Annotated in this window: 106 protein-coding genes, 7 tRNA genes and 1 pseudogene (2 of these 114 cut by a window edge); 38 read left to right on the plus strand and 76 right to left on the minus strand. The window is 66.1% G+C overall.

What is annotated here, in order from left to right:
• Positions 1–418, plus strand: the end of a protein-coding gene (gene rnd / locus ACZK29_RS14965; RefSeq protein ID WP_049429329.1) for a ribonuclease D. 662 nt of this gene lie to the left of the window's left edge; 418 of the gene's 1,080 nt are visible here — the last part of the coding sequence; its start codon lies beyond the left edge, outside the window; the stop codon is at positions 416–418.
• Positions 419–568: 150 nt separating this feature from the next.
• Complete coding sequence (locus ACZK29_RS14970; protein WP_239503972.1) at positions 569–2,608, plus strand: DUF4034 domain-containing protein; 2,040 nt, start codon at positions 569–571, stop codon at positions 2,606–2,608.
• A gap of 88 nt (positions 2,609–2,696) precedes the next feature.
• Here ACZK29_RS14970 and ACZK29_RS14975 read toward each other — a convergent pair whose 3' ends face one another.
• The gene (locus ACZK29_RS14975; RefSeq protein ID WP_164146821.1) at positions 2,697–5,027 is read right to left on the minus strand and encodes a TonB-dependent receptor; all 2,331 of its coding nucleotides are present in this window, start codon (positions 5,025–5,027) and stop codon (positions 2,697–2,699) included.
• Between the two features lie 208 nt (positions 5,028–5,235).
• Positions 5,236–5,817, minus strand: coding sequence for a TetR/AcrR family transcriptional regulator (locus ACZK29_RS14980; protein ID WP_478446208.1), 582 nt, complete (start codon positions 5,815–5,817; stop codon positions 5,236–5,238).
• A gap of 101 nt (positions 5,818–5,918) precedes the next feature.
• On the opposite strand from ACZK29_RS14980, the gene ACZK29_RS14985 reads away from it, so the two are divergent.
• The 4 genes from ACZK29_RS14985 to ACZK29_RS15000 all read left to right on the plus strand — a co-directional run bounded on the left by ACZK29_RS14985 (position 5,919) and on the right by ACZK29_RS15000 (position 8,975).
• The gene (locus ACZK29_RS14985; RefSeq protein WP_049429325.1) at positions 5,919–6,974 is read left to right on the plus strand and encodes a sugar phosphate isomerase/epimerase family protein; all 1,056 of its coding nucleotides are present in this window, start codon (positions 5,919–5,921) and stop codon (positions 6,972–6,974) included.
• Between the two features lie 21 nt (positions 6,975–6,995).
• The gene (locus tag ACZK29_RS14990; RefSeq protein WP_062606494.1) at positions 6,996–7,889 is read left to right on the plus strand and encodes an alpha/beta fold hydrolase; all 894 of its coding nucleotides are present in this window, start codon (positions 6,996–6,998) and stop codon (positions 7,887–7,889) included.
• On the plus strand, positions 7,879–8,805 hold the full coding sequence (locus ACZK29_RS14995) for an alpha/beta hydrolase (protein WP_062606492.1): 927 nt from the start codon (positions 7,879–7,881) through the stop codon (positions 8,803–8,805). Before ACZK29_RS14990 ends, ACZK29_RS14995 begins: the two co-directional genes overlap by 11 nt.
• Positions 8,806–8,899: 94 nt before the next feature.
• A tRNA-Ala gene (locus ACZK29_RS15000) sits at positions 8,900–8,975 on the plus strand.
• Positions 8,976–9,745: 770 nt separating this feature from the next.
• Here ACZK29_RS15000 and ACZK29_RS15005 read toward each other — a convergent pair.
• Together ACZK29_RS15005 and ACZK29_RS15010 are read right to left on the minus strand one after the other, a co-directional pair.
• Positions 9,746–10,300 (minus strand): hypothetical protein, encoded by a 555-nt coding sequence (locus ACZK29_RS15005; protein ID WP_478446209.1) that lies wholly within the window; start codon positions 10,298–10,300, stop codon positions 9,746–9,748.
• A 224-nt stretch (positions 10,301–10,524) separates the two neighbouring features.
• Positions 10,525–11,286, minus strand: coding sequence for an SDR family oxidoreductase (locus tag ACZK29_RS15010; RefSeq protein WP_111202587.1), 762 nt, complete (start codon positions 11,284–11,286; stop codon positions 10,525–10,527).
• A gap of 132 nt (positions 11,287–11,418) precedes the next feature.
• Between ACZK29_RS15010 and ACZK29_RS15015 the strand changes: the two genes are divergently transcribed.
• On the plus strand, positions 11,419–12,261 hold the full coding sequence (locus ACZK29_RS15015) for a bifunctional transcriptional activator/DNA repair enzyme AdaA (RefSeq protein WP_049429319.1): 843 nt from the start codon (positions 11,419–11,421) through the stop codon (positions 12,259–12,261).
• 61 nt (positions 12,262–12,322) lie between these two features.
• On the opposite strand, the gene ACZK29_RS15020 is transcribed toward ACZK29_RS15015, so the two are convergent.
• Complete coding sequence (locus ACZK29_RS15020) at positions 12,323–13,348, minus strand: NADP-dependent oxidoreductase (protein WP_164146823.1); 1,026 nt, start codon at positions 13,346–13,348, stop codon at positions 12,323–12,325.
• A gap of 367 nt (positions 13,349–13,715) precedes the next feature.
• Here ACZK29_RS15020 and ACZK29_RS15025 point away from each other — a divergent pair.
• From ACZK29_RS15025 to dxs, 7 genes are all read left to right on the plus strand, one after another.
• Positions 13,716–13,791: transfer RNA gene (locus ACZK29_RS15025), tRNA-Phe, on the plus strand.
• 72 nt (positions 13,792–13,863) lie between these two features.
• Positions 13,864–13,939: transfer RNA gene (locus tag ACZK29_RS15030), tRNA-Phe, on the plus strand.
• Positions 13,940–14,133: 194 nt separating this feature from the next.
• Complete coding sequence (locus ACZK29_RS15035) at positions 14,134–14,685, plus strand: lipocalin family protein (RefSeq protein WP_106548804.1); 552 nt, start codon at positions 14,134–14,136, stop codon at positions 14,683–14,685.
• A 169-nt stretch (positions 14,686–14,854) separates the two neighbouring features.
• On the plus strand, positions 14,855–15,331 hold the full coding sequence (locus ACZK29_RS15040) for an LEA/WHy family protein (protein WP_049430351.1): 477 nt from the start codon (positions 14,855–14,857) through the stop codon (positions 15,329–15,331).
• A gap of 65 nt (positions 15,332–15,396) precedes the next feature.
• A complete protein-coding gene (locus tag ACZK29_RS15045) occupies positions 15,397–17,187 on the plus strand; it encodes an acyl-CoA dehydrogenase C-terminal domain-containing protein (protein ID WP_478446210.1) in 1,791 nt (596 codons plus the stop codon).
• A 430-nt stretch (positions 17,188–17,617) separates the two neighbouring features.
• Entirely contained in the window at positions 17,618–18,283 is a 666-nt protein-coding gene (locus ACZK29_RS15050; protein WP_019336875.1) for an HNH endonuclease, read from the plus strand.
• Between the two features lie 105 nt (positions 18,284–18,388).
• Positions 18,389–20,296 carry a 1-deoxy-D-xylulose-5-phosphate synthase gene (gene dxs, locus ACZK29_RS15055; protein WP_111204085.1) on the plus strand — a complete coding sequence of 636 codons (1,908 nt, stop codon included), beginning with the start codon at positions 18,389–18,391 and terminating at the stop codon, positions 20,294–20,296.
• 169 nt (positions 20,297–20,465) lie between these two features.
• Here the strand turns inward: dxs and ACZK29_RS15060 are convergent, their stop codons facing one another.
• The 3 genes from ACZK29_RS15060 to ACZK29_RS15070 form a co-directional block, all read right to left on the minus strand.
• Positions 20,466–20,669 (minus strand): hypothetical protein, encoded by a 204-nt coding sequence (locus ACZK29_RS15060; protein WP_005417823.1) that lies wholly within the window; start codon positions 20,667–20,669, stop codon positions 20,466–20,468.
• A 167-nt stretch (positions 20,670–20,836) separates the two neighbouring features.
• Positions 20,837–21,400, minus strand: coding sequence for a DUF3011 domain-containing protein (locus ACZK29_RS15065; protein ID WP_010486507.1), 564 nt, complete (start codon positions 21,398–21,400; stop codon positions 20,837–20,839).
• Between the two features lie 132 nt (positions 21,401–21,532).
• On the minus strand, positions 21,533–21,739 hold the full coding sequence (locus ACZK29_RS15070; RefSeq protein WP_010486505.1) for a hypothetical protein: 207 nt from the start codon (positions 21,737–21,739) through the stop codon (positions 21,533–21,535).
• Between the two features lie 402 nt (positions 21,740–22,141).
• On the opposite strand from ACZK29_RS15070, the gene ACZK29_RS15075 reads away from it, so the two are divergent.
• From ACZK29_RS15075 to ACZK29_RS15090, 4 genes are all read left to right on the plus strand, one after another.
• The gene (locus ACZK29_RS15075) at positions 22,142–22,426 is read left to right on the plus strand and encodes a hypothetical protein (RefSeq protein ID WP_111204073.1); all 285 of its coding nucleotides are present in this window, start codon (positions 22,142–22,144) and stop codon (positions 22,424–22,426) included.
• A gap of 12 nt (positions 22,427–22,438) precedes the next feature.
• Positions 22,439–22,672 (plus strand): DUF1653 domain-containing protein, encoded by a 234-nt coding sequence (locus ACZK29_RS15080; protein WP_005410421.1) that lies wholly within the window; start codon positions 22,439–22,441, stop codon positions 22,670–22,672.
• Between the two features lie 88 nt (positions 22,673–22,760).
• Complete coding sequence (locus tag ACZK29_RS15085; protein ID WP_111204074.1) at positions 22,761–23,333, plus strand: TetR/AcrR family transcriptional regulator; 573 nt, start codon at positions 22,761–22,763, stop codon at positions 23,331–23,333.
• A gap of 13 nt (positions 23,334–23,346) precedes the next feature.
• Positions 23,347–23,679 (plus strand): SMR family transporter, encoded by a 333-nt coding sequence (locus ACZK29_RS15090; RefSeq protein ID WP_478446211.1) that lies wholly within the window; start codon positions 23,347–23,349, stop codon positions 23,677–23,679.
• Positions 23,680–23,703: 24 nt separating this feature from the next.
• On the opposite strand, the gene ACZK29_RS15095 is transcribed toward ACZK29_RS15090, so the two are convergent.
• The 3 genes from ACZK29_RS15095 to ACZK29_RS15105 form a co-directional block, all read right to left on the minus strand.
• Positions 23,704–23,877: a DUF1328 domain-containing protein gene (locus ACZK29_RS15095; protein WP_049430366.1), complete on the minus strand. Its 174-nt coding sequence runs from the start codon at positions 23,875–23,877 to the stop codon at positions 23,704–23,706.
• Positions 23,878–23,971: 94 nt separating this feature from the next.
• Positions 23,972–24,613, minus strand: a complete 642-nt coding sequence (locus ACZK29_RS15100; protein WP_164146825.1) for a LysE family translocator — start codon at positions 24,611–24,613, stop codon at positions 23,972–23,974.
• Between the two features lie 97 nt (positions 24,614–24,710).
• Entirely contained in the window at positions 24,711–25,343 is a 633-nt protein-coding gene (locus ACZK29_RS15105) for a cation transporter (protein ID WP_164146826.1), read from the minus strand.
• Positions 25,344–25,493: 150 nt separating this feature from the next.
• On the opposite strand from ACZK29_RS15105, the gene ACZK29_RS15110 reads away from it, so the two are divergent.
• Positions 25,494–26,186, plus strand: coding sequence for an aspartate/glutamate racemase family protein (locus ACZK29_RS15110; protein ID WP_478447094.1), 693 nt, complete (start codon positions 25,494–25,496; stop codon positions 26,184–26,186).
• A 24-nt stretch (positions 26,187–26,210) separates the two neighbouring features.
• Here ACZK29_RS15110 and ACZK29_RS15115 read toward each other — a convergent pair whose 3' ends face one another.
• The gene (locus tag ACZK29_RS15115; RefSeq protein WP_049430370.1) at positions 26,211–26,606 is read right to left on the minus strand and encodes a hypothetical protein; all 396 of its coding nucleotides are present in this window, start codon (positions 26,604–26,606) and stop codon (positions 26,211–26,213) included.
• Positions 26,607–26,846: 240 nt separating this feature from the next.
• On the opposite strand from ACZK29_RS15115, the gene ACZK29_RS15120 reads away from it, so the two are divergent.
• Positions 26,847–27,356, plus strand: coding sequence for a DUF3011 domain-containing protein (locus tag ACZK29_RS15120; protein WP_099551918.1), 510 nt, complete (start codon positions 26,847–26,849; stop codon positions 27,354–27,356).
• Positions 27,357–27,394: 38 nt separating this feature from the next.
• Positions 27,395–27,550: pseudogene (locus ACZK29_RS15125) on the plus strand (GNAT family N-acetyltransferase); the annotation flags it as partial.
• Here ACZK29_RS15125 and ACZK29_RS15130 read toward each other — a convergent pair.
• From ACZK29_RS15130 to thrS, 11 genes are all read right to left on the minus strand, one after another.
• On the minus strand, positions 27,538–27,879 hold the full coding sequence (locus ACZK29_RS15130) for a low molecular weight protein tyrosine phosphatase family protein (protein ID WP_049430374.1): 342 nt from the start codon (positions 27,877–27,879) through the stop codon (positions 27,538–27,540). The pseudogene ACZK29_RS15125 and the gene ACZK29_RS15130 sit on opposite strands and share 13 nt — an antisense overlap.
• Positions 27,876–28,076, minus strand: a complete 201-nt coding sequence (locus ACZK29_RS15135) for a hypothetical protein (RefSeq protein WP_014037933.1) — start codon at positions 28,074–28,076, stop codon at positions 27,876–27,878. Before ACZK29_RS15135 ends, ACZK29_RS15130 begins: the two co-directional genes overlap by 4 nt.
• A gap of 117 nt (positions 28,077–28,193) precedes the next feature.
• Positions 28,194–28,270: transfer RNA gene (locus ACZK29_RS15140), tRNA-Pro, on the minus strand.
• 68 nt (positions 28,271–28,338) lie between these two features.
• Positions 28,339–28,695: a MerR family transcriptional regulator gene (locus tag ACZK29_RS15145; protein WP_005410431.1), complete on the minus strand. Its 357-nt coding sequence runs from the start codon at positions 28,693–28,695 to the stop codon at positions 28,339–28,341.
• A complete protein-coding gene (locus ACZK29_RS15150) occupies positions 28,676–28,975 on the minus strand; it encodes an integration host factor subunit alpha (RefSeq protein WP_005410432.1) in 300 nt (99 codons plus the stop codon). Before ACZK29_RS15150 ends, ACZK29_RS15145 begins: the two co-directional genes overlap by 20 nt.
• Positions 28,976–29,002: 27 nt before the next feature.
• Positions 29,003–31,399, minus strand: coding sequence for a phenylalanine--tRNA ligase subunit beta (gene pheT / locus ACZK29_RS15155; RefSeq protein WP_459047153.1), 2,397 nt, complete (start codon positions 31,397–31,399; stop codon positions 29,003–29,005).
• A gap of 83 nt (positions 31,400–31,482) precedes the next feature.
• Positions 31,483–32,478, minus strand: coding sequence for a phenylalanine--tRNA ligase subunit alpha (locus ACZK29_RS15160; protein ID WP_005417865.1), 996 nt, complete (start codon positions 32,476–32,478; stop codon positions 31,483–31,485).
• A 193-nt stretch (positions 32,479–32,671) separates the two neighbouring features.
• Positions 32,672–33,031 (minus strand): 50S ribosomal protein L20, encoded by a 360-nt coding sequence (gene rplT, locus ACZK29_RS15165; protein ID WP_005410435.1) that lies wholly within the window; start codon positions 33,029–33,031, stop codon positions 32,672–32,674.
• Between the two features lie 11 nt (positions 33,032–33,042).
• A complete protein-coding gene (gene rpmI / locus ACZK29_RS15170) occupies positions 33,043–33,240 on the minus strand; it encodes a 50S ribosomal protein L35 (RefSeq protein WP_005410436.1) in 198 nt (65 codons plus the stop codon).
• A gap of 265 nt (positions 33,241–33,505) precedes the next feature.
• Complete coding sequence (gene infC / locus ACZK29_RS15175; RefSeq protein WP_005410437.1) at positions 33,506–34,048, minus strand: translation initiation factor IF-3; 543 nt, start codon at positions 34,046–34,048, stop codon at positions 33,506–33,508.
• 48 nt (positions 34,049–34,096) lie between these two features.
• The gene (gene thrS / locus ACZK29_RS15180) at positions 34,097–35,998 is read right to left on the minus strand and encodes a threonine--tRNA ligase (RefSeq protein WP_111204077.1); all 1,902 of its coding nucleotides are present in this window, start codon (positions 35,996–35,998) and stop codon (positions 34,097–34,099) included.
• A gap of 429 nt (positions 35,999–36,427) precedes the next feature.
• On the opposite strand from thrS, the gene ACZK29_RS15185 reads away from it, so the two are divergent.
• The 3 genes from ACZK29_RS15185 to ACZK29_RS15195 are packed head-to-tail and all read left to right on the plus strand — an operon-like array spanning position 36,428 to position 38,557.
• Positions 36,428–36,724 carry a hypothetical protein gene (locus tag ACZK29_RS15185; protein WP_049434122.1) on the plus strand — a complete coding sequence of 99 codons (297 nt, stop codon included), beginning with the start codon at positions 36,428–36,430 and terminating at the stop codon, positions 36,722–36,724.
• Positions 36,724–36,987 carry a hypothetical protein gene (locus ACZK29_RS15190; RefSeq protein ID WP_106548816.1) on the plus strand — a complete coding sequence of 88 codons (264 nt, stop codon included), beginning with the start codon at positions 36,724–36,726 and terminating at the stop codon, positions 36,985–36,987. The genes ACZK29_RS15185 and ACZK29_RS15190 overlap by 1 nt, the downstream gene beginning before the upstream one ends.
• Positions 36,988–36,997: 10 nt before the next feature.
• On the plus strand, positions 36,998–38,557 hold the full coding sequence (locus ACZK29_RS15195) for a PepSY-associated TM helix domain-containing protein (protein ID WP_111204078.1): 1,560 nt from the start codon (positions 36,998–37,000) through the stop codon (positions 38,555–38,557).
• Positions 38,558–38,581: 24 nt separating this feature from the next.
• Here the strand turns inward: ACZK29_RS15195 and ACZK29_RS15200 are convergent, their stop codons facing one another.
• Complete coding sequence (locus tag ACZK29_RS15200; protein ID WP_111204079.1) at positions 38,582–38,986, minus strand: VOC family protein; 405 nt, start codon at positions 38,984–38,986, stop codon at positions 38,582–38,584.
• A 97-nt stretch (positions 38,987–39,083) separates the two neighbouring features.
• Complete coding sequence (locus tag ACZK29_RS15205; RefSeq protein WP_164146828.1) at positions 39,084–40,274, minus strand: glycoside hydrolase family 18 protein; 1,191 nt, start codon at positions 40,272–40,274, stop codon at positions 39,084–39,086.
• Positions 40,275–40,496: 222 nt separating this feature from the next.
• On the opposite strand from ACZK29_RS15205, the gene ACZK29_RS15210 reads away from it, so the two are divergent.
• Positions 40,497–41,492 carry a tetratricopeptide repeat protein gene (locus ACZK29_RS15210; RefSeq protein ID WP_478446212.1) on the plus strand — a complete coding sequence of 332 codons (996 nt, stop codon included), beginning with the start codon at positions 40,497–40,499 and terminating at the stop codon, positions 41,490–41,492.
• A gap of 126 nt (positions 41,493–41,618) precedes the next feature.
• Here ACZK29_RS15210 and pnp read toward each other — a convergent pair whose 3' ends face one another.
• From pnp to ACZK29_RS15345, 27 genes are all read right to left on the minus strand, one after another.
• A complete protein-coding gene (gene pnp / locus ACZK29_RS15215) occupies positions 41,619–43,727 on the minus strand; it encodes a polyribonucleotide nucleotidyltransferase (RefSeq protein ID WP_014037942.1) in 2,109 nt (702 codons plus the stop codon).
• 151 nt (positions 43,728–43,878) lie between these two features.
• Positions 43,879–44,139 carry a 30S ribosomal protein S15 gene (gene rpsO, locus ACZK29_RS15220; protein WP_005410445.1) on the minus strand — a complete coding sequence of 87 codons (261 nt, stop codon included), beginning with the start codon at positions 44,137–44,139 and terminating at the stop codon, positions 43,879–43,881.
• A gap of 173 nt (positions 44,140–44,312) precedes the next feature.
• A complete protein-coding gene (gene truB / locus ACZK29_RS15225; protein WP_111204082.1) occupies positions 44,313–45,221 on the minus strand; it encodes a tRNA pseudouridine(55) synthase TruB in 909 nt (302 codons plus the stop codon).
• Positions 45,222–45,329: 108 nt separating this feature from the next.
• Positions 45,330–45,713 (minus strand): 30S ribosome-binding factor RbfA, encoded by a 384-nt coding sequence (rbfA, locus tag ACZK29_RS15230; RefSeq protein WP_005410447.1) that lies wholly within the window; start codon positions 45,711–45,713, stop codon positions 45,330–45,332.
• A gap of 125 nt (positions 45,714–45,838) precedes the next feature.
• Positions 45,839–48,484, minus strand: a complete 2,646-nt coding sequence (gene infB, locus ACZK29_RS15235; RefSeq protein WP_111204083.1) for a translation initiation factor IF-2 — start codon at positions 48,482–48,484, stop codon at positions 45,839–45,841.
• Between the two features lie 92 nt (positions 48,485–48,576).
• A complete protein-coding gene (nusA, locus tag ACZK29_RS15240) occupies positions 48,577–50,088 on the minus strand; it encodes a transcription termination factor NusA (RefSeq protein WP_006458580.1) in 1,512 nt (503 codons plus the stop codon).
• Positions 50,089–50,092: 4 nt separating this feature from the next.
• The gene (gene rimP, locus ACZK29_RS15245) at positions 50,093–50,683 is read right to left on the minus strand and encodes a ribosome maturation factor RimP (RefSeq protein ID WP_005410450.1); all 591 of its coding nucleotides are present in this window, start codon (positions 50,681–50,683) and stop codon (positions 50,093–50,095) included.
• A gap of 356 nt (positions 50,684–51,039) precedes the next feature.
• Positions 51,040–51,116, minus strand: a tRNA-Met gene (locus ACZK29_RS15250).
• An 84-nt stretch (positions 51,117–51,200) separates the two neighbouring features.
• A tRNA-Met gene (locus ACZK29_RS15255) sits at positions 51,201–51,277 on the minus strand.
• 127 nt (positions 51,278–51,404) lie between these two features.
• Positions 51,405–52,865 (minus strand): NADH-quinone oxidoreductase subunit NuoN, encoded by a 1,461-nt coding sequence (gene nuoN / locus ACZK29_RS15260; protein ID WP_005410451.1) that lies wholly within the window; start codon positions 52,863–52,865, stop codon positions 51,405–51,407.
• Positions 52,866–52,880: 15 nt separating this feature from the next.
• On the minus strand, positions 52,881–54,389 hold the full coding sequence (locus ACZK29_RS15265; protein ID WP_005410452.1) for an NADH-quinone oxidoreductase subunit M: 1,509 nt from the start codon (positions 54,387–54,389) through the stop codon (positions 52,881–52,883).
• A 23-nt stretch (positions 54,390–54,412) separates the two neighbouring features.
• Positions 54,413–56,572, minus strand: a complete 2,160-nt coding sequence (nuoL, locus tag ACZK29_RS15270) for an NADH-quinone oxidoreductase subunit L (RefSeq protein WP_049429538.1) — start codon at positions 56,570–56,572, stop codon at positions 54,413–54,415.
• A 7-nt stretch (positions 56,573–56,579) separates the two neighbouring features.
• Positions 56,580–56,885, minus strand: coding sequence for an NADH-quinone oxidoreductase subunit NuoK (nuoK, locus tag ACZK29_RS15275; protein ID WP_005417921.1), 306 nt, complete (start codon positions 56,883–56,885; stop codon positions 56,580–56,582).
• The gene (locus ACZK29_RS15280) at positions 56,882–57,538 is read right to left on the minus strand and encodes an NADH-quinone oxidoreductase subunit J (protein ID WP_049429537.1); all 657 of its coding nucleotides are present in this window, start codon (positions 57,536–57,538) and stop codon (positions 56,882–56,884) included. Before ACZK29_RS15280 ends, nuoK begins: the two co-directional genes overlap by 4 nt.
• 9 nt (positions 57,539–57,547) lie before the next feature.
• Complete coding sequence (nuoI, locus tag ACZK29_RS15285) at positions 57,548–58,036, minus strand: NADH-quinone oxidoreductase subunit NuoI (protein WP_005410456.1); 489 nt, start codon at positions 58,034–58,036, stop codon at positions 57,548–57,550.
• Between the two features lie 3 nt (positions 58,037–58,039).
• Positions 58,040–59,134 carry an NADH-quinone oxidoreductase subunit NuoH gene (gene nuoH / locus ACZK29_RS15290; protein ID WP_005410457.1) on the minus strand — a complete coding sequence of 365 codons (1,095 nt, stop codon included), beginning with the start codon at positions 59,132–59,134 and terminating at the stop codon, positions 58,040–58,042.
• Positions 59,131–61,365, minus strand: a complete 2,235-nt coding sequence (nuoG, locus tag ACZK29_RS15295; RefSeq protein ID WP_164146829.1) for an NADH-quinone oxidoreductase subunit NuoG — start codon at positions 61,363–61,365, stop codon at positions 59,131–59,133. The genes nuoH and nuoG overlap by 4 nt, the downstream gene beginning before the upstream one ends.
• Positions 61,362–62,702, minus strand: coding sequence for an NADH-quinone oxidoreductase subunit NuoF (nuoF, locus tag ACZK29_RS15300; protein ID WP_010486436.1), 1,341 nt, complete (start codon positions 62,700–62,702; stop codon positions 61,362–61,364). The genes nuoG and nuoF overlap by 4 nt, the downstream gene beginning before the upstream one ends.
• Positions 62,703–62,706: 4 nt before the next feature.
• Positions 62,707–63,234, minus strand: a complete 528-nt coding sequence (nuoE, locus tag ACZK29_RS15305; RefSeq protein WP_005410460.1) for an NADH-quinone oxidoreductase subunit NuoE — start codon at positions 63,232–63,234, stop codon at positions 62,707–62,709.
• Positions 63,235–63,331: 97 nt separating this feature from the next.
• Complete coding sequence (locus ACZK29_RS15310; RefSeq protein WP_478446213.1) at positions 63,332–64,639, minus strand: NADH-quinone oxidoreductase subunit D; 1,308 nt, start codon at positions 64,637–64,639, stop codon at positions 63,332–63,334.
• Positions 64,636–65,385 (minus strand): NADH-quinone oxidoreductase subunit C, encoded by a 750-nt coding sequence (locus tag ACZK29_RS15315; protein WP_005410462.1) that lies wholly within the window; start codon positions 65,383–65,385, stop codon positions 64,636–64,638. Before ACZK29_RS15315 ends, ACZK29_RS15310 begins: the two co-directional genes overlap by 4 nt.
• A gap of 33 nt (positions 65,386–65,418) precedes the next feature.
• A complete protein-coding gene (locus tag ACZK29_RS15320; RefSeq protein WP_005410463.1) occupies positions 65,419–65,973 on the minus strand; it encodes a NuoB/complex I 20 kDa subunit family protein in 555 nt (184 codons plus the stop codon).
• Entirely contained in the window at positions 65,964–66,320 is a 357-nt protein-coding gene (locus tag ACZK29_RS15325; RefSeq protein WP_005414075.1) for an NADH-quinone oxidoreductase subunit A, read from the minus strand. The genes ACZK29_RS15320 and ACZK29_RS15325 overlap by 10 nt, the downstream gene beginning before the upstream one ends.
• A gap of 111 nt (positions 66,321–66,431) precedes the next feature.
• Positions 66,432–66,516 (minus strand) — tRNA-Leu (locus ACZK29_RS15330).
• A gap of 51 nt (positions 66,517–66,567) precedes the next feature.
• Positions 66,568–67,005, minus strand: coding sequence for a preprotein translocase subunit SecG (secG, locus tag ACZK29_RS15335; RefSeq protein ID WP_478446214.1), 438 nt, complete (start codon positions 67,003–67,005; stop codon positions 66,568–66,570).
• Between the two features lie 31 nt (positions 67,006–67,036).
• Positions 67,037–67,792: a triose-phosphate isomerase gene (tpiA, locus tag ACZK29_RS15340; protein ID WP_060380673.1), complete on the minus strand. Its 756-nt coding sequence runs from the start codon at positions 67,790–67,792 to the stop codon at positions 67,037–67,039.
• Positions 67,793–68,644: 852 nt separating this feature from the next.
• On the minus strand, positions 68,645–69,625 hold the full coding sequence (locus ACZK29_RS15345) for an isopenicillin N synthase family dioxygenase (RefSeq protein WP_111204171.1): 981 nt from the start codon (positions 69,623–69,625) through the stop codon (positions 68,645–68,647).
• Between the two features lie 148 nt (positions 69,626–69,773).
• Between ACZK29_RS15345 and ACZK29_RS15350 the strand changes: the two genes are divergently transcribed.
• The 4 genes from ACZK29_RS15350 (at position 69,774) to galE (ending at position 74,777) form a co-directional block, all read left to right on the plus strand.
• Positions 69,774–71,654, plus strand: a complete 1,881-nt coding sequence (locus tag ACZK29_RS15350; protein ID WP_111204170.1) for a DUF3413 domain-containing protein — start codon at positions 69,774–69,776, stop codon at positions 71,652–71,654.
• A gap of 18 nt (positions 71,655–71,672) precedes the next feature.
• Entirely contained in the window at positions 71,673–72,818 is a 1,146-nt protein-coding gene (locus ACZK29_RS15355; RefSeq protein WP_111204169.1) for a glycosyltransferase family 4 protein, read from the plus strand.
• Positions 72,811–73,668: a polysaccharide deacetylase family protein gene (locus tag ACZK29_RS15360; protein WP_111204168.1), complete on the plus strand. Its 858-nt coding sequence runs from the start codon at positions 72,811–72,813 to the stop codon at positions 73,666–73,668. The genes ACZK29_RS15355 and ACZK29_RS15360 overlap by 8 nt, the downstream gene beginning before the upstream one ends.
• 68 nt (positions 73,669–73,736) lie before the next feature.
• On the plus strand, positions 73,737–74,777 hold the full coding sequence (gene galE, locus ACZK29_RS15365; RefSeq protein WP_111204167.1) for a UDP-glucose 4-epimerase GalE: 1,041 nt from the start codon (positions 73,737–73,739) through the stop codon (positions 74,775–74,777).
• A 19-nt stretch (positions 74,778–74,796) separates the two neighbouring features.
• On the opposite strand, the gene ACZK29_RS15370 is transcribed toward galE, so the two are convergent.
• The 6 genes from ACZK29_RS15370 to trpB form a co-directional block, all read right to left on the minus strand.
• Complete coding sequence (locus ACZK29_RS15370) at positions 74,797–75,279, minus strand: RcnB family protein (RefSeq protein ID WP_111204166.1); 483 nt, start codon at positions 75,277–75,279, stop codon at positions 74,797–74,799.
• 258 nt (positions 75,280–75,537) lie between these two features.
• Positions 75,538–76,899 carry a phosphoglucosamine mutase gene (gene glmM, locus ACZK29_RS15375; RefSeq protein WP_111204165.1) on the minus strand — a complete coding sequence of 454 codons (1,362 nt, stop codon included), beginning with the start codon at positions 76,897–76,899 and terminating at the stop codon, positions 75,538–75,540.
• Entirely contained in the window at positions 76,899–77,774 is an 876-nt protein-coding gene (gene accD, locus ACZK29_RS15380) for an acetyl-CoA carboxylase, carboxyltransferase subunit beta (protein WP_005410473.1), read from the minus strand. The genes glmM and accD overlap by 1 nt, the downstream gene beginning before the upstream one ends.
• A gap of 208 nt (positions 77,775–77,982) precedes the next feature.
• Complete coding sequence (gene trpA, locus ACZK29_RS15385) at positions 77,983–78,792, minus strand: tryptophan synthase subunit alpha (protein ID WP_111204164.1); 810 nt, start codon at positions 78,790–78,792, stop codon at positions 77,983–77,985.
• A 1-nt stretch (position 78,793) separates the two neighbouring features.
• Complete coding sequence (locus tag ACZK29_RS15390) at positions 78,794–79,474, minus strand: hypothetical protein (protein WP_111204163.1); 681 nt, start codon at positions 79,472–79,474, stop codon at positions 78,794–78,796.
• Positions 79,471–80,688, minus strand: coding sequence for a tryptophan synthase subunit beta (trpB, locus tag ACZK29_RS15395; protein WP_088435905.1), 1,218 nt, complete (start codon positions 80,686–80,688; stop codon positions 79,471–79,473). Before trpB ends, ACZK29_RS15390 begins: the two co-directional genes overlap by 4 nt.
• A gap of 96 nt (positions 80,689–80,784) precedes the next feature.
• Between trpB and ACZK29_RS15400 the strand changes: the two genes are divergently transcribed.
• Positions 80,785–81,672, plus strand: coding sequence for a LysR family transcriptional regulator (locus tag ACZK29_RS15400; protein ID WP_111204162.1), 888 nt, complete (start codon positions 80,785–80,787; stop codon positions 81,670–81,672).
• A 72-nt stretch (positions 81,673–81,744) separates the two neighbouring features.
• Here ACZK29_RS15400 and ACZK29_RS15405 read toward each other — a convergent pair whose 3' ends face one another.
• The 13 genes from ACZK29_RS15405 to prmB form a co-directional block, all read right to left on the minus strand.
• Positions 81,745–82,854, minus strand: coding sequence for a toxic anion resistance protein (locus ACZK29_RS15405; RefSeq protein ID WP_111112480.1), 1,110 nt, complete (start codon positions 82,852–82,854; stop codon positions 81,745–81,747).
• Between the two features lie 40 nt (positions 82,855–82,894).
• Positions 82,895–83,572 (minus strand): hypothetical protein, encoded by a 678-nt coding sequence (locus ACZK29_RS15410; protein WP_239503970.1) that lies wholly within the window; start codon positions 83,570–83,572, stop codon positions 82,895–82,897.
• 26 nt (positions 83,573–83,598) lie between these two features.
• Positions 83,599–88,995: a DNA repair ATPase gene (locus ACZK29_RS15415; RefSeq protein ID WP_478446215.1), complete on the minus strand. Its 5,397-nt coding sequence runs from the start codon at positions 88,993–88,995 to the stop codon at positions 83,599–83,601.
• Positions 88,996–89,079: 84 nt separating this feature from the next.
• On the minus strand, positions 89,080–91,098 hold the full coding sequence (locus ACZK29_RS15420; protein ID WP_478446216.1) for a flotillin family protein: 2,019 nt from the start codon (positions 91,096–91,098) through the stop codon (positions 89,080–89,082).
• Complete coding sequence (locus tag ACZK29_RS15425) at positions 91,098–91,769, minus strand: OB-fold-containig protein (RefSeq protein WP_111204159.1); 672 nt, start codon at positions 91,767–91,769, stop codon at positions 91,098–91,100. The genes ACZK29_RS15420 and ACZK29_RS15425 overlap by 1 nt, the downstream gene beginning before the upstream one ends.
• A gap of 168 nt (positions 91,770–91,937) precedes the next feature.
• Positions 91,938–92,594 carry a phosphoribosylanthranilate isomerase gene (locus tag ACZK29_RS15430; protein WP_049429515.1) on the minus strand — a complete coding sequence of 219 codons (657 nt, stop codon included), beginning with the start codon at positions 92,592–92,594 and terminating at the stop codon, positions 91,938–91,940.
• Positions 92,591–93,361 carry a tRNA pseudouridine(38-40) synthase TruA gene (gene truA, locus ACZK29_RS15435; protein WP_049429514.1) on the minus strand — a complete coding sequence of 257 codons (771 nt, stop codon included), beginning with the start codon at positions 93,359–93,361 and terminating at the stop codon, positions 92,591–92,593. Before truA ends, ACZK29_RS15430 begins: the two co-directional genes overlap by 4 nt.
• Positions 93,362–93,393: 32 nt before the next feature.
• Entirely contained in the window at positions 93,394–93,756 is a 363-nt protein-coding gene (locus tag ACZK29_RS15440; RefSeq protein WP_049429540.1) for a VOC family protein, read from the minus strand.
• A gap of 26 nt (positions 93,757–93,782) precedes the next feature.
• Positions 93,783–95,825, minus strand: coding sequence for a motility hub landmark protein FimV (locus ACZK29_RS15445; RefSeq protein WP_478446217.1), 2,043 nt, complete (start codon positions 95,823–95,825; stop codon positions 93,783–93,785).
• A gap of 130 nt (positions 95,826–95,955) precedes the next feature.
• The gene (locus ACZK29_RS15450) at positions 95,956–96,984 is read right to left on the minus strand and encodes an aspartate-semialdehyde dehydrogenase (protein ID WP_053500248.1); all 1,029 of its coding nucleotides are present in this window, start codon (positions 96,982–96,984) and stop codon (positions 95,956–95,958) included.
• Positions 96,985–97,077: 93 nt separating this feature from the next.
• A complete protein-coding gene (locus ACZK29_RS15455; RefSeq protein ID WP_459047168.1) occupies positions 97,078–98,115 on the minus strand; it encodes a 2-hydroxyacid dehydrogenase in 1,038 nt (345 codons plus the stop codon).
• Positions 98,108–99,211: a chorismate synthase gene (gene aroC, locus ACZK29_RS15460; RefSeq protein WP_111204156.1), complete on the minus strand. Its 1,104-nt coding sequence runs from the start codon at positions 99,209–99,211 to the stop codon at positions 98,108–98,110. The genes ACZK29_RS15455 and aroC overlap by 8 nt, the downstream gene beginning before the upstream one ends.
• Positions 99,208–100,137 (minus strand): 50S ribosomal protein L3 N(5)-glutamine methyltransferase, encoded by a 930-nt coding sequence (prmB, locus tag ACZK29_RS15465; RefSeq protein WP_005410487.1) that lies wholly within the window; start codon positions 100,135–100,137, stop codon positions 99,208–99,210. Before prmB ends, aroC begins: the two co-directional genes overlap by 4 nt.
• A gap of 122 nt (positions 100,138–100,259) precedes the next feature.
• Between prmB and ACZK29_RS15470 the strand changes: the two genes are divergently transcribed.
• On the plus strand, positions 100,260–100,910 hold the full coding sequence (locus ACZK29_RS15470; RefSeq protein WP_106548842.1) for an SCO family protein: 651 nt from the start codon (positions 100,260–100,262) through the stop codon (positions 100,908–100,910).
• Entirely contained in the window at positions 100,907–101,749 is an 843-nt protein-coding gene (asd, locus tag ACZK29_RS15475; RefSeq protein WP_478446218.1) for an archaetidylserine decarboxylase, read from the plus strand. The genes ACZK29_RS15470 and asd overlap by 4 nt, the downstream gene beginning before the upstream one ends.
• A 141-nt stretch (positions 101,750–101,890) precedes the next feature.
• Here the strand turns inward: asd and ACZK29_RS15480 are convergent, their stop codons facing one another.
• A complete protein-coding gene (locus tag ACZK29_RS15480; RefSeq protein WP_111112472.1) occupies positions 101,891–102,238 on the minus strand; it encodes a ribonuclease E inhibitor RraB in 348 nt (115 codons plus the stop codon).
• Positions 102,239–102,262: 24 nt separating this feature from the next.
• The gene (locus ACZK29_RS15485) at positions 102,263–103,867 is read right to left on the minus strand and encodes a transglycosylase SLT domain-containing protein (protein WP_459047169.1); all 1,605 of its coding nucleotides are present in this window, start codon (positions 103,865–103,867) and stop codon (positions 102,263–102,265) included.
• 122 nt (positions 103,868–103,989) lie between these two features.
• On the opposite strand from ACZK29_RS15485, the gene ACZK29_RS15490 reads away from it, so the two are divergent.
• Both ACZK29_RS15490 and greB read left to right on the plus strand, forming a co-directional pair.
• Positions 103,990–105,495 (plus strand): helicase HerA-like domain-containing protein, encoded by a 1,506-nt coding sequence (locus ACZK29_RS15490; RefSeq protein WP_111204154.1) that lies wholly within the window; start codon positions 103,990–103,992, stop codon positions 105,493–105,495.
• An 80-nt stretch (positions 105,496–105,575) separates the two neighbouring features.
• The gene (gene greB, locus ACZK29_RS15495) at positions 105,576–106,082 is read left to right on the plus strand and encodes a transcription elongation factor GreB (protein ID WP_111204153.1); all 507 of its coding nucleotides are present in this window, start codon (positions 105,576–105,578) and stop codon (positions 106,080–106,082) included.
• Positions 106,083–106,226: 144 nt separating this feature from the next.
• Here the strand turns inward: greB and ACZK29_RS15500 are convergent, their stop codons facing one another.
• A complete protein-coding gene (locus ACZK29_RS15500; protein ID WP_459047172.1) occupies positions 106,227–107,072 on the minus strand; it encodes a DUF3025 domain-containing protein in 846 nt (281 codons plus the stop codon).
• Positions 107,069–108,430, minus strand: coding sequence for a 30S ribosomal protein S12 methylthiotransferase RimO (rimO, locus tag ACZK29_RS15505; protein WP_459047173.1), 1,362 nt, complete (start codon positions 108,428–108,430; stop codon positions 107,069–107,071). Before rimO ends, ACZK29_RS15500 begins: the two co-directional genes overlap by 4 nt.
• Before the next feature lie 199 nt (positions 108,431–108,629).
• Here rimO and ACZK29_RS15510 point away from each other — a divergent pair, with 199 nt between their 5' ends.
• Genes ACZK29_RS15510 through ACZK29_RS15520 form a run of 3 tightly spaced genes read left to right on the plus strand, consistent with a single transcriptional unit; the run spans position 108,630 to position 109,903 of the window.
• Entirely contained in the window at positions 108,630–109,301 is a 672-nt protein-coding gene (locus tag ACZK29_RS15510; RefSeq protein ID WP_033834542.1) for a dienelactone hydrolase family protein, read from the plus strand.
• A complete protein-coding gene (locus tag ACZK29_RS15515) occupies positions 109,298–109,720 on the plus strand; it encodes an HIT domain-containing protein (RefSeq protein WP_111204150.1) in 423 nt (140 codons plus the stop codon). The genes ACZK29_RS15510 and ACZK29_RS15515 overlap by 4 nt, the downstream gene beginning before the upstream one ends.
• 15 nt (positions 109,721–109,735) lie before the next feature.
• Complete coding sequence (locus ACZK29_RS15520) at positions 109,736–109,903, plus strand: LiaI-LiaF-like domain-containing protein (RefSeq protein ID WP_005410498.1); 168 nt, start codon at positions 109,736–109,738, stop codon at positions 109,901–109,903.
• Positions 109,904–109,989: 86 nt separating this feature from the next.
• On the opposite strand, the gene dcd is transcribed toward ACZK29_RS15520, so the two are convergent.
• Positions 109,990–110,562, minus strand: a complete 573-nt coding sequence (gene dcd / locus ACZK29_RS15525) for a dCTP deaminase (protein ID WP_005410499.1) — start codon at positions 110,560–110,562, stop codon at positions 109,990–109,992.
• A 419-nt stretch (positions 110,563–110,981) separates the two neighbouring features.
• On the opposite strand from dcd, the gene ACZK29_RS15530 reads away from it, so the two are divergent.
• Positions 110,982–113,026 carry the 5' portion of a TonB-dependent receptor gene (locus ACZK29_RS15530; RefSeq protein WP_111204149.1) on the plus strand. The gene runs 1,015 nt beyond the window's last position, so only the first 2,045 of its 3,060 coding nucleotides appear in the window; it begins with the start codon at positions 110,982–110,984; its stop codon lies off the right edge, out of view.

Here is a 113,026-nt window from a genome sequence, read left to right on the forward strand (position 1 = left end):
CGTGCAGGCACGCAACAGCGACCGCCCGCGAAGCTGGATCCTGGACAACGAACTGGCCGCCACCCTCGCGCGCACGCCACCGGCCGACGAGGCTGCGCTGGGCAAGCTGTTCGAGCAGTTCCCGAAGGCACCGCGCAAGTTGGCCGGCGCTGTCTGGCAGGCGCTGTCCACGCCGCTGGCCGATGAAGCCGACGCGCCGCTGGCGCTGCCGGCCAACGACAGCAACAAGCAGGCCCTGAAGAAGCTGCAGGATGCGGTGGCCGAGCGCAGCCGTGAGCTGGGGCTGCCGGATGGCATTCTCGCCTCGCGCAAGCATCTGGAAAGCTATCTGGAACGTCGCCAGTGGCCGGCCGCACTGGCCGGCTGGCGCCAGCAGGAACTGGAGTCGCGGCTGCAGGCACTGTTGCCCGCGCACTGAGATCAACCGGCGCCGGGCAAACCGGCGCCGGCACCGCAGACATGAGCATCTGCCACGCTTGCCGGCGCGCGCGTGGACCTGTCCAATAGCGTCCCCGCTATTGTTGGATTGCATCAGATGACAAATGGACTTGCGAAAGGCGGTCTTTCCATGGACGACCTGGCCTGGCGCGCGCAGGCGCGCAGCGCACTGCAGGAACAGGACTACGCAGCGCTGGATGCACTGCTGGCACCACACGAACAGGCCTGGCTGAACGGCGCTCGGCCACTGCCCGGCATCCGCTGGCGCCTGCGCAACCTGCAGGACACAGCGCTGCCCCTGGATGAGCGCCTGCAGCAGGCGCAACGGTGGGTTGCCGCCGATCCGCACAGCTATTACGCACGCCTGCGCCTGGGTGCCTGCTGGGAATCGGCCGCTGGCGCCCTGCGCAGCGCCGACGTGGCCGCACTGGTGGAAGACAGCCAGTGGCTGGCCGCACAGCAGGCGCGCGACCACGCCGTGCATGCCTACCTGCAGGCGATCGCGCTGTCGCAGCGACCGGCGCTGGCGCTGGATGGCATCAAGCGCATCACCAGCTACCTGCGCGAACCAAACTGGTTGCGCGCGCTCCAGGCAGGGCAATCGCCGGAGTCCGATGAAGCCGCCCTGGCCGAGCACTATCCGCAGGCGTGGCCGCAGGCATTGCAGTTGCTGTCGCGCTTCGGTGCGCCCCTGCAGCACCTGCCGGAATGCCTGCCGCCGCTGTTGCGCGATCGCAGCGAGGACGATTTCGATGCCCCTCTCGCGTACTGGATGCGCCTGGTGCTGGAACAGCGTCCGGACGACCTGGGGACGCTGGAAGACACCCTCTACTACCTGTACCCGCGCTGGGGCGGCAGCCACGAGGCGATGGAGGATTTCATCGAAGGCAGCTGGTGCCGCGGCCTGGAGCTGGCACAGCGCAACGCATTGCGCTGGTGCAAGGAACAGGACTGGATGGGCGAGCTGCCGCGCCGCGGCGATGCCGAAGCGGTGGCCGTGCACGAGCGTGCGTATGCGCAGATCCTGGACTGGCACCTGGAGGGCTACGTGCGCGCTGAAGTCCTGATCCAGCGCGCCGCACTCCGCTTTCATCTCGGGCGCATCGAGGAGATCGAAGACCAGGTGCAATGGGATGCCGGATGCATGCAGGCCGCGCTTGAGGACCTGCAGCATGCGTGGGCACTGGATCGTGACATGGTCCTGCACGGTGGTTTCAGCAGCCTGGAGGCCTGCACCTGGTTCGCCCATGTTGACGGCGCCGAAGCGCTGTTCGCGCAGGTCGTGGACTACGCTGCGCGCGAAGGCGATTCGGCGCTCGGCCTGCTCTGGGCGGCTACCGCCATCGAGCATGGGATGCTCGGCCAGACCGCCGATCCGGCACGTGCGCAGCCCCTGCTGCAGCGCGCCCTGAAACTGGCGGCGCAGCAGAAGACGTCCACGGTCACCTTTGCGTCCAACCTGTTCTGCGATGTCTCGCAGGACGCGGGCCTGTCGTTGTTGCAGCGCATGGCTGACGACGGCGACGCCGGTGCGATGGCCGCGCTGTGCGACCTGTACAAGGGCCGGCTGGGCGGCCGCGACCAGCCGGACTTCGTTGATGCCCAGAAGGCCCTGTACTGGCAGGAGCGTGCCGTCGAAGGCGGCGACCTGATCGCCACGTACAACCTTGGCGTGCGCCTGGTTGCCGCTGGTGGCGCTGACAACGAAGCGCGTGCGCGCGAACTGTACCTGCGCTGCCTGCGCGAAGCCGACGCCGGTGAACGCGTGTGGGGCCCGACCTGCCGCAACCTGGCCTGCCTGGCCTTCGATGGCCAGAACGACGCGCACAAGCGCGAAGCGGTCGAACGCGCCCTGATTCCGCTGTGGTGGCGCGGTGAGGACAACGACAAGCTGTGGGCCGCCGGCTACCTGGCCGACATCTACCACTTCGGCAACGGCGTGCCGGCCAACGCCTTCCTGGCCCTGACCTGGCTGCAGCGCGCCAGCGAGATCGATACGGAGTACGTGGATGTGGTGCGCATGGCGCCGCTGATCAACGGCGAAGGCCGCTGGTTCGGCGCCAGCCGCGCGCGCAAGCAGCAGGCGCAGGACCGCCAGCAGGTGGACAGCGCCACCTGGGCCCTGACCTTCGGCCAGCGCAGCCAGGACAGCGACCTTACCGCAGTCTGAAACAACGAAAAGGGCGGTCCGGAACTCCGGGCCGCCCTTTGCATTCCAGCGGTGCGATGACGGGAAAACCCGCCACCGCGCCAGAGCCTTACCAGTTCATGTTCAGCGAGACACCCACGGTGCGCGGTTCGTTGTAGACCGCGGCCATGTAATTCTCGATCACGCCCTTGAGGTTCTTCTCGTTGGTGATGTTGCGCGCGAACAGCGCCACTTCGTAGGCACCGTAGTTGCCCGAGTAGCCGATCTTCAGGCCGCCCTCGAAGTCACCCTTGGAGTTGAACTCCTTGCTGTCGTACAGCACGAAGCTGGTGTAACCCTGCTTGTTCCAGTCGGTGGAGACGAACATGGTGCCGGCGTCGCTGACCGGGAAGTCGTAACGGGCGGCCAGGTTGACGTTGTACTTCGGTGCGTTCGGCAGCGGGTTGCCGTCGATCTGCGCGAAGGTGTTGGCGCCGACCTTGATGGTCGGGTCATTCACCGTGCAGACCACCTGGCCGTTGAGGCCGCAGACCTGCGCGTACACGCGCTTGTCCTTGATCTCGCTGTGCAGCAGGCTCAGGCCAGCGCTCAGGGTCAGGTTCGGGATCGGGCGCAGTTCCATGTCCGCTTCGAAGCCGTAGGCCTTGGCCTTGTCGGCGTTGAACAGCACGCCGTTGCCGTCCGAATCGTTGCCGTTGAGCTGGATGTCGTTGACGGTGTAGGTGAACGCGGTGGCGTTCAGGCGCAGGCGGTTGTCCCACAGGCTGCTCTTCACGCCCGCTTCCCAGGACAGGATCGTCTCGGAATCGGCGGTGGTGAAATCGGCATTGAATACCGCCGAACGGCCCTGGATGGTCGGGCCGCGGAAGCCGCGCGCGACCTTGGCGTAGACGCTCACGTTCGGGGTGAACTGATACATCGCGCTCAGATCCCAGCTCGGCGTGGTATCGGACATCTTGACGTCGGTGCGGCCCTTGTAGGTGACCACGCCGGCAGCGGTATCAGCGGTCTTCAGCAGGCGCGTGTGCTTCTCGTCCTTGGTCTGGCGCAGGCCAGCGGTGACGGTGAACTTGTCGGTGAAGGCGTAGCTCAGCTGGCCGAAACCGGCCCACGAGGTGTTCTTGTTGCGCAGGCGCACCCAGTTGTTCGGGTTACGTGCCGCGCCCTGCAGGAACCACGCGCGCTGGTAGAAGTCGGTGGTGTCGCTGCCGTTGAAGTAGAACGCACCGGCCTGCCACTGCAGCGCGCTGTCGTCATGGCTGGCCAGGCGGAATTCCTGGGTCCACTGGTCCAGGTCGCGGATGCGGCCCATCGACTGGCCGTAGCCGTTCGGCACGCCGTTCACCGGGAAGTTCGCCGCTGCGCCACCGTCGGTGTCGCCACGGCTGTAGCCGGAGGTGGTCTCGTAGGCGGTGATCGAGGTGAAGTCGATCGCACCGAAGTCGTAGCGTGCCTTCACCGAGCCGCCGTAGGTCTTGTACGCCTGCGGGTTGTTGTCCGCCTCGTCGTAGGCAACCTTGTCGCGCGGCACGTCGGTCTTGTTCGAGCCCTTGGTCAGCGCACCGCGCAGGAACAGGGTCGAGGTGCCTTCGTAATCGCGGGCGTGGGCCGAGGCCAGGATCGAGAACTGGTCGCTCGGCGTCAGCAACACCTGCGCGCGCACGTTGCGGTCATCGAAGCCGCCCATGGCGTTCTTCTTCGGGCTGACCGTGCCATCGGCGCTCGGGCCCTTGTAGGTGTTGTCGACGTAGTCGTCGCGGTGCTGGTACAGGGCCGACACGCGGAACGAGGCGACGTCGTTGATCGGGCCGCCGAAGCCGCCGTCGATCGACACGCTGTTGTAGGTGGCGTAGCTGGCACTGACGCGGCCGGTGTAGTCCTGGGTCGGCTTCAGGGTGTCGAACTTGACAATGCCGGCGGTGGTGTTGCGGCCGAACAGCGAACCCTGCGGGCCGCGCAGCACTTCCACCTGGTCCACGTCATAGACCGGGTTGGACTTCAGCACCACGTGCTCCAGCACCACGTCGTCCTGGATGATCGACACCGGCTGCGAGGCACCCAGGTAGAAGTCGATGTTGCCCAGGCCGCGGATGTAGAAGCGCGGGAAGATGCGGCCGGTGGTGGTTTCCGCATACAGGCTCGGCACGCGGCCGGACAGCGCCAGCAGGGTGTCGTCGCCGCCGGCGGTGAAGTCGCGCATGCGCTCGCCCTGCACCACACCGACCGAGACCGGCACTTCCTGCAGGTTCTGCTCGCGGTGTTCGGCGGTCACGGTGATCGTGTCCAGCCCGGTCGGGGTCGGCGCGCTGTCCTGCGCGGCGGCACCGAAGCTGCCGACCAGGGCCAGACCGGCACAGGCCAGTGCCAGCGGGTGGCGGCGGAAGGAAACAAGGGAAGACGACAGACCCGACAGGCGGCGGGAATCGGTATGGGAGGGCATGCAATGCTCTGAGGAGGCGTCCGTGCGGCCTGCGCGAGCCGGGCGGCAAAAAGGGGGAAAACTGCGCAAGCGGCCATTATCCCCCAAATTGTTACGATTTCGTTGCGCGGCACCCAAACCCGGCGAAACAAGCGGTTTCGGCACAGTCAGCCAGCACCGCCTGGGGTCAGATCCGTTTCCCAAGGGAGAACGGATCTGACCCCGGATCTCAGGGCAACGGGCTCAACGCGACATCGACCATCGCCAGCAGGCGCTCGCGGCTGATGCCGTCACGCGCCTGCACCGAGATGCCATGCAGCACCGTGGCGAAGTGGTCACCCAGCGCCTGCACCGCCGCGTCGTCGGCCAGCTCACCCTCGGCCTGCGCCTGCTGCAGCCGCGCGATGATCGCCGCCGTGCGCTGGCGACGATGGCTGGCCAACCAGTCCCGCACGCCCTCGCCGTCAGGCGAAACGCTGCTGGCCGAGGACACCACCAGGCAGCCATGCGGACGCCCACGACGGGTGTAGGTCAGCACCGCCTCGCGCAGCATGGACCCGATCGCCTCGCGCAGCGTGGCCTGCTCCAGCGCGCGCGGCGCGAAACCACCCTCACCCTCTTCGTACAGCGCAACGGCTTCGCGGAACAGCTGCTCCTTGCTGCCGAACGCGGCGTAGATGCGTGCAGAGGCAATGCCCAGCGTTTCGACCAGTGCCGACATCGACGTGCCTTCGTAGCCGTGCTGCCAGAACAGCAGCATCGCCTTGCGCAACGCCTGGTCCCTGTCGAATTCGCGCGGTCGCCCTGCCATCTGCCTGCCTGCTCCAGTGAGGCGCGCAGTGTAACGCGGGTGTTGACCATCGCGAGGGTCGCGCCTATTCTTTGTCGATCGACAAACAATTGGAGCAACACATGCAGACCCTCAAGGGCCCCAGCCTGCACCTGGCGCAGTTCGCCGGCGACCAGGCCCCGTTCAACTCACTTGCCAGCATTGCCGAGTGGGCCGCTGGCCACGGTTTCAAGGCACTGCAGATCCCGGCCTGGGATGCACGCTTGTTCGACCTGGCCACTGCCGCCGACAGCCAGGACTACTGCGACGACATCCGCGGCACCCTGGCCGAGCACGGCCTGCAGGTCAGCGAGCTCACCACCCACATCCTCGGCCAGCTGGTGGCGGTGCATCCGGCCTACGATGAACTCTGCGATGGCTTCGCGCCGGAAGCACTGCGCGGCAACCCGAAGGCGCGCAGCGAATGGGCGCAGCAGCAACTGCACCTGGCCGCCCGTGCCTCCCGCCGGCTGGGCCTGCAGGACATGGGTACCTTCTCCGGCTCGTTCGCCTGGCCCTACCTCTTCCCGTTCCCGCAGCGCCCGCCGGGCCTGATCGATGCCGCCTTCGACGAACTGGCGCGCCGCTGGCGGCCGATCCTCGATACCTGCGAGGACAACGGCATCAACCTCTGTTACGAGATCCATCCCAGCGAAGACCTGCATGACGGCACCAGCTTCGAGCGCTTCTTCGAACGCGTCGGCCAGCACCAGCGCTGCCGCATCCTGTTCGATCCCAGCCACTTCGTGCTGCAGCAGCTGGACTACCTGGAGTACCTGGACATCTATCACCCGCTGATCCGCATGTTCCATGTCAAGGATGCGGAGTTCCGTCCCAGCGGCCGCCAGGGCATCTATGGCGGCTACGCCGACTGGACCGAACGGGCCGGTCGCTTCCGCTCGCTGGGCGATGGCCAGGTCGACTTCAAGTCGATCTTCTCCAAGCTGGCCCAGTACGACTACCAGGGGTGGGCGACGCTGGAGTGGGAGTGCTGCCTGAAGGACCAGGAAGCCGGTGCACGCGAAGGCGCTGCATTCATCCGCGACCACATCATTCCGGTCACCGACAAGATCTTCGACGACTTCGCCGGTGCACCGATCAGCACCGCGCAGATGCAGCACATGCTCGGCATCGCCTGAGCCCCCACGGAGCACTCCCCCATGACGACTTCCCTTCCCGCTGGCGCTGCCGGCGACGACGCCCTGCGCCACCACTACCTGCGCATCGATGGCCAGCGCGTGCATTGCGTCTCCGCCGGCCGCGGTGAGCCGGTGCTGCTGATTCCCGGCTGGCCGCAGACCTGGTATGCCTGGCGCCACGTACTCCACGCCCTGGCCGAGGCCGGTTTCGAAGCCATCGCGGTCGATCCGCCGGGCATCGGCGAATCCGATCGCCCCAGCCACGGCTACGACACCGGCAGTGCCGCCGCCGTGCTGCACCAGACCATGCGGGCGCTGGGCCACGAGCGCTACCAGGTGGTTGGCCATGACATCGGCATGTGGATCGCCTATGCACTGGCCAGCGACCAGCCACAGGCCGTGCGCCAGTTGGCCGTGACCGAAGCGGTGATTCCAGGTCTGGCGCCGGAACCGGGCATCTTCGCCGCACCGGCCGACAACATCTTCCTCTGGCATTTCATGTTCAACCAGGTGGCCGACCTGCCCGAGGCACTCATCAGCGGTCGCGAGCGCGCCTACCTGGAATTCATGTTCGACCGCTGGTCGTATCGCCGCGATGCAGTGGCCGCCGACACCTACATCGCCGCCTACAGCCGCCCCGGCGCGCTGCGGGCCGGCTTTGCCTGGTACCGCGCGATTCCGGAAACCATCCGCCAGAACAAGCAGCGTGCGCAACGCCGGCTGGCGATGCCGGTGCTGGCCATCGGCGCCGAGCACGCCACCGCCGATGCGCCGATGCTGACCCTGCAACCGCATGCCGACAACGTGCGCGGCAGCATCGTGCCGGGCTGCGGCCACTTCATCATGGAAGAAGCGCCGCAGGCGTTCCTGGCGCAGCTGCTGCCGTTCCTGCAGGAGGCGCGCCATGCAGCTTGAACCCGCGCTGCAGCAGTTCGTCGATGCCGTTGCGGCCCATCCGCTGCCGGAGGACCTGCGCGAGCTGCGTGCGATCAGCGAGAGCGCGCTGCCTCAGCTGCAGGGCGCGCCGCAGCCGGTTGCGCATGTGATCGAGCATGCGGTGATCGCACGCGACGGCCACGCGTTGGAAGTGCGCCTTTACACACCGGAAGGGCTGCCCGATGGACCGGCACCGGCGTTGTTGTTCGCGCATGGCGGCGGATGGTTCCAGTGTTCGCTGGCGGTCTATGACGGCCCCTGCCGCGCGCTGGCCAATGCCAGCGGCTGCGTGATTGTCGCCGTGGGCTACCGGCTGGCGCCGGAACACCCGTTCCCGCTGCCGCTGCACGACGTTGCCGACGCCTGGTCGTGGCTGCAGGCCAACGCCGAACGCTTTGGCTTGGACCCGCAAAGGTTGGCGATCGGCGGCGACAGCGCGGGTGGCAATCTGGCCGCCGCGTGCTGCCTGCTGCTGCGCGATCTCGGCCTGCCGCAACCGTGCCACCAGTTGCTGCTGTACCCGGCACTCGACGCCAGGATGGGCAGCGATTCCTACCGCGACTACGCCACTGGCTACTACCTCAGCGCCGAACTGATGCAGCGTTGCTGGCAGGCCTATCTCGGTCATCCGGCCACACCGCCGGCATTGGCCTCGCCTGCCCATGCAACGGATCTGCATGGGCTGGCGCCGGCCTCCGTGCTCAGCTGCGAGCACGACCCGCTGCGTGATGAGGCCGAACAATACGCACGGCTGCTGCAGGCGGCAGGTGTCGACTGCACGCTCGAGCGGTTGCCCGGGATGATCCACGCCTGCATCCACCTGCACGCGGTCAGTGCCAGCACCGACGTGGCAGCACGTCGTGCCGGCGCGCTGCTGCGCCGGGCCCTGTCCTGAACCGGTCAGGGGCGGTAGCCGACGCGGCGCGACCACCGTCCCGGCCCGGCGCTTGGCAAGCCCGGCAGGCAGCGCTACACTGAAACCCTGCCGTGGGGCCATAGCTCAGCTGGGAGAGCGCGTCGTTCGCAATGACGAGGTCAGGAGTTCGATCCTCCTTGGCTCCACCACTATTCAGTGCGCTAATGCACTAAGAAGGCCGGAACTCCTGAAATAGCAGGGCTTCCGGCCTTTTTTATTGCACGATGCAAACCGGTCCAAAGCGTTGCAGCTGGTGAGACCGTGGGGCATACATGTTGGGGCATCCGCCAATGCCGCTACTCTCCGACCTCGCGATTCGGCCCGTAAAGCCGACTGGGAAGACCCGGAAGCGGCTCGACGGCGGCTGGCTTCACCTGACAGCCAGCCATTGGTGGCGAATGAAGTGCCGCTTCGACGGAAAAGAGAAGCGACTGGTCTTGGGGTCTATCCCGAGGTATGCCCGCAGTTGACCGGGAACCCTCGCAAAGACGCGAGACGGCTGTCGCCCAATACGTGGATCCGAAATGGCGGAAGAAGGGGCGGCCGCAGCCAAGGTCGGCACGGAGGCTCGGAACTCCGGCGCGATCGCACGTGAGTTCATGGTTGATCGCATTGGGTCCGATGACCACCAGGTGAAGGTCGCAGCCTGGATTAAGAACTATATCCTGCCCTGAATCGACAGCCGACAGGCCCCTGAGCCGGAGGCACCCAACCTCCCTGCACGCTCCCCGACTTCGAAATCATCATCCATCGCCTTGTGAAATCCCGCAGCGGCAGCATGGCGCCAGTCATGCGAACCAGCTTCTGGTAGGTGGTCGGAACAATACATGTGGGCACTCTGCCGGCGTCCCATTTCAGGTGGCCTGAAAGCAATGACGCCCCGGCAGGGGCGTCTTCAAAAGATTCCAGGACCTTCCTATCAGAGCCAGATATAGCCTTGGATTCCCTCGAATACAGCTTGGTACTTCCCTTCGCAGTTTGGATCAAGAGTATCGAAATGATCGCTGTAAGCGTAAACCTTCGGGATATTTCGCACGCAACGATACAACGGCACAGTCCCCGGAAGCTGGGTGCCAGCCATGTAGCCAGTGATTGGCATACCGTTGGTCGTCTTCATATGGCCTTCGCAGTTGGGATCCCTGGACGAGAATGAATCCATCCAATCGTTATGCAGGCATGCGTAGAGGGTAATGCTTCCCTCGAATGGGTAGTAAGAAATGAAGCCGAGAATACCTTCTCGACGACCAGGGTGCCTTGATCCTTCCCAGGTGGTGGGTCGAGCAGTGAAAGTGTCGTCTCTCCATCTCCATCGTTCCAGCTCAACCAACTGGACACCAGCCGGCAAATTCGCTGCGTGAGCACTCGCTTCTGCGAGGATCTTGGGAGACGCTCCCAGGTAGTCAATTTCCTGCGCGGAGACGTTCAAAACCAGCGAGCTCGCAAGCGCTGCCGCCACAGCAATCATCTTCTTCACATCAACTCCTTAAAGAATGGACATACACATTTCCAGCAGGCTTCGTGCCCGCGTCTCGATTCTAGGCCAGGAAAATCAGCACAACCGAGACAGAGATCGGATTTGGTGTATGGCCCAGCCAAAAGCGAATTATCGGTAGCCAATTTCGAATTATTGGCGGCCAACTGCGTCATCCGCGGACATCGTGCTCCGATCCTGCGTACTCACCACACTCAAGACCCCACTCAGGTCCGCGTGATCGACACCCCACCCTCCACGCGCATCGCGGTACCGGTAACGAAACTGCTTTCATCGCTGGCCAGGAACAACGCCGCGTTGGCGATCTCCTCCGGCTCGGCCATGCGCTTCAGTGCGTGCAGCGAGCGCACGAAGTCGCGGGCGTCGCCGGTGGGAGCGGCCTGCCGCCCCATCTCGGTATCGGTGCCACCAGGCAACAACACGTTGCTGCGTACGCCGCGCGCGCCATACTCGGCAGCGATCACCTGGCTCAGGCCGATCAACCCTGCCTTGCTCGACGCATAGGCCGCCATACCCGGGAAGCCCACGGTATGGCCGACGAACGTGCCAACGAACACCAGCGAGCCGCCGCCGCGCGCCAGCAGTGCCGGCAACTGCGCGCGTGCCGCATGGAAGGCGGCATCCAGATTGGTCGCCATCACCTCGCGCCAGGCGTCCACCGGGAACTCCGCCGCCGGCACGCCCGGGCCGAGCATGCCGGCATTGTTGAGAGCGATGTCCAGGCCACCGAATGACTGCTGGGCCAGGTCGACCAGCGCCTGCGCCGTGCCCGGGTCGGCGACGTCGGCGGCATGCACCACGGCGTCGCCACCGGCGGCGTGAATCTGTTCGGCCAGCGTCTGCAGCGGCTCCGGCCGCCTTGCGTTGAGCACCAGCTTTGCCCCTTCGGCAGCGAAGCGCAGCGCGCTGGCGCGGCCGATGCCGGCGCTGGCTCCGGTGATGAGAGCGATCTTGTTGTTCAGGCGCATGGTCGTGGTGCCGGTTGTGAAGTGGCCGCCACGATGCCGCGCCTCTCGCCTGCCAACACTCCGTTTCCGGGCCTCGCTGGCAAGTGCAGGAAACGGAGTTTTCGTGGCTGCGGCACGTGCCAGAATCCGCCCATGGACAGCACCGCCTCCCCCACCACCGACGCCCGCGTCGAACGGGTCTGCCGCCACCTGCAGGCCAGCCTCGACGAACCCTCGCTGCAGGAACTGGCCGACATCGCAGGCTGCAGCCCGACCCGCCTGCATCGCCTGTTCAAGGAGGCAACCGGGCTGACCCCGAAGCAGTACGCTGCGGCACTGCGCGCCGACCGCCTGCGCACTGGGCTGCAACAGCAGGAACGCATCACCGATGCCTTCCACGATGCCGGCTTCGGTTCCAGTGGGCGCTTCTACGAGAACGCACCGAAATTGCTGGGCATGACTCCCAAGCAATGGCGCGCAGGGGGGCGCGGCGAAGTCATCCACTTCGCGCTTGCCGAAAGCTCACTGGGCAGCGTGCTGGTGGCCAGCAGTGCCACCGGCGTGGTCGCGATCCTGCTCGGCGACGATCCGGAAGCGCTGCTGCAATCACTGCAGCACCGCTTCCGCCAGGCCAAGCTGGTCGGTGCCGACAGCGGTTATGAACAACTGGTGGCACAGGTTGTAGGTCTGGTCGAGGACCCGACGCGGGGCGCCACATTGCCGCTGGATATCCGCGGCACCGCCTTCCAGCAGCGCGTGTGGCAGGCGTTGCAGCAGATCCCACGTGGCCAGACCGCCTCGTATGCCGACATCGCCACGCGCATCGGCGCCCCGCGATCAAGCCGTGCGGTGGCTCGCGCCTGCGCCAGCAATCCACTGGCGGTGGCCGTCCCTTGCCACCGCGTCGTACGCCGCGACGGCGACCTGTCCGGCTACGCCTGGGGCGTGGCGCGCAAGCGCGAACTGCTGCGCCGGGAAAAGGCCTCGACTGCCTGACGTGGGTGCCGACCTTGGTCGGCACGCCCGGCGGTAGCGCCGGGCCATGCCCGGCGGACACTCAATCCAGCTTCACCACCAGCTTGCCGAAGTTCTGCCCCTTCAGCAGCCCGAAGAACGCCTCCGGCGCATTCTCCAGCCCTTCCACCACATCCTCGCGGTACTGGATGCGGCCATCGCGCAGCCACTGCGGCATCTCGCGCTCGAAGTCCGGCCACAGATGGTTGAAGTCGTGCACGATGAAACCGCGCACGGTCAGGCGCTGGCGCAGGATCTGGCTGAACAGCGCTGGCAGCCGGTCCGGCCCGGGCTGTTCAACGCCGCGTTCGTTGTAGGTGGCGATGGTGCCGCACACCGGAATGCGGGCGAAGTCGTTGAGCAGCGGCAGCACCGCATCCAGCACGTGCCCGCCCACGTTCTCGAAATACACGTCGATGCCCGCGGGCACCGCCGCGCGCAGCTGTTCGGCAAAGTCGGCCGCACGATGATCCAGCGCCACGTCCACGCCCAGCGTCTGCAGGTAGGCACGCTTGGCTTCACCACCGGCGATGGCGACCACGCGCGCGCCCTGCAGCTTCGCCAGCTGCGCAACAGTTGCGCCCACCGGACCGGTCGCGGCCGCGACCACCAGCGTCTCGCCCGGCTTCAGGCGGGCGATCTCATGCAGGCTGGAATACGCGGTGAATCCGGGCATGCCATACACGCCCAGCGCCGTGCTCAGTGGCAGCCCGGCCGGATCGAGGCGACGCCCCAGTGCCTTGCCCGGCAGTACCGCATGGGTCTGCCATCCGCCTGGCGCCAGTACCAGGTCACCCACCGACACGCCGTCTGCCTTCGACTGCAGCACCTCGGCCACGGTCTGGCCTTCCATCACCGCATCGATGGCCACCGGCGCGGCATACGAGGGGCCCTCGTCCATGCGTCCACGCATGTACGGGTCCAGCGACAGGTAGCGGTTGCGCAGCAGCACCTCGCCCTTCGCCAAGGCCGGCAGTGTCGCCTGTTCAAGGCGGAAGTCGGCTGACGTGGGCGCGCCCTGCGGACGCGAGGCCAGCACGATACGGGAGGTAACGAGGGAATCGGACATGGTGACCGGCTCTGCTGTTGCCAGCATCAGGAAAGGAATGCCGACACTACGCCGCAACGATCGCCGGAAACGGCCACGAAAACAGCGTTCCATCGCCCGCCCAGACGCGGCACCGACAAAGGCCTTGCCGTTGCGGCATTGCCGATCACCGCGGCCTGCTGATTTCCGCCACAGGGGATGATCAGGATCGCGCCGGGGCGCCCGGATCGATTCCAGGCCCTTCCCGCCCTGCACCGCGACGGCGGATCAAGTACTTGCAGGCGCGCAGACGGCAATGTGAAGAATTCTTGGCAAAACGCTTGCCGAAGACTGCCGACCTCCGTAATATACGCCTCCTTGGCAGCGACCTCGCTGCTACGAAACATGTGGCCGAGTAGCTCAGTTGGTAGAGCAGGGGATTGAAAATCCCCGTGTCGGCGGTTCGATTCCGTCTTCGGCCACCACTTTCGAAGGCCTGCAGAAATGCGGGTCTTTTTTTTCCGGAAACCGCATTCACCGCGGTCGCCACACAATTTGGCCGAGTAGCTCAGTTGGTAGAGCAGGGGATTGAAAATCCCCGTGTCGGCGGTTCGATTCCGTCTTCGGCCACCATCTTCAGAGACCTGCAGAAATGCAGGTCTTTTTTTTTGCCTGCGACCTGCCATCCACGCATGGCGTGGATCTACCTGGCGCTGGCCCCTTCCATGGCGTCGATCCATGCCAGGCCACCGCCGTTTGGTTGACGAAACATTTACACCGGTACCCGGCGCGGCACCTACGCTGCAGATTCCTGCCGGAGCCTGCCGATGCAACTGCGCCCCACCCTGCTCGCCTGCCTGCTGTTGGCCGCCGCCCCGGTGATCGCCGCCGAGCCATTGCGGGCGGTCGACAGTCTGGACATCGATCGCTACGCAGGCCAATGGCACGAGATCGCGCACCTGCCGGTGTCGTTCCAGAAGCAATGCGTCGGCGAGATCACCGCCAACTACGGGCTGCGCCGCGATGGCCGCATCAGTGTCACCAATGCCTGCCGCAACGGCGACGGCGAACGCGTGGTCGCTGAAGGCGTGGCACGCCCGGTGGCCGGCCATCCCGGCCAGCTGCAGGTGCGCTTCGTTCCGGACTGGCTGAGCTGGGTGCCGCTGGTCTGGGCCGACTACTGGGTGCTGGCGCTGGACCCGGACTACCAGTGGGCGCTGGTTGGTGAACCGGGCCGGAAATACCTGTGGATTCTCTCGCGCCTGCCGGAAATGGAGCGCGCCCGGTTCGAACAGTTGAAAGAAAAAGCCGAAGCCATGGGCTACGACCTGGGCCCGTTGCGCCTGATGGCCCCGCTTCGCGATACGCCTGCCGATTGAACTGCAATTCAATCCGCACGCGCACAGTTCGCCCGAAGATCCAGCGCTGCGCACGCCCAGCCGCCATCTTCACGCGCTACCCTCTGCGACGGGTCGCCACAGGCGATCCAAACGACCATACGCCGTAGTATGCTTATTCCAACGCACCGCCTCCAGAGGACCTGCGCCCATGCTCCACCGTTTCCGTATCGCCTTGATCGTCCTGAGTACCCTCGCCCTTGCCGCCTGTGGCAACGGCATCGTCAAGCGTGTTTCGGAACCGGCGGCCAGCCTGCAGCAGCTGACCGTGCGCGCCGACGGCAACTGGACCGTGGCCCTGCGCCTGCAGAACTTCAGCTCGATGCCGATGACCTTCGACGATGTCTCGCTGGCGCTGACCGTCGGCGACAGCGACGCCGGCACCCTGCAGGCCAAGCCGGGCATTTCCATCGGCGGCACCTCGGCCGACGTCATCAACGTCGACCTGGTACCCAGTTCGGCCGCACGCCTGGTGGTGGCCGATGCACTGGCCGGCAACCGCACCCTGGCCTATGGCCTGAAGGGAACAGTCGCGGCCACGCCGCAGGAAAAGAAGCAGCGCAGCTTCGATATCAGCAGCCGCAGCACCCTCAACCAGGCCCCGGGCCTGCCGGGCGTGCTGCGCTGATTCCCACCCTCCGTCGCGGCGCTTGGCGCCGCTCTCCCCTGCCCTGATCAAATCGAGACGTACCGATGAGCAGCTACACCGCCCCGCTTTCCGACCTCCGTTTCGCCCTGCACGACGTGCTCAAGGTCGAACCCCTGTTCGCCCGCCTGGGCTTCACCGACGCCACCGCCGACGTGGTCGATGCCGTGCTGGAAGAAGCCGGCCGTTTCAGCGCCACCGTGCTGGCCCCGCTCAACAGCGTTGGCGATGAGATCGGCTGCGTGCTCGACCAGGCCACCGGTGAAGTGACCACCCCGCCCGGCTTCAAGCAGGCCTACGACCAGTTCGTCGATGGCGGCTGGACCGGCCTGACCGCCTCGCCGGAACTGGGTGGCCAGGGCCTGCCGCACACCCTGGGCGTGCCGCTCAACGAAATGATCAACGCCGCCAACCTGGCGTGGGGCAACTTCCCGCTGCTCTCGCACGGCGCCATCGAAGCACTGAAGCAGCACGGCGAGGCCTGGCAGCACGAGGCCTTCCTCAAGCCGCTGATCGAGGGCCGCTGGACCGGCACCATGTGCCTGACCGAGCCGCACTGCGGCACCGACCTGGGCCTGCTCAAGACCAAGGCCGAGCCGAACGCCGACGGCAGCTATTCGATCACCGGCACCAAGATCTTCATCACCGCCGGCGAGCACGACCTGACCGGCAACATCGTGCACCTGGTGCTGGCCAAGCTGCCCGACGCCCCTCCGGGCGCCAAGGGCATCTCGCTGTTCGTCACTCCCAAGTTCAAGGTCGACCGCGACGGCAACGTCGGCGAGCGCAACGCGCTGCGCTGCGGTTCGATCGAGCACAAGATGGGCATCAAGGGCTCGGTCACCTGCGTGATGAACTTCGATGGCGCACAAGGCTACCTGGTCGGCCAGCCGCACAAGGGCCTGCAGGCGATGTTCACCATGATGAACACCGCACGCCTGGGTGTCGGCCTGCAGGGCATCGGCCTCTCCGAGCGCGCCTACCAGAACGCGCTGAAGTACAGCCGTGAACGCCTGCAGTCGCGCGCCCTCAGCGGCGCCAAGTTCCCGGACAAGCCGGCCGACCCGATCCTGGTCCACCCGGATGTGCGCCGCATGCTGCTGACGGTGAAGTCGCTGGTCGAGGGCAGCCGCCTGCTGGCCCTGCACGCCGCCACCCTGATCGATGTCGCCCACCACGCCGAGGACGCCGCCGAGCGCGAGCGCGCCGACACCCTGGTGAGCTTCCTCACCCCGATCTCCAAGGCCTGCCAGACCGAGTGGGGTATCGAGAACACCTACAACGCCCTGCAGTGCTTCGGTGGCCACGGCTACATCCGCGAGCACGGCATGGAGCAGCTGGCGCGCGACGCCCGCATCACCACGCTGTATGAAGGCACCACCGGCATCCAGGCACTGGACCTGATCGGCCGCAAGACCGCGTCCAGCCAGGGCGCCGGCCTGAAGCTGATGCTGGCCGAGATCGAAGCCTTCGCCAAGGAACACGAGGGCAACGAAGCGCTGGCCGAGTTCATCGGCCCGCTGCGCGCCAAGGCTGCCGAATGGGGCAAGCTGACGATGGACGTGCTGCAGCGCGCGGCCGGCAATCCAGACGAACTGGGTGCGGCCAGCTACGACTACCTGTTCTATTCGGGCTACGTGGTACTGGCCTACTGGTGGGCCCGCAGCGTGGCCGCCGCCGATGCCAGCGCGCACGGCGCCGCCTTCGCCCAGGGCAAGCGCGAGACCGCACGGTTCTACTTCGCCCGCGTGCTGCCGCGCACGCTCAGCCACGCCGCCGCGATCCAGGCCGGTGCCGCCTCGCTGATGGCGATGGACGACGAGCGCTTCGGCGCCTGAGCCGGGCTGCGCCCGGCACCCGCAGAAGCCAAGGCTGGAGCCAAAGCAACAGCAACAGCTGGCTTCCTGCGGGATGGCAGGGTGGGTCCGATTGCGGGGGACGGCGCAAGTACGTCCCTGTAGCCTCGATCGCCGCATCCATGCGGCTCACGCCCCCGCAACCGGACCCACCCCGCCTTCGACAGATCTCCGGTGGCCAGTGGATCCATGCCATGCGTGGATGAAAACCACCGAAATCCATCTGGGGAAAAGCCCCCCTTTGTTAAGGGGGGCGCGCCGACGGCGCAGGGGATAGGAGGAATGCGTGGGCATCCCAACCCGCCATCGGCGGGCTGGGATGCGGAATGCGCGGACCTGAATCGTTGCGATTTGCGTATCGCCCACAGGCGATACACAAATCGTCAACATTCAGGTATAAGCTGTTCTCCCGATGGAGACAGACACTACACGCTTGGGTCTGATCGAAGCCGGAGCTCCCTTTTCTGCTCCGGGCGCCGAAGCATCGCCCAACGCCACGACGCTGCATCGACCCGGTTCCGTCCGGCTGCTCTCGCTTGACGCCCACGGACGCGTACTGGACTGGATCACCTGGCAGGACGCGGCGTGCCTCTACGCCCGCGAAGCCGTCGCCTGGACACTCGGCGATCCCTGCCTGCACATCCATGGCGGCACCAACCGCTTCAGCGGCCTGCAGAGCGGGATGGACCTGCACCCGATCATCGCCGCGCGCGGCCACGCCCGCTCCCGCGCGATCGACCCGACGCCGAACCTGACCAACCCGGCCCTGTTCGCCCGCGACGCCCACCTGTGCATGTACTGCGGCCAGCAGTTCAACCGCCCCACGCTCACCCGCGACCACGTCATGCCCTTGTCCAAGGGCGGCCTGGACTGCTGGGAAAACGTGGTCACCGCCTGCTTCCACTGCAACTCGCGCAAGAGCGACCGCACCCCGCAGCAGGCCGGAATGCCACTGCTGGCGGTGCCCTACCGGCCCAGCTGGATCGAGCACCTGATCCTGTCCAACCGCAACATCCTGGCCGACCAGATGGCCTTCCTGAAGGCGCAATTGCCGAAGCGGTCAAAACTGAGCACCTGAATCGCCGAAAATGCAACCCTCACCGTCCTGTCACGGGCGGCGGCGTTTGCTTGCCCCACCCCCGTTTGAGGGCGAAAATGGGCGTTCAGAACAAGTGCGAACATGATGATCGACTCTGCCCGCTATCCCCGCCTCGCGCGCATCCAGACACCGGATGACCTGCGCACGTTCGACGAATCCGAAATGAGGGCGGTCGCCGACGAACTGCGCGCCTACCTCATCGAATCGGTGGGCAAGAGCGGTGGCCACTTCGCCGCCGGCCTGGGCGTGATCGAACTCACCGTGGCACTGCACTACCTGTACCAGACCCCGCACGACCAGCTGGTCTGGGACGTGGGTCACCAGACCTACCCGCACAAGATCCTCACCGGCCGTCGCGACGAGATCCATACCGTCAAGCAGAAGGACGGCGTCGCGCCGTTCCCGAAGCGCGAGGAAAGCGAGTACGACACCTTTGGCGTCGGCCACTCCTCCACCTCGATCTCGGCCGCACTCGGCATGGCCATCGCGCGCCAGTCCGAAGGCGACGATCGCAAGATCGTGGCGGTGATCGGTGACGGCGCGATGACCGCCGGCATGGCCTTCGAAGCGCTGATGCACGCCGGCGGCATGGACCCGGAACCGAACCTGCTGGTGATCCTCAACGACAACAACATGTCGATCTCCGAGGCGGTCGGCGGCCTGACCAAGATGCTCGGCCGTGCCACCGGCAGCCGCACGCTCAACGCGCTGCGCGAAGGCGGCAAGAAGATCCTCGGCGACAAGAAGAACAACCCGGCACGCTTCGTGAAGCGCTGGGAAGAGCACTGGAAGGGCATGTTCGTGCCGTCCACGATGTTCGAGGAAATGGGCTTCCATTACACCGGCCCGATCGACGGCCACGACATGCCGGCCCTGCTGTCCACGCTGAAGACGCTGCGTGCCTCCAAGGGCCCGAAGCTGCTGCACGTGATGACCACCAAGGGCAAGGGCTACGAGCCGGCCGAGGGCGACCAGATCGGTTACCACGCCGTCGGCCCGTTCGATCCGGACAAGGGCCTGGTGGCCAAGGCCGGCGCCAAGAAGCCCACCTACACCGACGTGTTCAGCGACTGGCTGTGCGATGCCGCCGCAGCCGAGCCGCGCCTGTACGGCATCACCCCGGCGATGCGCGAAGGCTCCGGCCTGGTGCGATTCAGCAAGGAATACCCGCAGCGCTACTTCGACGTGGCGATTGCCGAACAGCACGCGGTCACGCTCGCCGCCGGCATGGCAACCCAGGGTGGCAAGCCAGTGGTGGCGATCTATTCGACCTTCCTGCAGCGCGCGTACGACCAGCTGGTGCATGACGTGGCCATTCAGGACCTGGACGTGCTGTTCGCGATCGACCGCGCCGGCGTGGTCGGCCCGGACGGTGCGACCCACGCCGGCAACCTCGACCTGAGCTTCCTGCGCTGCGTGCCGAACATGGTGGTCATGGCGCCATCCAATGAAGCCGAATGCCGGCAGATGCTCAGCACCGGCCTGCAGCACCCGGGCCCGGCTGCCGTGCGCTATCCGCGCGGCACCGGCACCGGCGTCGCCGCTGGCACCGACCTGTCCACCCTGCCGATCGGCAAGGGCGAGCTGCGCCTGCAGGGCAGTCGTATCGCCCTGCTCGCCTTCGGCAGCACCGTGGCCGCCGCCGAACAGGTTGGCCGCGAGCTGGGCCTGAGCGTGGTCAACATGCGTTTCATCAAGCCGCTGGACCGCGAGCTGGTGCTGGCTGTCGCCGCCCAGCACGAGGGACTGGTGACGATTGAAGACAACGTGGTGGCCGGTGGCGCCGGCTCCGGCGTCGGTGAGCTGCTCAATGCCGAGGGCGTGCTGCGCCCGATCCTGCATCTGGGCCTCCCCGACAGCTACCAGCACCACGCCAGCCGCGAGGACCTGCTGGCCGAAGCCGGCATCGACGCAGCGGGCATCCGTGCGGCCGTGCTCAAGCGTTGGCCGCAGCTGGCCGCGGGCACCCCGCCGCTGAGCGCGGCGGGCTGAAGCAGCCTAGCAGACGGTGGATCCACGCAAGGCGTGGATCTACCGGAGACACGCATCCATACCCGGGCGGGTACAACCACGCCATGCGTAGATGCCACACCCGGTAGATCCACGCCATGCGTGGATGACGGGCTCCGCGAGGCGGACCTTGCGAAGAAGCTCCCCGCACTCAGCCGTAGCTGACCGCTTCCACGAATGCGCCGCTGGCCTCCACCCTCACCGCCGCGCGCTGCCCGGTGTCGACGAAGTGGAGGCGAGCAAGGGTTTCAGCGAAATCGTAGGCCCGGGCACCATCGCGGAATTCAATCGGTTCCGGCCGGTCCGGGTGCAGCACGCGCCATTGGCGTTGCTCGCATTGCAGGCGGATCAACATGCAGCTCACTCCTTGAGGCAGCGTATCGACGGTGGCGGGATGGGCGTGCCGGTTACGGCAGACTTCATCGCGGCGGATCAGGGGCACGCAGAGGTGCCCTGATCGCAGAAGATACGACGTTCAAAATGTGAGCTGTATCAGATTATTCTGATTTTCGAGGCGCGCGCTCAATTCACCTGGAATTGCGCCCGGCAGCCGTCGCTGACCCAGATGCCACGGCGGTCCCAGCCCCAGGTCTGGCCCTCGATGCAGGCGCTGCGTGAATCCTGGCGGACCAGGCGCACACCACGGCGGATGCGGGCGTCGCAGTACTCCTGGCGGTGGCCGTTGGAATGGCAGGTGATCACCTCCCCCCCACCCCAGCCATTGCCACCATTACCCCAGCCGTTGCCATGGCCACCACCCCAGCCACCGCCGCGGCGGTACTCGCCAACGAACTCGGCACGACAGCCCTGGGTGACCCAGACACCATAGCGCGATTGCCCCCAGGTCTCGCCTTCCACGCACGGCGAGCCCGACAACTGACGGATCATCCGGGCACGGCCTTCCAGGCGGCATTCATTGCTGCGGTTCTTGATCGATTCGCAGCGTACGATGCCGCCGCCATCACGACCGCCATAGCGATCGTCGTCATACCCGTAGCCATAGCTCTGCGCCTGCGCGCCGCCTGCGGCCGCCAGCATTGGCAGCAGGGTGCAGGCCAGGGTGCGCCAGGTGAGTGCCTTGCCCATCGGAGTCTCCGGATGAATACGATGACGCAAGCATCCGGGATTCGTGGCGCGGCGCACAGGGGGGCGCCCCACGGCGGTTTTTTCCCCATTCAAACAACTCAACCGTGGCTGACTGCGCCTCGGCCCGTGGTGTCAACTTCCGACGTGGAGTGCGTCCACCGAATTGCCGAGCGCCTCGACCCGTACCGTGCTGCGCTGGCCGGTACGGCGGTGGTGCTCCAAGGCCCGCGCCGCAGCGACATCGAAAGCCTCGGCACCCCGTGCATAACGGGTTGCGTCATGTGCCTGCGGATCCAGCACGGACCAGTGCCGGGCGTTGCATTGAACGGTAATGACCATTGGAAGACTCCTGCGGAATGAAGGCACGCCGGCAGCGGAAGGCCCTGAGTGCCGGTACACCATCAGGCTAGCGAGCACCTCCGGGATGGCCCATCAGATTTGTACGAAAATGCCGCGCCACACTGTCAGACCGCCCCGCCCTCACATCCCTGAGGCCGTTTAGTGAATCCCTTTCGTGACCCTTGTCACGGAGTTGGCAGAGCTTCACACTACCGTCATCAACAGGGGCCCCTTCCACATGCGCACCTTCTTCTCGCAGCAGCGTTGGACGTTGCTGAAGTTCTATTTCGTGGCCAGCTATCTGGTGCTGATCGAGGAACTGATCCGCGCCGCCCTGCACTGAGCACTTGCTGCCGTTTTCCCTGCGGCCGACACTGTTGCTTTAGGCACGGAGCTTCGCCGATGAAATCCCTTCTTCTGATTCCCGCGCTACTGGTCCTGGCCGCCTGCGCCAGCCCGGACAAGGCACCCACGCACGCCGAAGCGACAGCCACGTCGCCGGCCACGCCGGTGGTCGGCGGTGATCGCGATGCGCATGGCTGCATCGGTTCGGCCGGCTATCAGTGGTGCGAGCACAGCCAGCGTTGCGAACGCCCGTGGGAACTGGCGCAGGCACAGGGCCTGGCCAATACCGCCGAAGCAATCGACGCCTATTGCGCAAAGCCGGCCAGCCCGGCGCGCAAGTGAGTCGTGCCCACCATGGCTGAGCTGAGTCCGCTGCCCACCCTGGCCCCGGGCCGCTACCGCCACTTCAAAGGCGGCGAGTACGAAGTGCTGGACATCGTCCGCAGCAGCGAGACCCTGCAGCCGATGGTGCTGTACCGCGCGTTGTATGGCGAAGGCGGCCTGTGGGTACGGCCGTACGCCATGTTCGTCGAGCAGGTGCCCGGCGAGCACGGACCGCAACCGCGTTTCGCCCGGGTCGACGCATGACGCTTCCGCTGCCGGTCCAGGCCGGCAGCGCGCGGCAACACAGCGGGCCTGCGCTACAATCGTACCGTCCAGTCGGTTTCCTCCCGCCATGTCCGCATCCCCCTCCCGCTCGCGCCGCAAGGCGCCCGACAGCGTGCGCCAGTCACTGCTGCAGGCCACCATTGAAGTGATCGGCCGTAACGGCCTGGCCGCGCTGACCGTGCAGGACGTCGCGCAGGCCGCCGGTGTCAGCAAGGGTGCGTTGTTCCATCATTTCAGTAGCAAGCAGGTGCTGGTGGATGAAGCCATCGGAGCGCTGATTGGAGAATTCGAAGCGCGCGTGCGCGCCCTGCTGCAGGAAAACCCCGAAGGCCATGGCCGTTTCAGCCGCGCCTATGTGCAGGCCAACTTCGAGCATCTGCTGCAGCAGGAGCAGGACAACGACATCGGCCTGACCTTGGGCAACCTGATGGAACCGGGCCTGCTTGCGCACTGGCGCAACTGGAAGCGCGCGATGCTGGCCGAGTTCCCTGGCGAAGCCGGCGACCCACGGCTGTATGCCGCGCGCTGCGCCGCCGATGGCTACTGGGCGACCGCCTATGGGCGCCCGCTGGACGAAGACGAGCGCATCAACGCAGTGGCGATGGCCGAGCAGGCGCTGAAGCTGTGCGACCCGCAGTGAACCGGAGCCGATGATGAACCCCTATGCCTATCTCGCTGCCGCCATCGTGCTGGAGGTGATCGCCACCTCACTGCTGAAGGCGTCCGATGGCATGAGCCGGCTGGCGCCGACGCTGGGTGCACTGCTCGGCTACGGGCTGTGCTTCTACCTGCTGTCGATGACCATGAAGTCGGTGCCGACCGGCATCGCCTATGCGATCTGGTCTGGTGTCGGCATCGTGCTGATCTCGCTGATCGGGCTGGTGGTGTTCAAGCAGCGCCTGGATGCACCGGCCCTGATCGGCATCGGGTTGATCTGCGCCGGCGTGTTGGTGATCAACCTGTTCTCGCGCAGCAGCGCGCACTGAGCACACTGCTGCGCGACCACGGCGCTAGCTGACCTTCTTGGCCACGCTCATGCCGAGCAGGAACAACACCACGGCAATGATGATGCCGGCCCAGAACAGGAACTTGGCGATGCCGACCGCGGCACCGGCAATGCCACCGAAGCCGAGCACGCCCGCTATGATGCCGATGACGGCGAAAATGATGGCCCACTTGATCATGTCGATCCTTTCCCCGCAGGGATTCCAAACTGAAGGATCAACTTAGGCTGCGGCCGATGCCGCAGTCGTGAACAGGCCGCGTGCGCGGCGTGAATCAGCGCGGACGGAAGCGCAGCAGCGCGACGGCAAACGCCAGGAACACGCTGCCCACCAGCCGCTCGAACCAGCGTCGTGCAAACGGCTTGGCCAGCCAGCGGCGCAGGCCATGGCCACCTGCTGCATACATCACGTACCAGAACAGTTCGCAGGCGGCGAAGGTCGCCACCAGTACGCTGTACTGCACCGCCTGGCTGCGCGACGGATCGACAAACTGCGGAAGGAACGCAGCAGCGAACAGCAGCAGCTTGGGATTGCTCAGGCCCACCAGAAGCCCACCACGGAACACGGTCCAGGCACCAAGCGTCGGCGTCATCGGCAGTGCGGCATCCACCGTCACCGGTGGCGCGGGACGGCAGCTGTCACGCCATGCCTTCAGGCCCAGCCAGGCCAGATAGGCCACGCCCAGATAGCGCAGCACCTCGAACAGCATCGGCGAGGAATGCAGCAGCGCACTCAGGCCCGCTGCGGACGCGGCCAGCACCAGCAGCATCGCCAGCAGGCAGCCAGCCATCGCCGGCACACTGCCGCGGAAGCCGAGTCCGACGCTGCGGCCGAGGATATGCAGCATGTTCGGCCCTGGCGTGCCACACAGGACAAACACCGTGGCCAGGAACCACCACCAGGTATGCAGGGCCATTTCAACATCCACGCAGGAAAACCCAGCAAGCTTAGAGCGTGGCCATGGCATGCGTCACATACAGCCTGGCGCGGACGCGACGGTTACAGACGCGAACTCACGACGTGAGCAGGCGCGCGCTGCGCAGTTCCATCCAGGCCGAGCGCAGGACCCGCAACGCCGAGCGCAGGAACAGCACCAGCAGTGCCACCGCTACCAGCAGATCCGGCCAGCCCGCACCGAACAGCGCTACCAGGCCCGCGGCCAGAAGCACCGACACGCCCTCATACAGGTCATTGCGCGAGCATTCCCAGGCGGACGCCAGGTTGATGTCGTCGTTGCGATAAGGGGTCAGCAACCACAGGCACGCCGCGTTGGCGGCCAGGTTGAGCAGCGCCGCCAGGCCCATGCTGGCAAACAGGGGCACCTCCGGGTGCAGCAACCGCCATCCGATCTGCGCAGCCACCACGAGGGCCGCCGCCAGGATCAGCAATCCCTTGAACAGGGCAACCCGCGCCTTGGCCACAAGCCCTGCGCCGACCACCGCCAGGCTCAACGCATAGGTCGCCGCGTCACCCAGGTTATCCAGGGCGCCGGACAGCAACGAGGACGAATGGCTGTACCCGGCGGCAGCGACCATCAACGCAAAGGTCGCCAGATTGACCAGCAGCACGATCCACAGCACGCGCCGGTGCCGCGCCTGCATCGCCGCCACGTCCAGGGTCTTGCCACAGCCGCAACACTCGCCCATCGCCCTGCCCTCCCATTGCCAGCGACATTATCGCGCCGCAGCAGCACCGGGGTCGATCAGACCCCACCCGCGGTCCTGCCCAACGCCCATGCGTTGTGCAATGCCCTTCCTCATTGTGCTGCAATGGCCGCCTCTTCCCTGGAGCAGCGCATGAAGACCCTCGGCCTGATCGGCGGCATGAGTTGGGAAAGTTCGGCCCAGTACTACCGCCTCATCAATGAGGAGGTCCGGCGGCGGCTCGGAGGCGCGCACTCCGCACAGCTGCTGCTGTGGTCGGTGGATTTCGCCGGCATCAAGCAGCTGCAGCACGACGGCGACTGGGACGCCCTGGGTGATCACATGGTCGATGGCGCGCGGCGCCTGCAGGCGGGCGGCGCCCACCTGCTGCTGGTGTGCACCAACACCATGCACAAGCTGGCCGATCGCATCGAGGCGGCCTGCACGCTGCCGCTGCTGCACATCGCCGATCCGACCGCGACCGCGATCCTGCAGGCAGGCGCACGCAAGGTGGGCCTGCTCGGCACCGCCTTCACCATGGAGCAGGACTTCTACCGCGGCCGGCTGCAGGAACGCTTCGATCTGGAAGTGCTGGTGCCCGATGCCGATGACCGGCGCAGCGTGCACGACATCATCTACCAGGAGCTGATTGCCGGCGTGGTCAGCGAGCACTCACGGCAGGTCTATGCCGGCGTGATCGCGCGCCTGGTCGAACGCGGCGCTGAAGCGATCATCCTGGGCTGTACCGAGATCATGCTGCTGGTACGGCCGGAAGACAACGCAGTACCGCTGTTCGACACCACCACCCTGCATGCGCTGGCTGCGGTGGATGCAGCACTCGGCTGAAACGCTGCAATGCGCGACGCGGAATCAGCCCGCGTCGCGGACTTCCAGCGCGGTGATCAACCAGTCGACCACGGCCTGCGAATCGCAGAGGAAAAATACGCCATCTCCCGAGCGCGCCTCGGTGAGCAGGCGATAGACGGTGATCGCCACCGCCGACTGGTTGGCAATGAACACTTCCGGGCTGCGCGGCCCCTCGCTGTGCCCTGCCACGGACTGCAGCGCCTTGCGCGCAGCCACAGTGGCAGCCGGGTCCGCGCTGCGGGTCAGTTCCGGCCCGCGCAGCCCCCAGGCAACGAACACATGCTTGCCCTTGAACGTGGTGTCCAGGACCTGCACCTCGGCGGCGCCTGCGCCTGCCGAGCGATGAATGACGATACTGCTGATCAACGCAACCCCCTGTGGTCGTCGTGGTCCGCGCATCGTCCTCCACAGGCCGGCCGCGCGCCAGTGACGGCCGCCACAGGCCGCGCCCACAGGCGTGGAAGACATGTAAGAAGGTGTAACCCGATGCGATCGGATGTGCAGCGATGATACGGGATGTAAGCCTCTGCATGGACCCGCGCGCACTACTAAATCCCCACTGAGCCACGTCGGGAACGAAGCGTTCCAATGGACCCGGGCTGGGTCATTCTTGCCGCCCGCTCCCTCAACGAGGCCCCCATGACCCATCGCCTGCTGCTGCCCATTGGCGGCATCTCCCTGGCCATGCTGCTTGCAGCCACCACCGTGGCTGCCCAGGATTACGACGCAGCGCACATTCCCGCACTTCGCTGCGAATCCCAGTTCAACAAGACCGAGCAATGCCCGATCGAGGGCCCGATGCGCCTGGCCAGGCAACTATCGGTCACCCGCTGCGTGGAAAACCAGAACTGGGGCCAGAGCCGTCGCATGCTCTGGGTGACCGATGGCTGCCGTGCCGAGTTTGTCGCCGACGAACATGGCCGCTGGCCGGGACGCGGCAGGGGCCGTGATCGCGACGATGAGGGTGAACGCCTGGTCTGTGAGTCCTACGAAAAGAAGGACAAGGAATGCCGCATCCGCGTGCGTCATGAGGTGCGCATGGTCAAGCAGAAATCGGTGACAACCTGCATCGAAGACCACAACTGGGGCTGGGACCGTCGCGGCATCTGGGTCAGCGATGGCTGCAGGGCCGAGTTCCGGGTGTATTGACTGCCGGCCGCGCGCTGGCTGCAGCGATTGGTCATGCGCACGCCATCCTGCTGCAGGGCCACGGCAAGCGCTTCACTTCGCCCCATGCATCCAGCACCAGCATGCAACGCTTGCTCGCCACACCCGGTTTCATCGACCACGGCATCGTGCATGGACTGGACAAAGGCGATCCGGAGCTGATCTACCGCTTTGCCGGCAGCTGGTCGAGATACACGGCCACCTTGGCGTCCAGCAGGTCCATCAACACCGGATCCATGCAGCGATAGTCGTCGGGGATGTCCAGGCAATGCAGGCGCTTGTGCTCCAGCAGGCGTGCGTACGTGGCCTGCAGGCGATGCTGGTGCTTGGCCTCCATCACGAAGATGACATCGGCCCAGCGGATATCCGCCGGGCCGATGGGGCGTCGTGCATGTGGGCTGGTGCCGGCCGACAGCGCCGCGAAGCCGGGCCGCCGTCGCCACATGGCTTCGGCGGTCGGGCTGCGCAGCTGGTTGCGGCTGCAGACGAACAGCAGGTTGATCATTCCTGTTCCTGCAGTTGGCGGGCGCTGAGGACCGGATAGGTGAAGCCCAGCTGGCGTGCACGCGCGAGCTTGGCATCGCGCGTATACAGCAGCTTCCAGTTCTTCTCGGGCTTGTAGCTGTAGGCGGTCGTAGCGCGGTCGCCACCGCGGTTGCGAGCCTGGCTGCGACGCCAGGCACGGTTTCTTGCAGATTCCATGATGTGTTCTCGTGAGTACCGGGTTCAGCAGCCGCGGTAGTACGAGTGGCGCGCAGCATACACCGCGCTCACAAAAAAGCCCACGCATCGCTGCGCAGGCTTCTTGATTCATCACAGTGGTCGGGACGGCCGGATTCGAACCGACGACCCTCTGCCCCCCAGGCAGATGCGCTACCAGGCTGCGCTACGCCCCGACTGATGCTGCGATGTGCCCGCCAGTGCGGCGGGCCGTGAAGTATAGCGGATTACGATGGAAATGGGATCAGCGGCGCAACAACTGCAGCACTTCTTCCAGTTCCATGCGCACCTGCTTGATGATCTGGTTGCTCAGCGCCGATTCCTCGCGGGCATCGGGACCGTCCAGGCGCAGGCGTGCACCACCGATGGTGTAGCCCTGTTCGTACAGCAGGCTGCGGATCTGCCGAACCATCAGCACGTCGTGGCGCTGGTAGTAGCGGCGGTTGCCTCGGCGCTTGGCCGGCTCAAGGCTGGGAAACTCGGTTTCCCAGTAGCGCAGGACGTGCGGCTTGACGTCGCACAGCTCGCTGACTTCACCGATGGTGAAGTAGCGCTTGGCCGGAATCGGCGGTAGTTCGCGGTTACTGCCCGGATCCAGCATAAGCTTCCACCCTCTCCTTGAGCTTCTGGCCCGGACGGAAGGTGACCACCGTACGGGCGGAAATCGGAATTTCCTCGCCGGTCTTGGGGTTGCGACCCGGGCGCTGGTTCTTGCGCCGCAGATCGAAATTACCGAAGCCCGACAGCTTCACCTGACGTCCCTGTTCCAATGCTTCACGCAGCACATCGAAAAACGCGTCGACGAATTCCTTGGCTTCCCGCTTGTTCAGACCGACTTCGTCGAACAGCTTTTCCGCCATCTCCGCCTTGGTCAATGCCATTGCCTGCTACCCCCGAGTGCTGCCCGCTCAGCCGCGGATCCGGGCGTGGTGTTCACGCTCGATGGCAGTGACCGCCTCGGCCACCACCGCATCCACGTCGCGGTCCGTCAGAGTGCGCGACTTGTCCTGCAAAATCAAGCCCATAGCGAGACTCTTGAATCCCGGCTCGACGCCCTGGCCAACATAGCGGTCGAACAGGTTCAGGTCGCGCAGCAGCGGACCGGCGGCCTGGCGGACGGTCGCCGCCAGGTCGGCCCAGGCGACCTGTTCAGGCACGAGGAACGCCAGGTCGCGGCGCACTGCCGGGAAGCGCGACAGCTCGCCTGCACGCGGCAGGCGACGGGCGGTCAGCGGCTCCAGGTCCAGTTCGAAGGCGTACACGTCGGCTTCGATGTCCATCGCCTTGGCCAGGCGCGGGTGGATCTGGCCGATCCAGCCAATCGCCACGCCATCGCGGAACACCTCGGCCGAACGCGCCGGGTGGCCATAGGGACGGGCCGAGGGACGGAACTCCAGCTGCGCGCCACTGGCAGCAGCCAGCGATTCCAGGTCGCCCTTCAGGTCGTGGAAGTCGACCTTGCGGGTCGGCAGGCCCCACTGCACCGCCTGCGCATCACCACAGACGGCCGCGGCCACGCGCGGGGTTTCCAGCGGTGCGGGCCGGCTTTCGCCGAGCGACGCGTCCCCGGCCTGCTGGGCAAACACGCGCCCGATCTCGAACAGGCGCACGCGGCCGAGCTGGCGCGCGGCATTGCGGCCGAGGGTGGCGACCAGGCCCGGCAGCAGCGACGGGCGCATCACCGCCAGTTCGGCCGACAGCGGGTTGGCCAGCGGCACCAGGCCGTCGCGCAGCTGCCACTGGGTCAGCAGCGCGTCGTCGACGAAGGCAAAGTTGACGGTTTCCTGCTGGTCGCGGGCGATCAGCTGGCGACGAACGCTCAGCGCGTCCAGCTGGGTCTCGCTAGGCATCGCCACGCGCGAGGCACCGCCCGGCAGCGTGGTCGGGATCTGCTCGTAACCGTGGATGCGGGCCAGTTCCTCGATCAGGTCTTCTTCAATGGCGATGTCGAAGCGACGGCTCGGCGCGGCGACCTGCCAGCCCTCGGCCGTCGCAGCCACGTCCATGCCCAGCGCGCGCAGGATGCGCTCGACTTCGGCGTCGTCGATGGTGATGCCCAGCACGCGGCTGATGCGTGCGCGGCGCAGTACGATCGTCGCCGGCTGCGGCAGGTCATCGGCGCGCACGGCCTCGGTGACCGGCGCCGGCGTACCGCCGGCCAGGTCAAGCACCAGGCGGGTGGCGTATTCGATGGCGGTGCGCGGCAGTGCCGGATCGACGCCACGCTCGAAGCGGTGACCGGCATCGGTGTGCAGGCCCAGCTTGCGGCCACGGCCCATGATCGCGGCCGGCGCGAAGTGCGCGGCCTCCAGGAACACCGCAGTGGTGTCATCGGTGACGCGGGTGTCGAAGCCCCCCATCAGGCCGGCCAGGCCGACCGCACGGTCGGCATCGGTGACCACCAGGAAACTGTCGTCCAGCGCGGCATCGCGGCCGTCCAGCAGCTTCAGGCTCTCGCCCGCACGCGAACGGCGCACGGCGATGCTGCCCTGCAGGGTGCCGAGGTCGTAGGCATGCATCGGCTGGCCCAGCTCCAGCATCACGTACTGGGTGATGTCGACCAGCAGCGAGACCGGACGCACGCCGCTGCGGCGCAGGCGCTCGGCCATCCACAGCGGGGTCTTGGCGGCGGCGTTGACGCCTTCGATGACGCGGCCCAGGTAACGCGGCGCTTCGGCGCCAGCGTCGAGCTGGATCGACAGTTCACGGCTGCCGACCGGCGCAATGGCATCGGCGGCGAAATCCAGCACTTCGCTGCGGGTGGCCGCGGCGACGTCGTAGGCGATGCCGCGCAGGCTGAAGCAGTCGGCGCGGTTCGGGGTCAGCTTGATCTCGATGCTGGCGTCCGGCAGCCCCAGATACTCGACCAGGGACTGGCCGACGGGCGCATCGTCCGGCAGCTCCAGCAGGCCGGATGCATCATTGTCCAGGCCCAGCTCCTTGGCCGAGCACAGCATGCCGTTGGACTCGACGCCGCGCAGCTTGGCCGGCTTGATCTTCAGCTCGCCGATCTGCGCACCGACCATCGCCAGCGGCGCGACCAGGCCCGGGCGCGCGTTCGGTGCGCCGCACACGATCTGCAGCAGCTCGCCCTGCCCGGCATCGACCTTGCACACCTGCAGGCGATCGGCTTCGGGATGGCGCACGGCATCGACGATGCGTGCCACGACCACGTGGTCGAGGCCTTCGCCAAGTGCGGTCACCTCTTCCACTTCCAGGCCGATGGCGGTCAGCACCGCGCTCAGTTCATCGCGCGGGGCGGAGGTCGGGACGTGGCTGCGCAGCCAGTTTTCGGAGAATTTCATGGTGTCACCCTGGTGGGCCCGGCGCATGCGCCTGGGCCTGCGTTGTTGAGTCCGCCGGGCATGGCCCGGCGCTACCTAGTGCATTACGCGAACTGCTTCAGGAACCGCACATCGTTCTCGAAGAACGCGCGCAGGTCATTGACGCCGTAGCGCAGCATCGCGAAACGCTCCACGCCCATGCCGAAGGCAAAGCCGGTGTAGCGCTCCGGATCGATGCCGACGTTGCGCAGCACGTTCGGATGCACCATGCCGCAGCCGAGCACTTCCAGCCAGCGGGTGCTGCCATCGGGCTGCTGCCAGGCGATGTCCACTTCCGCGCCCGGTTCAACGAACGGGAAGTAGCTGGGACGGAAACGCATCTCGAAGTCGCGCTCGAAGAATGCGCGCACGAACTCGGCCAGCGTGCCCTTCAGGTCGGCGAAGGTCGAATGCTCGTCGACCAGCAGGCCTTCGACCTGGTGGAACATCGGCGAGTGGGTCTGGTCGCTGTCGCTGCGGTACACCTTGCCGGCGGCGATCATGCGCAGCGGCGGCGCGTGGTCGCCCATGTAGCGTACCTGCACACCGGAGGTATGCGTACGCAGCAGGCGGCCGTCGCCGAAGTAGAAGGTGTCGTGCATGGCGCGCGCCGGGTGGTGCGGCGGGAAGTTCAGCGCCTCGAAGTTGTGCCAGTCGTCCTCGATCTCCGGCCCTTCCGACAGCTCGTAGCCCAGCCGACCGAAGATGCCGGTGATGCGTTCCAGGGTGCGGGTGATCGGGTGCAGGCCGGCACGGTCGCCATTGCGGCCCGGCAGGGTGATGTCGATGGCTTCGGCGGCCAGGCGCGCATCCAGTGCCGCGTCTTCCAGCAGCGCCTTGCGCTCGCCCAGCGCGCGGGTCAGCGCATCGCGGGCCTGGTTGATCGCTTCACCGGCGGCCTTGCGCTCGTCGGCCGGCAGGGCGCCGAGCTGCTTGAGCTGCGAGGTGATGCTGCCACTCTTGCCAAGCAGGGCCACGCGCAGCTGTTCCAGCACGTCGGGGCTCTGTGCGGCGGCCACATCGGCCAGCGCCTGGGTGGTGAGGGATTGGATGTCGCTCATGGGGGGCCGGAACTCCAGTCGATCTGCCATCGCGATGCGCGAAGGGCCGACCCCTGTCGCCACCGCCGTCCCCGCGCTGCTGCCATGGCCTCGCCGGGACCCAAAAAAGAATGGGGAAGGACTTGCGCCCTTCCCCATGCATTGCCTTGACCTGACACCGTTCCGAGTGAACGGTTACGGCATCGGGAAGGACTTATGCCGCCAGCGCGCCCTTGGCCTTTTCGGCCAGCGCAGCAAAACCGGCTGCGTCGTGCACGGCGATGTCAGCCAGGACCTTGCGATCCAGGGTGATGCCGGCCTTCAGCAGACCGTTCATGAAGCGGCTGTAGCTCAGGCCGTTGATGCGGGCAGCCGCATTGATACGGGTGATCCACAGCGAACGGAAGTTGCGCTTCTTCTGCTTACGGCCGATGTAGGCGTACTGCTGTGCCTTGATGACCGCCTGCTTGGCGACGCGGAAGACCTTGCGACGGGCGTTGTAATAGCCCTTGGCGAGATCCAGAATCTTCTTGTGGCGGCGACGCGCCTGTACGCCACGCTTAACTCGTGCCATTTTTCAGTTCCTCAGAGGTAAGGGAGCATGCGGTCCAGACGGCCTGCGTCTTCTGCACGGACATGGCCCGTCTGACGCAGATTACGCTTACGCTTGGTCGCTTTCTTCGTGAGGATGTGGCTACGGTTGGCGTGGCCGCACTTGTACTTGCCCGAGGCGGTCTTGCGGAAACGCTTGGCCGCTGCCCGGTTGGTCTTGATCTTGGGCATTGCAATGTCCTTGATGGGATATGACCCTGGTTTCTGACTGATCTGGCGGCGGCCTGGGCCGCTCTTTCCGTCCTGCCATGATCGGCGTACGACCCGTCCTGGGTGGGTCGAGCCGGGCATGATACAGGCAAAACCGCCCCGCCACCAGCCCTTGCGACCCTTTACCGGCAATTCACCGGCCTCCTGCAAAAGCAAAGGGACGCCAGCGGCGTCCCCTTACCCTGAACCATTCAGCCAGGCGCCCCGTAAGGCGGCCCGTCAGGCCTCAGGTCTTCTTCTTCGGCGCGATCATCATGACCATCTGACGCCCTTCCAGGCGCGGACGGGATTCGATGACGATGTCCTCGCCCAGATCGGTCTCGATCCGGTTGGCCATTTCGCGGCCCAGTTCCTGGTGGCTCATTTCACGGCCACGGAAGCGGATGTTGACCTTGATCTTGTCACCATCCTCGAGGAACCCGCGCATCTTGCGCAGCTTGATCTGGTAGTCGCCCTCATCCGTGACCGGACGGAACTTCACTTCCTTGATCTCGACCTGCTTGGTCTTCTTCTTGGCCTCGCTGGCCTTCTTCTGCGCTTCGAACTTGAACTTGCCGAAGTCCATGATCTTGCAGACCGGCGGATCGGCCTGCGGCTGGATTTCGACCAGGTCCAGGCCTTCATCTTCGGCCATGGACAGCGCTTCGTCGCGCGACAACACGCCGATCATTTCTCCGTCACTGCCGATCACGCGGACGCGCGGCACACGGATTTCCTGATTCTTGCGGTTCTGTTTGTTGTCAGGGGTGCTGATATTACGTTCTCCCAAGGGTATCGAACCGGTCCGGGTGCCTGTGCGCCCGGACCGGACCTTTGCTTACGCGCCCTCGGCGTGGAGCCGCTCGATGAAGGCCTGCAGGCTCATGCTGCCCAGATCTTCGCCAGAACGCGTACGCACCGCCACAGCCCCATTTTCCTTCTCGCGGTCACCGATGACCAGCAGGTAGGGCACGCGCTGCAACGTATGCTCGCGGATTTTATAGCCGATCTTCTCGTTACGCAAATCCGAGCTGACGCGGAAGCCTTGCTCCGCAAGGGTTTTGGTCACGCCCGAGACGTAGTCGGCCTGGGCGTCGGTGATGTTGGCCACCACCACCTGGGTCGGGGCCAGCCAGGCCGGGAACTGGCCGGCATGATGCTCGATCAGGATGCCCAGGAAGCGCTCCATCGAGCCGACGATGGCGCGGTGCAGCATGACCGGGTGCTTCTTCTGGCTGTTCTCGTCCACGTACTCGGCGCCCAGGCGGCCCGGCATCATGAAGTCGACCTGCATGGTGCCCAGCTGCCAGGTACGGCCGATGGCGTCCTTCAGGTGGTACTCGATCTTCGGGCCGTAGAAGGCCCCCTCGCCCGGCAGTTCCTGCCATTCCACGCCACAGGCGGTCAGCGCCGAGCGCAGCGCGCCTTCGGCCTTGTCCCAGGTGGCGTCGTCACCCAGGCGCGATTCCGGGCGCAGGGCGATCTTGATCTGGATGTCGTCGAAGCCGAAGTGCTGGTAGACCGCCAGCGCCTGCTGGTGGAAGGCCGTCACTTCCGACTCGATCTGGTTTTCCGTGCAGAACACGTGGCCGTCGTCCTGGGTGAAGCCACGCACGCGCAGGATGCCGTGCAGCGCGCCGGACGGCTCGTTGCGGTGGCAGGAACCGAACTCACCGTAGCGGATCGGCAGGTCGCGGTAGCTGTGCAGGCCCTGGTTGAACACCTGGATGTGGCCCGGGCAGTTCATCGGCTTGACCGCGTACGTGCGCTTCTCCGATTCGGTGAAGAACATGTTGTCCTGGTAGTTGTCCCAGTGGCCGGACTTCTTCCACAGGCTCACGTCCAGGATCTGCGGGCAGCGCACTTCGCCGTAGCCGCTGTTGCGGTAGACCTTGCGCATGTACTGCTCGACCACCTGCCACAGCGCCCAGCCCTTGGGGTGCCAGAACACCAGGCCCGGCGCCTCTTCCTGCAGGTGGAACAGGTCCTGCTGCTTGCCGATGCGGCGGTGGTCGCGCATCTCGGCTTCCTCGATGCGCTTGATGTACGCCTCGAGCTGCTTCTTGTCGGCCCAGGCGGTGCCGTAGATGCGCTGCAGCTGCTCGTTCTGCGCGTCGCCGCGCCAGTAGGCGCCGGAAATGCGGGTCAGCTTGAAGGCCTTCAGGAAGCGCGTGTTCGGCACGTGCGGGCCGCGGCACATGTCCACGTATTCCTGGTGGTAGTACATGCCCATCGCCTGGATGTCGTCGGACATGTCCTCGATCAGGCGCAGCTTGTAGTCCTCGCCACGGGCCTTGAAGATCTCGATCACTTCGGCGCGCGGCGTCATCTTCTTGATGACGTCGTAGTCCTGGGCGATCAGCTCACCCATGCGCTTCTCGATCGCAGCCATGTCGTCCGGGGTGAACGGGCGCTCGGAGTAGATGTCGTAGTAGAAGCCCTCGGCGATCACCGGGCCGATCACCATCTTCACGTCCGGGTACAGCTGCTTGACGGCGTGGCCGACCAGGTGGGCGCAGGAGTGGCGGATGATCTCCACGCCTTCCTCGTCCTTGGCGGTGATGATGCGCAGGCTGACATCGTGGTCGATGACGTCGCTGGCATCGACCAGCACGCCATCCACGGCGCCGGCAATGGTGGCCTTGGCCAGGCCGGCACCGATCGACTGGGCGACGTCCATGACGCTGACGGGGTTTTCAAACTCGCGGCGGCTGCCGTCGGGGAGGGTAATGTTGATCATCGCATTGGCTTCGTGCGGGGCCCGCGGGGCGGGCTGGAAAGCGCTCCCGGGGCGGCGCCCGGGCAATAAAAAAGCGCCACGAGGGCGCCTGGAACACAGGGCCTTCGGGGGCAGGTCAACAGTGGGCGGTGGTAGTGCTCATGTCGCACGCTCGGCCGGCGCTGTGCGCGGGCCACCTTGTTCCAGTCAGGGAATGTGGATGATCTTAAACCAGCGCACCGGAAAGCCCAAGGGCTGCCGTACGTTCCGCTGAATGGGTCTCGCTGGCGGCGTGAAATCGCAATGATTACCATGTCGGCGCAGGCCGCCCCGTGCCAGCCTGCCCGCTTTCCCCCAGGACCCCGTGATGCGCCACCCGCTCCGACCGGCTCCCGCCGGCCCCGCCCGTGCCCCGCGTTCGCCGGCCCGCTGCCGCGCCGGCCGCCCGCGATGATCACCGTCGGCCTTTCCACGCTCGGCTTCTGCAGCCTGGGCATGCTGGCAGCGATGTTCTCGGCACTGGCCTTCTATGCCGCCTCGCCGCATTGCCGCTGGCCGCGCCTGCGCCGCGCCGGCCGCCTGGGCCGCCAGATCGGCCTGGTCGCCGCTGCCGCCGCGCTTTGGCTGTGGATGGCCGAGCTTGGCTTTGCCGCTGGCCTGGTGGCGATGCTGTGCACCTGGATGCTGGCTGCGATGCTGTTGCCGGCCCTGGCCGCCTGGCACCGTCCCGGCCCGGAGTCGCCCTGATGTGGCCGCGCGCCTTCGCCGGCATCGTCGCCGGCTTCTTCCTGGCCGCCGCCGCGACCGGTCTGCTGGCATGGCTGCCGCCCGGCCCCTGGCAGCGGGCGCTGGTGCCAACCCTGATCGCCTTCATCCCGCTGTGGATGCTGGCCGCCCTGTGGGCGTTCAGTTTCCGCAGCGCGCTGCGTGCCTGGCTGGTGCTGGGTGGCAGCGCCGCCACCGGCTTCGCCGTGCTTGGGCTGCTGCGCCTGATCGGCGTGGTGCAATGAGACCCGTCCCATGAAGTTCAGTTCCCAGACCCTGCGCACGTTCACCACCCTGCATACCTGGGTCGGCCTGGTGGCCGGCTTCGGCCTGTTCGTGGCCTTCTATGCCGGTGCGTTGACCCTGTTCCACCACGACCTGCCGCTGTGGCAGACGCCTGGCGCAGCCACCGCGCTGCCGGCCGGGCTGGACGATGCGCAGTACCTGCTGGAGGACGTGCTTACCGCGCATCCGGAAGCGCGCCGCCACGTCGGCATGACCTTCCCCGGCGCCGACCATCCGCAGCCACTGGCCTACTGGCAGGCCGATGACGGCAGCTGGCGCTACGCCTGGCCGGGCCAGATCGCCGGCAGCCCGACGCCGCCACAGACCGGGCTGACCGAACTGGTCAACGAGCTGCATTACAGCCTCGGACTGCCGGTGGCCGGCATCTACGTGATGGGCATTGTCAGCCTGCTGTACGGCATGGCACTGCTGAGTGGCCTGGTGATCCACCTGCCAAAGCTGCTCGGTGACCTGTTCGCGTTGCGTCCGGGCCGCAACCTGAAGCAACTGTGGCAGGACGCGCACAACGTGATCGGCGTGCTGAGCCTGCCCTTCCACCTGATGTTCGCGGTCACTGGCGCCCTGCTCTGCCTGGTGTTCGTGCAGATGGCCCTGCTCAATCCACTGATCTACGACGGCAAGGCGCTGCAGGCGGTGCCAACAGCAATGGACACCGCGCCGGTCCGGGAAGCCACCGGCATTCCGTCGCCGCCGGGCAGCCTGCGCGTGCTGCATGCGCGCGCGCTGGAAGTGGCGCGCGCGCAGGGCGTAACCAGCTTCGAGCCGGCCTACCTGAAGCTGGCCAACGCCGGCGACGCCAACGCCACCATCGAGATCACCGGTGAATCCACCGGCACGCTCGGCCCCCTCGGCGCTGTGGCGCTGGACGTTGCCACCGGCAATGTACTGGCGACCCAACTGCCGGGCCAGCGCGACGCCAACCACGCCACGCTCAGCGCCGCCTATGCGCTGCACTTCGGCGAGTTCGGCAACGGCGTGGTGGTCTGGCTGTATTTCCTGCTCGGCCTGGGGGGAGCGTTCCTGTTCTACTCGGGCAATCTGCTGTGGATCGAGTCGCGGCGCAAGCGTCGCCAGCCGCAGCAGCCGCGCGCCGGCGTGAACATGGCGCGGGCCACGGTCGGCGTGTGCATCGGCCTGTGCGTGGCGATCTCGGTCGCCTTCGTCACCGCATTGGTGTTGGAACGGCTGGCACCGGCGGCGGTCGATCACGGCATCCGCTGGGCCTGCTTCGGCAGCTGGGCAGCCTGCGCGTTGTGGGCGGCATTGCGCCGCCCGGCACAGGCCGCACGCGAGCTGCTGTGGGCTGCGGCGATCAGCACCGCGCTGGTGCCGGTGCTGCACGGCGCACTCAGTGGCGACTGGCTGTGGCGCGCCGCCGCGCAGGGCCATTGGCCGCTGTTCTGGATCGATGCCATCGCGCTGGCCATGGCCTTTGGCTTTGCCCGCCTGGCAGTCGCCAGCCAGCGTCGCGCCCGCAACGGCGATCCGAACAGCGTCTGGGCGAACTGAAGCGTCGCCGGGCATGGCCCGGCGCTACCGGAGCAGTTGTGCTTCGTCGGGGTAACGGCTGACTTCGATCAGATTGCCATCCGGGTCGCGGAAGTACACCGATTCGATCGGACCCAGGGCGCCGGTGCGGGCCACCGGCCCTTGCTCCACCGCGACGGCCTGCGCCTGCAGGTGCGCCAGCACATCGGCCGTGGCGGTACGCGTGACAAGGCACAGGTCGGCACTGCCCGGCGTGGGTCGCAGCGCATGCGGCTGCAGCGGGGCATTGGCCGGATGCAGATTGATCTTCTGCTGGCCGAACTGCAGCGCGGTACGGCCCGCGCCGAAGCGCACGATCTGCATGCCGAGCACGCGCTGGTAGAAGTCACAGCTGCGTTCGATGTCGGCCACGGTGAGGACCAGATGGTCGAGGCGTTCGAGATGGATCATGCCCGCAGCGTAACGCTGCGGGCATTGCCTCGATGTGCAGGGTTGGGTCGATGGCGTTGCCGCTGGCGCCGGGCATGGCCCAGCGCCAGCGGGAGGCTCAATCGCCGACGCGTGCCTTCTGCCACGGGGCGAGCATGGCGTTGAGCAGGCTGGCCTGTTCGTCGTCGCCGGTCAGCTCCCACATGAAGACCCCTGCCAGGCCCTGCTCGCGGGCGAACTGCGCACGCAGCCCGATCGAGCGCGGGTCTTCATAGCTGATGAAGATCTTCTGCGCGGCGTTGTACAGCCATGGGCTCTGTGCCTGCGGCTGCCAATGCTTCGTCCAGCCTGGCTGGTCGAGATAGCGCGCCTTGATCACCCGCCAATCGCCGGCATCGGCCGGTGCACTGTAGGCCTGGTACAGCCCATCCGGGGCGTCGCCCGTGACCTTGAAGCCGCGCCCATAGAACGGCACGCCCAGCACCAGCTTGTCGGCCGGCACACCATGCTCGCGGTAGTACCGCACTGCGCCGGCCACGTTGTTCCAACGGCGCAGCTCCGGCGCCAGCGGATCGGCCGGCACTTCATGCAGCGGCGCGTTGAAGGTCGACACCGCCGAGAAGCCGGTACCCATGTCGTAGCTCATCAGGTTGATGAAATCGAACACCTTGGCCAACGCCGGCAGGTCGTAGCTGGCGGCCGGATCGTAGGGGCCATCGGTCTGCACGCGACCGGCGGCCAGCGCGGCGGTCAGCAGCATCGGCTGCCCCGCCTTGCGACCGCGCGCATCGAGTGCCACGCGGAACGCCTGCGCGAGCCGGGTCAGGTTGGCGCGATCCTGCGGACGGTGCGCCAGCTCCGTAGGGCCGCCACTGACCGGGAATTCCCAGTCGATATCCACGCCATCGAAGCTGCCGGCATGGCGATCGAAGAACAGTGCCATGCATGAATCCACCAGGCGCTTGCGGCTGGCCTCGGTCAACGCTGCATCGGAGAATCCACCCGCACCCCAGCCACCGATCGAGATCAGCGTGCGCAGGTGCGGATGTGCCTTCTTCAGCTCGGCTAGCGCGGCGAAGTTCTTCGGTGCTTCCGCACCGATCGTGCAGCGCCCATCCTCGATGGTCGAGAACGCGTAGAACAGGTGGGTCAGGCGCTCGGCCGGAATGCTCGACACCGGATAGCGCTCGGCGGAACCGCCGGGGTAGTAGGCACCGAAGATCGGCGGCTGTGCGGGCGCGGCGTGCGCGGCAATGGGCAGGACGCCGGCAATCAGCACGGCAAGGACGGCCACGGTCTGGCGGAACATGGAATCTCCCGGTTCGAAGGCGCCGCCACGTTAGCAAACCGATGAGGCCGTGGGACCGATGTCGTGGCATGTCGTCCAGTGGACAGCATCGATCCGCCAGAGGGCGACAATGAGGCCGTCATGCCACGGCCATCACGCATTGCAGCAGGACACGCGCCGACGCAGCGCCCCCGGCCCCCTGCATCGGCTAAGGTGGCCGCGGATCTTCAACCGCACATGGACATGAGCACCGATCACGACACCACTCCCGACAGCGACCTGCTGGACGGCGCATCCCTCGACGAACACCAGATACTGGAAGCGCGCGCCTACGACGCGTTCCACGAAGGCGACCTGCCGCAGGCGGTGCAGCTGTTCGGCGAACTGATCGCCATCGCTCCCGAAGTGCCCTACCTGCACTACATGCGCGGGCTGGCGCACAAGTACCTGCGCGACTGGCCGGCGTCGCTGCAGGACAACCTGCGATCGGAGCAGCTGCGCGGGGAATTCGATGTCGCCAGTGCCTGGAATGCCGGCATCGCCGCCACCGGCATGGCGGACTGGACCGAAGCACGACGCCAGTGGACCCGCTGTGGCATCACCCTGCCCGAGGGCGAAGGCCCGATCGAGGGCAACTTCGGCGTGGCCTGCATGCGCCTGGCACCGTGGTCCGACGCCGAAGTGGTGTACATGAGCCGCATTGATCCGGTGCGTGCACGCATCGACAACGTACCGCTGCCCGAAAGCGGCTTCCGCTTCGGCGACATCGTGCTGCATGACGGTGCGTCGACCGGCCGACGTACGTACGGCGAACACGAGGTACCGGTGTTCAACGCAATGCAGCGCCTGCAGCGATCGGACATGGCCACCTTCACCGTGTTCGTGCAGTGCGATTCTGCCGATGACATCGCTGCCCTGGGGGCCATGGACCTGCCCGGCATCGGCATGGTCGAGGACTGGACCGCGACCGTGCGCCGGCTGTGCCGCCGCTGCAGCTATGGCACCCCGCACCAGCATGGCGACGAGGCAGAAGTCACTGAGCAAGGCACCTGGGCGCGCGAGCGCGATCTGGGCATTGCCGCGCAGGGCCGGGCTGCGGTGGAGAAGCTGCTGGCGACGTGGACCTCCGCGGCCCCGGGACGGGTGCTGGAGGCCATCGAACAGCGAGAGCATCCGCTGAGTGACCCCGAGCCAGGTCAGGTGTGGTGGCTGGGGGAGGACGAAGACGAGAAAGCGTAGCTGCCCCGCCGGGCATGGCCCGGCGCTACCTGATGGCGGCAGGCAAAGAAAAAGCGGGCCGAAGCCCGCTTTTTCATTTTCAGCGATGCCAAGTGGGTGTCAACCAAGGTTGACACCCACCGCCGATTACTCGGCGCTGACGGCGTCGCCTTCTTCCACGGCCTTCATCGACAGGCGGATACGGCCCTGCTTGTCGACTTCCAGCACCTTGACCTTGACCACATCGCCTTCCTTCAGCACGTCGCCGACCTTCTCGACGCGATCGCTGGAGATCTGCGACACGTGGACCAGGCCGTCCTTGCCCGGCAGGATCGTGACGAACGCACCGAAGTCCATGATCTTGGCGACCTTGCCTTCGTAGATGCGGCCCGGCTCGACGTCCGAGGTGATCTGCTCGATGCGGGCCTTGGCGGCCTGGGCAGCGATGGCGTTGACCGAAGCGATGACGATGGTGCCGTCGTCCTGGATGTCGATCTGGGTGCCGGTTTCCTTGGTGATGGCCTGGATGGTCGAACCACCCTTGCCGATCACTTCGCGGATCTTGTCCGGGTGGATCTTGATGGTCAGCAGGCGCGGCGCGTAGTCCGACAGCTCTTCGCGCGGAGCGGTCAGGCCGTGGGCCATTTCGCCCAGGATGTGCAGACGGCCAGCCTTGGCCTGCTGCAGGGCCTGCTTCATGATCTCTTCGGTGATGCCTTCGATCTTGATGTCCATCTGCAGGGCGGAGATGCCCTCAGCGGTACCGGCCACCTTGAAGTCCATGTCGCCCAGGTGATCTTCGTCACCCAGGATGTCGGACAGGACGACGAAGCGCTCGCCTTCCTTGACCAGACCCATGGCGATACCGGCCACCGGCGCCTTCACCGGCACGCCGGCGTCCATCAGGGCCAGCGACGAGCCGCAGACCGATGCCATCGACGAGGAACCGTTCGACTCGGTGATTTCCGAGACGACGCGGATGGTGTACGGGAAGGATTCCAGCGACGGCATGACAGCCAGCACACCGCGCTTGGCCAGGCGACCGTGGCCGATTTCGCGGCGCTTCGGGCCCATCATGCGGCCGCACTCGCCCACCGAGAACGGAGGGAAGTTGTAGTGGAACAGGAAGTTTTCCTTGTACTCACCGGCGACGGCATCGATGACCTGGCCGTCACGGGCAGTGCCCAGGGTGATGGTCACGATGGCCTGGGTTTCGCCGCGGGTGAACAGCGAGGAACCGTGGGTACGCGGCAGCACGCCGGTCTTCACGGCGATCGGGCGGACGGTGTCCAGCGCACGGCCGTCGATGCGGACCTTGGTGTCCAGCACCGAGTCACGCATGGTGCGGTATTCCAGCTCGCCGAATTCCTTCGACAGCTCGGCCGGGTTCCAGCCCTCGGCAGCCACGCGGCCAGCCAGGGTTTCGACCACGTCCTTCTTGATCGCCGAGATGGCGTCGCGGCGCTGCAGCTTGTCGCGCACCTGGAAGGCTTCGCCCAGGCGCGGGCCGATGGCTTCCTTCAGGGCGGAGATCAGCGCGTCGTTCTTGGCCGGAGCTTCCCAGGTCGACGGCTTGGTGCCGGCTTCGACGGTCAGCTCGTTGATCGCGTTGATGACCTTCTGCATTTCGCGGTGACCGAAGGTCACGGCGCCCAGCATCACTTCTTCGGACAGCAGCGCGGCTTCGGATTCAACCATCAGCACGGCGTTGGAGGTACCGGCGACGACCAGTTCCAGCTGCGAGTCAGCCAGTTCGCTGACGGTCGGGTTCAGGATGTACTCGCCGTTCTTGTAACCGACCTTGGCAGCGCCGATCGGACCCATGAACGGGGTGCCGGCCAGGGCCAGGGCAGCCGAGGCGCCGATCAGGGCCGGGATGTCGCCGTCCACGTCCGGGTTCAGCGACATGACCGTGGCGATGATCTGCACTTCGTTCTTGTAGTCTTCCGGGAACAGCGGGCGGATCGGACGGTCGATCAGACGCGAGATCAGGGTTTCCTTCTCGGTCGCACGGCCTTCACGCTTGAAGAAACCACCCGGGATACGGCCGCCGGCGTAGAACTTTTCCTGATAATCGACGGTCAGCGGGAAGAAGTCCTGGCCTTCGCGCGCGCTCTTGGCGGCGACGGCGGTGACCAGCAGTACGGTGTCGTCCATCTTGACGATGACGGCACCGCTGGCCTGACGGGCGACTTCGCCGGTCTCGAGCGTGACGGTGTGCTTGCCGTACTGGAAGGTTTTGGTGATTTTTGCCACGGAGGGTGTCCTTGGGGATGCTGTCTGCGAATTTGGACCGTCGGCGACCCTTGCCGCCAGCGGGTGGCCGGATCGTTCCGGCCTGAATCGGGGATTGCGGTGCTACAAAACAAAACCGCGGCGCATCGCTGCGCCGCGGGGGATTCGTTGCTTAGCGACGCAGGCCAAGCTTTTCAATCAAGGCCTTGTAACGCTCGACGTCCTTCTTCTTCAGGTAGTCGAGCAGGCTGCGACGGCGGTTGACCATCTGCAGCAGGCCGCGGCGGCTGTGGTGGTCCTTCTTGTGGGTCTTGAAGTGGCCGGTCAGCAGTTCGATGCGGGCGGTCAGCAGGGCAACCTGGACTTCCGGGGAGCCGGTGTCAGCCGAGCTGCGCTTGTTGTCTTCAATGACCTTCTGGGTGTCGATCGACATTTCTTTTTTCTCTGTGATGCGTGGCCGGCAGGAACGCGCTTCGCGCACCGCCAGGCTCGCCGTGGACTACGAGGATGAAACCTGCGCGAGGCAGGCTGCCGGAAAACGGCCGCGAAATTGTAACGGTCGGGGGGGCCGGGAACAAGGTCCGGGGCTGAACCGCCCTGCCCCGTTCAGAGGTTGAAGCGGCGCTGCGGGGCCAGCAGCCCGCTGTCATCGACCTGCCCGAGCCCCTGGACAGCATCGTCCGGACCAAACACGGCGACCAGGCCATGCGGCCAGGACGGGTCGCGCTGGCGCTGGCCGACGCAGAAGCGGTGGGCCTGGTCGGCATCGAGGTCGACCCGCGGGTATTCCGCCAGCCCGGCCGCCAGCGGCAGCAGCAGCGCGTCCATGCCCGCCTCGTCGCCGGCCTCGAGCATTGCGCGCAGCTGGTCCAGGGTGACCATGGCCGGTTCGCGGAACGGTTCCACCCAGAGCCGGCGCAACGCGCTGATATGGGCGCCACAACCCAGCGCCTCGCCCAGGTCGCGGGCCAGGCTGCGGATATAGGTGCCCGATCCGCAGGTCACGCGCAGGCGCAGCCGTTCCGGCTGCCGCTCCAGCACCTCGATGGCATGCACCTGGACCTCGCGCTCTGGCGCTTCGATGACATCGCCACGGCGGGCCTTCACATACAGCGGCTCACCGCCCTGCTTCAACGCCGAATAGATCGGGGCACGCTGGCGGATGCTGCCGGTCAGCGGCGCCAGTGCGGCCTGCAGCGCTTCGGCACTGATGGCCGGCACCGGGCGCTGCAGCAGCACCTGGCCTTCGGCGTCATCGGTATCGGTGGTCTGGCCGAGCACGATCTCGGCGTCGTAGGCCTTGGCCGAGCCGAGCAGCAGGCCGGCGATCTTGGTCGCCTCGCCGAAGCACAGCGGCAGCAGGCCGGTGGCCAACGGGTCGAGGCTGCCGGTGTGGCCGCCCTTCTCGGCGCGGAACAGGCGGCGGGCCACCTGCAGGGCGGCGTTGGAGCTCATGCCGGTCGACTTGTCGAGCAGCAGGATGCCATCCAGGCGGCGGAACTGAATTCGGGTCATGACAGATACGGGTAGCGCCGGGCCATGCCCGGCGAGCGCGAAGCGCGGCCAGCGTCCGGCCTCGCACGGTCAGAATGGAAAGACGCCGGGCATGGGCCCGGCGCTAGCTTATTCTTCGTCGCTCTCGCGACGCTTCTCCGCGGCCAGCGTATCGGGCAGGTCGCGCAGGATGTTGTCGATGTGCTCACCACGGTCGACCGAATCGTCGTAGTGGAAATGCAGCTCCGGCACGTGGCGCAGCTTCATCGCACGGGCCAGGTCCATGCGCAGGCGGTAGCCCAGCTCCTTCAGGCCGGCCACGGCTTCAGCCGAACGCTCCGGCATCAGCGCGGTGACGAACACCTTGGCATGGGCCATGTCGCGGGTGATTTCCACGTCGGACACGCTCACCGAGGGCAACCCGTGCTCGCGCACGGCGTTGTGCACCAGGGTGCCGAGTTCACGGCGCAGCTGGGCGGAGACACGGTCGGTTCGATGGAAAGTCTTGGGCACGCGGTCAGGCTCTTGATTTGAATGTGACCCGACCAAGGCCGGGCCCTACCAGGGAAGGCGGCCCGACCAGGGTCGGGCCCCACCAGGGTGGCGGACCGGCCCGTGAGGGCCGGCCCTTTGCAGCATTACAGGGTGCGCGGCACTTCGATACGCTCGAAGCACTCGATCTGGTCACCCGGCTTGACGTCGTTGTAGGCCTTCACTGCGATACCGCATTCGGTACCGTTGCGGACTTCCTCGACGTTTTCCTTGAAGCGGCGCAGCGATTCCAGTTCGCCTTCGAAGATCACCACGCTGTCGCGCAGCACGCGGATCGGCTTGTTGCGCTTGACCACGCCCTCGATGACCATCGAGCCGGCAACGGCGCCCAGCTTGGAGCTGCGGAACACGTCGCGGACCTCGGCGATACCGATGATCTCTTCGCGGATCTCCACGCCCAGCAGACCGGAGGCCACCTGCTTCACCTGATCGATCACGTCATAGATGATCGAGAAGTAACGCAGGTCCACACCATTGGATTCGATGATGCGACGGGCCGAAGCATCCGCACGCACGTTGAAGCCGATGACGGTGGCCTTCGAAGCGGCCGCCGAGTTGGCGTCCGATTCGGTGATGCCGCCCACGCCGGAGTGGATCACGTTGATGCGGATGTCGTCGTTGGACAGCGCGACCAGTGCCTGGCTCAGGGCCTGCACCGAACCCTGCACGTCGGCCTTGATGACCAGGTTGAGGACCTGCTGGCCCTCGCCCTTGCCCAGGGTCGCCATGATGTCTTCCATGCGGCTGCCAGCGGTGGCCACCAAGCGCGATTCACGGCGCTTGGTCTCACGCTGCTGGGCAACGTCCTTGGCCAGGCGCTCGTCCTCGACGACCACGAAGTCGTCACCGGCTTCCGGTACGCCGGACAGGCCCAGGACCTGCACCGGGATGGACGGGCCGGCGAACTCCGGCTGCTTGCCGGTTTCGTCGAACAGCGCACGCACGCGGCCGTACTGGATGCCGCACACCAGGTAGTCGCCCTTCTTCAGGCGGCCCTGCTGCACCAGCACGGTCGCGACCGGGCCGCGGCCCTTGTCCAGCGACGATTCGATCACCACGCCCGAGGCGCGGCCTTCGTCGACGGCCTTCAGCTCCAGCAGTTCGGCCTGGATCGAGATGGCGTCCAGCAGGTCGTCGATGCCCAGGCCGGTCTTGGCCGAGATCTCCACCATCTGGGTATCACCACCGAAATCTTCGGCCACGACCTGCTCGGACAGCAGTTCGTTCTTGACCCGCATCGGGTCGGCGTCGGACTTGTCGATCTTGTTGATCGCCACGATCAGCGGCACACCCGCCGAACGGGCGTGCTGGATCGCTTCCTTGGTCTGCGGCATGACGCCGTCATCGGCGGCCACGACCAGCACCACGATATCGGTCAGCTTGGCGCCGCGGGCACGCATCGAGGTGAAGGCAGCATGGCCCGGGGTATCCAGGAAGCTGATCACGCCCTTCGGCGTATCCACGTGGTAGGCACCGATGTGCTGGGTGATGCCGCCGGCTTCGCCGGTGGCGACCTTGGTACGGCGGATGTAGTCCAGCAGCGAGGTCTTGCCGTGGTCGACGTGGCCCATGATGGTGACCACCGGCGGGCGCTGGGTAGCTTCGCCCTGGTTTTCACCGGTCGAGGCCAGCAGTGCGTCTTCGGCGTCGTTGTCATTGGCACGGATCGCCTTGTGGCCGAGTTCTTCGGTCACCAGGGCGGCGGTGTCATGGTCGATGGACTGGGTGATGGTGGCCATCACACCCATCTTGAACAGCGCCTTGACCACCTCGCCGCCCTTCAGCGCGAGTTTCTGCGCCAGATCGGCCACGGTGATCGTGTCGCCGATCGCCACTTCACGCACCACCGGCGCGGTCGGGCGCTCGAAGGCGTGCGGACCGGCATTGTTGCCACCGCGCGACATGTCGCGACGGCCACCGGCCTGGTTACGCCCGCCCGGACGACCACGGGTGTTGCTGTTGTTGCTGTTGCCACGGCGCGCGCGGTCGGCTGCCGACAGGTGCATCTGGCCGGCGAAACGGTCGCCCGGGCCACGCTCGTTGCGCGGTGCGCTGCGGTTGTTGCGGTCGTCGTTGCGCGGCGGCGGCGGTGCGCTGCGCGGCGCAGCCGGAGCGACGGCCGGAGCACGCGGCGGGCGCGGCGCGGTTTCATCGATCGGAGCGCGCTTGGGCTTGCTGGCAGCCAGCGCCTCGGCAGCCCTGGCGGCGGCCGCAGCTTCCTCGGCGGCCTTCTTCTCGGCCTCGGCGCGTTCCTTGGCGGCGGCCTCTTCCTCACGGGCACGGACGATGGCCTCGTCGCGCAGACGATCCTTCTCGGCCAGGGCCTGCTGTTCGGCGAGGTTGCGCGCACGCGACTCTTCCAGCTTGCGCAGGATGTCGGCGCGCTCTTCGTCCGGCGTCATGGCGCGAGCACCATCCTTGACGTAGGTACGCTTCTGGCGCACCTCGACATTCACGGTCGTCTTGCTGCGACCGGAATTGACCGTCACTTCCTGCTGCTTCCGGCGGTTGAGCGTGATCTTCTTTGCAGACTGATCGGTCTCTTCCGGGGCCTGCTCGGGCTTGCCGTGCGAACGACGAAGGAAGCCCAGGAGCTTTACCTTCTCGGAGCTGGTCACGACCTGGTCGGGACCGCTGAACTTCATGCCGGCACCGGCCAGCTGTTCCAGCAGTTTTTCGACCGGCGTGTTGACCAGTTCGGCAAGCTTGCGGATGGTGGTTTGCTGCGACATTCGGATCCTATGATCTTGTGGGCGCCCCCCCGCATCTGGAGGTGGCGCGGATTCTACGCCCTGAGCGGCTCAGGGCCCTGTTCATTGCCGGCTCATTCGCCGCGTTCCAGTCGGGCGATCTCCTCGGCACGGGCGGCCAGGATCAGCGCAGCGGCGCGCGCCTGATCCAGTCCTTCGATGCCGAAGTCCATGACCTCGTCGGCGGCCAGGTCGGACAGGTCCTCGCTGGTACGCACGCCGTGGCCGGCCAGCGCATATGCGGTGGCTTCGTCCATGCCCTTCAGGGACAGCAGGTCCTGCGCCGGCTGGCCGTCTTCAAGGCCTTCTTCGACTGCCAGGGCCTCATTGAGCAGCGCATCGCGGGCACGAGCGCGCAGCTCTTCGACGATGTCCTCGTCGAAACCTTCCACGGCCAGCAGTTCGCCGACCGGGACATATGCGATTTCCTCGACGGTGCCGAAGCCTTCGCTGACCAGGATGCCGGCAATTTCCTCGTCCACTTCCAGCTTGTCCATGAACAGCTGGCGGGCCGAAGCCTGCTCGGCCTCCGACTTGGCGGTGACCTGGTCCTGGGTCATCACGTTGAGCTGCCAGCCGGTCAGGCGGCTGGCAAGGCGCACGTTCTGGCCGCCCTTGCCGATCGCCTGGGCCAGGCGGTCTTCAGCGACGGCCAGGTCCATCGAGTGCTTGTCTTCATCGACGATGATCGACTGCACTTCGGCCGGCGCCATCGCGTTGATGACGAAGTTGGCCGGGTTGTCGTTCCACAGCACGATGTCCACGCGCTCGCCATTGAGCTCGTTGGACACGGCCTGTACGCGCGAACCGCGCATGCCGATGCAGGCGCCGATCGGATCGGTGCGCTGGTCGTGGGCGAGCACGGCGATCTTGGCGCGGTCGCCCGGATCGCGGGCGCAAGCCTTGATTTCCACCAGGCCCTGGCCGACTTCCGGCACTTCCAGCTTGAACAGCTCGATCATGAATTCCGGGGCGGCGCGGCTGATGAACAGCTGCGGGCCACGCGGTTCCGAACGGACTTCGGCCAGGTAGCCGCGCACGCGGTCGCCGGCGCGCAGCACGTCGCGCGGAATGCCCTTGTCCTTCGGGATGAAGCCTTCGGCGTTGCCACCGAGGTCGACGTAGATGTTGCCGCGCTCGGCACGCTTGACCACACCGGTGATCAGTTCGCCGACGCGATCCTTCCACGCATCCACGACCTGCTGGCGCTCGGCTTCGCGCACGCGCTGGACGATGACCTGCTTGGCGGCCTGGGCGGCGATGCGGCCGAAGTCCGGGTTCTCGATCTGCTCTTCGATGTAGTCGCCGACGTCCACGCCTTCGGCTTCATCGACGGCATCCATCAGGCGGATCTGGCGGTCCGGCGATTCCATGACCACGTCATCGGCCACCACTTCCCAGCGGCGGTAGGTTTCGTAGCTGCCATCCTTGTGGTCGATGACCACGCGGGTCAGCACTTCCTCGTCGGGATAGCGCTTCTTCGCTGCCGAGGCCAGGGCGGCCTCGATGGCATCGAAGATCACTTCACGCGGCACGCCCTTCTCGTTGGCGACCGCGTCGACTACCAGCAACAGTTCCTTGCTCATTGGCTCACTCCGCGCGCGGCTTCTTTGCCGCCGGCTCGTTGGAAGAAGAATTCGTGTTCGGCTTCGGACGCTTCGGTGCCGGACCGGTCGGCTTGCTCGGGGCCAGCCCCAGCGCCACCCAGTCGGGCATGATCCGTGCCTTGTCGATGTTGTCGGCCGACACCACCACTTCGGTCTTGTCGACGATGAAGGTGATGGTGCCTGCGGCCTCGTCGGTCGCCTCGATACGGCCCTGCAGGCGACGACGATTGTCCTGCGGCAGCTTCAGCGTGACCTTGGCCGATTCCCCCTGGTGGCGAGCGAACTGCTCCAGGTTGAACAGCGGGCGATCCACGCCCGGCGAGGACACTTCCAGCGTGTAATTGCCGCTGATCGGGTCTTCGACGTCCAGCTGCGCCGACACTTCGCGGCTGACCCGCTCGCAGTCGTCGACATTGATGATGCGCTCGGGCTGTTCAGCCAGCGGCACGTCGATGTAAAGGCGCAGGGTCGCACCGCCGGGGGCCGGCAGATACTCAACGCCCAGCAGCTCCAGGCCCAGCGACACAACGGTCGGGGCGAGCAGATTCGCGATGTCGGTTGCCTTGTCGCTCACAGCCTGCCTTGATCTCTTGGTTGGGTGCCGGCCTTGGCCGGCGTGAAAACATGACGCCCCGGAAACGACAAAGGGCCCGCTGGGCCCCTTTTCCGGAAAGACTCCGGTGACTGGATTCCGGTTGCAACCTGCAGTGCCTGCCGGTTGCGGCCCTCCTTCCGGGTCCGGACTCCCGCCGGGAGGCCGCCTTCAGGGGTACTGCTAGGCCGCTGATGATAGCGGCTGCACCGCGCTGGTGCAAGGTGCGGGGCTACCCCGAAGCGTCCGCTGCGCTCGCCGGGCATGGCCCGGCGGATCGAGCACCGCCCCAAAGAAAAACGCCTTCGAAGCAGGACTTCGAAGGCGATCTCTTTACTTGGTAGCGGGGGCAGGATTTGAACCTGCGACCTTCGGGTTATGAGCCCGACGAGCTGCCAGACTGCTCCACCCCGCATCAGAAGCGGAATCATGAGGCATAACTTCAAAACCTGCAAGCTTTTCCTCATTCATCGAACTGGTTGGCGCCGATTCGATGTGTTGGTAGCGGGGGCAGGATTTGAACCTGCGACCTTCGGGTTATGAGCCCGACGAGCTGCCAGACTGCTCCACCCCGCACCGGAAGTGTTTGAACTGCTGCCCTGCTCTTTCGAGGAGGGCTACCGCAACGATGTTCTGGCTGAACCGCTGCAGTGACAACTCAGGCTGCGCATATTACACGAATCGCGCAGCTTTGTGTCAACTTTTATGCAAGATGCGCAAATGCCTGCTGGCACCAGACCATGATCGGGTTCCAGGCCAGGCCCAGCGCCAGCAGCGCCAGCGCGTTCACGCCCAGCACCAGGCCCAGCACGCGGTCGTTGCTGCGCGGCATGGCCTCGCCCACCGGCTCATCGAAGTACATGACCTTGATGACGCGCAGGTAGTAGAAGCAGCCGACCACGGCGCACAGCACGCCGAGGATGGCCAGCCACAGCAGGCCGCCATTGACGGCCGCGCCCAGCACCGCCAGCTTGGTCCAGAAGCCCAGGAACGGCGGGATGCCGGCCAGCGACGCCATGATGCACAGCACCAGGCCGGCCATCCACGGGTTGCGGGCATTGAGGCCCTTGAAGTCCTCGATGTTCTCGGCTTCAAAGCCGGCACGCGACAGCGCGATGATCGCGCCGAAGGCGGCGGTGGACATGATGGCGTAGGCCAGTGCGTAGAACAGCGCCGCGGCATAGCCCTGCGCGCCACCACCGGCGATGCCCATCAGCAGGAAGCCGATGTGCGAGACGGTGGAGAACGCCAGCATGCGCTTGAGGTTGCTCTGCGCGATGGCCATCAGGTTGCCGATGACCAGCGAGACCGCGGCCAGGCCGGCGATCAGCAGCTGCAGTTCGGTCGACAGCGGACCGACGCCCATCTCCAGCAGGCGGTAGGCCATGCCGAAGGCGGCCAGCTTCGGCGCCGAGCTGATGAACAGCGCGATCGGTGCCGGGGCACCCTGGTACACGTCCGGCAGCCACATGTGGAACGGTGCGGCACCCAGCTTGAAGGCGACGCCGGCGATCATGAACACCGCACCGGTGATCAGCAGCACGCGCTCTTCCGAGTGCGGGATGGCGTCACGGATGACGTCCAGGTGCAGGCTGCCGGTGGCGCCGTAGATCAGCGACATGCCGTACAGCAGCAGGCCCGAGGCCAGCGAGCCGAGCACGATGTACTTCATCGCCGCTTCCGAGGCCAGGCCGTTTTCGCGGTTGCTGGCGACCAGCGCATAGGAGCACAGCGCCAGCAGTTCCAGGCCCAGGTAGACCATCAGCAGGCTGCCGGCCGAGACCAGGATCATCATGCCGGCGGTGCCGAACAGGATCAGCACCGGGATCTCGCCCTGGAACAGGTTGCGGTCACGCAGGTAGCGCCAGCCGTAGACCAGGGTCAGGCCGCTGAGCAGCACGATCCCGGTCTTCATCACGTCCGCGGCGGTATCGCGCACGAACATGCCATGGAAGACCTCGCCCTGCCCGCCCACGCCGGTGGCCAGCATGAACAGCACCACGGCCAGCGCAGCGAGCGAGAACAGGTGGGTGACGATCTTGTTCCGGTTGCTGACGAACAGGTCGAGGATCATCAGGGCGAAGGCGCTGCCGATCAGCACCAGCTCGGGAGCGAGCGGTGGCAGGTCAGCGGCGGTCAATGGCAGCAGCGGCGAGGTGGTCATCATCAAATCCTGGAATTACAGCAGCTTGCTGGATGCGATCTGCATCGCCAGCTTCGCGATCGAGGGCTCCATCAGGTCGGTCAGCGGCTTGGGGTAGATGCCCAGGGCCAGCACGCCGATGGCGAACACGCCCAGCACCAGCCATTCGCGGCCGTTGATGTCCTTCAGTTCGGCCACGTGGCTGTTGGCCACTTCGCCGAAGAAGATGCGCTTGTACAGCCACAGGGTGTAGGCGGCGCCGATGATCAGGGTGGTGGCCGCGCCCAGTGCGATCCACGGATTACGCTGGAAGGCCGACAGGATGACCATGAACTCGCCGACGAAACCGCTGGTGCCCGGCAGGCCCGCGTTGGCCATGAAGAACAGCATGGCGAAGGTGGCGAACCACGGCATCACGTTGACCACGCCGCCGTAATCGGCGATGCGGCGGCTGTGCATGCGGTCGTACAGCACGCCGACGCAGGAGAACATCGCGCCGGACACGAAGCCGTGCGAGATCATCTGCACCATGGCGCCCTGCAGGCCCAGGCGGGCGGCATCGGCGTTGCCGGCTTCACGCACCAGCCACAGGGCGATGAAGGTGCCCAGGGTGACGAAGCCCATGTGCGCGATCGACGAATAGGCAATCAGCTTCTTCATGTCGTCCTGCACCAGGGCGACCAGGCCGACGTAGATCACCGCGATCAGCGACAGCGCGATCACCAGCCAGGCCCATTCCTGCGACGCGTCCGGGACGATCGGCAGATTGAAGCGCAGGAAGCCGTAGCCACCGATCTTCAGGGCGATGGCGGCCAGGATCACCGAACCGGCGGTCGGCGCTTCCACGTGGGCGTCCGGCAGCCAGGTGTGGACCGGGAACATCGGCACCTTGACCGCGAAGGCGATCAGGAACGCGAAGAAGATCCAGGTCTGTTCCTTGGCCGACAGCGGCAGCGCGTACAGGTCGGCCAGCTGGAAGCTGCCGCCCTTCATGTACAGGTAGATCAGCGCCACCAGCATCAGCACCGAGCCGAGGAAGGTGTACAGGAAGAACTTCAGCGCAGCGTAGATGCGGCGCGGGCCGCCCCAGACACCGATGATCAGGAACATCGGGATCAGCATGGCTTCGAAGAACACGTAGAACAGCATCGCGTCCGTCGCGGCGAAGATGCCGACGGTGACGCCTTCCAGGATCAGGAAGGCCGCCACGTACTGGTTCACGCGCTTGTCGATGGCGCTCCAGGCGCCGATCAGGGCAAGCACGCTGACCAGGGTGGTCAGCAGGATCAGCGCCACGGCAATGCCGTCCACGCCCAGGTTGTAGCCGATCTTGTACGCCGGGATCCAGGCATGGGTCTCGACGAACTGCAGACCGTCGATGCCCGCGTTGTAGCCGCTCAGCAGCGAGAGGCTTGCAACGAAGGTGAGCACCGCGACGCCCAGCGATGCCCAGCGGGCAGTCTGTGCATCACGGATCGCAAGGATCAGGGCGCCACCGATGATCGGCAGCCAGATGAGGACACTGAGTAGAGGCCAGTTCGACACGTCTTCTTATTCCGTACAGGTCATCAACGCAGGTAATGCATCAGCACGCCCAGCAGGGCAATCAGGCCGATGATCATCGCGAAGGCGTAGTGATAGAGGAAACCGGATTGGGTACGACGCAGCACGCCGGCTGCAACGTCCACAACACGTGCCGAGAGATTGACCACGCCGTCGACGATGTTGCTGTCGATCCAGCGCGAGACCTTGCCCAGCTTGACGCTGCCGCCGGCAAAGCCATCGATCCACAGCTTGTCGAAGCCGTACTTGTTTTCCAGCACCGAAACGATCGGGGCGAAGGTCTTGCGCGCCTTGCCCGACAGGTCCGGCTTCCACAGGTAGAACAGCGCAGCCAGCAGGAAGCCCGCCAGGGTCAGCCAGAACGGCGGCAGCATCATGCCGTGCAGCGCGAACGCGACCGGGCCATGGAACTCTTCACCCAGGAACGCCACGGTGTTCTTGGCCGGATCGTAGAAATCGACGATGCCGGTGAAGAACGTCTGTGCCTGGCCCTTGATCGCCTCGTGGGCATGGTGGCCAGCCCAGTCGGTGCCGTGCAGCATCGGACCAATGCTGAAGAAACCGATGGCGATCGACGGGATGGCCAGCAGGACCAGCGGCAGGGTCACCACCCACGGAGTTTCATGCGGCTCATGCGGACCGTGGCCATGGCCGTGGTCGTCATGGGCATCGCCATGGTGGGCGTCGGCGGCGTGGTGATCGTCATGGCCATGGCCATGATCGTCATGCGCGTCGCGGAAGCGTTCCTTGCCATGGAAGGTCATGAACAGCAGGCGGAAGCTGTAGAAGCTGGTCACCAGCACGCCACCCAGCACCGCCCAGTAGCCATAGGTGGCCACCCAGCTGTTCTGCATGTGGGCATGGATCTCGGCCGCCTCGATGATGGTGTCCTTCGAGTAGAAGCCGGAGAAGAACGGCGTGCCGACCAGGGCCAGCGTACCGATCCACATGGTGATGAAGGTGATCGGCATGTACTTGCGCAGCCCGCCCATCTTGCGCATGTCCTGCTCATGGTGCATCGCGATGATGACCGAGCCGGCGCCCAGGAACAGCAGGGCCTTGAAGAAGGCGTGGGTCATCAGGTGGAACACGGCGGCCGAGTAGGCCGACACGCCCAGGGCGACGGTCATGTAGCCCAGCTGCGACAGCGTGGAGTACGCGACGACACGCTTGATGTCGTTCTGCACGATGCCGATCAGGCCGGTGAAGAACGCGGTGGTGGCACCGATGAACAGCACGAAGTTCAGCGCGGTCTGCGACAGCTCGAACAGCGGCGACATGCGGGTGACCATGAAGATACCGGCGGTCACCATCGTCGCGGCGTGGATCAGTGCCGAGATCGGGGTCGGGCCTTCCATCGAGTCCGGCAGCCACACGTGCAGCGGGACCTGGGCCGACTTGCCCATGGCGCCGATGAACAGGCAGATGCAGATGACGGTGGCGATCGACCAGATCACCGGCTCGTTCAGCAGCTGCATGCCCAGGATCGTGCCGTCCCAGATCTGCAGCTGGGCGCGCGGGTCAGCCAGCATGCCGGCCTGCGAGAACACCTGCGAGTAGTCCAGGGTGCCGAACACCCACAGCACGCCGGCGATGCCCAGCAGGAAGCCGAAGTCGCCGACGCGGTTGACCAGGAACGCCTTCATGTTGGCGAAGATCGCGGTCGGGCGCTTGAACCAGAAGCCGATCAGCAGGTACGACACCAGGCCCACCGCTTCCCAGCCGAAGAACAGCTGCAGGAAGTTGTTGCTCATCACCAGGGTGAGCATCGAGAAGGTGAACAGCGAGATGTAGCTGAAGAACCGCTGGTAGCCCGGGTCGTCCTGCATGTAGCCGATCGTGTAGATGTGGACCAGCAGCGACACGAAGGTCACCACCACCATCATCATCGCGGTCAGCTTGTCGACCATGAAGCCGACGTGGGCCGAGTACTGGCCAACCTCGAAGAACGTGTAGATGTTCTGGTTGAACGGCTGCGCGCCGCCCCACATCAGCTGGTAGAACGTGTACATCGACAGGCCGCAGGCTACCGCGACGCCGAGGATGGTGATGGTCTGCGCGCCGAAGCGCTTGACCTGGCGACCGAACAGGCCGGCGATGATGCTGCCGAACAGCGGTGCAAGCACCACTGCGATCAACAGACTCTTGGAGAGAGTGATTTCCATCTGTGGATCAGCCCTTCAGCGAATCGACTTCGCCGACATTGATCGTGCGGCGGGTACGGAACAGGGTCACCAGGATCGCCAGGCCGATGGCGGCTTCCGCAGCGGCGACGGTCAGGATGAAGAACACGAACAGCTGGCCGGACGGATCGCCCAGCTGACGCGAGAAGCCGACGAAATTGATGTTCACCGACAGCAGCATCAGTTCGATCGACATCAGCAGGACGATGACGTTCTTCCGGTTGAGGAAGATGCCGGCCAGGCTGATGGCGAACAGCACCGCGCCAAGCGCAAGGATGTGGCCAAGGGTAATCACGGCTGGGTCTCCTCGCCGGTGGCCGGCTTGCTGTTGCTGTGCACGACCGGTGCTTCGGCACCCATCTTGACCATGCGCAGGCGCTGGCCGGCCTTGACCATGGTCTGCTCGCCCGGGTTCTGGCTCTTCACGCCGGTGCGGCGACGCAGGGTCAGCATCACGGCGGCGACCACGGCCACGGTCAGGATGACGGCGGCGAACTCGAACGGCAGCAGGTACTCGGTGAACAGCGTGCGTGCCAGCCAAGTGATGTTGGAGCTGTCGGCAGCGACCGCAGCGGCGTTGTCGGCCGGGAACGGGTTGACCGCCCTGCCCTTCACGCCGATCAGGATCAGCATCTGCACCAGCATCGCCACGGCCACGATGAGGCCGACCGGCAGGTAGCGCACCCAGCCTTCACGCATCTTGGTGGGGTCGATGTCCAGCATCATCACCACGAACAGGAACAGCACCATCACCGCGCCGACGTAGACCAGCACCAGCGCCACGCCGAGGAACTCGGCGCCCACCAGCAGCCACACGCAGGCAATGGAGAAGAAGGTCAGCACCAGGCACAGCACGGCGTGCACCGGGTTGCGCACGCTGATCACCGCACCGGCCGAAACCGTTGCCGCGATGGCGAACACCCAGAAAGCGATATTTACCCAATCCATCTCTCGACCTCAGCGGTAAGCGGCATCGGCGGCACGACGCTCGGCGATCTCGTTTTCGAGACGATCGCCAAGGGCCAGCAGCTGCGGCTTGGTAACGATGTTTTCGCCACGGTTCTCGAAGTGGTACTCGAGGATGTGGGTTTCGACGATCGAGTCCACCGGGCAGCTTTCCTCACAGAAGCCGCAGAAGATGCACTTGAACAGGTCGATGTCGTAGCGGGTGGTGCGGCGGGTGCCGTCCTCTCGCTTGGCCGAGTCGATGGTGATGGCCAGGGCCGGGCACACCGCTTCGCACAGCTTGCAGGCAATGCAGCGCTCTTCGCCGTTGGGATAACGGCGCAGTGCGTGCAGGCCACGGAAGCGCGGCGACTGCGGGAACTTCTCCATCGGGTACATCATCGTGTACTTCGGCTTGAAGCTGTACTTCAGCGTCAGCCAAAGGCCGGCCAGCAGTTCGAGCAGCAGCAGGCTCTTGAAGTAATGGGTAATCCTGTTCATCACTTAGACGCCCTTTTGAATCACGCCGAAGAACACCATGACGGCGGTAACCGCGATCCACAGAATGGCCAGCGGGATGAAGACCTTCCAGCCCAGGCGCATGATCTGGTCATAGCGGAAGCGCGGGAAGCTGGCACGGAACCAGATGTAGGCACTGGCGAAGAAGAACACCTTGACGAACAACCACGGTGCACCGCCCTTCCAGATCCAGTCGACCAGCGGCGAGACATCGCCGAAGTTGACCCAGCCCTGGACCGGGCTCAGCCAGCCGCCGAGGAAGAAGATCGAGATCAGGAAGCTGATCAGGATCATGTTCGCGTATTCGGCCAGGAAGAACAGGGCGAAGGCACCGCCGGAGTACTCGACCATGTGGCCGGCAACGATTTCCGACTCGCCTTCCACCACGTCGAACGGCGCGCGGTTGGTTTCGGCCACGCCCGACACCCAGTAGATGACAAACAGCGGGAACAGCGGCAGCAGGAACCAGTCGAAGAAGCCGGAGCTGCCGGCCTGCGCCATCACGATGTTGCTCAGGTTCAGGCTGCCAGCGGCGATCATCACGCCGACCAGGGCGAAGCCCATGGCGATTTCGTAGCTGATCATCTGCGCCGAGGCGCGCATCGCACCCAGGAACGCGTACTTCGAGTTGGACGCCCAACCGGCCAGGATGATGCCGTAGATGCCCAGCGAGGTCATCGCCAGCAGGTACAGCAGGCCAGCGTTGGCGTTGGACAGCACGATCTGCGAATCGAAGGGCACCACCGACCACGCCGCGAAGGCCGGGGCCAGGGTGATCAGCGGAGCCAGCAGGTAGATCGCCTTGTTGGCACTGCTCGGCTGGACCACTTCCTTGAACAGCAGCTTGAAGACGTCGGCGAAGGCCTGGAAGATGCCCATGCCCACGTACATCGGGCCGTGACGGACGTGCATCCAGCCGATCAGCTTGCGTTCCCAGACCACGTAGAAGGCCACCGAGATGATCACCGGAACGGTGATCACCAGGATCTTCAGGATGATCCAGATCAGCGCACCGATATCACCGAGGCCAAGCAGCCACTGGTGCAGCGGGTCGACCGCGTTCAACAGCAATTCGTTCATGCAGCCACCACCGATACGCGAGCGGCACCCAGCGGCGCGGTCGCGCCGTGGCCCGATTCAATCCAGACCGAACCCGCAGCAACGCGGGCGTCGACCACCACCGGCAGGGTGGCCTTGCCGGCATCGGTGCCGACCTTGGCCATCTGCCCTTCCTGCAGCTGCAGGCGCGCGGCATCGTCAGCGTTCAGCACGATGCGCGGGGCGTTGTTGAGCGGATGCGACTGCAGCGCCGGCGCGCGACGGACCACCGCATCGGTGCGATAGATCGCGGCGGTCGAAGCCACTTCCAGGCCTTCACCGGCAACCGCCGGCTGCGCCGAAGCGACAACGTCGACCGACACCGGGGCCAGGCTGGCACGCAGGCCGGCCAGGTCGGTGAAGTCGAAACCGGCCAGCGCCATGTCGCCGCCCAGTGCGCGCAGCACGCGCCAGCCTTCACGGGCCTCGCCCGGCAGCTTGCCGCCGGCACGGGCCGACTGCTCGCGACCATCGAGGTTGGTCAGGGTGGCGTCGATTTCCGGCAGTGCACCGATCGGCAGGATAACGTCGGCAACGTCGCGGGTGGACACGCAGGCGAACTGGCTGAAGGCCACCACCTGGGCACCGGCCAGCGCCTTGCGCGCGGCCGGGGCGTCGGCGAAGTCCAGGCCCGGCTCCAGGCCGTACACCACATAGGCCTGGCGCGGCTGCGCCAGCATGGCGGCCACGTCCTTGCCGGCCGGCAGCACGCCGGCGCGGGTCAGGCCCACGGCATTGGCACCCTGCGGGATGCGGCACAGCTTCGCACCGGTGGCGGCAGCGAAGTCACGCGCAGCGGCGCGGATCGCGGCAGCCTGCGGGTGGTTCTCGGCGATGCTACCGACAATCAGCACGGTGTTGCTGCCGCCCTGCACGGCCGAACGCAGCTCGGCGCTGGCCAGCGCGTCGACGAACTTCGACGGGGCAACGATCTGCTTGCCGGCGACACTGAAAGCAAAGTCGAAGTCCACCGGGTTGACGACGTGGATCTTCGCGCCCTTGGTGGTCTGCGCCTTGCGCAGGCGGGCGTGCAGCAGCGGCAGTTCGTGGCGGATGTTGCTGCCCAGAACGACGATGCGGTCGGCTCCCTCGATCTCGGCCAACGGCAGGCCGAACACTTCGGCGGTGGCGGCGTCGGAGAAATCGCGGTTGTTGATGCGGTGGTCGATGTTGCTCGAACCCAGGCCCTTGGCCAGGCGGGCAAGCAGCGCGCCTTCCTCGTTCGAGGTGGACGGATGCACCAGCACGCCCAGGTTGTCGCCCTGGTTCGCCTTGAGGATCTCGGCGGCCGCGGCCAGGCCTTCGGCCCAGCTCACTTCCTTCCACTCGCCATTGACCTTGCGCAGCGGCTTGACCGCACGGTCTTCGCTGTACAGGCCCTGGTGCGAGTAGCGGTCACGGTCGGACAGCCAGCACTCGTTCACGGCTTCGTTGTCGCGCGGCACGGTGCGCAGCACTTCGCCGCGACGCACGTGCAGGAACAGGTTCGAACCCATCGCGTCGTGGTAACCCAGCGACTCGCGCGCGGTCAGTTCCCACGGGCGGGCGCGGAACTGGAACACCTTGTTGGTCAGCGCGCCGACCGGGCAGACGTCGACGACGTTGCCCGACAGCTCGGTGGTCAGCGGCTTGCCGTCGAAGGTACCGATCTGCAGGTTCTCACCGCGGTACATGCCACCCAGTTCGTAGGTACCGGCAACGTCGGCGGTGAAGCGGACGCAGCGGGTGCACTGGATGCAGCGGGTCATCTCGGTGGCGACCAGCGGACCCATGTCCTCGTCCGGCACCACGCGCTTGCGCTCGTTGAAGCGGCTGACCGAACGGCCATAGCCCAGCGACACGTCCTGCAGCTCGCACTCGCCGCCCTGATCGCAGATCGGGCAGTCCAGCGGGTGGTTGATGAGCAGGAACTCCATCACCGAGCGCTGGAACTTCAGTGCCTTTTCGCTACGGGTGGCGACCTTCATGCCGTCCATCACCGGGGTAGCGCAGGCGGGTGCCGGCTTCGGCGACTTCTCCACGTCCACCAGGCACATGCGGCAGTTGGCGGCGATCGGCAACTTCTCGTGGTAGCAGAAGCGCGGAATGGAGATGCCGGCCTTGTCGGCGGCTTGGATGATCATCGAGCCCTTGGGCACGACCAGCGACTTGCCATCGATCTCGATGGTGACGTGATCGGGTGGGACGCTCGGATTTACGGGTTGCGCGCTCATGCAGCGGCTGCCTCCACCTTCTTGCCGTCAACCATCGAATGACCGTTGACGATGTAGTACTCGAACTCGTCCCAGAACTGGCGCAGGAAGCCCTGGATGGGCCATGCAGCCGCTTCGCCGAACGCACAGATGGTGTGGCCTTCGATCTGGCCAGCCACCGCCTTCAGCTGGTGCAGGTCTTCCATCGTGGCCTTGCCGGCAACGATGCGCTCCAGCACGCGGTGCATCCAGCCGGTGCCTTCACGGCACGGGGTGCACTGGCCACAGGATTCCTTGTGGAAGAACTGGCTGATGCGGCAGGCGAACTTGACGCAGCAGACGCTGTCGTCGAGCACCACGATCGCACCCGAACCGAGGCCGGAGCCCAGCGCACGGATGGTGTCGTAATCCATCGGCAGGTCCTTCAGCTCGGCCGCGGTCAGCACCGGCATCGACACGCCGCCCGGGATCGCGCCCTTCAGCGTGCGGCCCGGACGCAGGCCACCGGCCATTTCCAGCAGGTCGTGGAACTTGGTGCCGAGCGGCACTTCGAAGTTGCCACCGTTCTGCACGCAGCCGGACACCGAGAAGCACTTCGGGCCGCCGTTGGCGGTCAGACTCAGGCCCTTGAACCACTCCGGGCCGTTGCGGATGATCGCCGGCACCGAACCATAGGTTTCGGTGTTGTTGATCGTAGACGGCTTGCCGTACAGGCCGAAGTTGGCCGGGAACGGCGGCTTGTAGCGCGGCTGGCCCTTCTTGCCTTCCAGCGATTCCATCAGCGCGGTTTCTTCGCCGCAGATGTAGGCGCCAGCGCCCAGCGCGCCGTAGATGTCGATGTCCACGCCGCTGCCGAGGATGTTCTTGCCCAGCCAGCCGTTTGCATAGGCGTCGGCCAGGGCCTGCTCGAAGTGCTCGAACGGCTCGTGGTGGAACTCACCGCGCAGGTAGTTGTAGCCCACGGTCGAACCGGTGGCGTAGCAGGCGATCGCCATGCCTTCCACCACCGAATGCGGGTTGTAGCGCAGGATGTCGCGATCCTTGCAGGTGCCCGGCTCGGATTCGTCCGAGTTGCAGAGGATGTACTTCTGCATGTTGCCCTTGGGCATGAAGGACCACTTCAGGCCGGTCGGGAAGCCCGCGCCGCCGCGGCCGCGCAGGCCCGAGGCCTTGACCATCTCGATGACCTGCTCCGGCGGGATCTTCTCTTCGAGGATCTTGCGCAGGGCGGCGTAGCCACCGGTCTTCAGGTAGCTTTCGTACGACCACGGGGTGTCGTAATGCAGGGTGGTGTAGACCACCTGGTGCGGCAGCGGCGCGGGGCCGACCGGACCCTTGGATTCGTGGTGATGTGCCATGCCCTTACTCCAGCCCGTCCAGCAGCTCGTCGACCTTTTCCAGGGTCAGACGCTCATGGTAGTGACCGTTGATGACCATCATCGGCGCGCCCCCGCAGCCGGCCAGGCACTCTTCCTCGCGCTTGAGGTAGACGCGGCCGTCCGGGGTCGATTCACCGTGCTTGATGCCCAGCTTCTTCTCGCAGTGGCGCACGATGTCCTCGGCGCCATTGAGCCAGCAGCTGATGTTGGTGCAGATGGCCACGTTGTTGCGGCCCACCTTCTCGGTCTCGAACATCGAGTAGAAGCTGGCGACCTCATAGGCCCACACCGGCGGCAGGTCCAGGTACTTGGCCACGCCGGCGATCAGTTCGTCGGTCAGCCAGCCCTGGTTCTGCTCCTGGGCCGCATGCAGGCCCTGCAGCACGGCAGAGCGCTTGCGGTCCGGCGGGAACTTGGACAGCCAGTGATCGATGTGAGCGCGGGTCTTGTCGCTCAGCACCACCATCGGGTCGACGTCGCGCGCCGCCTCGAAATTACCTGTCGCCTTCATCGGCCGACCTCAGCGAAATGCATAACGTGAAATTCCAGAAACTGCGGCGCCGGCTTGCGCCGGCTGCCTGCAGCGGGCGTTGGCGTGGCGGACGGCATTACCGGTCAACCTCGCCGAACACCAGGTCGTAGGTACCGATCATCGCCACCACGTCGGCCAGCATGTGGCCGCGCACGATCGAATCGATCGAGGACAGGTGGGCGAAGCCCGGTGCGCGCAGGTGCACGCGGAACGGCTTGTTGGCGCCATCGGAGACCAGGTAGCAGCCGAACTCGCCCTTCGGGGCTTCCACCGCCGAGTAGGTCTCGCCGGCCGGCACGCAGTAGCCTTCGCTGAACAGCTTGAAGTGATGGATCAGCGCTTCCATGTCGTCCTTCATGTCCTCGCGCTTGGGCGGAGCAACCTTGAAGTTCTTCACCATCACCGGGCCCGGGTTGGCCTTCAGCCACACCACGCACTGCTTGATGATGCGGTTGGATTCGCGCATTTCAGCAACGCGGACCAGGTAACGGTCGTAGCAGTCGCCTTCCTTGCCCAGCGGGATGTCGAAATCGACGGCATCGTACTTGGCGTACGGGCGCTTCTTGCGCAGGTCCCAGGCGACGCCCGAGCCACGCAGCATCACGCCGGTCATGCCCCACTGGTGCGCCAGTTCCGGCGTCACCACACCGATGCCGACGGTACGCTGCTTCCAGATACGGTTGTCGGTCAGCAGGGTTTCGTATTCGTCGATGCGCTTGGGGAACTCGACGGTGAAGTTTTCCAGGAAGTCCAGCAGCGAACCTTCGCGCGAAGCATTGAGCTGCTTCAGCGCCTTGCCCTTGTGCCAGCGCGATTCCTTGTACTTCGGCATGTGGTCCGGCAGGTCGCGGTAGACACCGCCCGGACGGTAGTACGCCGCGTGCATGCGCGCGCCGGAGACCGCTTCATAGCAGTCCATCAGCTCTTCGCGCTCGCGGAAGGCGTACAGCATCACCGCCATCGCACCCAGGTCGAGCGCGTTGGAGCCCAGCCACATCAGGTGGTTGAGGATGCGGGTGATTTCGTCGTACATGGTGCGGATGTACTGCGCACGCTCCGGCGCCTCGATGCCCATCAGGGTCTCGATCGCGCGCACGTAGGCGTGCTCGTTGCACATCATCGACACGTAATCCAGGCGATCCATGTAGCCGATCGACTGGTTGAACGGCTTGGACTCGGCCAGCTTTTCGGTACCACGGTGCAGCAGACCCACGTGCGGGTCGGCGCGCATGATGGTTTCGCCGTCCATTTCCAGGATCAGGCGCAGCACGCCATGCGCGGCCGGATGCTGGGGGCCGAAGTTCATGGTGTAGTTGCGGATTTCCTGCCGGCTCTCGGCGGCGTTGCTGGCGAATGCTTCGCCGGCCTGGTGTACGTGGCTCACTTCACTGCCTCCTGCGCGCGCTCACCTTCTGCGGTCTGCAGACGGGCGTCGTCGCGAATCACGCGCGGCACGCCGACGCGCGGCTCCACCGAGGTGACCGGTTCGTAGATCACGCGCTTCTTTTCTTCGTCGTAGCGGACTTCGACATTGCCGATCAGCGGGAAGTCCTTGCGGAACGGATGGCCGACGAAACCGTAGTCGGTCAGGATCCGGCGCAGGTCCGGGTGGCCTTCGAAGATCACGCCGTACAGGTCGAACGCTTCGCGCTCGAACCAGTTCAGGCCCGGCCAGATGCCGGTCAGCGAGGACACCACCGGCAATGCTTCGTCAGGGGCGAAGCAACGCAGGTGCATCATCAGGTTGTGCTGGTACGAACGCAGCTGGGCGACCACGGCGAAACGCTGGGTCGGCATGTGCTGCGGGCGGGCGCCGTCGGCACCGTTTTCCTCGGTGGGGAACTCGCCCCACGCGAAACGGCCCTGGGCCTTGCCTTCGACACCACGGCTGAAGCCCTGCGAGGACACGTCGGCGGTGTCCCATTCGTCGGAGCCATAGCCAAGGTAGTCGACGCCGCAGAGATCCACGGCCTGCTCGAAACCAAACTCGTCACGCAGCGCCAGCGCGGTGGCATGCCACTCGGCGGCAGGCACCTCCAGCGTCACTTCGCCGCGGGGTTCGACCACGATGACCTTCGCACCAGCGAAACGTGCGGAGAGTCGGTCGATGAAGGATGCTTGCTCTGCCATGGGGGCTTGGCGCGCTCTTGTAGTGTGGAAGGGTCAGCGGGCGATGGTCTGTGTACGCCAGATCTTCTTCTGCAGCTGCAGGATCCCGTACACCAGCGCCTCGGCGGTCGGCGGGCAGCCCGGGACGTAGACGTCCACCGGCACCACGCGATCACAGCCGCGCACGACAGAATAGGAGTAGTGGTAATAGCCGCCGCCATTGGCGCAGCTACCCATCGAGATGACCCACTTCGGGTCCGGCATCTGGTCGTAGACCTTGCGCAGCGCCGGGGCCATCTTGTTGACCAGGGTACCGGCCACGATCATCACGTCGGACTGGCGCGGCGACGGGCGAAACACCACGCCGTAGCGGTCAAGGTCCAGGCGCGCGGCGCCGGCGTGCATCATCTCGACCGCGCAGCAGGCCAGGCCGAAGGTCATCGGCCACATCGAGCCGGTGCGCGCCCAGTTCAGCAGTGCGTCGACGCTGGTGGTGACGAAGCCCTTCTCCAGCAGCGGGTTGTCGCCTTCCGGCCGCAGGATGTCATCAACCCGGCCTTCCGGCGTGGGGTTGTTCATGAGGCCATCGAGAGTCTGAATCACTCCCATTCCAGCGCTCCCTTCTTCCAGACGTAAATGAAACCGAGGAACAGCATGCCGACGAACAGGCCCATGGTGACGAGCGAACGGGCGCCCAGCTCCATGAAGACCTGGGTCCACGGCACGATGAAGATGATTTCCAGGTCGAAGACGATGAACTGGATCGCGATCAGGTAGTAGCGCACGTCGAACTTCATGCGCGCGTCTTCGAAGGCCTCGAAGCCGCACTCGTACGGCGACAGCTTTTCCAGATCGGGGCGGCGGGGACCGAGGAATCGACCAACCAGCATCAGCGTAATGCCGATACCGGTGGCAACGATCAGAAACAGCAGAGACGGCAAATATTCGGCCAGCACAGCGATTCTCTCTTGCCTCTGCCGCTGCGCCTGCAGGCGCTTTGGCATGGGGGAGTGGACGGGAATCTACCTGGCGCCTTGCGCGCCAGGCGAACCCGCTTTACTTACAAATGGTGCCCAAGAGGGGACTCGAACCCCTACGACCTAAGTCGCTACCACCTCAAGGTAGTGCGTCTACCAATTCCGCCACCTGGGCAAACGATCACATCAGACTATCTTCCCGATGCGCCGCGTATTGTAACCGGCTTCAGTGTTTCTGGGAGCCTTCCGAAGGCTTTTCTTCACCAGAAACCGAAGATTCCGCCTGAGCCGGCACATTCCCGGCCGGAACCGGGGCTGCCGGGACCGCATCGGCCTTCGGAACGGCCGGCAATTCGCCTGCCGGAGCCGCCGGAGCGGTCACCGCCGGGGCGGACATCAAGCCCAGATCCTGGTCGGCCGCCGGACGGCTGCCATGACCGGCATACCAGGCCATGAAGAGACTGATGCCGAAGAACACGACAGCCAGCCACTTGGTCGACTTGGACAGGAAGTTCGAGGCGCCACGCGCACCGAACACCGTACCCGAGGCACCGGCACCAAAGCCCGAACCCGCCGCCGCACCCGAGCCACGCTGCATCAGGATCAGCGCGATCATGGCCACAGCGACCAGCACGTAGACGACATTGAGGATCAACATCAGCATTGGAAACCGCCCTCGGACAATACTTCTAGGATTAGTTCGCGGCCGCCGCCCTTGCGATGGCCAGGAAGTCCGCGGCCACCAGGGAGGCACCGCCGACCAGCCCACCATCGACATCCGGCTGCGCGAACAGTTCCCCGGCATTGTCGGGCTTCACGCTACCGCCGTAAACAATGGGCAGTGAATCAGCGATTCTAGCATCGATATGCGCGACTTCGCCACGGATGAACGCGTGCACCTGCTGTGCCTGCTCCTTGGTGGCGGTACGGCCGGTACCGATGGCCCAGACCGGCTCATAGGCAACCACCGCCCGGGCGAAACCGGCGGCACCCACCAGCTCCAGCACCGGCGCCAGCTGGCTGGCGATGACCGCCTCGGTCTGCCCCGCTTCGCGCTGCTCCAGGGTCTCACCCACGCACAGCACCGGCACCAGGCCGGCATGCAGGGCCGCGGCAAACTTGCGCGCGACCAGTTCGCTGCTTTCATGGTGGTACTGGCGGCGCTCGGAGTGGCCGACCAGGCCATAGCGGGCCCCGACCTCGTGCAGCATGGCGGCGCAGACCTCGCCGGTGTAGGCGCCCTTCTCGTTGCTGCTCACGTCCTGGGCACCGAACACCAGGCCGGTGTCACCAAAGTCCTCGACCAGCTCGCCCAGGTAGGGCAGCGGCGGCAGGATCACCACGTCCACCCCGTCCAGCGGCAGCCCTGCGGCCACCTGCCCCAGCAGTTCATTGGCGAATTGACGGCTGCCATGCAGCTTCCAGTTTCCGGCGACGATCTTGCGGCGCATGAGCGGGTGGCTCCTGTGTGAAGTCAGCCGGTCATGATACCCGTTACGGCAAAAATCCGTTTCCGTGTAAGCGGTTACATGGGTTTTCAGCCAACGGCGCAGCCCCTCGTGGCGGGGTGGGGTTGGTCGAGGAGAGCCCCGGTTGGATTGGTAGGCTTGGCCGGGCGGGCGGGACTGCGCAGGGGGCGCTGCAAGTACCCCTCCGGGGCCCGGCCCAGCCGCTGGCGGCTGTGCGTTCGGGCGCTTGCGAAGCAGTGCTTCGCCAGCAAAGCGCCCTCACCCATGTAAGCTCGATCGCCGCTTGCTCGTGTGCGCTGTCCTGCGCACACGGCAAGACCGGGATTGGGCGTCCTGCCCAACCCGCCCGAGGCATGCCTCGGGCCCATGCGGCTCACGCCCCTGCGCAGTCCCACCCGCCCGGCCTCTGACACATTCCGGCGGTTCCGCCCGCCACGGAAAGAAAAAGAAGATCAAAAGCAAAAGCGGCATTCCGGGTGGCTGCCGGGTTGGACCAGCCCCCTACCCGGCTTCGATCTGACAGATCTCATCCACGCATGGCGTGGATCTACCGTGTCGACCAAGGTCGACACCCACGGGAAATCACGATTTGCCAACCGTCACCGGGAAACTGTCGAAGGCGGGGAGGTGTCGGATGGCGGGGTGTCCGCGGCATGGATGCCGCGGCCAAGCCCCCAGGGAAGGGTTCACGGCGCCCCCGCCATCCGACACCTCCCCGCCTCCCCACGCAGAAACCCAGAGCCGCTTTGGCTTTTTGCTGTGGCCTTGGCCTCTGCGGGTGCAGGGTGCAACCCTGCAAAGAAAAAGGCCGCCTTTCGGCGGCCTTCTAACTCATTACTTCAGCTTGATCTCGCGCAGGCGTTCCTCGAGGAAGCCGTGGGCGGTGATCGGCTCCGGGTACCGGCTCGGATTCTCCGGGGTGATGCAGGACGGCAGCACGTCGATCAGGAAATCCGGGTTCGGGTGCAGGAAGAACGGCACCGAGTAGCGCGGCTGGCGGGCCAGCTCGCCCGGGGGGTTGACCACGCGGTGGATCGTCGACGGGTACACATGGTTGGTCAGGCGCTGCAGCATGTCGCCGATGTTGACCACGATGGTGTCCGCGTCCGAGGTGAACGGCACCCACTCGCCCTCGTGCGACTGCACTTCCAGGCCCGCGGCACTGGCACCGACCAGCAGGGTGATGAAGTTGATGTCGCCATGCGCACCAGCACGCACATTCGGGATGTCGTCGGTGGTGATCGGCGGGTAGTGGATCGGGCGCAGGATCGAGTTGCCGAAATTGGTCTTGTCGGCGAAGAAGTCTTCCGGCAGGCCGATGTGCAGGGCCAGCGCCGACAGCACGCGCGAGCCCAGGTTGTCCAGCGCCTGGTACAGGCCGTAGCCGCGCTCACGGAAGCCCTCGACCTCGGTCGGCCACAGGTTCGGCGCCATCACGTCACGGTACTTGGAGTCATCAGCAATTTCACGGCCGATGTGCCAGAACTCCTTCAGGTCGAAGTGCTTGGAGCCCTTGGCGGTTTCCACACCGAACGGGGTATAGCCGCGGGCGCCGCCGCTGCCGGCCACGTGGTACTTGCGCTTGACCTCGTCCGGCAGGGCGAAGAAGGCCTTGAAGGCATCGTAGGCCGCGTCGATATCGGCCTGCGGAATGCCGTGGTTGCGGATGCCCGCGAATCCCCATTGGCGGTAGGCCGCGCCCAGCTCGGCCACGAAGGCCTCGCGGTCGCTGTCGAAACGGGTGATATCGAGGGTGGGGATCTGGCTCACAGCGATTCCTGGCTTGTCATTGGGTCTGGGGGGCCGCGCATTCATGGCCCGCCTGAACATTGTGACAGATCGCCCGGCGGACGCTACTCGATCCTCGGAAACAAATCGATACAATGCGCGACCTGCGCACATTTAACGAATCCATCACGTTGGCAGCGCAAGCCCCGATCGCGCCTCCCCGACCCGACGCACCATGCCCGACGCCCCAGCCGCCATCGTCCTCCCCCCCGTAGGCCCAGCCCTTCGCTGGCGCCGGCTTGCGTGGTGGTCACTGTTCGTCCTGGGCAATGCGCTGCTGGCGACGGTGATCACCCTCGGCAACGTGCCGCTGCACGACAACCCGGGTGGCCATCAGGGCCTGGCCTATCTCGCGGTTGCCCTGCCCGGGCACCTGCTCGCCTTCGGCGCGCTGGCCGGCACGCTGCCACTGCTGCTGGGCCTCTGGCCGCGCAGCGCGCGCACGCTGAGCATCAGTGCAGTACTGCTGCAGGGCTTGTGGCTGTGCCTGCTGCTGGTCGACGCCAAGGTGTTCACCCTGTATCGCTTCCACCTCAATGCCATGGTCGTGAACATGGTGTTCGGCGGCGCCCTGCAGGACCAGGTTGCGTTGTCGTGGAAGACCTGGGTGCAGGTCGGCCTGCTGGTGGCGGCCATTTTCACCGCCGAGGGCATCCTGGCCTGGGCGTGCTGGAAGCTGCTGCCGGCCGCGCCCCACCGCCGCAGGGTGCTGCAGGCCTGGGCGGTGGCCGCCCTGCTGATGGCGAGCGGCCAAGTGGCCACCGCCTACTACGACGCACGCGGCGACCGTGACGTGATTGCCCAGTGGAACTACCTGCCCTGGGCCCAGCCGATCACCGCCAAGAGCTTCATGCGCAGGCTGGGCGTGGTCAGTGAACAGCAGGTCGGCCTGCCCGATCCGCGCCATGCGCAGCTGCTGTATCCGCTGCAGCCACTGCGCTGCCAGAACCCACAGCGACCGAACGTGCTGATGGTCGTGCTGGAATCGCTGCGCCACGATGCGCTTACCCCGCAGATCATGCCGAACACCTCGGCACTGGCGGCCTCCGCTCGTGTCTACGACCGCCATTTCAGCACGGGCAACGCCACCCGCTATGGCCTGTTCGGCCTGCTCTACGGCCTCCCGGGCGGCTACTGGCAAAGCATGCTTGACGAGCAGCGCGGCTCACAGCTGTTCAAGGTGCTGGGCCAGCAGGGGTACGACCTGCATCTGTACGGCAGCGCGCCGATGTACAGCCCGGAATTCGACCGCACCGCATTTGCGGACGTCCGCGACCAGTTGCATCAGGGCCCCTCCGAGCTGGGTTCGGAAGGCCGTGACAGCAGCATCGTGGCCTCGCTTCAGAGGGACATCCGTGCCAGCCAGGCGGCGCACACGCCGTGGTTCGGCTTCGTCTTCCTCGATTCCACCCATGCGCCCTACCACATGCCCGCAGGCTACCCGCCGCTGGCGACCCCGATGGCGCAGGAAATCGACTTCCTCAAGTTCGGCCCGGACCACGACCCGACCCCGGAAATGAACCGCTACCGGACCGCCGTGCATTACGCCGACAGCCTCGTCGGCACCCTGCTGGACGATCTGCGCGCGCAGGGCCTGGACCAGAACACCATCGTCCTGGTCACCGGCGACCACGCCGAGGAGTTCAACGATCTGAAGCTGAACTACTGGGGCCACAACGGCAACTTCTCCGACTACCAGCTGCAGGTGCCGTTCGTGCTGCACTGGCCCGGCCAGGACAGCGGCCACGAAGCACGCATCAGTTCGCATGAGGACTGGGTGCCGACCCTGATGCGTCACGCCTTGGGTTGCGAGAACGCACTGGGCGACTTCAGCACCGGCCAGGATCTGCTGGCCGAACCCGCAGGCGAGCGCGCACTGGTGGTGGAAAGCTGGTCACAACGCGCTGTCCGGCACGGCAACGCCATCTACGTGTTCGACAAGTTCGGCAATGCGACGGCGCTTGACCTGCACTACCGCCCACTGCCGCAACAGGCCCCGGATGCCGGCGCCGTACGTACCGCATGGGAAGCGCTGACCCGCTTCCGCAACCGCTGACTACAGAGGATGGATTCCATGAAACGCTCGCTGCGGATCCTGCATACCGAAGCTGCCCGGGGAATGGGTGGCCAAGAGATCTACATCTTCCGCCACATGCAGGTGATGCGTGCGCGTGGACACCAGGTGTCGCTGCTGTGCCAGCCCGATGCCCGCCTGGCCCAACTCGCGCGCGACGATGGCTTCACCGTGCATACCCTGCGCATGGGCGGCCTGGCACGGCTGCTGCGCGGGATCTGGTCGGTGTCACGCCTGGTGCGCCGCGAGCGCTACGACGTAGTCAACACCACCAGCCGCCGCGATGCACTGATCGCTGCGGCCGGCGCACGCCTGGGCGGCACGCCACTGGTGGTGCGCTCGCGCCACCTGATGAGCCCGGTCAATTCGCTGCTGACCTATACCGGTCTTCCGCACCGGATCATCACCGTCAGCGATTTCGTCAAGCGGCTGCTGGTCGATCGCGGCATTGCCGCCGGGCACATCGGCATCGTGCCCCCCATGGCGACGCCCCCGCGCTGGGGCATGACCGAGCAGGGCGATCCCTGGAAGAACCTGCAGGACACCCGCGCACAGGTCCGCGCCGAACTCGGTTTCGCCGAGCGCGACATCGTGGTCGGCTGCGTCGCCGTGCTGCGCGAGCCCAAGGGCCATGCCGAGCTGCTGCGCGCCATGGCACCACTGTGCAAGGCCAATCCCGACCTGCACCTGGCCGTGGTCGGTGACGGCGAGCCGGTGATGGGCCGTCTGCGGGCCCTGCGCAGCGAACTCGGCCTGGAGCAGCAGGTCCACCTGCTCGGCTTCCGCAGCGATGCCCACCGGCTGATGGCCGGTTTCGACATTTTCGCCCTGGCCACCCACAAGGAAGCGTCGGGCACCGTGTTCCTCGAGGCTGCGCAGGCGGCACTGCCGATCGTCTCGCATCGCGTTGGCGGCGTGCCTGAAGTGCTGGTGGAAGGCAGCAATGCCATCCTCACCCGGCTGGGTGATGACGCCGCCCTCACCGGTGCATTGCGGCTGCTGGTGGATGATCAGGATCGTCGACGGCAGATGGGCCGCGCCGGTTGGGACTGGATCCGCAGCGCCAAGCAGTTCAGCGCGACCGGCCACGGAGAGGCCACCGAAAACTACTACCTCCAATGGTTGAAGGAGCTGGGTCATGGCTAACGCCAGAACCGTACCGGTGCTGATGCACCATCATGTCAGCAACTCGCCGGGCATGATCACCGTGTCCCCGGAAAACTTCGAGAGCCAGATCGCCTGGCTCGCACGTACCGGCTGGACGTCGCTGACGCTGGACCAGTACGCCGGCTTTCTCGCTGGCAAGCCGGTGCCGCGCAAGTCGATCGTGATCACGTTCGACGACGGCTACCTGGACAACTGGGTCTATGCCCATCCGATCCTGCAGAAGTACGGCATGCATGCGGTGGTGTTCGTGGTCACTGGCTGGATGCATGAAGGCCCGATCCGCCCGCATGCCGGCGTCGAAGGGGCCGAGCTGCCGGCCACGCCGGAACATCGAGCCTGCGAAGACCTGATCTACAAGCAGGGCCGCAGCGACGAAGTAATGATGCGCTGGAGCGAAGCGCGTGCGGCAATCGAAGCCGGCACGTTCGAGGTCCACTGCCATACCCACAGCCACACCCGTTGGCTCAAGCGCGATGACCTGGACCGTGCACAGCGCCGCGAAGGCATCAGCGGCGATCTGGCCATGGCGAAGCAGACGCTGCTGGAGAAGCTCGGCGAAGTCTCCGATACGCTGTGCTGGCCCTATGGTGACTTCGACGATGACTACATCGAAGTGGCACGCGAACAGGGCTTCCGCTACCTGCACACCACCCACCCGTTCGGCCGCAACGTGGTGGGTGGCGATCCGGAGCGCATCTATCGCTTCGCGATCCGCAACCGGCCGGCCAGCTGGCTGCGCAAGCGCATCGCATGGAGCTACAACCCGCTGATCGCGCCGATCTTCAACGGCTTCAAGGCGCGGCAGAAGAAGATGGTACCTGGCCCGTAAGAGGCCACGTCCATCCTCATCACGGCAGCGCTTGGTTTTCGAATGGACTCCAAGGAACAGTGAAGGCAATGAACGTACTGGTGACCGGCGGTGCTGGCTACATCGGCTCGCATGCATGCGTGGAGCTGCAGCAGCGGGGGTTCGGCGTGGTCATCGTGGACTCGCTGTGCAACAGCAACGCCAGCGTGGTCGAGCGCATCGGACGGATCACCGGCACGGCACCGGTGTTCGTGCAGACTGACATCCGGGATCGAGCGCGCATGGCCGCCTTGATGCAGGAGCACGCGATCGATGCCGTGCTGCACTTCGCAGCGCTCAAGTCCGTGGGTGAATCCCAGAAGATTCCACTGCAGTACTTCGACAGCAACATCAGCGGTTCGATTGCCCTGCTCGGTGCCATGCAGGATGCAGGTGTGCAGTTGCTGGTCTTCAGTTCTTCGGCAACGGTGTACGGCAACCAGGACCACTGCCCGGTGGCCGAGACCGCTTCAACCTGTGCGATGACGCCCTATGGGCGCACCAAGCTGGTGGTCGAGCAGCTGCTCGCCGACCTGGCGGCAACGGGCCAGGACCTGCATATCGCGACGCTGCGCTACTTCAACCCGGTCGGCGCCCACGCCAGCGCGCTGATCGGCGAGCTGCCGCATGGCACGCCGAGCAACCTGATGCCGTACATCGCGCAGGTTGCCGCCGGGCTGCTGCCGGAAGTGCAGGTCTTCGGGGATGACTATCCGACCCATGACGGTACCGGCGTGCGCGACTACATCCATGTGCAGGACGTCGCCAGCGCCCACGTGCTGGCCCTGCAGTTCCTTCGCGACCAGCGGCGCAGCATCACCCTCAACCTTGGCACCGGCCAGGGCCACAGCGTGCTGGAACTGATCCAGGCCTTCGAGCTCACCACCGGCATACGGATTCCGTTCCGCATCGTGCCGCGACGCAATGGCGACATCGCGGTCAGCTTCGCCGATGCCTCGCTGGCGCTGCGCGAGCTGGGCTGGAAGGCGCGTCACGATCTCACCGACATGTGCCGGGACACCTGGAAGTGGCAGCGGGCGATGTCACAGGCCACGCAAGGCACAGTGCCGATGCACCTGCCCGCGCGCTGATGCGGGCAGGCACCAGTGGTCAGAAGAAACGCCCGTACACGACCTGCACGATCTCACCATTGCCGGTGTTGATCAGCAGTGCATCCGGGCCATAGCGCACCCATTCGTAGCCCATCGGCGGCATGTCCAGGCCGAACAGCCAGAAGTCGTTGAGGATGTAGTCCCCGACCCAGTACGGGCGCGGCAGGATCTGGCCGTAATGCCAACGCTGGTAGGCATAGCTGATCGGCGGATGGTAAGGCCCGATGCGGAAGGCATGATCGGCGCGGAAGTTGTGCCGGTACTCATCGCGGAAGGCCGGCCGCGCATTGCCCAGTTCGCGTGGGCGCTCCATCCGTGGGTAGCCCCAGGGCGCCTGCATCGGCTCTTCGCGCGGTGCGGACATATGCGGCCCTCCTTCGGGGCGGCGCTCGGCACTGGCGATGGAGATACCACCCAGCAACGGCATCACCAGCAGCGGCGCTGCCAGCAGGCAGCGGCTGTAGCGCAGTGAGGTGTTCATGGTCAGGGTCCTTGCAACGAAAGAAGAAGGATGGAGCGCAGTCCGCTCCGACCGGTTCCCTGCCTGCCCAAGCCCTGCGTGATTGCAAGGGAGCCTGGTACCGGGAATACGCTGCGCGTCGTTCATGACGCGTCACAAAGAGCCCAGCCGCAGCTGAACATGGTCACCGGTCGCGCATCGTTCAGCCACTGCCGCCGGAAAGCAACATGGCCGCAAACGCGGCCATGTTGATGTTCCAGCTTGTACCGTCTCCGCGAATCAGGCAGCGGCTTCACGCACTGCTGCAGACAGCCGATCCAGCGTTTCCTGCATCAGAGTGGCGTCATCGGCCTCCACGGTAACCCGCACCACCGGCTCAGTACCGGACGGGCGCAGGAACGCGCGACCGCGACCGGCCACCGCCTGCTGCGCGGCCGCCAGCGCGGCCTGCACGCTGCCGGCCTGCACCGTGGCCTTGGCCGAGACATTGCCCAACCGCACGTTGACCGTTTTCTGCGGCACCCGCTCCAGGCCCTTCAGCGCCTGGCGCAGGGTCTGGCCACTGTTGCGCAGTGCCACCAGTACCTGCAGGGCGCTGACAATACCGTCGCCGGTGGTCGCCCGATCCAGGCACAGCAGGTGGCCCGAGGCCTCACCGCCGAGAACGCCTCCGCCTTCGACCAGCGCCTGGTGCACGTAACGATCACCGACGTTGCTGCGCACGAACGGTATCTGCAGGTCGGCGAACGCCTTCTCCACACCGTAATTGCTCATCAGCGTACCGACCACCGGGCCACGCAGGCGGCCTTCGGCCTTCCACGCTCGGGCCAGGATGTACAGCAGGTCATCGCCGTCCACCGGGTTGCCCTGGTCGTCAGCCATCAGCACGCGATCGCCATCACCGTCGAACGCGATGCCGAGATCGGCACGGGTCTCGCGGACCTTGGCGGCCAGGTTGTCGATATGGGTGGAACCCACCCCGGCGTTGATGTTCACGCCATTGGGTTCGGCACCGATGCCGATCACCTCGGCACCCAGTTCGCGGAACAGCAGCGGCGCGATCTGGTAGGTGGCACCGTGCGCGCAATCCAGCACCAGGCGCAGGCCACGCAGGTCGAATGTGCGCGGCACGCTGGCCTTGCAGAACTCGATGTAGCGGCCGACCGCCTCCCGCGCGCGCGATGCCTTGCCCAGTTTTTCCGACTCAACGGTGGTGAACGGAACGTCCAGCGCCGCTTCCAGGGCCAGCTCGGTGGCATCGTCAAGCTTTTCACCCTGGGCGGAGAAGAACTTGATGCCGTTGTCGTAATGCGGATTGTGCGAGGCACTGATGACAATGCCGGCGTCCACGCCCAGCGTGCGGGTCAGGAACGCCACTGCCGGCGTCGGCATCGGTCCCAGCAGCTGCACATCGGCACCGGCACCCACCAGGCCGGCCTCCAGCGCCGCCTCGAACATGTAGCCGGAAATGCGGGTGTCCTTGCCGATCACCACGATCGGCCGGCGCCCGTCCTGGCCGCGCTGGGCCACCAGGACACGGCCCAGGGCATTGCCCAGGCGCAGCACGAAGTCGGCCGAGATCACGCCCTGGCCGACCCGTCCGCGGATGCCGTCAGTACCGAAGTACTTGCGGCCCCCCATCAAGCCACCTCCGGCGCCGGCTGGCGGCCCAGCATGGCCAGCAGATCGGACAGGCGGTCGCGCATCTCGCGGCGGTCGCAGATCTGGTCGATGGCACCATGCTCCAGCAGGAACTCCGAACGCTGGAAGCCTTCCGGCAGCTTCTCGCGCACGGTCTGCTCGATCACGCGCGGGCCGGCAAAACCGATCAGCGCCTGCGGTTCGGCGATGTTGATGTCGCCCAGCATGGCGAAGGAGGCCGACACGCCACCGGTGGTCGGGTGGGTCAACACCGAGATGTACGGCAGACCGGCCTCACGCAGCTTGCCCAGCGCGGCCGAGGTCTTGGCCATCTGCATCAGCGAGAACAGGCCTTCCTGCATGCGCGCGCCGCCGCTCTGCGAGAAGCACACGTAAGGCGCGCCGATCTCCACTGCAGTTTCAGCGGCCAGCGCGAAACGCTCCCCCACCACCGAGCCCATCGAACCGCCCATGAAGGCGAAATCGAACGACGAGGCGACCAGCGCACGGCCCTTGAGCAGGCCGCGCATGGCGATCAGCGCGTCGTACTCACCCGTGTTCTTCTGCGCGATCTTGATGCGCTCGCTGTACTTCTTCTGGTCCTTGAACTTGAGCAGGTCAGTCGGCCCCAGGCGCGCACCAATCTCGGTGGTGCTGTCGGCGTCGAACAGGGCGGCCAGGCGCGCGCGTGCGCGGATCGCCATGTGATGGCCGCACTTCGGGCAGACCTCCAGGTTTTCTTCCAGTTCCGGACGGTACAACGCGCTGCCGCAGTTGCTGCACTTTTCCCACAGGCCCTCGGGGACACTGCGCTTCTTGCTGGGGGTGTTGTCGGTGCGGATGCCGGACGGCATCAACTTGCTGAGCCAACTCATGCGGGAGGACACTTCCGTTCAGGGCGGCCCGGGGGCCGCAAAGGCGGACAGTCTAGCTCCGCTTTCCCCGCCCGTGCACCCCCTTGCCGGGCATGGGGGGGGCTGGGAAAAACCATGCTGGGACGTACGTTTAGGTGCTGGGTAGCGCCGGGCCATGCCCGGCGGATGTCCTGTCTCCCGCACCGCCGCGCATGACCCAGCGCTACCATTACGCGTCCAGCGCCTGGCGCAGAGGGGCCAGGAAGGTCCGAGCACGCTGGGCTGCGTCTTCGGCCGAATCCGCATCGGCCAGCACCGCCACCAGCGCGCTGCCCACCACTACACCGTCGGCCTGGCGCGCCATGGCCGCGGCACTGGCGGCATCCTTGATGCCGAAACCCGCCACTACCGGCACTGAAGCGCGCGCGCGCAACGCCTGCAGACGGGCACTGGCAGCATCGCTGTCCAGGCGCTCGGACGCGCCGGTGACACCGGCAAAGCTGACGTAATAGAGATAGCCACGGGCCAGCGCCAGCAGCTTGTCGGCACGCGCCTCGCTGGTGGTCGGCGAGGCCAGCAGCACCAGTGCCAGGCCGGCTGCATCGAAGGCCTGCTGCGCTTCACCGGCTTCTTCCGGCGGCAGGTCGACCAGCAGCACACCATCCACGCCGGCCTCCACGGCCGCCTTGGCGAAGGCCGCGTAGCCGTGGATCTCCACCGGGTTCAGGTAGCCCATCAGTACCACCGGCGTCTGCACGTCACGCTCGCGGAACTGCGCCACGGCCTGCAGCACGTAGCGGCTGCCGGCTCCCCGTGCCAGCGCGCGTTCGGAGCTGCGCTGGATGGTCGGGCCATCGGCCATCGGGTCGGAGAACGGCACGCCCAGTTCGATCACATCGGCACCGGCCTCGACCAGCGCGTGCATGACCGGCACAGTGGCCTCCAACGAGGGATCACCGGCGGTGACGAAGGGGATAAGTGCCTTGCGCTGCTGCTCGCGCAGGCGCTGGAAACAGGCATCGAGTCGGGATACGGGCATCTCAGGCACATCCTTCAATCAGTTCAATCGCATCGCTGGTTCCCCAGTACATCCGGGTGACCTTCCCTTCATACAGTTCCAGGCGGATGCCCAGGTCCGAACCCGGATCCTGCCAGGTGAGGTACTCACCCTGGTCACCGTCGTAGGCATGCGGGCTGGATACCGGCGGCTTCGGGAACAGGGCCATGGCCTGGGCACGGGTCATGCCGATGCGCAGGCCGAACGGACCGGGCTGTTCAACCGGCAGCTCCGGGTCGTCGCCCGGCTTCAGGTCAAAACGGACCACGCGGTCGTCGTCGGTCATCATCGACACGCCCGGCGGCAGCCCCCTGCCGTCGTAGTACTCGCAGTCGCCTTCGAAGAACTCTTTCGCGCCCTGTGCCTGCCAGGGTCCCAGTGACTTCAGGTCCCCCATATGCTGGCCAACCAGCACGTCACCGGCGTGGTCCAGCGCCACCGACGCCACCGCCGGCGCGTCATCGCTGTTCGTCTCCTCTTCGGACGGCGGATCGACGATGGGCGTACGCGCCATCGGATCCAGGTCATCATTGGCGGCCGGCTGCTGTGCGGGCTGCGTGGTGGCCTTGGCAGCCGGCGCAAGCACTGGTGGTTCCGGCGGCTGGCACGCGGCCAGGCCCAGTGCCAGCAGAAGTACGCCGCTGTTCCGCAACAGCGCGCTCATAGGACCAGCCCTTCGCGCGCGGCAATCGTATGCACGTCCTTGTCACCACGGCCGGACAGATTGCAGAGGACGATCTGGTCGCGCGGACGCTCACGCGCCAGCTTGATCGCCTGCGCCAGCGCGTGGCTGGACTCCAGCGCCGGCAGGATGCCTTCGGTGTGGGCCAGCAGATGGAATGCCTGCAGCGCTTCCTCGTCAGTGATGCCCAGATAGCGTGCGCGACCGGTATCGGCCAGGAACGCGTGCTCCGGGCCGACGCCCGGATAGTCCAGGCCTGCCGACACCGAATGGGTCTCGATGATCTGGCCGTCGTCATCGCACAGCACATAGGTGCGGTTGCCGTGCAGCACGCCTGGGCGACCGGCAGCGATCGAGGCGGCGTGACGGCCGGTGCTGATGCCATCACCTGCCGCTTCAGCGCCGACGATCTCAACCTGGCGATCGTTGAGGAAGGCATGGAACAGGCCGATCGCATTGCTGCCGCCGCCCACGCAGGCGGTGATCGCATCCGGCAGGCGGCCGTACTCGGCCAGCATCTGCTCGCGCGCCTCACGGCCGACGATGGCATTGAAGTCACGGACCATGCGCGGATACGGATCCGGGCCGGCCACGGTGCCGATGATGTAGAAGGTGTCCTGCACGTTGGTCACCCAGTCGCGCATGGCTTCGTTGAGCGCGTCCTTCAGGGTGGCCGAGCCGGAGGTGACCGGCACCACCGTCGCGCCCAGCAGCTTCATGCGGTAGACGTTGATCTTCTGCCGCTCGATGTCGGTGGCGCCCATGTACACCACGCATTCCAGGCCCAGCCGCGCGGCGACGGTGGCGCTGGCCACGCCATGCTGGCCGGCGCCGGTTTCGGCAATGATGCGCTTCTTGCCCATCCGCGCCGCCAGCAGGGCCTGGCCGATGGTGTTGTTGATCTTGTGCGCGCCAGTGTGGTTCAGGTCCTCGCGCTTGAGCAGGATCTGCGCGCCGCCGACGTGATCGCTCAGGCGCTGGGCATGATAGATCGGGCTCGGCCGGCCCACGTAATGGGCCAGGTCGCGGTCGTAGGCCAGCTGGAATGCGGGATCCTGGCGCGCCTGGTCATAGGCCTGGGCCAGTTCCTGCAGCGGGCCGACCAGGGTTTCGGCAACGAAACTGCCGCCGTAGCGGCCGAAGTGGCCCTGGGCATCCGGGAAAGCGTGATAGTCGGCAATGGGGGAGGCAGACATGGATACGACCAGTGGTTCAGACAGGTGGATACTCTAGCGCACGGGTCGTGACCGGAAAATGGATATTATCTGGCGCATATCGTCAGGAAATCTCACATGAGCCGTTCCCTGCTGCCTCCACTCAATGCACTGCGCGCGTTCGAGGCCACGGCCCGTCTCGGCGGCGTTGGTCGCGCCGCGCAGGACCTGCACGTCACCCACGGTGCGGTCAGTCGGCAGTTGAAGCTGCTGGAGGATCACCTTGGCCTGGCGTTGTTCCAACGGGCCGGTCGTGGCCTGCGCCTGACCGTCGCCGGCACCCGCCTGCAGGCAGCCTGCGGCGAGGCATTCAGCGGCATCGAAGACTGCGTGCGCGAACTGCGACGGCCGGCAGCCTCTCCAGCGCTGGTACTGGGCTGCAGTGGCAGCGTGCTGGCGCGCTGGATGATTCCACGTCTGCCAGCGCTGCAGGCCGCCCTGCCCGGCGTGCGCCTGCAGTGGTCGGCGCTGGATGGCAGTTTCACCGAAGCGCAGGCGGCGCTGGACGCCGTGCTGCTGCTGGCGCAGGGCCCGTGGCCACGGGGTTGGCAGGTACGCGAGTTGGCACCGGAACGGGTTGGCGTGGTGGTGGCGCCATCGCATCCGGCGGCGCAGCGCCTGCGGCATGCACCGCCCTCGGCGCTGCTGCAGGAGACGCTGCTTCACACCAGCTCACGGCCGCAGGCATGGCCGGCATGGGCACAGGCGTACGACCTGGACGTGTCGAAGCTGCAGCTGGGCACTGCCTTCGAGCACCTGTACTACCTGTTGGAAGCCGCGGTAGCCGGGCTGGGCCCGGCGATCGCGCCGGAGCCGCTGGTGGCCGAGGACCTAGCGGCAGGCCGCCTGGTCGCGCCCTGGGGATTTGCCGCCACCGGCGGCTTCTGGGTACTGGCATGGCCGGATGGCCCGGCCAACTCACGCGTGGAAGCACTGGCGGACTGGGCGAGCCAGCAGCTGCGCTGACAATGAAAAAGGGGACGGAGGGGATCAAGTCGTAAGTGGCACAAACGACTTGATCCCCTCCGCCCCCTTTTTTCAGCTGGCGGCGGGGGTCGCCAGTCGCTGCTGCAGGTCTTCACGCAGGCGCGACAGTTCCACTTCCGCCTGCTGCCGCTGCTGCATCCCCTCACGATGGATGCTGCGCACTTCTTCCACCGTGGCGATCAGCTGGTCGTGGACATGGCGCAGCGTGGCCACGTCGATCACGCCGCGCTGGTTGCTGCGTGCGGTATCCACCGAGGCCTGGCGCATCAGGTCCGCGTTGCGGCGCATCAGTTCGTTGGTCGCGTCGTCGATGGCGCTGGCCAGCTCCGCGGCGGTCTTCTGCTCGCCCAGTGACAACTGGATCGCGAACTGGCGCTTCCACGACGGGATGGTGATCTCGCGGACCGTGTTGAACTTCTCGATCAGCTGCAGTGCATTGGCCTGGATCAGGCGGATCATCGGCAGCGACTGGTCGGCGGCATGCTGCATCAGCTGCAGGTCGGACACCCGCTTGTCGATCAGGCGGATCGCATTTTCGACCTCGCCCAGGCGGATCCGCTGCTGCGGGTCCTCACTGCCCTGCCCGGCCAGCTGCTCGGTCTGCAGTTCGGCCAGCCGCTGCTTGCCCGCAGCGGCATACAGACCCAGAGCATGGCGTTCCTCACGGACGATATCGTGCATGCGGTCGAACTCGCCCACACGCTTGCCCATCAGCACCTGCTGCGCGCCGACGTCTCCCAGCAGCTGCTCGATCTGCGCATTGGTGTCGCTGAACTTCTGCACCAGTTCACCCTTGGATGCGCGCAACCGATCGATCAGCCCTCCAATCAACGGCACCCTGGAACGCTGCGCGAATCCGTCGAGCTTGAGGCTGCGCGCGATGCGCACGACTTCACCCAGCTTTTCACCACTGGCATCGAGATCACGATTGCGCACCTGGTCCAGCAGCTGGCTGGAGAACGCGGCCGTGCGGTTGGCGGCGTCGCGACCGAACACCTGCAGGTTGCCCGGGCGCAGGTCATCCAGCTCACGGCGGATCTCGGCGATGCGCGGCAGATCCTCATGGACCAGGCCAAGTGCCTTCAGCGTGCCTTCGTCGAGCGTGGAAACGGCAGTGTTGGCGGGTACCAGCGTGCCGGGGCTCTGACTGTCCTGGACCATCGGGCGATCTCCTTGAAATGGGTAAGCGGCTGTAGCCGATTCAGCGCAGTCTAGCCTGAGCGGCCGCAACCTCGTCACCGATCTGGGCGTGCAACGCAGCCGCCTTCCCCGCCAATGCAGAACCTGCAGCGCTCTGGTCGGCCAGTGCGGCCTGTCGCCAGGCGGGCAGCAGGACATCATGGATGCGCGCGAAACGCTGCAGCAGCACCGTGTCCTGGTCCAGCAGCAGCTGCCATTGACCGGCTTCGGCGCGATGCAGGGTCGCCAGCCGGCGCAGGTGATCCAGCCGTTGCGACAGCGCGGCATGCCCGGACGCATCACACTGCGCCAGCCGTGATGCGCCCAGCTCGGCCCAGGCGTCCAGTGCTGTGGCCGCCTCTGAACGTTCAACGATGGCCAGGGCTCGCTGCTGCTGGCAATGCTGCAGGTGCTGGGCCTGCTCGCGCGCCTGCAGCGCCAGCACCCCCAGTTGCGACTGCAGCGCGTGCCCTTCCGCCTCGCGGTCAACATCGCGCCCAAGCAGGCGCCCCCACCAGCCTTCCTGTCGCCGGATCTGCGCAGGGTTCCCCGCCTGCAGGGCCAGAGCGATACGCGCCAGCGCGGCCACCAGGCCTTCACCCGCAACCGAGGGCAACGTGACGGCCCGCTGCGCAAGTGCCTGCAGCAGCGGCGTACCGTAATCGGCCAGCACGGCGATATCGGTCGTGTCCGGCAACACCGGTGACGGAAGTGGCGCCTGGGGTATCACGGCAGCGGCGGCGGCTTCGGTGTCGATGCCAGGCCGCCCTCGCTGTCTTCCGGCGGCAGCGATTCGCCGTAGAAGTGGCGCATCAGCGCTTCATCCAGTGCGCGTTCTTCCGGCGTCGCCGCACGGCGTACGCGTGCACGCGGCGGCACCGCGCCGCTGGAGCCGCCGCGCTCGACCTGCTGCCGCGCCCAACCGGCGAACGCCGCCAGGGTCTGCGACACCTGTGCCTGCTGCGCCTGTGATGCCACCAGCAGTTCAACCAGAGGCGCCAACCCGGCCTGCAGATCTTCGGCCAGCAGCGTGGCCGGCGCGCCGTGGGCAATCGCGACCGGCTCCGGCGCAGCGAGTGCAGGGCGTGTTTCGGAGAGGCGCTGCAGCGCCTCCAGCAATGCCGGCCACGGCGCTGGTTCGGCGGCGGCAACGGGGGCCACCTCCGGCGCCGCCGGCGGCAGCTGCAACGCGCTGGCGATGTCCGCCAACTGCGCGACCACGCGTCCACCGACATCGCTGTCGTCGGCTCCCATGGCCTTGTTGCGCAGGAAATCACGCTTGATCTGAGCCCAGCGCTGCGACTGCACCTCATCCAGCACGCCGCGCAGTTCGGCCAGCTTCAGCAGGTTCTCCTCGGCGCCGGTGGTCAGCAGCTGCGCCTCGCCCAGGTAGTGGTCGGAGATCAGCTGCTGCAGCTCATCCTCGTTCATCACCGGCGAGATCTTCTCCGCCAGCTTGTTCATGTTGCGGTAGCTGCCCTGCAGCCGGAACGGCGGCTCGGTACGGTAACGATCGTCCTGCGCGGCACTGGCGATGTACTGCTGGTTGACCCGGTAGACCACGTCGCGAACGCGCAGCATGCGCTGCAGGGTGGCGGTGATCTCGTTGATCTCGGCGCTGCTGTAAGCATGACTGAGGCCATTGGTGGACACGTCCTTGCCCATCGCGCGATCAACCAGCACATACAGGTCGGCCATGTCACGCGTGGCCAGCGGCGCCAGGACCGGGTTGGACGTCAGGCTGTTCTCGATGTAGCTCAGGGTGAACGACGCTTCCATGCCACCCAGAACATCGCCGAGGTTGTAGATGTCGGCGCGATTGGCCAGCATGTCCGGAATCTTGAACACCTCACCGGATTCGGTGTACGGATTGCCGGCCATGACCACGCAGAACTTCTTGCCACGCATGTCGTAGGTGCGGGTGCGGCCACGCCACACGCCTTCGATGCGGCGCGTGCCGTCGCACAGCGAGATGAACTTCTGCAGGAACTCGGGATGGGTGTGCTGGATGTCGTCGACATACAGCATGGTGTTGTTGCCCATCTCCAGCGCCAGGTTGAGCTTTTCCAGTTCCTGCCGCGAGGTGGCATCGGGCGCCTGTGCCGGGTCCAGCGAACGCACCTCGTGACCCAGCGCCGGGCCGTTGATCTTCATGAAGACCAGGCCCAGCCGGTGCGCCACGTATTCCATCAGCGTGGTTTTGCCATAGCCCGGGGGCGAGATCATCATCAGCAGGCCCATCAGGTCGCTGCGCTTGTTCTCGCCGACCGTGCCCATCTGCTTGGCCAGGTTGTCGCCGATCACGCCCAGGTAGACATCGTTGATCAGCTTGTTGCGGACGAACGAAGACAGCGGCCGCGCCTTGAATTCGGACAGGCGCAGGGTCTGCCGCTCGCGGTTGATGATGCCCTGGCGCACGGCCTGGTAGGCGTGGAAATCCGGCACGAAGCGCTTGAGATGGTGCTGCAGGCGCGCCAGGAAGTCATCCAGCGACAACGACAGCGAGCCGTTGTGGATGCGCGGGTGTTCGCCAAGCAGGCCCGGTACGTCCACGCGCAGCGGCGCATCGCTGGCCCGCGTGCGCAGCTGGCGCTGCACCAGCAGCAGCGCAGCGGCCTCGTCCGCATAACCGGCATGCGCGGCCTGTGCAGGCAGGCCGGCCAGCGCGCGCAGCCATTGCCCGGCCAGTGCCCAGCGCGCGGCCAGCGGATCCTGCGTACGCTGCAGGGCGCGCTCCAGTACTTCGCGCTGCCCGGCCTGGTCCAGCTGATGGGCCAGGGCCTCCAGCAGGGCCTGGGCATGCTTGCTGGTGCTGAACACGGGTTCGCCGTTGACCAGTTCTTCGCCCAGATAGGCGGCCGCCGCCTCGGCGGCTTCTTCGTCGAAGGGCAATGACTGCGACTGCGCGAACGCACTCAGCGCAGCAGCCATTTCCGCGCGCAGGGCGTCACGCCCTTCGTCGGAGCCGAACAGGCGAGCGATGGTTTCCGCTCCGGCCTGGCGGCTGGGCCATTGCAGTACCGCTTCTTCGCGCTGCTGCGCCGCCCAGAACAGCAGGGCCAGCGCGCGCACCCGCGGGGCGTGACGCAGCGTGCCCGCAGACCGCTGCAAGGGCAGCAGCGCGCGCAGGATCAGCGCGGCGTCGTGGTCGTGGATGCCGCGCTCGTAGCCTTCGCGATAGCGCGGCGCAGCGAAGGCACGAACGCGCTGATCCAGTGCTTCGGGTGTGGCGACATCGTGCTGCAGCTGGGCCAGGTCGAGCCCATCGTGGCCCTGCTGTGCGGCCAGCAGCAGGCTGCCGGCCAGGTATTCGCCGCGGTAGATCGCATCGGATTCCGAATCCAGCGTCACCGGCCAGAACGGCTTGAGTGCCTCCAGTTCCGGATCGTGCAGGGTTTCCAGGAAGTCAGTGCCGGTCAGGTGGATGGCCAGCGTGTCGCCGCGCGGCAACAGGGTCAGGTCCAGGGCCTGGGTGTTGACGCTGAAGCGGTGGCGCGGGCCAAGCCGGACCACGTTGCCACCGGCTTCGTACAGGTCGCTGCGATCGCGCAGCTGGCGCACGGCCTGGTCGCGCACGCCCTTCAGGCGCGCCTCGATGTCATCGGCCTTGACATTGTCGCGCAGCGTGCGCAGCCGCTCGGCCAGCTCGCGCAGCTTGAGGATCAACGGATCGCCGGCGAAGAACGCATTGAGTTCATCGGCGGTGGCGAAACGCTCGGTGCGCTTGGCCAGTCCATCGAGGATGCGGTTGGCGGCATCCAGTACCGAACGCGCCTTGCGCTGGCGGTCGTCCAGCAGCGCCTGCTTGTGCGTTTCGAAGGCCTCGACCAGTTCTTCGCGCTTGCTGAGGATGTCGCCGAGGAACTGCTCATGCTCGCCGAACTGGCTCTCCAGTCCTTCCAGCTGCACCAGCAGGCGCGACAGCTGTTCGTCGGCCCTTTCCGGATCGTTGGCCACCGCCAGCGCGCTGGTGATGGACTGCGAGAACAACGCGAACTGGGCGGCGAACTGCGCCACGGCCTCGGCCGAACCGAGGGTGCGGCGGCGCTGTTCGGCGCGGGTGCGCGCCTGGTTCAGCCGCCCGTACAGCGCGGAAATGGATTCGACCACGCGGGTGCGCGCGGTGGCGTCGTCCACCTTCAGCCCGGCCATCAGTTCGGACAGCATGTCCAGGTCGGCGGCCATGGCGCGCATGCCGTCCAGCTGCTCGTCCAGCTGGCGCGCGCTGCTGGCCTGCTGGGCGGCGTCATCCAGTGCCTGCAGGCGGCTGCCCAGCGGTGCCAGTGCGGCATCGCCGGCCAGGAATTCACCGGTTGCCGCACCGACGCGGTCCTGGGCCTGCACCAGTTCGGCAGCCATGGCCTCGATGCGCGCGGTATCGATATAGCGCAGCTCGCGGATGGTCAGCAGCCGCCCGCGCAGCGCGGTGATTTCGTTCAGCGCCTCGACGAAGGCCTGCACCTCGTTCCAGTTCTGCGGCTGCAGGCGACCCAGCAGGGCCTTGTGCGTGGCCTCGGCGTCGACCATCGCCTGCGCCGACTGCTGGCGGATCGACTGCACCTTCTCGTATTCGTCCAGCACCGATTCGCCGGTGGCGCTGATCTGCCGCAGCAGCGCCTCGGCACCATAGCAGGCCTCGTCGCCCAGCCAGTGGTGGGTGTCGAACAGGCGGCGGGTATCGGCTACCAGGCGCTGGTAGCGCTGCACCGACACGTCCTGACCGTCGATCTCGCGCGCCAGGTTGAACAGGTTGGAGATGCCGCGCACCAGTTCGGCATTGCCGATGCGGCCCATGAAGGTGTTGCCGGGCGGTCGGCTGGCAGCGAATTCGTCGCTGCTGAACGGCGTCTGCCACACCTGCATCGGATGGATGCGGGTCGGCTCGGCACCCTCGGCATGGAACAACACCATGCGCCCATCCTGCAGGAAGGCATAGCCGTGGCCGAACACGGGGTTCTGCAGCACGCGCTGGATGGTGTTGTACACGAACAGCGCCGAGCGACCGCCCTCGCGTTCGTAGAAGATGTACAGCACGTCCTCGCCGTTGGGCGAGCGGATGCTGCGCTTGAACTGCATGCCGGCCATCGAGGCGTCGAACGCCTTGTGCTCACCGCCCTGCAGGTAATAACCGCCCGGGAAGATCACGCCGTGGTCTTCGGGCAGCTGCACGCAGGCCTGCACGATTGCATCGTTGCGCACGATGTCGCCGGTAAGCGTGTTGTAGATCAACCCACGCCACACGGTTTCGCGATAGGGCAGCACCTTCAACAGCAGCAGCGAACCGACGCGGGCGAACTCGAACTGAGCATCGTCCAGCGACTGCGTGCTGTCCTCTACCGGTTCGCTGTAGATGCCCTGCCCGGTCTCGGTGTTGTTCTCCACCTTGATGGTGAGGTCACCGCCGGTGGTTTCCACGAACAGGGTGTCGAGGATGTTCAGGTGCGAATGGCGGCCGCTGACCGCCAGGTCACGCGTGGCCCGGGTCCATTCGAAATCGAACGGCGGCGGCAGTGCGATATCGCGTTCGCCGCGCGCGTCCAGATAGGTCAGTTCGCCTTCGCGCGACAGCGCCCAGCGGAACACGCGCACATCGCTGCTGCGCTCGCCGATCTGGAACGACGCCAGCAGCTTGTCGCCGACCACGATCAGCTGCAGCAGGCGCGCGTGCTTGTAGTAGGCGTACAGCTCGTTGAAGTCGTGCACGAAGCCGGGCTGGTCGAGGAAGCTGCCCTTCAGCTCCAGCGCAGCGACGTCGTAGCCGTCACTGCCCTGCACCAGCCGGTACAGGCCGAACACATCCTCGATGCGGGTCTGGGTTTTCAGACCGATGAAGACGTTGTACCCGAACAGCAGGCGGTCCGGGCCCACCTGCACGATGTCGCGGCCGACGCAGTTGTTCTCGCTGCGGATGCGGAAACGCCCGACCACTTCCAGCCGGCTGTCGCCGAACTCGGCCAGGCGCTGGCGGTTGAGCGTTTCGGCCAGGGCCTGCAGGCGCTGGCCCTGTTCGGCCAGGCGGCGGCGCAGGACTTCGTAGGCACCGCCCTGGGCAACGGCCTGGTCAACGGTGTTGCCGCCGGCCTCCGCTGCGGTGGGTTCGGCGGTCGGATGGGTTTCAGACATCAGCAGGCTTCCGGCTCACGGGCGGACGGCCGCTGTCGCGGCCGGCGCGGGCGGGCGATGGCGGCGTGGCCATCGCCCGATGCATCAACGGGCGCTGTCGACCACGGTGGCCGGCACGGTGGGCACCGCTTCGGCGTCCTCGGCGATCTGGCGCGGTGCCGGCTCGGCCACGGCCACGCCCAGGTAGCGCTGCATCAGCTCCTGCACGATCGGGCTCTTGCCGGCAAAACCCTCGATCGACTTGCCCAGCGATACCGCCTTGACCAGGTTCTCGAACATGCCGCCGTCGCCACCGACCAGATCGATGTCGGCGTTGCGCAGCGCGCTGGCGATGACGTTGGCGTTCTCGCGCGAGACTTCCTTGCCGGCTTCGATCGAGGCCAGCGCCTGCTTCAGGCTGTTGTCCAGCATCATGCGGAACTCTTCGTGGCCGCGTGCCTGGTCGCTCAGCGAAGCGATCGCCTCGAACTTGCGCACCAGGCCCTCGGCCTCGGCCAGCAGCTTCTTCTGCACCACGCCGGCTTCGGCGTTGCCCAGCGATTCGGTGGCGGTGGCGCGCGCCAGGCCCATCTTTTCTTCGCCCTGGGCCTGCGCCTGCAGCGTCTCGGCCAGCACACGGGCCTCGTTGCTGCCCTGCTTCAGGCTGGCTTCGGCCTTGGCCTCGATCACGCGCGCTTCGGCAATACCGACCTTCTCGATGGCCAGCGCGGACGCTTCGCGCACCTGCGCCTCGGCCAGGCCCGGCGCCGCCTGTTCGGCACGCAGCGCATCGGCCAGCAGGCGCTTGGCTTCGGCCTGCTTGCCGGCCGCTTCGTGCTCGGCCTGGGCCAGCGTGGTCAGTTCAACGGCACGGTGCTTGGACGCGGTTTCGCGCGCCTGTGCTTCCTTCACTTCACGCACCAGCGATTCCTGCGCCTTGGCCTCGGCTTCCAGAATCAGCACCTGCTTCTGGCGGTCCGCTTCGGAGACCTCGCGCACCTCCTTGATGCGCTCTTCTTCCTGGGCCACGGTCTTGTCGATGGAGATGCGTTCGCGGGTGATGTTGGCCACGTCCATCTTGCCCTGCTCGACCACCTTGTCACGTTCCACGCCCTGCAGCTGCACTTCACGGTCGGTAGTGACCTGCTCCAGCTGGCGTGCGCGCTCGACGCGCTCGGCTTCGATGGCCACCGCACGCTGGCGATTCTGCTCGGCCACTTCCACTTCGCGCAGGCGGTTCTGGTCGCGAATCTCGATCAGCTGCTGCGCTTCGATGCGGGCGTTCTCGGACAGCTGGCGCTGTTCTTCCTGCACCTTGGCGGTCTCGGCTTCCTCGCGCGCGCGGATGGTCTCGATCTCGCGCTTCTGACGGGCTTCCGCTTCGGCCTGCTGGCGTTCCAGCGCCAGCAGCGCCTCACGCGCTTCCACGTTCTTCTTGGTGATGGCGAGCTTCTCGTTCTGCTCCAGCTCGTTGGTCACCACGTTCTGCGCGGCGGTCAGCTCGGTGATCTTGCGGATGCCCTGCGCGTCGAGGATGTTGAACTGATCCAGCAGCGACTTCGGCGTCTGTTCCAGATAGTCGATCGCCACGTCCTCCAGCACATAGCCGTTCAGATCGTTGCCGATGACCGCGATGATCTCGTCGCGGAACTCCTGGCGCTTCTCGAACAGCTCGGTGAAGTCGAACTTCTTGCCCACCGTCTTCAGCGCTTCGGAGAACTTGGCGTTGAACAGCTCGTCCACCGCGTGCTTGTCCGAGGCACGATCGGCACCGATGGCCTTGGCCACGCGCAGCACGTCGGCCTGGGTTTCATTGACCCGCAGGTAGAAGGCCACGGCGATATCGGCACGCATGTTGTCGCGGCAGATCAGGCCTTCCTTGCCGCGGCGGTCGATCTGCAGGGTGATCAGGCTGATGCGCATCAGCTCGGCGCGGTACAGCACCGGGATGATCAGCGCACCGGTGAAGTGCACCTTGGGCGTGGAGCTCATGTCGTTGACGATCAGGGCCACGCCCTGGTCGACCTTGCGGTAAAAGGCCTTGAACAGGCCGGCCAGGCCGAGCAGCCCGACCAGCAGGACGGCGACGCCGATCAGGAAGGGGGCCATGGTTGCCAACGTCATCAGTGATTCTCCTTGTTGCCCGGAAGCAGGTTGTCCTGGAAATCGAGGGCGACCGCATCGGCGCGGACCACCCGGTAGTAATGCTGTTCGGCCACGTGCTCGACCAGCACGATGCGCTCGCCACGCTGCAGTTCAATGTCGCTGCGCACCTGCAGCACCAGCCCGGCGCCACCGTCATCGAAGGTGGCGTGGCCGCTGCGGGCATCCACTTTCGGCGAGGCGACCACACCGATGCGCCCCAGCAACGAGGCCTGGGCCACCGGCCGCAGTCGCAGCAGGAACCGACGGATGGGGTGCAGCAGAAGCGCGGTGACCGGCACCGCAGGCAGGGGAGCCAGCACGGCCACGACCGCGCCGATCGTCCAGCGCAGCAGGTCCGGCAACGGCAGCAGCACGAAAAGATGGATGAAATAGGTCAGCGCCCAGCCGAAGAAGCCCAGCAGCGTGACCACGACCATGACCGGCACTCCGCCCAGGCCGAAGCGCTGCAGCAGGGCCGACAGGCCGCTGAGATCGTTGCCGCCGTCCAGGGCGCCATCGGCGCCAAGGTCGCCGAAGCCATCGTCGACCAGGCCAAATGCGGCAAGCCCCCAATAGATCAGCGATACCGCCAGCACGATGCTGTACGGCAGGGTCGGGAAACCGAACACAACGCTGAGGAACTCCTGCATCGCTTGCCTTCCTGGGCTGTGGGCGGCGATCGCCCGTTCGGAACGCGCAGAGCGCGCCCCGTGGATCCCCGCGCCGGCCCTCATGGCTGGCGCGCTTGGGTCCATCCTATGTGAAGAATACGTGCAGGCTCAAATCCAGGTCCAGATCACGGCAAATGGTGACGCAAATCACTCCAGGACCGTGCAGTCCGCGCGGCGCACTTCCTCGACGAAGGTACGCATCTTGTAGCCGTCCTTGATGCCCGGCTCCAGTTCGATGCCGCTGGACACGTCCACGCCCCACGGCAGCGTAGCCAGCACCGCGTCGTAGACGTTTTCCGGGTTCAGGCCACCGGCCAGCAGGAACGGCCGATGCAGGCCGGTCGGGATACGGCCCCAGTCGAAGGCCACGCCGGTACCGCCACCGCCGCCGGGGGCGTGGCTGTCGAACAGGAACCCCGCCGCGCTGGGGTAACGCAGCTGCAACGTGCGCGCATTGACCTCTTCCCGGCCCCCCATGGCAATCGCCTTCAGGTAGGGCATGTTGAAGCTGCGGCAGAAGCTCTCGTCTTCCTCGCCGTGGAACTGCAGCAGGGTCGGCCGCACCGTGCGCAGCACCTCGCGCACCTCTTCCTTGCTGTTGTTGCGGAACAGGGCAACCACATCGACCATCGGCGCGATCGCCTGGCGCATCGCGCGTGCTTCGGCAGGAGCAACCCGGCGGCTGCTCTCGCGGGCAAAGATGAAACCCACTGCGTCCACGCCCAGCTCACCGGCCAGGCGGACATCGCCTGCACGGGTCATGCCACAGAACTTGATGCGCGTGCGGTAGTAGGAGCGGCTCATAGCGTGACCTCGGCGGGCAGATGCCAGTTGTCGGGGTACAGGGGCCCAAGGAACACCAGGCCCTGCGGCGGTGCGGTGGGACCGGCTACGGTGCGATCGCGCCCGGCCAGCAGTTCGGCGATCCAGTCCACCGGTTTTTCGCCGCTGCCCACCAGGATCAACGATCCGACGATATTGCGGACCATGTGATGAAGGAATGCATTGCCCTGCACGGCCACTTCAATCACCTCGCCCTGGCGGCTGACCTGCAGCGACTGCAGCTCACGCCGCGCATGCAGCGCCTGGCATTGCACGGAGCGGAACGCGCTGAAGTCGTTCTCGCCGATCAGGGCCTGGCCGGCGGCGTGCATCAGGGTCTCGTCCAGCGCCCGGCGCTCCCAGCTGAGGGTCTGCCGGTCCAGCGCTGGTCGCACCTCGCGGTTGAGCAGGCGGTAGCGGTAGCGGCGTGCGCGTGCCGAGAAGCGGGCGTGGAAGTCATCGGCCACCGGCACGCACCAGCGCACCGCGATCGAGCGCGGCAGGCGGGTGGTGGTGCCCAGCATCCAGGCGCGCGGATCGCGCACCACGTCGGTATCGAAATGCACGACCTGGCACTGGCCATGCACGCCGGCATCGGTGCGGCCGGCGCAGACCACCTGCAGCGGCGCATCGGCCACCGACGACAGGGCCTGCTCAAGGCTGGCCTGCACGCTGGGACCGCCCTCGCCCAGGTTCTGCCAGCCCCTGAAATCGCTGCCGTCGTACTCGACGCCAAGCGCGTAACGCATGTGCTACCTCGATATTGCGTATGGGGCGGCGCTCAGGCCGGATCGCGTTCGGACCAGACCGCCAGTTCGTTGCCACCGGGCTCGACGAACTGGAAGCGGCTGCCGCCGGGGAAGGAAAACACCGGCCGCACGATCTCACCGCCAGCGTTGCGCACCGCCGCTTCGACCGGCACCAGCTGGTCGGCATACAGCACCAGCAGCGGTGCGCCACTGTCGCTGGCCCGCTGGGGCTGGCCGCGGAAGAAGCCCCCTTGCAGGCGGCCATCGTCGAACGCGGTGTAGTCGCTGCCATAGTCGACGAACGACCAGCCGAACACCTTCTCGAAGAAGGCACGGCTGGCGGCCGGGTCGCTGGAGGCGAATTCAACGTAGTCGATGCGGCGCTCGCGGCTCATGGCAGGGTCCTTGTCGGCAGGTTCGGTCACGGCAGGCGGGCCAGCAGTTCGCGGGCCTGGGCCTGGCTGTGCGGATCGCCGCCTTCGGCGACCTCCAGCAGCAGGGTACGCGCGGTCTGCGCGTCGCCCAGGTCCAGGTATGCGATGGCAAGCTCGAGGCGCTCCTGGCCGGCACGCGGCAGCCAGCCGGCATCGCCGTTGTCCGCAGCCGCGCTGGCCGCAGTCTCCTCGGGATGCGACGTGCCGATACCGTCGATTCCGTCATGATGCCTGGCATCAACCGGGAACTCGTTCTGATGCGCTTCGGCCGGCAGATCGAACACGCCGCGGAACTGCGGCTGCTGTTCGGCATGCAGCGCGTAGTCCGGCACCGCCACTTCAGATGGCGTCCCTGGTGCGGCCGGCTCATCCTGTACCGGCGCTTCAACAACATCTTCGCGTGCGGTCGCGGGCTCGTCCCAGCGCGGCAGATCGGTCACCGCCTCGGGCAGTACGACCACGTCCTCGTCGCGCAGCATGTCAGCCTTCCAGTCGGCCTGCACCGCGTGGTCGGCGATCGGATCGACCGCCGCTTCGGCATGGCCCTCGGGCTCGCTCGCCCAGGCTGGCATCGCCGGTTCCTGGCGGCCGCCATCGGCCACCGCCGACGACCATGAAGACTGTTCGGCCAGCGTGTCCAGTGCCGCACCCGCAGGAACCGCAGCGGCCAGCCCGGCGGCATCATCCTCTTCGCGCAGCGGGGGCAGCGGCGAAGGCTTGCGACGGCGCAGCAACCAGGCGGCGCCTGCTGCCAGCAGCAGCACCGGCAGGCCCAGCCAGTACCACGGCGTCACTGCATCACGGGAACCCGGCGCCTGTGCCAGGCGCTGCTGCGCGGCGGCCAGGTCGTTGTCCTTCATCGCGATCAACGACTGCTGCTGCTCCTTCAGCTTCTCCAGATCGGCCACGCGCTGCTTCAGTTCACCGATCTCGGCATCGCGGGTGGCGATGTCCTCACGCGCCTGGCGCAGTTGTTCGTTGCCCAGCATGTCACCCTCGCTGCCGGCAGCGGTGCCGGTGGTTGTGCCCGCGTGCGCGGCGTCGGACGCCAGCGCCGGAGCGATCTCAAGTCGTGCCCCGTTGGCGGCAGCCGGGGAAGAAGCGTTCGCGGTTGCCGCCTTGGCGGCCGGCGCGACCGCACCCGCTGGTTGCGGCACGGTGCGCGCCTGCCGCCATTGCGCAGCGTGCTCGCGCACCAGCGCAGCGGCCTCGGCGGCATCGACAGCGGCAAGCGCATCGCTGCCCGGCATGCGCAGCACCGCGCCCTGCTTGAGCAGATTGACGTTGCCACGGATGAAGGCTTCGGGATTGGCGCGCAGCAAGGCGATCATCGCGCGGTCGCGGCTGACCTGGTTGCCACGCGCCACCGCGCTGGCGATCTGCGACAGGGTCTGACCGCGCTGCACGGTGATGCTGCCGTCGGCCGGCGCTGCCGCAACCGGTGCAGGTTCCGCACGCGGCCGAGCCGGCGTGGCTGCAGGTGCCGCGGCAGGCGCCCGCGGTGGCACATCGGGCACCGTTGCAGCAGGCGCGGGTGCCGGCTCGCGCGCGATGGTGTTGGACAGGGTACCGGCCGGCGCCACGATCTCGGGCTCGGTGACGGCCAGCGCGCTGGACGGTGCATCGACCAGTGCCGAGTACTCGCGCACCAGACGGCCCTGGCCCCAGTCGGCTTCGATCAGGAAGCTCAGCGACGGGGTCTCGACCGGCGCCTGCGAGGTCACCCGCACCACCGCCCTGCCCTGGGCATTGCGGGTCAGCTCGAACTGCAGCTCGCTGACCAGCCCGGTCGGCCGCTGCAGGCCGACGCGTTCGAAGGTAACCGGCGAGGCCAGTGCGACGCGCAGGTTCTCCAGCTCGGACGGGTCAGCCGACACCACCGGGATTTCGGCCAACAACGGCTGCCCCGGCTTGGACAGGACACGGATGTCCCCCAGGCCCAATGCGAGTGCCGAACTGCTGGCCAGGGCCAGCAGTGCGGTGGAAAGATAGAGGAGCGGGCGCTTTGCGCCCCTGGCCCGTTTGTTCATGGGCGACACTATAAAGCGTGCGGACCACGGTCCGCACCCATGTAGAGCCGAGCCCATGCCCGGCTGCATCGCCTGAGCCGAGCGTGGGCTCGGCCCTGCAGAAAAGGCCGGGCCTTGCCCGGCCTCTCCATCAGCGCTGCTCGGCGGCGACCAGCTCGGCCAGCTGCACGGCATTCAACGCCGCGCCCTTGCGCACGTTGTCCGACACGATCCACAGGTTCAGGCCGCGCGGGTGCGACAGGTCCTCACGGATACGGCCGACATACACCGCATCGGTGCCCGACGCATGGGTGACCGGAGTCGGATAACCACCGGCTTCATGGCGGTCCACCACCTCAATGCCCGGCGACTGCTCCAGCAGCGCGCGCGCTTCGGCCACGGTGACCTTGTCGCGGGTCTCGATCGCCACCGACTCGGAGTGGCCGTAGAACACCGGCACACGCACCGCGGTCGGGTTCACCAGGATGCTGTCGTCGCCGAGGATCTTGCGGGTCTCCCAGATCAGCTTCATCTCTTCCTTGGTGAAACCATTGTCCTGGAAGTCATCGATGTGGGGGATCAGGTTGAAGGCGATCTGCACCGGGAAGCGCTGCGGATCGATTTCCTGGAAGCTGAGCAGCTGGCCAGTCTGCTTGCCCAGCTCTTCGGTGGCCGAACGACCACCGCCGGACACCGACTGGTAGGTGGAGACGTTGATGCGCTCGATGCCGTACTTGCGGTGCAGCGGCGCCAGCGCCACCAGCATCTGCATGGTCGAGCAGTTCGGGTTGGCGATGATGCCACGCGGACGGTTGGCCACCTGTTCCGGATTGACCTCGGACACCACCAGCGGCACGTCATCGTCGTAACGGAAGGCCGAGGAGTTGTCGATCACCACCGCACCGGCAGCGGCGAACTTCGGTGCGTATTCCTTGGACACGCTGCCACCGGCCGAGAACAGCGCGATCTCGACACCGGTCGGATCGAAGGTGGCCAGGTCCTGCACCTTGACCTTCTGGCCGTTGAACTCGATCTCGCCGCCGGCCGAACGTTCCGAAGCGAGGACGCTCAGGGTGCCGACCGGGAAATCACGCTCGGCCAGGATCGACAACATGGTCTCGCCGACCGCACCGGTGGCACCGACGACGGCAACGTGGAAACTGCGCTGTGCATTGCTCATGGGGGAAAACTCTCACGAAAACGGGAATGGGGAAGAAACACGCACGACAGCTGGGTTCGGGGAACCTCCTCAGGCGGGGCGCGCGGAGGTTCCCTATCGTTTCCCGGTTTTTTTGCCCAGGGTCGCGCGTGCAGCCATGGCCGCGTCAGCGTTGATCGCGCTCGGCATGCACGAGGGTGCGCCATCCAGGCCGAGCCCGGCAACCAGATTATCGACGGCCAGCTGTACCATCGCCGTGCGCGTGGCCAGCGAGGCACTGCCGATATGCGGGGTCAGCACCACATTGCGCAGCGCCAGCAGCTCCGGACGCACCGCCGGCTCGCCCTCGTAGACATCCAGGCCGGCAGCGGCCAGCCGGCCGTGGGCCAGCGCGTCAGCCAGCGCCAGTTCGTCGACGATGCCGCCGCGGGCGATGTTCACCAGGGTGGCTGACGGCTTCATCTTCGCCAGCGCCGCCGCATCGATGATGTGATGCGAGGCCGGGGTGTAGGGCAGCACCGTGACCAGGTGGTCGGACTGCGCCAGCAGCGTGTCCAGGTCCACGTAGGTCGCGCCAAGCGCCGCCTCGGTATCGGCCGGCAACCGCGAACGGTTGTGGTACAGCACCTTCATGCCGAACCCGTGTGCACCGCGGCGTGCGATGCCCTGGCCGATGCGGCCCATGCCGAGGATGCCCAGCGTGCTGCCATGGACATCCGCGCCCAGCATGGTCTGGAACGACCACTGCCGCCACTGGCCTTCGCGCAGCCAGCGCTCGGACTCGGTGATCCGGCGCGCAGTGGCCATCAGCAACGCGAAGCCGAGATCGGCAGTGGTCTCGGTCAGGACGTCCGGCGTGTTGCTGGCGAGGATGCCGGCCGCACTGAGCGCGTCGACATCCAGATTGTTGTAGCCGACGCCGACATTGGCGATCACCTGCAGCTGCGCGGCGCCGGCCACCTGGGCCGCACCGATGCGCTCGTTGAGGGTGATGATCGCACCGTCGGCGCGGGCCAGCTGTTCGGCGATCTGCGCGGGCGTCCAGGCGGTGACGGTGTCGGTGCTGCGCAGCTGCACGCGATCGCGCAACGGCGCGATGGCCGCGTCGATCAGCGGCTGGCTCACCCACACGGTCGGCCGCGTGTCAGCCATCGATCTGCCCGGGAATGCGCGGGGTGATCGTCCCGACATCGCCGCACTGCGCACGATGGCGCAGCGCCTGGTCCATCAGCACCATCGCCACCATCGCTTCGGCGATCGGGGTGGCGCGGATGCCGACGCAGGGATCGTGCCGACCGGTGGTGACCACCTCGACCACGTTGCCGGCCGTATCCAGCGACGGCCCCGGCAGGCGCAGGCTGGAAGTCGGCTTCAGGGCAATCGACGCAACTACCGGCTGGCCGGTGGAGATGCCACCGAGGATGCCGCCGGCATGGTTGCTGGCGAAGCCCTGCGGCGTCAGCAGGTCGCGGTGCTCGGTGCCCTTCTGCGCGGCACTGGCAAAACCATCACCGATCTCCACGCCCTTCACCGCGTTGATGCTCATCAGGGCAGCGGCCAGTTCACCATCGAGCTTGCCGTAGATCGGCTCGCCCCAGCCCGGCGGCACGTTGTCGGCGACCACATCCACGCGCGCACCGACCGAATCACCGGACTTGCGCAGCGCATCCATGTACGCCTCCAGCTCGGTCACCTGTGCGGCGTGCGGCCAGAAGAACGGATTGTCTTCCACCGCCGACCAGTCGAAACCGGCCGGGGTGATGTCGCCCAGCTGTGACAGATAGCCACGCACGGTCACGCCGAAGCGCTCGGCCAGCCACTTCTTGGCGACCACCCCGGCGGCAACGCGCATGGTGGTCTCGCGTGCCGAGGAACGGCCGCCACCGCGCGGGTCACGGATGCCGTACTTGTGCCAGTAGCTGTAGTCGGCATGACCCGGCCGGAACTGCTGGCCGATGTTGGCGTAGTCCTTGCTGCGCTGGTCGGTGTTGCGGATCAGCAGCGCGATCGGGGTGCCGGTGGTCAGACCCTCGTACACGCCGGACAGGATCTCGACTTCATCGGCCTCGCGACGCGCCGAGGTGTGGCGGCTCTTGCCGGTGGCACGGCGCTGCAGGTCGTGGGCGAATTCGGCCGCGTCCAGCGCCAGTCCCGGAGGGCAACCATCGATCACGCAGCCGATGGCCGGCCCGTGCGACTCGCCGAACGTGGTGACGGTGAACAGCTTGCCGAACGAATTGGAGCTCACGGGCGCTGCGCCGCCAGTTCGGTGATGCGCGCGCTGTGGGCGATCAGCTCGCGGCACTCGACCGCGAAGATGCCCATCTGGCCGACCTTGAACTCGATCCAGGCGAAATCGACTTCCGGCAGCAGCTTGATCAGGTGCTGCTCGGATTCGCCTACTTCGCAGATCAGCAGGCCGTCTTCGCTCAGGTGAAGCGGAGCGTCGCGCAGGATCTTCAGCACCAGGTCCAGGCCGTCGTCGCCGGCACGCAGGCCCATTTCCGGCTCGTAGGAGTATTCCTGCGGCAGGGCATCGGTCTCGTCGTTGGTGACGTACGGCGGATTGGTGACGATCAGGTCGTAATGGCGGCCGGTCAGTCCGTTGAACAGATCCGACTTGAGCAGGGTGACATTGTGCGCCTGCAGGCGTTCCTTGTTCTCTTCAGCCAGCGACAGTGCGTCGTCGCTCAGGTCGACGCCATCCACTTCCCAGTTCGGGTAGTAGTGGCCCATGGCGATGGCGATGCAGCCCGAACCGGTGCACAGGTCCAACGCACGACTGACATCGCGGCCGGCCAGCCACGGCTCGAAACCGCATTCGATCAGTTCGGCGATCGGCGAGCGCGGCACCAGGGCGCGCTTGTCGCTCTTGAAACTCAGGCCGGCGAACCAGGCCTCGCCGGTCAGGTAGGCGGCCGGAATGCGTTCGTCGATGCGGCGCTGGAACAGTTCCAGCACGCGCAGCTTCTCGGCCTGCAGCAGGCGCGCCTGGCCGTACGCCGGGCCGAGGTCGTGCGGCAGGTGCAGGCTGTGCAGCACCAGCTGGGTGGCCTCGTCCAGCGCATTGTCGTAGCTGTGACCGAAGGTCAGCCCGGCTTCGTTGAAACGGCTGGTGCCGTAGCGGATCAGATCGATGATCGTGTGGAGTTCGGCGGCCGTTTCAGCGGTCATGGCGGTACTGCGGGCAAAGTGGCCCCCGATTATAGGGGCTGGCGCCCGCGGCGGCATCCGTTGCGGCGGAAACGATCGGGCCGCAGCCGGTATGATGGAGCCCACTTCGCGCGGGGGCACCCATGTTCAATCGCAACGCCGGCATCATCCTGCTGATCGCCCTGGCGGCGGGCCTGGGCCTGCTCGCCGCCCAGCAGGTGTTTGCGCCGAAGCCGCCGGCCAACGCCCCGGCCACCGAAGCGGTCACGCTGTACCCGCAGCCGCGTGAACTGCCCGACTTCAACCTGGCCCAGTCCGACGGCACCCGCCTGATCCCGGGCGAACTGAAGGGCCACTGGACCCTGGTGTTCCTGGGCTTCACCTTCTGCCCCGACGTGTGCCCGACCACCCTGGCCGAACTGGCCGGCGCGCAGAACCAGTGGGAAGCCCTGCCTGACACGCTGCGCCCGCGGGTGCTGTTCATCTCGGTCGACCCCGACCGCGACAGCGCCACGCGGCTGGGCGAGTACGTGCACGGCTTCCACAAGGACACCCTGGCCGCCACCGGCGATGTGCCCTCGCTGGAACGCTTCGCCACCTCGCTGGGCTTCGTGTTCCAGAAGGTGCCGGGCAAGCACTTCGACGAAAACCCCGAGGACTACACCGTCGAGCATTCGGCCAGCCTGGCCGTGCTCGATCCGCAGGGCCGCCTTGCCGGCCTGGTGCGCCCCCCGTTCAATGCGCCGGCCATTGCCCGCGACCTGCAGAAGCTGACCGAGAAAACCGCCCCATGAGCCTCACCACCGCCCTGACGTACGCCCTGCCCCACCGCCTGCTGTCCTCGATGGCGCGTTCGCTGGCGTACTCGGACGATCCGCGCGTGTCGCGCTGGCTGATCGACACGGTCACCCGCAAGTTCAACGTCAACCTGGACGAAGCGGCCAACCCGGACCCGCGCAGCTACGCCACCTTCAACCAGTTCTTCACCCGTGCGCTGAAGCCGGGCGCGCGCGTGGCCGATGCCGATCCGCGCAGCCTGGTGATGCCGGCCGACGGCCGCATCAGCCAGCTGGGGAAGATCGAGGCCGGCCGCATCTTCCAGGCCAAGGGCCAGTCGTTCACCGCCGCCGAGCTGCTGGGCAGCGACGAAGACGCCAAGCCGTACAACGACGGCCTGTACGCCACCGTGTACCTGTCGCCGCGCGATTACCACCGCGTGCACATGCCGTGGACCGGCACCCTGCGCGAGACCGTGCACGTGCCGGGCCGCCTGTTCAGCGTCGGCCCGGCCGCAGTGAACGGCGTGCCGCGCCTGTTCGCCCGCAACGAGCGCCTGGTCTGCCACTTCGACACCAGCTTCGGCCCGATGGTCAGCGTGATGGTGGGCGCACTACTGGTGTCCGGCGTGGAGACCGTATGGAGCGGTGAGGAGATCCCGGCCTACGGTGACCGCATCACCCGCAAGGATTACCGCGGCCAGGGCATCAAGCTTGAGCGTTTCGCCGAGATGGCGCGCTTCAACTACGGTTCCACCGTGATCGTGCTGCTGCCGCCGGGCGTGGCCGAGTTCGCCCCGCAGCTGGGCGCCCAAAGCCCTGTGCAGCTGGGCCAGGCCCTGGCGAAGCTGCGCTGACCGTAGATCCACGCCATGCGTGGATGGATTCAACGGAATGACGGCCAGCGGCCGGCACTACCGGGTCTGTAGAGCCGAGCCCATGCTCGGCTGCCGGCAAAAACAGCCGAGCATGGGCTCGGCTCTACAGCCAGAAACGTGTTACTGCAGGGCCGGGGCCGGGCCGACGTCCATGCCGTCGTAGTCTTCCACGCCCTTCTCCGCGGCCAGCGCGGCGAACTCCTGGTTGCGACGGTCCAGCGAGGCTTCGTCGTGAATCTCCACGCGCTCCACATGCAGCACGTGGAACGGCGCGTCGCCCTCTTCCGGCTCCTGCTCGAACAGTTCCACGAAGGTGTAGCCCTGCGCCTGCAGATGGTCAGCCAGCGCCTGCAGTGGCTCAGCGGTGGAATGGACGAAGAAATACCCCCACAGCAACGGGCCGGTGATGTCCCAGTCGGTGTTTTCGCGGAGGTTGGCGAACAGGTTGCGGGTGTCTTCGAGGTCCATGCGGATTCCAGGGGTCGTGGGGGATTACTTGTCGCAGCCCTGCAGCTTCAGCGTCTGGCCGTGGCGCAGGCTGTAGGCCGGGGCTTTCAGGCCGTTGGCGCGGGCCAGGGTCGGCACGTCGCACTGGAACTTCGCCGCAATGGCACCCAGGGTCTCGCCCTTGCCCACCTTGTGGCTGCGTACCGGCTTCGGCCGCGCCGCCGGGCGCGGCGTAGCCACCGGAGCGACCGGCGTGGTCGGCACGCTGGTGGATGCAGCAGCGTCCGCCACCGGCACCACACCACCCACGGCCACGCTGCCGGTGTAGCTGGCGGCGGTCGGGCGGACGATGGCTGCGTTCAGATCGGCGGTGATCAGGGTGCGGGCCAGGTCCGCACGCGGGCCGCTGACGCAGTTGCGCTGGTACAGGCCGGCGATGCGGGTGGTGGCGTTGATCAACGTGCCGGCCGGAATCCAGCCGTCGGCTTCATAGCGCGGGTTGAGGTTGCGCAGCGCGCGCATGTAGCCATCGCGGGTGCCGTGGCTGCCCAGGCAGATGGTCAGTTCATAGATGGTGGTGGACTTGGCCAGGCGCAGCGTGGCCGGCTGCGCACTGATCTTCGGGAACTCCACGCCGTACTGCTGCGGGTGCAGGAAGATCCACGCCGCGGCGATCACCATCGGCACGTAGTCCTTGGTCTCGCCGGGGAACTGGTTGTAGACGCTGTCGGTCCAGAAGCTCTGCCCGCCGCTCTGCTTGAACACGCGCGCCGCACGGCCTTCACCACCGTTGTAGGCGGCCACCGACATTTCCACGTTGTTGTTCAGTTCGCGCAGGCGTTCGTTGAGATAGCTGGCGCTGGCCTCGGCGGCGCTGCGTGCATCGAAGCGCGTATCGAAGCCGGTGCCGTCCGGGCCGAGGCCGAAGCGGCGGCCGGTGGCCGGCATGAACTGCATCAGGCCCGCCGCGCCCGCGCGCGAGGAGGCATGCACGCGGCCGTTGGATTCCTTGGCCATGATGCCGAACAGCAGCGCCTCGGGCAGGCCGCGCTTTTCCCACTCCGGCCACATCACCGCGCGCAGGTTCTGGTAGTTCTCGTAGCTGGTCAGCAACGCCGGGCGCATGTCGGTCAGCCAGCGGCGGATGCCGGCCTGCACGGCCGGGTTGTACTCGACCATGCTGTCGAAGGCATGCCGCTTGTCGTTGAGCAGCGCGGCGGCGCGGGCGGCCTCGGGCACATCGGCGGTGAGCGGGCCGATATGGTCGGGGTCGGCTTCCAGGCGGTCACCACTCTCGTCGGTCACCTCATCGCTGCCCGCCGCATCGGCGTCGTGCTTGAGCAGGCGCTTGTAGCTGGCCAGCAGGGTGCCCATCTGGCAGCCCTTCTGCTTCACGCAGTCATTGAGGACGTCTTCCATGTCCTCCAGCGCGGCATCGGCCTCGTTGCTGCCCTTCGGGTCGGAATTGGCGACCAGCAACAGGGCGTCGCTGTAGCGCTTCTCGGCGGCGGTCATGCGCTGCTGCAGCGCATCCACCTTCACCTTGTCCCGGGCCGAAACCCGCTGCGCATGGGCGTCGGGCGCCAGGGAAACCAGGCCGGCCAGGGCCAGCAGCGGCCAACCACGGGAAATCAGGACAGGAACGGGCATTGATGGCACTGTGTGCGAAACAGGCAGGCAGAGTAGCGGCGCCGCCAAGGTCCGGGCAAGCCGACCTTCGGCCCGTCACCGCCGGCGGTTAACATTGGGCTATTCACCACAAGGGCTGGACCATGGATCCGATTCTGCTCGGCAAAGGCATTACCGACGATATTGCCGTCACCCTGCTGCCGAAACTCGGCAACCGCCACGGCCTGGTGGCCGGCGCCACCGGTACCGGCAAGACGGTGACCCTGATGACCCTGGCCGAGGGCTTCTCGCGGCTGGGCGTTCCGGTGTTCCTGGCCGATGTGAAGGGCGATGTGTCCGGCCTGGCCGTGCCTGGCACCGGCGCCGAGAACCTGCTGCAGCGCGCCGCCGAGATCGGCGTGGCGGACTATGCGCCGGCCGCCAGCCCGACCATTTTCTGGGATCTGTACGGCAAGCTCGGCCACCCGGTGCGCACCACGGTCAGCGAGATGGGCCCGACCCTGCTGTCGCGCATCCTCGAATTGAACGATACCCAGGCCGGCGTGCTCGACATCGTCTTCAAGCTGGCCGACGACCGTGGCCTGCTGCTGCTGGACATGGACGATCTGCGTGCCCTGCTCGGCCTGGTGGCCGAGGAGCGCAAGGACATCTCCACCGAGTACGGCCTGGTCAGCGCGCAGTCGATCGCCGCGATCCAGCGCTCGGTGCTGCGCCTGGCACAGGACGGCGGCGAGAATTTCTTCGGCGAACCGGCACTGGAACTGGCCGACATCATGCGGGTCAATCACGACGGCCGCGGCATGATCGGCATCCTTGCCGCCGACCAGCTGGTGCTCAAGCCCAAGCTGTATTCGACCTTCCTGCTGTGGCTGCTGTCGGAACTGTTCGAGCAGCTGCCGGAAGTGGGCGACCTGGACAAGCCGAAGCTGGTCTTCATCTTCGACGAAGCGCACCTGCTGTTCGACGACGCGCCCGCGTCGCTGGTGCAGCGCATCGAGCAGGTGGTTCGACTGATCCGCTCCAAGGGCGTGGGCGTGTACTTCTGCTCGCAGTTCCCCGATGACGTGCCGGGCAACATCCTCGGCCAGCTGGGCAACCGCGTGCAGCACGCGCTGCGCGCCTTCACCCCGCGCGACCAGAAGGCGGTAAAGACCGCTGCCGAGACCTTCGTGCCGAACCCGAAGCTGGACGTGGCCAAGGTGCTGAGCCAGCTCGGCACCGGCGAGGCGCTGGTGTCCACGCTGCAGGACAAGGGCGTGCCGATGCCGGTGCAGCAGACGATGATCGCGCCGCCGCGCTGCCGGATGGGACCGATCACCGAGGCCGAACGCGCGCAGGTGCGCGCCGGCAGCCCGGTCGGCAGCCGCTACGACACCGCGATCAACCGCGAGTCGGCAGCAGAGCTGCTGGCCCAGCGCGCGCAGAAGGCGGTCGAGAAGGCCGAAGCACCTGCCGCGCGCAGTCGCGAGCAGGACGAGGCGCAGGAGGGAGGCTTCGGCCAGTCGATCAAGGATGCGATCTTCGGCACCAAGCGCCGCCAGGGCATGATCGAGACCATGGCCAAGCAGACCACGCGTACCGTCGGCACCAAGCTGGGCAACCAGATCGTGCGCGGCATTCTGGGCGGCATTTTCGGCGGCAAGCGCTGATTCACCGCCACTGGGGTCAGAGCTCTTTCCACGGGAAAGGGCTCCGACCCCATCGTTCCTTTGAAAAGAAGTCTTACCGCATGTCCCGTTGGCGCCCCCCCGCAGAAAAAAGTACTGCCCTGATCACCGCTTCCGGCCACGCCCGGTTGAAAGCGGAACTGGATGACCTGTGGCGTGTACGCCGTCCCGAAGTGGTAAAGGCACTGGCCGCCGCCGCTGCGGAGGGCGATCGTTCCGAGAACGCCGAATACACCTATCGCAAGAAGCAGCTGGGCGAGATCGACCGCCGCGTGCGCTACCTGACCAAGCGGCTGGAATCGCTGCGCGTGGTCGATACCACACCGACCGATCCGCAGGCGGTGTTCTTCGGTGCGTGGGTGGAGCTGGAGAACGTGGACAGCGGCGACACCAGCCGCTACCGCATCGTCGGGCCGGATGAGACCGATGCGGGCCTGGGCTGGATCAGCATCGATTCGCCGTTGGCGCGTGCGCTGCTGAAGAAGCGGCTGGATGACGAGTTTTCGGTGGAGCTGCCCGGCGGCCAGTTCACCTTCGCGGTGATCAGCGTGGAATACGAGCGGATGTAGAGTCGACTATCAGTCGACTACCGCGCGAAGCGCGGCACAAACCTCCGCCGCCGGACGGCAAACGCACCGCGATCCCCATCGCGGCTGATGACTCACCGAAGCCATCTGTCAAGCGTTCATGACATCGGAACGAAGAGCAGTCGACTAGCAGTCGACTCTACCGCCGGGCAACGGCGGCGGGTACTGACGCCCGGCACGCAACGGGCGGAAGTAATCGGCGTTGGCGTAGAAGGCGGCATCCTGCCTTTCATGCCAGCCCGGGATACCCGCCAGGGGCAGCGGTCGCAGCTGCAACGGATCGGTCAGCGCCCGGCCCTCGCGGATGGCCACGGCGACCTCGGCGATACAGGCGTCGTCATCGTCGCCCTGTACCACCACGCACTTGCCGACCAGCAATCGCCCCGGCAACAGCGCCTGTTCCATCAGCGCATGCCCGAATACCACAGCGATGGCGATGTCACCGCTCTGCCACCGCGTCGGCTCGAACAATGCAGGCCAGTCATGCCCATTCCACGCGCGCAGCAATGTGTCATCGCGCACACGCACGATCACGCCGGTTTCGTCGAACTGGGTCAAGGCGGCCTGCGCGCGGTTGCGCTGGCCGGGTAGCATGGCCTCGATATGCCGGCATTGCTGCGCGTTCAGTGCACGCTTCAGTTGCGGATGGGACGCCCATACCAGCGCGTTGAACAGGTCGTGCCAGTTGTCGGCACGGGTGGCGATACGCCCCTGCGCGATACGCGCCTCGTAATGCAGGCCATCGGCCAACAGCGCGGCATCCTGTTCCACCAACTGCCAACCCGGCAGGGACAGGCATGCGTCAAGTGCCGTGATGGGCGGCCAGCGGGGGCCCACCAGCAGATCACGGAAATCCTGCAGCCCGGCAAACACCGGGTGCCCGAACACCTGCGGATCGACCGCCGCACGCGGCGGCGGCACGAAGCGGCGGACGCCGCTGCCGTCACCGGCGGCGGTCGTCGTTGCGGTCACAGCACCTTGAGGTCGAACGCCGGGCGGCCCGCAGCCGCCAGCGCATCGCCGTACAGGTCGTGCTCGTCGCTCTCGGTGATCTCCACGTCGACGAATTCGCCCACGCGCAGCGGCACCTGGTCGGCATTCTGGATGTGCACCAGGCCGTCGATCTCCGGGGCATCAGCCCTGGAGCGAGCCACGGCGATATCGCCCTCGATGGCGTCGACCAGGCACTGCTGCACGGTGCCGATCTTGGCCTCCAGGCGCGCGGCGGAGATCTGTGCCTGCTTCTCCATGAAGCGGGCCAGACGCTCCTGCTTCACTTCCTCCGGCACCGCATCGGGCAGATCGTTGGCGGTGGCGCCCTCGACCGGCGAGTAGGCGAACGCACCGACGCGATCCAGCTGTGCCTCATCCAGGAACGACAGCAGTTCTTCGAACTCGGCCTCGGTCTCGCCCGGGAAGCCGACGATGAAGGTCGAACGCACGGTGATGTCCGGCGCGATGCGGCGCCAGTTCTGCACGCGCTCCAGGGTCTTCTCGACCGCGCCGGGGCGCTTCATCAGGCGCAGGATGCGTGGGCTGGCGTGCTGGAACGGAATGTCCAGGTACGGCAGGATGCGGTTCTCGGCCATCAGCGGCACTACCTCGTCCACGTGCGGGTATGGGTAGACGTAATGCATGCGCACCCACGCATCGAGTTCGGACAGGCCTTCGCACAATGCCTTCAGTCGGGTCTGGTAGGCCTTGTTGCGCCACATCTTCTCTGCGTACTTCACGTCCACGCCGTAGGCCGAGGTGTCCTGCGACACCACCAGCAGCTCGCGCACGCCACCACGCACCAGGCGCTCGGCCTCACGCAGCACCTCGTCAACCGGGCGCGAGACCAGCTTGCCGCGCATGGACGGAATGATGCAGAAGCTGCACTTGTGGTTGCAGCCTTCGGAAATCTTCAAGTAGGCGTAGTGGCGCGGGGTCAGCTTGATGCCGTAGTCGGGCACCAGGTCCACGAACGGATCGTGCTTGGGCGGCAGCGCTTCGTGCACCGCCTCCATCACGCTCTGGTAGTCCTGCGGGCCGGACACCGCCAGCACGTTGGGGTACGCCTCGCGGATCTGCTCGGGGCGCTTGCCCAGGCAGCCGGTGACGATGACCTTGCCGTTCTGGTTCATCGCCTCGCCGATCGCGTCCAGCGACTCGGTCACCGCCGAATCGATGAAGCCACAGGTGTTGACCACCACCACATCGGCCGAATCGTAGGACGGGACGATGTCGTAGCCTTCCGAACGGAGCTGGGTGAGGATGCGCTCGGAATCGACAAGGGCCTTCGGGCAGCCAAGGCTGACGAAGCCGACTTTGGGGTTCAGCTGGGACATGGAATCGCGGGACTCTGGGGGCCTGGGCCCCTGCCGGCATGGCAGGGGTTCCTGGGGGCCTGAAGGGGCGCCAGTATACCGGGGTTGGCGGCCGGGCTCTGAATGGCCAGCCGCCCGATCGCGCACAGCCGCTGACACCACGCTAACCCGCGCAGCACCGACAATGCAGCCCTGTCCCCTGCAACGAGAGTAGATGACGATGGCCGAGTGGATTACCCTGGATACGCACCACGGCGCGGTACGGGCCTGGCAGGCACTCCCCGAGGGCACCGCGCGCGGCGGGCTGGTGGTGGTGCAGGAAATCTTCGGCGCGAACCCGCATATCCGCAGCGTGGCCGAGCGCTTCGCCGCCGAAGGCTATGCGGTGCTGGCACCGTCGTTCTTCGACCTGGTCGATGGACCCGAGGCCGATCCGGATGCCCTGCCCTACGACGCCGACGGCGTGAAGCAGGGGCTGGAACGGGTAGCCGCGCTGGGCATGGAACGGGCGCTGGAAGTGGTCCGCGCGGCGGCCACCCGCCTGGCCCCCTACGGCAAGGTCGGCACCGTCGGCTACTGCTGGGGCGGTACGGTGGCGATGCTGTCCGCAGTGCGCCTGGGCCTGCCTTCTGTCAGCTACTACGGTGCGCGCAACGTCCAGTTCCTCGATGAGACGCCGAAGGCGCCGGTGATCTTCCACTTCGGCGCCCAGGACAGGAGCATCCCGCCGGAGGCCGTCCAGGCCCACCGCGAAAAGCTGCCGCAGATGGCAACCTTCGTCTATCCGGCCGACCACGCCTTCAACCGGGAGGTCGGACATGCGTATGATCCAGACAGCGCCGCCCTGGCGCTTCAACGCACCCTGGACTTCTTCTCGGAGCATCTTGGATGAGCGAATTCGAACTCGATTCACGCCTGGCCACCGATAGCGTGCTGGTGGCCGAAGGACCGTTGTCGCAAGTGCGGCTGATGAACGACGAACGATTCCCCTGGCTGGTACTGGTACCGCGCCTGGCCGGGGTCACCGAGTGGATCGAGCTGGACGGCGAGCAGCAGGACAAGCTGCGCACCGAGCTCAACCGCGCCTGCAAGGCCCTGAAGGGCTCCGACGGGGTGGAGAAGATCAACATCGGCGCACTGGGCAACATCGTGCGCCAGCTGCACTTCCACGTGATCGGCCGCCATGACGGTGACCCGGCCTGGCCGGGCCCGGTCTGGGGCAGCGGTCCGGCGCACCGCTACGAAGCGGCCGCACTGGACCAGCATGTCGCCTACTGGAAGGAACGGCTAGGATATCCGGCCCACACCTGAGCCTTCGCCGACCCGATGCGATTCAACCTCGTTGCCGCCATCCTGCTGATCCTGATCGGCCTGTTCATGCTCGCCAGCAATCTCGGCTGGACGCACCTGAACCTCTCCAAGCTGCTGCTGACCTGGTGGCCGGTGGCGCTGGTGGGTGTCGGCATCGCGATGCTGTTCGGGCGCGGGAAGTAAGGTAGCGCCCGGCCATGCCCGGGCACGCGCTACAAACGAAAACGCCGGGCGTGCCCGGCGTTTTCGTCATGCGATGACGCGGGCGATCAGGTCCGCGGCAGGGTCACACCGGTCTGGCCCTGGTACTTGCCGCCACGATCGCGGTACGACGTCTCGCAGATGTCATCGGCCGCGGCCTGGAAGAACAGCATCTGCGCGACGCCCTCATTGGCATAGATGCGCGCCGGCAGCGGCGTGGTGTTGCTGAACTCCAGGGTGACGTGGCCTTCCCATTCCGGTTCCAGCGGGGTCACGTTGACGATGATGCCGCAGCGCGCATAGGTGCTCTTGCCCAGGCACACCACCAGAGTGTCGCGGGGGATGCGGAAGTACTCCACGGTGCGCGCCAGCGCGAAGCTGTTCGGCGGGATGATGCACTCGTCGGCAGTGATGTCGACGAAGCTTCCCGAGTCGAAATGCTTGGGATCGACGATGGTCGAGTTGATGTTGGTGAACACCTTGAACTCACGCGAGCAGCGCACGTCGTAACCGTAGCTGGACGTGCCATAGCTGACGATGCGCTCGCCGTTGGCCTGCTTGACCTGCCCTGCCTCGAACGGCTCGATCATGCCGTGCTGCTCGGACATGCGGCGGATCCAACGGTCACTCTTGATGCTCATGCTCTGTCCTGTTGAACGAGGGGGAAACGGGCTGCGCCCGAGGCGGCGATTCTACAGGCGGGCCGACTGTGCCGGCCATGATGCGGATTGGCGCGCCGTTTCCATTGCCATGCGCCGTCGCAGCAAGGAACGCACGCGCAGGATGAATAACAAATGAGACCAAGCCGACCGATTTAAATCAGTTAGCACATATTTATGTCAAATCCAATCAGCATGTTTGCAATGACACATGTCGACATAAAAATATTTTTTCTTGAAATTCAAATACATGAATCCACCAATCGGCCTCCCCGGGGACATGAGCGCCGGATGAACGTTGCATGAGGAAAGATTGACCGTTACGGTTTCATTCATCCTGAACAATTCGTTCAGGTCCTTTGAGCCCAACCGATTTCCCTCTGCAACCGCAAAGGAACACGATGAATCTGAACTTCAATGGACGCAGTCTGAAGCGCACCGCTCTGGCCATGGTCCTGGGAGCCATCGCCGGCACCAGCTATGCGCAGAGCACTTCCGGCGACATCGTCGGTACCGCTACGTCGGCTGACAAAGTGCAGGTCAAGAGCCTGTCTTCCGGCGCCACCCGCGAGGCGAACGTCAGCGCGGATGGCCGTTTCCGCATCTCCCAATTGCCGACCGGCACTTATGAGGTCACCACGGTCAGTGGTGGAAATCCGGTTGCGACCACCCGCGTCACCGTGGTCGCCGGACAACAATCGTTCGCGACATTCGCCTCGGCGAACAGCAGCGGTGCAACGTCGCTGGATACCGTCAACGTGCGCGCCCTGGGCGCGGCCAACACGATCGACCTGGGCAGCGTTGAATCGCGTACCACCTTCACTGCCGACAAGCTCAATTCACTGCCGGTCGCCCGCGATATCACCAGCGTCTCGCTGCTGACCCCGGGCACCGTCGCATCGAGCGGCTATTTCGGCCCAGCCTCGTTCGGTGGCGCGTCGGCTGCGGAAAACAGCTACTACGTCAACGGATTCAACGTCACCAATCTGTATGACAGCCTGTCCTTCTCGGAGATCCCGTACCAGGCCATCGATCAGCTGGACGTGCAGACCGGCGGCTATGGTGCTCAGTACGGTTTCTCCACCGGTGGCGTGACCAGCGTCAACGTCAAGCGCGGCACCAACGAATGGAAGGGTGGTTTCAGCTGGACCGGCACCCCGGACTCGCTGCGTGAAAAGGCTCCCGACACCTACTACAGCGATGGCTCGCTGTTCCGTTCGTACGACAAGAACAGCAGCAGCTCCAACGTGTACAGCGTCTGGGCTGGCGGTCCGTTGATCGAGGACAAGCTGTTCGTGTTCGCGATGGGCCAGTTCAGCAACTCCAAGACCGGCAACTTCGGCAACCGCGGCTCCCAGTACACCACCAATGGCCGTCCGCCGTCGGCTGCGGCATTGTCGACCAGCGCCTATGACTATGAGTCGAAGACGCCTTACTGGCTGTTGAAGGTCGACTGGTACCTCAACGAGAACAACCACCTGGAGTACACCGGCTTCGACAACAGCCGTCGTTACTCGTATGACTACTACACTGCGGCCTATGACAGCCCCAACGCTGGTGGCGAACCGGCCAAGACCGGCGACCTGGGCCAGTTGATCGGCAAGAGCGGCGGCCAGACCGACGTCTTCAAGTGGACCAGCTATCTCACCGAGAACCTGACCGCATCCCTGCAGTACGGGCAGATGCGCAATCGTTCATCGGAACACACCATCAGCGCCGATGGCGTCTTTGATGCCTACAACGGTGACATCAACAGCCCGCAGGGTGCGTGCCCCTATGTGCTGGACTACCGCTCGGCCACCGGCGGCACCGGCCGCCAGATCGGCTGTGCGGTTGCCAGCACCGTCGGCATCTTCGGCGGCCGCAACGAACGCAAGGGCACTCGCCTCGACTTCGACTGGCAGCTGGGCGACCACAAGGTCGGCTTTGGTTACAGCGATGAAAAATGGACGTCCGTGCAGGGCACCTCGTACTCGGGCGGAGCGCTTTGGTACCTGTTCGACGACTACGCCAATCTCGTGAACTTCCGCAACGGTGGTTCGATCGAGATCAAGCAGAAGTCGTGGTATCTGCAGGACAACTGGCAGATCACCGACAACTTCATGCTGTACGGCGGTATTCGTAACGATTCGTTCAACAACAAGAACTCCGACGGTGCCACGTTCGTCAAGCAGGACGACATCTGGCAGCCGCGTTTTGGCTTCTCGTGGGACCTGTTGGGTGATGGTCGCAGCAAGCTGTTCGCTTCGGTGGGCCGGTACTCGCTGCCGATCGCGGCAAACGTGGCACTGCGCGCAGCCAGCGCTTCCTACTACCTGGACCAGTACTACACCTACGACGGCATTGGCGCCAACGGCGCTCCAAACGTCACCGGCAGCTTCGAGGATGGTGCGAACGACTCCGTGGTCAATGGCGAAAGCGGCGTCACTCCGGATCCGCGCGCAGT

The organism is Stenotrophomonas sp. 89682_Sma, assembly GCF_056481405.1.

Excerpts from the sequence above, each read along its gene's own strand:
- ACZK29_RS14970 (WP_239503972.1), top strand. The coding sequence starts at position 569 with ATGGACGACCTGGCCTGGCGCGCGCAGGCGCGCAGCGCACTGCAGGAA.
- ACZK29_RS14975 (WP_164146821.1), bottom strand. The coding sequence starts at position 5,027 with ATGCCCTCCCATACCGATTCCCGCCGCCTGTCGGGTCTGTCGTCTTCC.
- ACZK29_RS14980 (WP_478446208.1), bottom strand. The coding sequence starts at position 5,817 with ATGGCAGGGCGACCGCGCGAATTCGACAGGGACCAGGCGTTGCGCAAG.
- ACZK29_RS14985 (WP_049429325.1), top strand. The coding sequence starts at position 5,919 with ATGCAGACCCTCAAGGGCCCCAGCCTGCACCTGGCGCAGTTCGCCGGC.
- ACZK29_RS14990 (WP_062606494.1), top strand. The coding sequence starts at position 6,996 with ATGACGACTTCCCTTCCCGCTGGCGCTGCCGGCGACGACGCCCTGCGC.
- ACZK29_RS14995 (WP_062606492.1), top strand. The coding sequence starts at position 7,879 with ATGCAGCTTGAACCCGCGCTGCAGCAGTTCGTCGATGCCGTTGCGGCC.
- ACZK29_RS15010 (WP_111202587.1), bottom strand. The coding sequence starts at position 11,286 with ATGCGCCTGAACAACAAGATCGCTCTCATCACCGGAGCCAGCGCCGGC.
- ACZK29_RS15015 (WP_049429319.1), top strand. The coding sequence starts at position 11,419 with ATGGACAGCACCGCCTCCCCCACCACCGACGCCCGCGTCGAACGGGTC.
- ACZK29_RS15020 (WP_164146823.1), bottom strand. The coding sequence starts at position 13,348 with ATGTCCGATTCCCTCGTTACCTCCCGTATCGTGCTGGCCTCGCGTCCG.
- ACZK29_RS15035 (WP_106548804.1), top strand. The coding sequence starts at position 14,134 with ATGCAACTGCGCCCCACCCTGCTCGCCTGCCTGCTGTTGGCCGCCGCC.
- ACZK29_RS15040 (WP_049430351.1), top strand. The coding sequence starts at position 14,855 with ATGCTCCACCGTTTCCGTATCGCCTTGATCGTCCTGAGTACCCTCGCC.
- ACZK29_RS15045 (WP_478446210.1), top strand. The coding sequence starts at position 15,397 with ATGAGCAGCTACACCGCCCCGCTTTCCGACCTCCGTTTCGCCCTGCAC.
- ACZK29_RS15050 (WP_019336875.1), top strand. The coding sequence starts at position 17,618 with ATGGAGACAGACACTACACGCTTGGGTCTGATCGAAGCCGGAGCTCCC.
- dxs (WP_111204085.1), top strand. The coding sequence starts at position 18,389 with ATGATCGACTCTGCCCGCTATCCCCGCCTCGCGCGCATCCAGACACCG.
- ACZK29_RS15060 (WP_005417823.1), bottom strand. The coding sequence starts at position 20,669 with ATGTTGATCCGCCTGCAATGCGAGCAACGCCAATGGCGCGTGCTGCAC.
- ACZK29_RS15065 (WP_010486507.1), bottom strand. The coding sequence starts at position 21,400 with ATGGGCAAGGCACTCACCTGGCGCACCCTGGCCTGCACCCTGCTGCCA.
- ACZK29_RS15070 (WP_010486505.1), bottom strand. The coding sequence starts at position 21,739 with ATGGTCATTACCGTTCAATGCAACGCCCGGCACTGGTCCGTGCTGGAT.
- ACZK29_RS15075 (WP_111204073.1), top strand. The coding sequence starts at position 22,142 with ATGAAATCCCTTCTTCTGATTCCCGCGCTACTGGTCCTGGCCGCCTGC.
- ACZK29_RS15080 (WP_005410421.1), top strand. The coding sequence starts at position 22,439 with ATGGCTGAGCTGAGTCCGCTGCCCACCCTGGCCCCGGGCCGCTACCGC.
- ACZK29_RS15085 (WP_111204074.1), top strand. The coding sequence starts at position 22,761 with ATGTCCGCATCCCCCTCCCGCTCGCGCCGCAAGGCGCCCGACAGCGTG.
- ACZK29_RS15090 (WP_478446211.1), top strand. The coding sequence starts at position 23,347 with ATGAACCCCTATGCCTATCTCGCTGCCGCCATCGTGCTGGAGGTGATC.
- ACZK29_RS15095 (WP_049430366.1), bottom strand. The coding sequence starts at position 23,877 with ATGATCAAGTGGGCCATCATTTTCGCCGTCATCGGCATCATAGCGGGC.
- ACZK29_RS15100 (WP_164146825.1), bottom strand. The coding sequence starts at position 24,613 with ATGGCCCTGCATACCTGGTGGTGGTTCCTGGCCACGGTGTTTGTCCTG.
- ACZK29_RS15105 (WP_164146826.1), bottom strand. The coding sequence starts at position 25,343 with ATGGGCGAGTGTTGCGGCTGTGGCAAGACCCTGGACGTGGCGGCGATG.
- ACZK29_RS15110 (WP_478447094.1), top strand. The coding sequence starts at position 25,494 with ATGAAGACCCTCGGCCTGATCGGCGGCATGAGTTGGGAAAGTTCGGCC.
- ACZK29_RS15115 (WP_049430370.1), bottom strand. The coding sequence starts at position 26,606 with ATGCGCGGACCACGACGACCACAGGGGGTTGCGTTGATCAGCAGTATC.
- ACZK29_RS15120 (WP_099551918.1), top strand. The coding sequence starts at position 26,847 with ATGACCCATCGCCTGCTGCTGCCCATTGGCGGCATCTCCCTGGCCATG.
- ACZK29_RS15130 (WP_049430374.1), bottom strand. The coding sequence starts at position 27,879 with ATGATCAACCTGCTGTTCGTCTGCAGCCGCAACCAGCTGCGCAGCCCG.
- ACZK29_RS15135 (WP_014037933.1), bottom strand. The coding sequence starts at position 28,076 with ATGGAATCTGCAAGAAACCGTGCCTGGCGTCGCAGCCAGGCTCGCAAC.
- ACZK29_RS15145 (WP_005410431.1), bottom strand. The coding sequence starts at position 28,695 with ATGCTGGATCCGGGCAGTAACCGCGAACTACCGCCGATTCCGGCCAAG.
- ACZK29_RS15150 (WP_005410432.1), bottom strand. The coding sequence starts at position 28,975 with ATGGCATTGACCAAGGCGGAGATGGCGGAAAAGCTGTTCGACGAAGTC.
- pheT (WP_459047153.1), bottom strand. The coding sequence starts at position 31,399 with ATGAAATTCTCCGAAAACTGGCTGCGCAGCCACGTCCCGACCTCCGCC.
- ACZK29_RS15160 (WP_005417865.1), bottom strand. The coding sequence starts at position 32,478 with ATGAGCGACATCCAATCCCTCACCACCCAGGCGCTGGCCGATGTGGCC.
- rplT (WP_005410435.1), bottom strand. The coding sequence starts at position 33,031 with ATGGCACGAGTTAAGCGTGGCGTACAGGCGCGTCGCCGCCACAAGAAG.
- rpmI (WP_005410436.1), bottom strand. The coding sequence starts at position 33,240 with ATGCCCAAGATCAAGACCAACCGGGCAGCGGCCAAGCGTTTCCGCAAG.
- thrS (WP_111204077.1), bottom strand. The coding sequence starts at position 35,998 with ATGATCAACATTACCCTCCCCGACGGCAGCCGCCGCGAGTTTGAAAAC.
- ACZK29_RS15185 (WP_049434122.1), top strand. The coding sequence starts at position 36,428 with ATGATCACCGTCGGCCTTTCCACGCTCGGCTTCTGCAGCCTGGGCATG.
- ACZK29_RS15190 (WP_106548816.1), top strand. The coding sequence starts at position 36,724 with ATGTGGCCGCGCGCCTTCGCCGGCATCGTCGCCGGCTTCTTCCTGGCC.
- ACZK29_RS15195 (WP_111204078.1), top strand. The coding sequence starts at position 36,998 with ATGAAGTTCAGTTCCCAGACCCTGCGCACGTTCACCACCCTGCATACC.
- ACZK29_RS15200 (WP_111204079.1), bottom strand. The coding sequence starts at position 38,986 with ATGATCCATCTCGAACGCCTCGACCATCTGGTCCTCACCGTGGCCGAC.
- ACZK29_RS15205 (WP_164146828.1), bottom strand. The coding sequence starts at position 40,274 with ATGTTCCGCCAGACCGTGGCCGTCCTTGCCGTGCTGATTGCCGGCGTC.
- ACZK29_RS15210 (WP_478446212.1), top strand. The coding sequence starts at position 40,497 with ATGAGCACCGATCACGACACCACTCCCGACAGCGACCTGCTGGACGGC.
- rpsO (WP_005410445.1), bottom strand. The coding sequence starts at position 44,139 with ATGTCGATCGACACCCAGAAGGTCATTGAAGACAACAAGCGCAGCTCG.
- truB (WP_111204082.1), bottom strand. The coding sequence starts at position 45,221 with ATGACCCGAATTCAGTTCCGCCGCCTGGATGGCATCCTGCTGCTCGAC.
- infB (WP_111204083.1), bottom strand. The coding sequence starts at position 48,484 with ATGTCGCAGCAAACCACCATCCGCAAGCTTGCCGAACTGGTCAACACG.
- nusA (WP_006458580.1), bottom strand. The coding sequence starts at position 50,088 with ATGAGCAAGGAACTGTTGCTGGTAGTCGACGCGGTCGCCAACGAGAAG.
- nuoN (WP_005410451.1), bottom strand. The coding sequence starts at position 52,865 with ATGACCACCTCGCCGCTGCTGCCATTGACCGCCGCTGACCTGCCACCG.
- nuoL (WP_049429538.1), bottom strand. The coding sequence starts at position 56,572 with ATGGAAATCACTCTCTCCAAGAGTCTGTTGATCGCAGTGGTGCTTGCA.
- ACZK29_RS15280 (WP_049429537.1), bottom strand. The coding sequence starts at position 57,538 with ATGGATTGGGTAAATATCGCTTTCTGGGTGTTCGCCATCGCGGCAACG.
- nuoI (WP_005410456.1), bottom strand. The coding sequence starts at position 58,036 with ATGAACAGGATTACCCATTACTTCAAGAGCCTGCTGCTGCTCGAACTG.
- nuoH (WP_005410457.1), bottom strand. The coding sequence starts at position 59,134 with ATGAACGAATTGCTGTTGAACGCGGTCGACCCGCTGCACCAGTGGCTG.
- nuoG (WP_164146829.1), bottom strand. The coding sequence starts at position 61,365 with ATGAGCGCGCAACCCGTAAATCCGAGCGTCCCACCCGATCACGTCACC.
- nuoF (WP_010486436.1), bottom strand. The coding sequence starts at position 62,702 with ATGGCACATCACCACGAATCCAAGGGTCCGGTCGGCCCCGCGCCGCTG.
- nuoE (WP_005410460.1), bottom strand. The coding sequence starts at position 63,234 with ATGAAGGCGACAGGTAATTTCGAGGCGGCGCGCGACGTCGACCCGATG.
- ACZK29_RS15315 (WP_005410462.1), bottom strand. The coding sequence starts at position 65,385 with ATGGCAGAGCAAGCATCCTTCATCGACCGACTCTCCGCACGTTTCGCT.
- ACZK29_RS15320 (WP_005410463.1), bottom strand. The coding sequence starts at position 65,973 with ATGGGAGTGATTCAGACTCTCGATGGCCTCATGAACAACCCCACGCCG.
- secG (WP_478446214.1), bottom strand. The coding sequence starts at position 67,005 with ATGCTGATGTTGATCCTCAATGTCGTCTACGTGCTGGTCGCTGTGGCC.
- tpiA (WP_060380673.1), bottom strand. The coding sequence starts at position 67,792 with ATGCGCCGCAAGATCGTCGCCGGAAACTGGAAGCTGCATGGCAGCCGT.
- ACZK29_RS15345 (WP_111204171.1), bottom strand. The coding sequence starts at position 69,625 with ATGAATGCGCGGCCCCCCAGACCCAATGACAAGCCAGGAATCGCTGTG.
- ACZK29_RS15350 (WP_111204170.1), top strand. The coding sequence starts at position 69,774 with ATGCCCGACGCCCCAGCCGCCATCGTCCTCCCCCCCGTAGGCCCAGCC.
- ACZK29_RS15355 (WP_111204169.1), top strand. The coding sequence starts at position 71,673 with ATGAAACGCTCGCTGCGGATCCTGCATACCGAAGCTGCCCGGGGAATG.
- ACZK29_RS15360 (WP_111204168.1), top strand. The coding sequence starts at position 72,811 with ATGGCTAACGCCAGAACCGTACCGGTGCTGATGCACCATCATGTCAGC.
- galE (WP_111204167.1), top strand. The coding sequence starts at position 73,737 with ATGAACGTACTGGTGACCGGCGGTGCTGGCTACATCGGCTCGCATGCA.
- ACZK29_RS15370 (WP_111204166.1), bottom strand. The coding sequence starts at position 75,279 with ATGAACACCTCACTGCGCTACAGCCGCTGCCTGCTGGCAGCGCCGCTG.
- glmM (WP_111204165.1), bottom strand. The coding sequence starts at position 76,899 with ATGGGGGGCCGCAAGTACTTCGGTACTGACGGCATCCGCGGACGGGTC.
- accD (WP_005410473.1), bottom strand. The coding sequence starts at position 77,774 with ATGAGTTGGCTCAGCAAGTTGATGCCGTCCGGCATCCGCACCGACAAC.
- trpA (WP_111204164.1), bottom strand. The coding sequence starts at position 78,792 with ATGCCCGTATCCCGACTCGATGCCTGTTTCCAGCGCCTGCGCGAGCAG.
- ACZK29_RS15390 (WP_111204163.1), bottom strand. The coding sequence starts at position 79,474 with ATGAGCGCGCTGTTGCGGAACAGCGGCGTACTTCTGCTGGCACTGGGC.
- trpB (WP_088435905.1), bottom strand. The coding sequence starts at position 80,688 with ATGTCTGCCTCCCCCATTGCCGACTATCACGCTTTCCCGGATGCCCAG.
- ACZK29_RS15400 (WP_111204162.1), top strand. The coding sequence starts at position 80,785 with ATGAGCCGTTCCCTGCTGCCTCCACTCAATGCACTGCGCGCGTTCGAG.
- ACZK29_RS15405 (WP_111112480.1), bottom strand. The coding sequence starts at position 82,854 with ATGGTCCAGGACAGTCAGAGCCCCGGCACGCTGGTACCCGCCAACACT.
- ACZK29_RS15415 (WP_478446215.1), bottom strand. The coding sequence starts at position 88,995 with ATGTCTGAAACCCATCCGACCGCCGAACCCACCGCAGCGGAGGCCGGC.
- ACZK29_RS15420 (WP_478446216.1), bottom strand. The coding sequence starts at position 91,098 with ATGACGTTGGCAACCATGGCCCCCTTCCTGATCGGCGTCGCCGTCCTG.
- ACZK29_RS15425 (WP_111204159.1), bottom strand. The coding sequence starts at position 91,769 with ATGCAGGAGTTCCTCAGCGTTGTGTTCGGTTTCCCGACCCTGCCGTAC.
- ACZK29_RS15430 (WP_049429515.1), bottom strand. The coding sequence starts at position 92,594 with ATGAGCCGCTCCTACTACCGCACGCGCATCAAGTTCTGTGGCATGACC.
- truA (WP_049429514.1), bottom strand. The coding sequence starts at position 93,361 with ATGCGTTACGCGCTTGGCGTCGAGTACGACGGCAGCGATTTCAGGGGC.
- ACZK29_RS15440 (WP_049429540.1), bottom strand. The coding sequence starts at position 93,756 with ATGAGCCGCGAGCGCCGCATCGACTACGTTGAATTCGCCTCCAGCGAC.
- ACZK29_RS15445 (WP_478446217.1), bottom strand. The coding sequence starts at position 95,825 with ATGAACAAACGGGCCAGGGGCGCAAAGCGCCCGCTCCTCTATCTTTCC.
- ACZK29_RS15450 (WP_053500248.1), bottom strand. The coding sequence starts at position 96,984 with ATGAGCAATGCACAGCGCAGTTTCCACGTTGCCGTCGTCGGTGCCACC.
- ACZK29_RS15455 (WP_459047168.1), bottom strand. The coding sequence starts at position 98,115 with ATGGCTGACACGCGGCCGACCGTGTGGGTGAGCCAGCCGCTGATCGAC.
- prmB (WP_005410487.1), bottom strand. The coding sequence starts at position 100,137 with ATGACCGCTGAAACGGCCGCCGAACTCCACACGATCATCGATCTGATC.
- ACZK29_RS15470 (WP_106548842.1), top strand. The coding sequence starts at position 100,260 with ATGTTCAATCGCAACGCCGGCATCATCCTGCTGATCGCCCTGGCGGCG.
- asd (WP_478446218.1), top strand. The coding sequence starts at position 100,907 with ATGAGCCTCACCACCGCCCTGACGTACGCCCTGCCCCACCGCCTGCTG.
- ACZK29_RS15480 (WP_111112472.1), bottom strand. The coding sequence starts at position 102,238 with ATGGACCTCGAAGACACCCGCAACCTGTTCGCCAACCTCCGCGAAAAC.
- ACZK29_RS15485 (WP_459047169.1), bottom strand. The coding sequence starts at position 103,867 with ATGCCCGTTCCTGTCCTGATTTCCCGTGGTTGGCCGCTGCTGGCCCTG.
- ACZK29_RS15490 (WP_111204154.1), top strand. The coding sequence starts at position 103,990 with ATGGATCCGATTCTGCTCGGCAAAGGCATTACCGACGATATTGCCGTC.
- greB (WP_111204153.1), top strand. The coding sequence starts at position 105,576 with ATGTCCCGTTGGCGCCCCCCCGCAGAAAAAAGTACTGCCCTGATCACC.
- rimO (WP_459047173.1), bottom strand. The coding sequence starts at position 108,430 with ATGTCCCAGCTGAACCCCAAAGTCGGCTTCGTCAGCCTTGGCTGCCCG.
- ACZK29_RS15510 (WP_033834542.1), top strand. The coding sequence starts at position 108,630 with ATGGCCGAGTGGATTACCCTGGATACGCACCACGGCGCGGTACGGGCC.
- ACZK29_RS15515 (WP_111204150.1), top strand. The coding sequence starts at position 109,298 with ATGAGCGAATTCGAACTCGATTCACGCCTGGCCACCGATAGCGTGCTG.
- ACZK29_RS15520 (WP_005410498.1), top strand. The coding sequence starts at position 109,736 with ATGCGATTCAACCTCGTTGCCGCCATCCTGCTGATCCTGATCGGCCTG.
- dcd (WP_005410499.1), bottom strand. The coding sequence starts at position 110,562 with ATGAGCATCAAGAGTGACCGTTGGATCCGCCGCATGTCCGAGCAGCAC.